Origin of the sequence: Corynebacterium lactis RW2-5, assembly GCF_001274895.1 — a bacterium.
Classification (GTDB): Bacteria; Actinomycetota; Actinomycetes; order Mycobacteriales; family Mycobacteriaceae; genus Corynebacterium; species Corynebacterium lactis.
In genome coordinates, this window is the sequence record NZ_CP006841.1 from 173,015 (window position 1) to 288,357 (window position 115,343).

99 protein-coding genes, 3 tRNA genes, 1 other RNA gene, 1 pseudogene and 1 riboswitch (2 of these 105 running past the window's edge) are annotated in these 115,343 nt (G+C 61.6%); of the genes and pseudogenes, 61 read left to right on the forward strand and 43 right to left on the reverse strand.

Annotated features, from left to right (window positions below):
* A protein-coding gene (gluQRS, locus tag CLAC_RS00695; RefSeq protein WP_053411276.1) for a tRNA glutamyl-Q(34) synthetase GluQRS crosses the window boundary here: on the forward strand, positions 1-744 show its 3' portion. The gene continues 216 nt to the left of window position 1, outside the view; only the last 744 of its 960 coding nucleotides appear in the window; its start codon lies beyond the left edge, outside the window; it ends in the stop codon at positions 742-744.
* Here gluQRS and CLAC_RS00700 read toward each other — a convergent pair.
* Entirely contained in the window at positions 741-998 is a 258-nt protein-coding gene (locus CLAC_RS00700; RefSeq protein ID WP_053411277.1) for a hypothetical protein, read from the reverse strand. The genes gluQRS and CLAC_RS00700 overlap by 4 nt on opposite strands.
* A gap of 291 nt (positions 999-1,289) precedes the next feature.
* Between CLAC_RS00700 and CLAC_RS00705 the strand changes: the two genes are divergently transcribed.
* From CLAC_RS00705 to recR, 22 genes are all read left to right on the forward strand, one after another.
* Positions 1,290-1,742: a flavodoxin family protein gene (locus tag CLAC_RS00705; RefSeq protein ID WP_053411278.1), complete on the forward strand. Its 453-nt coding sequence runs from the start codon at positions 1,290-1,292 to the stop codon at positions 1,740-1,742.
* Positions 1,743-2,075: 333 nt separating this feature from the next.
* A complete protein-coding gene (locus tag CLAC_RS00710; protein WP_169750351.1) occupies positions 2,076-3,314 on the forward strand; it encodes an Nramp family divalent metal transporter in 1,239 nt (412 codons plus the stop codon).
* Between the two features lie 123 nt (positions 3,315-3,437).
* Positions 3,438-3,544, forward strand: a riboswitch (SAM riboswitch).
* A 10-nt stretch (positions 3,545-3,554) separates the two neighbouring features.
* Positions 3,555-4,025 (forward strand): hypothetical protein, encoded by a 471-nt coding sequence (locus CLAC_RS00715; protein WP_245621913.1) that lies wholly within the window; start codon positions 3,555-3,557, stop codon positions 4,023-4,025.
* A gap of 78 nt (positions 4,026-4,103) precedes the next feature.
* The gene (locus tag CLAC_RS00720) at positions 4,104-5,651 is read left to right on the forward strand and encodes an AMP nucleosidase (RefSeq protein WP_053411280.1); all 1,548 of its coding nucleotides are present in this window, start codon (positions 4,104-4,106) and stop codon (positions 5,649-5,651) included.
* Positions 5,652-5,685: 34 nt separating this feature from the next.
* Positions 5,686-6,945 carry an HNH endonuclease signature motif containing protein gene (locus CLAC_RS00725; RefSeq protein WP_245621914.1) on the forward strand — a complete coding sequence of 420 codons (1,260 nt, stop codon included), beginning with the start codon at positions 5,686-5,688 and terminating at the stop codon, positions 6,943-6,945.
* Positions 6,946-7,020: 75 nt separating this feature from the next.
* The gene (locus CLAC_RS00730) at positions 7,021-7,230 is read left to right on the forward strand and encodes a heavy-metal-associated domain-containing protein (RefSeq protein WP_053411282.1); all 210 of its coding nucleotides are present in this window, start codon (positions 7,021-7,023) and stop codon (positions 7,228-7,230) included.
* 30 nt (positions 7,231-7,260) lie between these two features.
* Positions 7,261-9,456: a heavy metal translocating P-type ATPase gene (locus CLAC_RS00735; protein ID WP_053413153.1), complete on the forward strand. Its 2,196-nt coding sequence runs from the start codon at positions 7,261-7,263 to the stop codon at positions 9,454-9,456.
* Between the two features lie 25 nt (positions 9,457-9,481).
* On the forward strand, positions 9,482-9,856 hold the full coding sequence (locus CLAC_RS00740) for a metal-sensitive transcriptional regulator (RefSeq protein WP_053411283.1): 375 nt from the start codon (positions 9,482-9,484) through the stop codon (positions 9,854-9,856).
* 185 nt (positions 9,857-10,041) lie between these two features.
* Positions 10,042-10,127, forward strand: a tRNA-Ser gene (locus tag CLAC_RS00745).
* Positions 10,128-10,292: 165 nt separating this feature from the next.
* Complete coding sequence (locus tag CLAC_RS00750) at positions 10,293-11,729, forward strand: extracellular solute-binding protein (protein ID WP_082312941.1); 1,437 nt, start codon at positions 10,293-10,295, stop codon at positions 11,727-11,729.
* Entirely contained in the window at positions 11,730-12,650 is a 921-nt protein-coding gene (locus CLAC_RS00755; protein WP_053411285.1) for a carbohydrate ABC transporter permease, read from the forward strand. It abuts the gene before it with no gap.
* An 11-nt stretch (positions 12,651-12,661) separates the two neighbouring features.
* Entirely contained in the window at positions 12,662-13,492 is an 831-nt protein-coding gene (locus CLAC_RS00760) for a carbohydrate ABC transporter permease (protein ID WP_053411286.1), read from the forward strand.
* A 12-nt stretch (positions 13,493-13,504) separates the two neighbouring features.
* Positions 13,505-14,656, forward strand: a complete 1,152-nt coding sequence (locus CLAC_RS00765) for an ABC transporter ATP-binding protein (protein WP_053411287.1) — start codon at positions 13,505-13,507, stop codon at positions 14,654-14,656.
* A gap of 99 nt (positions 14,657-14,755) precedes the next feature.
* A complete protein-coding gene (locus CLAC_RS00770) occupies positions 14,756-15,949 on the forward strand; it encodes a histidine kinase (RefSeq protein WP_053411288.1) in 1,194 nt (397 codons plus the stop codon).
* 33 nt (positions 15,950-15,982) lie between these two features.
* Positions 15,983-16,633: a response regulator gene (locus tag CLAC_RS00775; protein WP_053411289.1), complete on the forward strand. Its 651-nt coding sequence runs from the start codon at positions 15,983-15,985 to the stop codon at positions 16,631-16,633.
* A gap of 44 nt (positions 16,634-16,677) precedes the next feature.
* Positions 16,678-16,772: signal recognition particle sRNA small type (ffs, locus tag CLAC_RS12175), an RNA gene on the forward strand.
* Positions 16,773-16,893: 121 nt separating this feature from the next.
* Complete coding sequence (locus CLAC_RS00780) at positions 16,894-18,438, forward strand: SulP family inorganic anion transporter (RefSeq protein ID WP_053411290.1); 1,545 nt, start codon at positions 16,894-16,896, stop codon at positions 18,436-18,438.
* Between the two features lie 278 nt (positions 18,439-18,716).
* Positions 18,717-19,988, forward strand: coding sequence for an aspartate aminotransferase type Ic (locus tag CLAC_RS00785; protein WP_053411291.1), 1,272 nt, complete (start codon positions 18,717-18,719; stop codon positions 19,986-19,988).
* Between the two features lie 7 nt (positions 19,989-19,995).
* Complete coding sequence (locus tag CLAC_RS00790; protein ID WP_053411292.1) at positions 19,996-20,700, forward strand: suppressor of fused domain protein; 705 nt, start codon at positions 19,996-19,998, stop codon at positions 20,698-20,700.
* A 39-nt stretch (positions 20,701-20,739) separates the two neighbouring features.
* Positions 20,740-23,490, forward strand: coding sequence for a DNA polymerase III subunit gamma and tau (locus CLAC_RS00795; RefSeq protein ID WP_053411293.1), 2,751 nt, complete (start codon positions 20,740-20,742; stop codon positions 23,488-23,490).
* 132 nt (positions 23,491-23,622) lie between these two features.
* Positions 23,623-23,946, forward strand: a complete 324-nt coding sequence (locus CLAC_RS00800; RefSeq protein WP_053411294.1) for a YbaB/EbfC family nucleoid-associated protein — start codon at positions 23,623-23,625, stop codon at positions 23,944-23,946.
* 21 nt (positions 23,947-23,967) lie between these two features.
* A complete protein-coding gene (gene recR / locus CLAC_RS00805) occupies positions 23,968-24,666 on the forward strand; it encodes a recombination mediator RecR (RefSeq protein WP_053411295.1) in 699 nt (232 codons plus the stop codon).
* 74 nt (positions 24,667-24,740) lie between these two features.
* Here the strand turns inward: recR and CLAC_RS00810 are convergent, their stop codons facing one another.
* The 5 genes from CLAC_RS00810 to CLAC_RS00830 all read right to left on the reverse strand — a co-directional run bounded on the left by CLAC_RS00810 (position 24,741) and on the right by CLAC_RS00830 (position 30,542).
* Positions 24,741-25,382: a response regulator gene (locus CLAC_RS00810; protein ID WP_053411296.1), complete on the reverse strand. Its 642-nt coding sequence runs from the start codon at positions 25,380-25,382 to the stop codon at positions 24,741-24,743.
* 85 nt (positions 25,383-25,467) lie between these two features.
* Positions 25,468-27,084, reverse strand: coding sequence for a sensor histidine kinase (locus tag CLAC_RS00815; RefSeq protein WP_053411297.1), 1,617 nt, complete (start codon positions 27,082-27,084; stop codon positions 25,468-25,470).
* Between the two features lie 11 nt (positions 27,085-27,095).
* Positions 27,096-27,890, reverse strand: coding sequence for a type 1 glutamine amidotransferase (locus CLAC_RS00820; protein WP_053411298.1), 795 nt, complete (start codon positions 27,888-27,890; stop codon positions 27,096-27,098).
* A complete protein-coding gene (locus CLAC_RS00825) occupies positions 27,891-29,225 on the reverse strand; it encodes a MurT ligase domain-containing protein (protein WP_053411299.1) in 1,335 nt (444 codons plus the stop codon). It abuts the gene before it with no gap.
* A gap of 48 nt (positions 29,226-29,273) precedes the next feature.
* On the reverse strand, positions 29,274-30,542 hold the full coding sequence (locus CLAC_RS00830) for an exonuclease domain-containing protein (RefSeq protein ID WP_053411300.1): 1,269 nt from the start codon (positions 30,540-30,542) through the stop codon (positions 29,274-29,276).
* 409 nt (positions 30,543-30,951) lie between these two features.
* Here CLAC_RS00830 and CLAC_RS00835 point away from each other — a divergent pair, with 409 nt between their 5' ends.
* Entirely contained in the window at positions 30,952-31,941 is a 990-nt protein-coding gene (locus CLAC_RS00835) for an endonuclease domain-containing protein (protein ID WP_245621915.1), read from the forward strand.
* Between the two features lie 173 nt (positions 31,942-32,114).
* Here the strand turns inward: CLAC_RS00835 and leuA are convergent, their stop codons facing one another.
* Positions 32,115-33,932 carry a 2-isopropylmalate synthase gene (gene leuA, locus CLAC_RS00840; RefSeq protein WP_053411302.1) on the reverse strand — a complete coding sequence of 606 codons (1,818 nt, stop codon included), beginning with the start codon at positions 33,930-33,932 and terminating at the stop codon, positions 32,115-32,117.
* A gap of 346 nt (positions 33,933-34,278) precedes the next feature.
* Here leuA and CLAC_RS00845 point away from each other — a divergent pair, with 346 nt between their 5' ends.
* Complete coding sequence (locus tag CLAC_RS00845; protein WP_053411303.1) at positions 34,279-34,536, forward strand: PLD nuclease N-terminal domain-containing protein; 258 nt, start codon at positions 34,279-34,281, stop codon at positions 34,534-34,536.
* A gap of 61 nt (positions 34,537-34,597) precedes the next feature.
* Here the strand turns inward: CLAC_RS00845 and CLAC_RS00850 are convergent, their stop codons facing one another.
* Both CLAC_RS00850 and CLAC_RS00855 read right to left on the reverse strand, forming a co-directional pair.
* Positions 34,598-35,560, reverse strand: coding sequence for a class C sortase (locus tag CLAC_RS00850; protein ID WP_053411304.1), 963 nt, complete (start codon positions 35,558-35,560; stop codon positions 34,598-34,600).
* 151 nt (positions 35,561-35,711) lie between these two features.
* Complete coding sequence (locus CLAC_RS00855; protein ID WP_169750316.1) at positions 35,712-36,629, reverse strand: DMT family transporter; 918 nt, start codon at positions 36,627-36,629, stop codon at positions 35,712-35,714.
* A gap of 122 nt (positions 36,630-36,751) precedes the next feature.
* Here CLAC_RS00855 and CLAC_RS00860 point away from each other — a divergent pair, with 122 nt between their 5' ends.
* The 7 genes and pseudogenes from CLAC_RS00860 to CLAC_RS00890 all read left to right on the forward strand — a co-directional run bounded on the left by CLAC_RS00860 (position 36,752) and on the right by CLAC_RS00890 (position 48,542).
* The gene (locus tag CLAC_RS00860; protein WP_053411305.1) at positions 36,752-38,017 is read left to right on the forward strand and encodes an aspartate kinase; all 1,266 of its coding nucleotides are present in this window, start codon (positions 36,752-36,754) and stop codon (positions 38,015-38,017) included.
* Positions 38,018-38,026: 9 nt separating this feature from the next.
* Complete coding sequence (locus tag CLAC_RS00865) at positions 38,027-39,067, forward strand: aspartate-semialdehyde dehydrogenase (protein WP_053411306.1); 1,041 nt, start codon at positions 38,027-38,029, stop codon at positions 39,065-39,067.
* Between the two features lie 781 nt (positions 39,068-39,848).
* Positions 39,849-41,678, forward strand: a complete 1,830-nt coding sequence (locus CLAC_RS00870) for a SpaH/EbpB family LPXTG-anchored major pilin (protein ID WP_053411307.1) — start codon at positions 39,849-39,851, stop codon at positions 41,676-41,678.
* 405 nt (positions 41,679-42,083) lie between these two features.
* Positions 42,084-42,840 (forward strand): annotated as a pseudogene (locus CLAC_RS00875) (class C sortase); the annotation flags it as partial.
* A 267-nt stretch (positions 42,841-43,107) separates the two neighbouring features.
* Entirely contained in the window at positions 43,108-43,983 is an 876-nt protein-coding gene (locus CLAC_RS00880) for an isopeptide-forming domain-containing protein (protein WP_053411309.1), read from the forward strand.
* Positions 43,984-44,135: 152 nt separating this feature from the next.
* Positions 44,136-47,432, forward strand: coding sequence for a SpaA isopeptide-forming pilin-related protein (locus tag CLAC_RS12180; RefSeq protein WP_082312945.1), 3,297 nt, complete (start codon positions 44,136-44,138; stop codon positions 47,430-47,432).
* A gap of 264 nt (positions 47,433-47,696) precedes the next feature.
* Positions 47,697-48,542: an esterase/lipase family protein gene (locus tag CLAC_RS00890; protein WP_053411311.1), complete on the forward strand. Its 846-nt coding sequence runs from the start codon at positions 47,697-47,699 to the stop codon at positions 48,540-48,542.
* Here CLAC_RS00890 and CLAC_RS00895 read toward each other — a convergent pair.
* From CLAC_RS00895 to CLAC_RS00915, 5 genes are all read right to left on the reverse strand, one after another.
* Entirely contained in the window at positions 48,539-49,384 is an 846-nt protein-coding gene (locus tag CLAC_RS00895) for a CPBP family intramembrane glutamic endopeptidase (protein ID WP_082312947.1), read from the reverse strand. The genes CLAC_RS00890 and CLAC_RS00895 overlap by 4 nt on opposite strands.
* Positions 49,385-49,426: 42 nt before the next feature.
* Positions 49,427-50,008: an RNA polymerase sigma factor gene (locus CLAC_RS00900; protein WP_053411313.1), complete on the reverse strand. Its 582-nt coding sequence runs from the start codon at positions 50,006-50,008 to the stop codon at positions 49,427-49,429.
* Positions 50,009-50,198: 190 nt separating this feature from the next.
* Positions 50,199-51,617: an ABC transporter permease gene (locus CLAC_RS00905; RefSeq protein ID WP_053411314.1), complete on the reverse strand. Its 1,419-nt coding sequence runs from the start codon at positions 51,615-51,617 to the stop codon at positions 50,199-50,201.
* Complete coding sequence (locus tag CLAC_RS00910) at positions 51,607-52,392, reverse strand: ABC transporter ATP-binding protein (RefSeq protein ID WP_053411315.1); 786 nt, start codon at positions 52,390-52,392, stop codon at positions 51,607-51,609. The genes CLAC_RS00905 and CLAC_RS00910 overlap by 11 nt, the downstream gene beginning before the upstream one ends.
* A gap of 9 nt (positions 52,393-52,401) precedes the next feature.
* Positions 52,402-53,454, reverse strand: a complete 1,053-nt coding sequence (locus tag CLAC_RS00915; protein WP_053411316.1) for an efflux RND transporter periplasmic adaptor subunit — start codon at positions 53,452-53,454, stop codon at positions 52,402-52,404.
* A gap of 288 nt (positions 53,455-53,742) precedes the next feature.
* Here CLAC_RS00915 and CLAC_RS00920 point away from each other — a divergent pair, with 288 nt between their 5' ends.
* Positions 53,743-55,272: a catalase gene (locus CLAC_RS00920; RefSeq protein WP_053411317.1), complete on the forward strand. Its 1,530-nt coding sequence runs from the start codon at positions 53,743-53,745 to the stop codon at positions 55,270-55,272.
* Positions 55,273-55,430: 158 nt separating this feature from the next.
* On the opposite strand, the gene CLAC_RS00925 is transcribed toward CLAC_RS00920, so the two are convergent.
* The 10 genes from CLAC_RS00925 to CLAC_RS00970 all read right to left on the reverse strand — a co-directional run bounded on the left by CLAC_RS00925 (position 55,431) and on the right by CLAC_RS00970 (position 64,714).
* On the reverse strand, positions 55,431-55,757 hold the full coding sequence (locus tag CLAC_RS00925; protein ID WP_053411318.1) for a hypothetical protein: 327 nt from the start codon (positions 55,755-55,757) through the stop codon (positions 55,431-55,433).
* A gap of 181 nt (positions 55,758-55,938) precedes the next feature.
* Positions 55,939-56,223 carry a hypothetical protein gene (locus tag CLAC_RS00930; protein WP_053411319.1) on the reverse strand — a complete coding sequence of 95 codons (285 nt, stop codon included), beginning with the start codon at positions 56,221-56,223 and terminating at the stop codon, positions 55,939-55,941.
* Between the two features lie 690 nt (positions 56,224-56,913).
* A complete protein-coding gene (locus CLAC_RS00935) occupies positions 56,914-57,252 on the reverse strand; it encodes a monovalent cation/H(+) antiporter subunit G (RefSeq protein WP_053411320.1) in 339 nt (112 codons plus the stop codon).
* 17 nt (positions 57,253-57,269) lie between these two features.
* The gene (locus tag CLAC_RS00940) at positions 57,270-57,611 is read right to left on the reverse strand and encodes an MnhF protein (protein ID WP_245621916.1); all 342 of its coding nucleotides are present in this window, start codon (positions 57,609-57,611) and stop codon (positions 57,270-57,272) included.
* A complete protein-coding gene (locus CLAC_RS00945; protein WP_082312949.1) occupies positions 57,604-58,116 on the reverse strand; it encodes a Na+/H+ antiporter subunit E in 513 nt (170 codons plus the stop codon). The genes CLAC_RS00940 and CLAC_RS00945 overlap by 8 nt, the downstream gene beginning before the upstream one ends.
* Positions 58,116-59,669, reverse strand: a complete 1,554-nt coding sequence (locus CLAC_RS00950; RefSeq protein ID WP_053413155.1) for a monovalent cation/H+ antiporter subunit D family protein — start codon at positions 59,667-59,669, stop codon at positions 58,116-58,118. The genes CLAC_RS00945 and CLAC_RS00950 overlap by 1 nt, the downstream gene beginning before the upstream one ends.
* A gap of 20 nt (positions 59,670-59,689) precedes the next feature.
* Positions 59,690-60,172 (reverse strand): sodium:proton antiporter, encoded by a 483-nt coding sequence (locus CLAC_RS00955; RefSeq protein ID WP_053411321.1) that lies wholly within the window; start codon positions 60,170-60,172, stop codon positions 59,690-59,692.
* Positions 60,172-63,120 carry a DUF4040 family protein gene (locus tag CLAC_RS00960; protein WP_425388809.1) on the reverse strand — a complete coding sequence of 983 codons (2,949 nt, stop codon included), beginning with the start codon at positions 63,118-63,120 and terminating at the stop codon, positions 60,172-60,174. Before CLAC_RS00960 ends, CLAC_RS00955 begins: the two co-directional genes overlap by 1 nt.
* Before the next feature lie 352 nt (positions 63,121-63,472).
* Positions 63,473-63,549: transfer RNA gene (locus tag CLAC_RS00965), tRNA-Pro, on the reverse strand.
* 214 nt (positions 63,550-63,763) lie between these two features.
* Complete coding sequence (locus CLAC_RS00970) at positions 63,764-64,714, reverse strand: metallophosphoesterase (protein ID WP_053411322.1); 951 nt, start codon at positions 64,712-64,714, stop codon at positions 63,764-63,766.
* 59 nt (positions 64,715-64,773) lie between these two features.
* On the opposite strand from CLAC_RS00970, the gene CLAC_RS00975 reads away from it, so the two are divergent.
* Entirely contained in the window at positions 64,774-65,235 is a 462-nt protein-coding gene (locus CLAC_RS00975) for a GatB/YqeY domain-containing protein (protein ID WP_053411323.1), read from the forward strand.
* A gap of 10 nt (positions 65,236-65,245) precedes the next feature.
* Here CLAC_RS00975 and CLAC_RS00980 read toward each other — a convergent pair whose 3' ends face one another.
* Positions 65,246-67,654, reverse strand: a complete 2,409-nt coding sequence (locus CLAC_RS00980; RefSeq protein WP_245621918.1) for a transglycosylase domain-containing protein — start codon at positions 67,652-67,654, stop codon at positions 65,246-65,248.
* 364 nt (positions 67,655-68,018) lie between these two features.
* Here CLAC_RS00980 and CLAC_RS00985 point away from each other — a divergent pair, with 364 nt between their 5' ends.
* From CLAC_RS00985 to CLAC_RS00995, 4 genes are all read left to right on the forward strand, one after another.
* Complete coding sequence (locus CLAC_RS00985; protein ID WP_053411325.1) at positions 68,019-68,396, forward strand: WhiB family transcriptional regulator; 378 nt, start codon at positions 68,019-68,021, stop codon at positions 68,394-68,396.
* 20 nt (positions 68,397-68,416) lie between these two features.
* Entirely contained in the window at positions 68,417-68,578 is a 162-nt protein-coding gene (gene sp36, locus CLAC_RS12555) for a Sp36 family protein (protein ID WP_156324724.1), read from the forward strand.
* Positions 68,579-68,608: 30 nt separating this feature from the next.
* Positions 68,609-69,070, forward strand: coding sequence for a RidA family protein (locus tag CLAC_RS00990; protein WP_053411326.1), 462 nt, complete (start codon positions 68,609-68,611; stop codon positions 69,068-69,070).
* 144 nt (positions 69,071-69,214) lie between these two features.
* On the forward strand, positions 69,215-70,033 hold the full coding sequence (locus CLAC_RS00995; protein ID WP_053411327.1) for an MBL fold metallo-hydrolase: 819 nt from the start codon (positions 69,215-69,217) through the stop codon (positions 70,031-70,033).
* A 170-nt stretch (positions 70,034-70,203) separates the two neighbouring features.
* On the opposite strand, the gene glxR is transcribed toward CLAC_RS00995, so the two are convergent.
* Positions 70,204-70,887 carry a CRP-like cAMP-activated global transcriptional regulator GlxR gene (gene glxR, locus CLAC_RS01000; RefSeq protein WP_053411328.1) on the reverse strand — a complete coding sequence of 228 codons (684 nt, stop codon included), beginning with the start codon at positions 70,885-70,887 and terminating at the stop codon, positions 70,204-70,206.
* Positions 70,888-71,438: 551 nt separating this feature from the next.
* On the opposite strand from glxR, the gene nth reads away from it, so the two are divergent.
* The 4 genes from nth to CLAC_RS01020 are packed head-to-tail and all read left to right on the forward strand — an operon-like array spanning position 71,439 to position 74,857.
* On the forward strand, positions 71,439-72,194 hold the full coding sequence (gene nth / locus CLAC_RS01005) for an endonuclease III (protein WP_156324865.1): 756 nt from the start codon (positions 71,439-71,441) through the stop codon (positions 72,192-72,194).
* Positions 72,187-72,879: a TlpA disulfide reductase family protein gene (locus CLAC_RS01010; protein ID WP_053411329.1), complete on the forward strand. Its 693-nt coding sequence runs from the start codon at positions 72,187-72,189 to the stop codon at positions 72,877-72,879. The genes nth and CLAC_RS01010 overlap by 8 nt, the downstream gene beginning before the upstream one ends.
* Positions 72,880-72,890: 11 nt before the next feature.
* Positions 72,891-73,658 carry an NUDIX hydrolase gene (locus CLAC_RS01015; protein ID WP_082312953.1) on the forward strand — a complete coding sequence of 256 codons (768 nt, stop codon included), beginning with the start codon at positions 72,891-72,893 and terminating at the stop codon, positions 73,656-73,658.
* Positions 73,655-74,857, forward strand: a complete 1,203-nt coding sequence (locus tag CLAC_RS01020; protein WP_053411330.1) for a MarP family serine protease — start codon at positions 73,655-73,657, stop codon at positions 74,855-74,857. The genes CLAC_RS01015 and CLAC_RS01020 overlap by 4 nt, the downstream gene beginning before the upstream one ends.
* 57 nt (positions 74,858-74,914) lie before the next feature.
* Here the strand turns inward: CLAC_RS01020 and CLAC_RS01025 are convergent, their stop codons facing one another.
* Together CLAC_RS01025 and CLAC_RS01030 are read right to left on the reverse strand one after the other, a co-directional pair.
* Positions 74,915-75,904 (reverse strand): alpha/beta fold hydrolase, encoded by a 990-nt coding sequence (locus tag CLAC_RS01025; protein ID WP_053411331.1) that lies wholly within the window; start codon positions 75,902-75,904, stop codon positions 74,915-74,917.
* Positions 75,905-76,047: 143 nt separating this feature from the next.
* Positions 76,048-76,554: a phage holin family protein gene (locus CLAC_RS01030; RefSeq protein WP_053411332.1), complete on the reverse strand. Its 507-nt coding sequence runs from the start codon at positions 76,552-76,554 to the stop codon at positions 76,048-76,050.
* A 229-nt stretch (positions 76,555-76,783) separates the two neighbouring features.
* On the opposite strand from CLAC_RS01030, the gene CLAC_RS01035 reads away from it, so the two are divergent.
* A complete protein-coding gene (locus tag CLAC_RS01035) occupies positions 76,784-77,788 on the forward strand; it encodes a Fic family protein (RefSeq protein WP_245621919.1) in 1,005 nt (334 codons plus the stop codon).
* A gap of 79 nt (positions 77,789-77,867) precedes the next feature.
* Here the strand turns inward: CLAC_RS01035 and CLAC_RS01040 are convergent, their stop codons facing one another.
* Positions 77,868-78,704, reverse strand: coding sequence for an HAD family hydrolase (locus CLAC_RS01040; protein WP_053411333.1), 837 nt, complete (start codon positions 78,702-78,704; stop codon positions 77,868-77,870).
* A gap of 458 nt (positions 78,705-79,162) precedes the next feature.
* Between CLAC_RS01040 and CLAC_RS12185 the strand changes: the two genes are divergently transcribed.
* From CLAC_RS12185 to CLAC_RS01080, 9 genes are all read left to right on the forward strand, one after another.
* The gene (locus tag CLAC_RS12185; protein ID WP_082312955.1) at positions 79,163-80,062 is read left to right on the forward strand and encodes a helix-turn-helix domain-containing protein; all 900 of its coding nucleotides are present in this window, start codon (positions 79,163-79,165) and stop codon (positions 80,060-80,062) included.
* Positions 80,052-80,609 (forward strand): IS30 family transposase, encoded by a 558-nt coding sequence (locus tag CLAC_RS01045; RefSeq protein WP_169750317.1) that lies wholly within the window; start codon positions 80,052-80,054, stop codon positions 80,607-80,609. Before CLAC_RS12185 ends, CLAC_RS01045 begins: the two co-directional genes overlap by 11 nt.
* Before the next feature lie 265 nt (positions 80,610-80,874).
* A complete protein-coding gene (locus tag CLAC_RS01050) occupies positions 80,875-82,110 on the forward strand; it encodes a CpaE-like family protein (protein ID WP_053411335.1) in 1,236 nt (411 codons plus the stop codon).
* Complete coding sequence (locus tag CLAC_RS01055; protein ID WP_082313466.1) at positions 82,103-83,245, forward strand: TadA family conjugal transfer-associated ATPase; 1,143 nt, start codon at positions 82,103-82,105, stop codon at positions 83,243-83,245. The genes CLAC_RS01050 and CLAC_RS01055 overlap by 8 nt, the downstream gene beginning before the upstream one ends.
* 22 nt (positions 83,246-83,267) lie before the next feature.
* Complete coding sequence (locus CLAC_RS01060; RefSeq protein WP_053411336.1) at positions 83,268-84,230, forward strand: type II secretion system F family protein; 963 nt, start codon at positions 83,268-83,270, stop codon at positions 84,228-84,230.
* A gap of 221 nt (positions 84,231-84,451) precedes the next feature.
* On the forward strand, positions 84,452-84,940 hold the full coding sequence (locus CLAC_RS01065) for a type II secretion system F family protein (protein WP_245621920.1): 489 nt from the start codon (positions 84,452-84,454) through the stop codon (positions 84,938-84,940).
* Positions 84,941-85,139: 199 nt separating this feature from the next.
* Positions 85,140-85,373: a DUF4244 domain-containing protein gene (locus CLAC_RS01070; protein ID WP_053411338.1), complete on the forward strand. Its 234-nt coding sequence runs from the start codon at positions 85,140-85,142 to the stop codon at positions 85,371-85,373.
* Complete coding sequence (locus CLAC_RS01075; protein WP_053411339.1) at positions 85,366-85,767, forward strand: TadE family type IV pilus minor pilin; 402 nt, start codon at positions 85,366-85,368, stop codon at positions 85,765-85,767. Before CLAC_RS01070 ends, CLAC_RS01075 begins: the two co-directional genes overlap by 8 nt.
* Positions 85,764-86,141, forward strand: coding sequence for an Rv3654c family TadE-like protein (locus CLAC_RS01080; RefSeq protein WP_245621921.1), 378 nt, complete (start codon positions 85,764-85,766; stop codon positions 86,139-86,141). The genes CLAC_RS01075 and CLAC_RS01080 overlap by 4 nt, the downstream gene beginning before the upstream one ends.
* Here CLAC_RS01080 and CLAC_RS01085 read toward each other — a convergent pair.
* The gene (locus CLAC_RS01085) at positions 86,094-88,445 is read right to left on the reverse strand and encodes a DEAD/DEAH box helicase (protein WP_245621922.1); all 2,352 of its coding nucleotides are present in this window, start codon (positions 88,443-88,445) and stop codon (positions 86,094-86,096) included. The genes CLAC_RS01080 and CLAC_RS01085 overlap by 48 nt on opposite strands.
* A 192-nt stretch (positions 88,446-88,637) precedes the next feature.
* On the opposite strand from CLAC_RS01085, the gene CLAC_RS01090 reads away from it, so the two are divergent.
* A complete protein-coding gene (locus CLAC_RS01090) occupies positions 88,638-88,841 on the forward strand; it encodes a cold-shock protein (protein WP_053411340.1) in 204 nt (67 codons plus the stop codon).
* A 330-nt stretch (positions 88,842-89,171) separates the two neighbouring features.
* Positions 89,172-92,144 carry a type I DNA topoisomerase gene (topA, locus tag CLAC_RS01095; RefSeq protein WP_053411341.1) on the forward strand — a complete coding sequence of 991 codons (2,973 nt, stop codon included), beginning with the start codon at positions 89,172-89,174 and terminating at the stop codon, positions 92,142-92,144.
* Between the two features lie 155 nt (positions 92,145-92,299).
* Here the strand turns inward: topA and CLAC_RS01100 are convergent, their stop codons facing one another.
* Both CLAC_RS01100 and CLAC_RS01105 read right to left on the reverse strand, forming a co-directional pair.
* Positions 92,300-93,538: a DUF418 domain-containing protein gene (locus tag CLAC_RS01100; protein WP_245621923.1), complete on the reverse strand. Its 1,239-nt coding sequence runs from the start codon at positions 93,536-93,538 to the stop codon at positions 92,300-92,302.
* Positions 93,539-93,616: 78 nt separating this feature from the next.
* Positions 93,617-94,807 (reverse strand): DUF418 domain-containing protein, encoded by a 1,191-nt coding sequence (locus CLAC_RS01105; RefSeq protein ID WP_053411342.1) that lies wholly within the window; start codon positions 94,805-94,807, stop codon positions 93,617-93,619.
* 245 nt (positions 94,808-95,052) lie between these two features.
* Between CLAC_RS01105 and CLAC_RS01110 the strand changes: the two genes are divergently transcribed.
* Together CLAC_RS01110 and CLAC_RS01115 are read left to right on the forward strand one after the other, a co-directional pair.
* Positions 95,053-95,742, forward strand: coding sequence for a DUF2975 domain-containing protein (locus CLAC_RS01110; RefSeq protein WP_156324726.1), 690 nt, complete (start codon positions 95,053-95,055; stop codon positions 95,740-95,742).
* Entirely contained in the window at positions 95,743-95,946 is a 204-nt protein-coding gene (locus tag CLAC_RS01115) for a helix-turn-helix domain-containing protein (protein WP_053411343.1), read from the forward strand.
* Between the two features lie 208 nt (positions 95,947-96,154).
* Here the strand turns inward: CLAC_RS01115 and CLAC_RS01120 are convergent, their stop codons facing one another.
* Positions 96,155-97,681: an adenylate/guanylate cyclase domain-containing protein gene (locus CLAC_RS01120; RefSeq protein ID WP_053411344.1), complete on the reverse strand. Its 1,527-nt coding sequence runs from the start codon at positions 97,679-97,681 to the stop codon at positions 96,155-96,157.
* 112 nt (positions 97,682-97,793) lie between these two features.
* Here CLAC_RS01120 and CLAC_RS01125 point away from each other — a divergent pair, with 112 nt between their 5' ends.
* The 3 genes from CLAC_RS01125 (at position 97,794) to CLAC_RS01135 (ending at position 100,425) form a co-directional block, all read left to right on the forward strand.
* Positions 97,794-99,134, forward strand: coding sequence for a DNA polymerase III subunit delta' (locus CLAC_RS01125; protein WP_053411345.1), 1,341 nt, complete (start codon positions 97,794-97,796; stop codon positions 99,132-99,134).
* Between the two features lie 191 nt (positions 99,135-99,325).
* Positions 99,326-99,401 (forward strand) — tRNA-Thr (locus CLAC_RS01130).
* A gap of 127 nt (positions 99,402-99,528) precedes the next feature.
* Complete coding sequence (locus CLAC_RS01135; protein WP_053411346.1) at positions 99,529-100,425, forward strand: N-acetylmuramoyl-L-alanine amidase; 897 nt, start codon at positions 99,529-99,531, stop codon at positions 100,423-100,425.
* Positions 100,426-100,437: 12 nt separating this feature from the next.
* On the opposite strand, the gene CLAC_RS01140 is transcribed toward CLAC_RS01135, so the two are convergent.
* The 3 genes from CLAC_RS01140 to CLAC_RS01150 form a co-directional block, all read right to left on the reverse strand.
* Positions 100,438-102,471: an acyl-CoA dehydrogenase family protein gene (locus CLAC_RS01140; RefSeq protein ID WP_053411347.1), complete on the reverse strand. Its 2,034-nt coding sequence runs from the start codon at positions 102,469-102,471 to the stop codon at positions 100,438-100,440.
* 58 nt (positions 102,472-102,529) lie between these two features.
* Positions 102,530-103,891 carry an amino acid permease gene (locus CLAC_RS01145; RefSeq protein WP_245621998.1) on the reverse strand — a complete coding sequence of 454 codons (1,362 nt, stop codon included), beginning with the start codon at positions 103,889-103,891 and terminating at the stop codon, positions 102,530-102,532.
* A gap of 418 nt (positions 103,892-104,309) precedes the next feature.
* On the reverse strand, positions 104,310-105,656 hold the full coding sequence (locus tag CLAC_RS01150) for an MFS transporter (protein ID WP_053411349.1): 1,347 nt from the start codon (positions 105,654-105,656) through the stop codon (positions 104,310-104,312).
* Positions 105,657-106,360: 704 nt separating this feature from the next.
* On the opposite strand from CLAC_RS01150, the gene CLAC_RS01155 reads away from it, so the two are divergent.
* The gene (locus CLAC_RS01155) at positions 106,361-107,656 is read left to right on the forward strand and encodes an MFS transporter (protein WP_053411350.1); all 1,296 of its coding nucleotides are present in this window, start codon (positions 106,361-106,363) and stop codon (positions 107,654-107,656) included.
* Between the two features lie 79 nt (positions 107,657-107,735).
* Positions 107,736-108,746, forward strand: a complete 1,011-nt coding sequence (locus CLAC_RS01160; RefSeq protein WP_082312961.1) for a GDP-mannose 4,6-dehydratase — start codon at positions 107,736-107,738, stop codon at positions 108,744-108,746.
* A gap of 31 nt (positions 108,747-108,777) precedes the next feature.
* Here CLAC_RS01160 and CLAC_RS01165 read toward each other — a convergent pair whose 3' ends face one another.
* The 7 genes from CLAC_RS01165 to CLAC_RS01195 all read right to left on the reverse strand — a co-directional run.
* On the reverse strand, positions 108,778-109,770 hold the full coding sequence (locus CLAC_RS01165) for a DsbA family protein (protein WP_082312963.1): 993 nt from the start codon (positions 109,768-109,770) through the stop codon (positions 108,778-108,780).
* Between the two features lie 5 nt (positions 109,771-109,775).
* The gene (locus tag CLAC_RS01170) at positions 109,776-110,687 is read right to left on the reverse strand and encodes a chymotrypsin family serine protease (RefSeq protein WP_156324727.1); all 912 of its coding nucleotides are present in this window, start codon (positions 110,685-110,687) and stop codon (positions 109,776-109,778) included.
* Between the two features lie 122 nt (positions 110,688-110,809).
* Positions 110,810-111,187: a DUF2304 domain-containing protein gene (locus CLAC_RS01175; RefSeq protein ID WP_053411352.1), complete on the reverse strand. Its 378-nt coding sequence runs from the start codon at positions 111,185-111,187 to the stop codon at positions 110,810-110,812.
* Positions 111,184-111,891: a glycosyltransferase family 2 protein gene (locus tag CLAC_RS01180; RefSeq protein WP_053411353.1), complete on the reverse strand. Its 708-nt coding sequence runs from the start codon at positions 111,889-111,891 to the stop codon at positions 111,184-111,186. The genes CLAC_RS01175 and CLAC_RS01180 overlap by 4 nt, the downstream gene beginning before the upstream one ends.
* 11 nt (positions 111,892-111,902) lie before the next feature.
* Complete coding sequence (locus tag CLAC_RS01185; RefSeq protein ID WP_053411354.1) at positions 111,903-112,736, reverse strand: glycosyltransferase; 834 nt, start codon at positions 112,734-112,736, stop codon at positions 111,903-111,905.
* 15 nt (positions 112,737-112,751) lie between these two features.
* Entirely contained in the window at positions 112,752-114,137 is a 1,386-nt protein-coding gene (locus CLAC_RS01190; RefSeq protein WP_053411355.1) for a polysaccharide biosynthesis protein, read from the reverse strand.
* Between the two features lie 38 nt (positions 114,138-114,175).
* Positions 114,176-115,343: the 3' portion of a M1 family metallopeptidase gene (locus CLAC_RS01195; protein ID WP_053411356.1), read on the reverse strand. It continues 293 nt past the right edge of the window; only the last 1,168 of its 1,461 coding nucleotides appear in the window; its start codon lies off the right edge, out of view — the gene reads right to left on this strand; it ends in the stop codon at positions 114,176-114,178.

Consider the following 115,343-nt stretch of genomic DNA (forward strand, 5'->3'; position numbering starts at 1 on the left):
GCCATCGGCATCGACTGGGATGGCGCGCCCGTCCGCCAATCTGAGCGCTCCGGCCTCTACGAATCCGCCCTCGCCCACCTCACCGCCGCCGGCCTGACCTACCCCTGCTTCTGTACTCGCCGCGAAATCCTCGCCGCGTCCTCCGCCCCGCACGGTGTGCCTGGGCAGTATCCGGGGACTTGCCGCTTGCTTTCCGACGACGCCGTGGCCGCCCGTCGGGCCGAGTTCGCGGCGGCGGGCAGGCGGCCGTCGATACGCCTAAAGGCGCAGGTGAGTGAGGGGACGGCAATGGATGAGATCCACGGCGAGGTGCGCGCGCCCATCGACGATTTTATTCTGCGGCGTGCCGATGGCATGTGGGCGTACAACCTCGCGGTGGTCGTCGACGATGCGGACCAGGGGGTGACCGAGGTAGTGCGCGGCGATGATCTGCTGACCTCGGCGCCTCGGCAGGCGTACCTGGCCGGGCTGCTCGGCTACTCGGCGCCGACGTTTGTTCACGTGCCGCTGGTGGTTAACGCCGAGGGGCGGCGCTTGTCGAAGCGGGATGGCGACGTGACTCTCGGCGAGGTGCCCGTGGATGCAGCGCAGCGGTGGATCCTGGATTCGCTGGTGGGGGAGGGCATGTCGGAGGCTCGCGGCAGTGACGCGCGGGATGGGATTGACTATATCGATTCGATTGCCGACCTTCCGGAAGCCCTACGCGCGGGTCTCAAAATTCCTCGCGAACAGGTGGTTTTCTAGGGGGCGCCGAGAACTACGGCTAGTGCATACGTTAGGGGCAAGAGCGCGAATGTAATAAGTGCCGTCGTGATTACCAAACTGTTTGACCGGGCTTTTAGCGCTGTGAGGAAGCCGATTAGGCCGAATCCGAAGACGCCGATGGCCAGCGGGATCGTCCAAGCATCGGATAGTGCAGTGCTGACGAAAAACAGCCCGACATAGCAGGCCAGAGCAAAGGACAGTGCGGCGACGGAGGCATTGCGGAAGTGTTTCATGGTTTCCTGGGAGGGGCGAGTGGGGGGGCGGTGCGGTTTTTCGCCGGAAAACCCAGCATGTACGGGGCAATTCTAAATTTGTGTGGTGATTTTCCAATTTCAGCAACCCGTGACCTGGGAGTTTCTAATCTGAAGCCCACACAAATTGAGAGCTGGCCTCGTTAGGGCCTAATTTACGCTCCGTTCGTGGGGCGAATGTTGCTCTTGGTGCAGAAAATATGATCGGGGCTAGAGGGACGCAATCGATCCGAAAACCATTCGCGTGACCTCCACTGCCGTTACCCTCGGGGCATGTCGACACTTCTCATCGTCCATCATTCGCCCACGCCCCTGCTGCAGGAGATCCTGGCGCGAGTCCTCGACGGCGCCCGCGACCCCGCAATCGAGGGCGTCGACGTCCGTGTCATCGACGCCCTCGAAGCAAACACCAGCGACCTGACCAGCGCCGACGCTATCCTGCTCGGCACCTCCGCCAACTTCGGCTACATCTCCGGCGCGCTCAAGCACTTCTTCGACACCACCTTCCGCGAGGCATCTGAAACCACCAAGGGCCTGCCGTTTTCCTACTGGATCCGCGGCGGCTTCGACACTACCGGCGCCGAAAACGCCATGAAGTCCATCACCACCGGGTATGGCTGGGAGCTCGCCGCCGAGCCTGTGGTTTTTGTGGGCTCGCTTGACGACGCCCTTTCCCATGACCTGGTCAACCTCGGCGGGACGATGGCCGCCGGGCTTATGGAGTAGTTCCTCAGCGCTCGGGTTTCGGTCCACGGCCAGCGGCCCCGCATTCCCGAGCCCGGGAACGCGGGCACTCGGGCACTCGGGCACTTTAGCGCTCGTTTGCGACTTCAGCACAGCCGATACGCTGCGCTACAGTCACCAACCTGCGCTGAAGTCGGGGTGCGTGGCGCTGAAGTCCGGTCGAAGAGGGGGAGTAGCGCCACATAATACGATTGCAAAGTTGCGCAAAAAGCGCCGCCTTGTGCGATAATCCAAAACGTGAATAATAAAGTTCAGACGCCAGAACAGGGGGCGTCGTCGGCAAGCGAAACAAGCGGGGTGGGCGCGCGCGGTTCCCTGGCGGGGCTGCTCGGCCCGGCGTTTGTGGCGGCGATTGCCTACGTCGACCCGGGCAATGTGGCGGCGAACCTGTCGGCGGGCGCGACGTACGGGTATCTGCTGCTGTGGGTGCTGGTGGCGTCGAACGTGATGGCGATGGTCGTGCAGTATCTGTCGGCCAAGTACGGCCTGGTCGCGGGACAATCGCTGACGGCGGGAGTCGCAGCGTCGTTCGAGCGTCGGGGCGCACGCAGCGAGCGGGCGCGGCGGAGAAATCGCGCCGGGCGGCTGCTGTACTGGGGACAGGCGGAGATCGTCGCGGCGGCAACCGACATTGCCGAGATCATCGGCGGCGCTACGGCCCTGCACCTGCTTTTCGGCACGCCAATGCTGCTCGGCGGCATGATTGTGGGCGTGGTGTCGCTGGGGCTGCTGCTGTTCCAGGGAGGGCGCTCGCAACGCACGTTCGAGGGCATCATTGTCGCGTTTCTGGTGGTCATCACGGTCGGGTTCCTTGCCGGTCTGTTTGTGACGGGCCTGAGCGTCGGCGAGATGGCCGCCGGCATTATTCCGCGTTTCGACGGCACCCACACCGTCGTCCTCGCCGCCTCCATGCTGGGAGCGACCGTGATGCCGCACGCGGTGTACCTGCACTCCGGGCTGGTCCGCGACCGCAACTTCGACGTGCGCGGCGACGAGTCCATCCGGCGTCATTTGCGAGCAACTCGCCTCGATGTTTTCGGTGCGCTGGTCCTGGCGGGCACGGTGAATATCGGCATGCTGTGCCTGGCCGCGGAGGCACTCCCGGGAATCCCGGGGACCGACTCCATCGAGGGCGCGCACGCGGCAGTCGACAGCGCACTCGGCCCCGTGGTGGGTGTGCTGTTCGCGGTGGGGCTGCTGGCGTCGGGGCTCGCGTCATCGTCGGTGGGGTGTTATGCCGGCGACATGATTATGCGTGACCTGCTGCGCATCCGCGTGCCGCTGCTCGTCCGCCGCGCCATCACCATCATCCCGGCACTGGTTGTCATCGCCACTGGTGTCGAACCGACCTGGGCTCTGGTGCTCAGCCAGGTGGTGCTGTCGATTGGTATTCCGTTCGCGCTAGTGCCGCTGGTGCGCATGACCTCTTCTGGCGCGGAGATGGGTAAATGGACCAACACGCCAATCGTCCGGCGCGTGGCCTGGGGGATCTGCGCGCTGATCATTGCGCTGAACGTTGCGCTCATTGTTCTAATCGCCACCGGGCAGGCGTAGGGCGCGCAGCCTCGTCGCCCGGGGTGCTTTCGGGAGTGGGGGTAGGTGGCGTCGTAAAGCACAAAAGCGGAAAGCAGCGAAAGGTAGACAAAGCGGTCTATTGGGTGTTAGGGTTGGCGCCACGATCAAGATATCGACGAGACATGGCCTTTGACAGCGTCGATAGGCAACCGCCCCACTCCCGGACGGTGCCCCAAAGGAAGATCAGCCCCTGTAGGGAAGAGATTCAAGGAGACACCAATGCCCGTACGCAACCCCCGCCAGTACGACCAGCCTGAACCCGAAGACGTTCGCCGCGCGAGCCAGGCCTGGGCGAGTCACAACGGCGACCCGCGCGACCTACCCCTTACTCCCGGCGTTGTAGTGCGAGAAACCATTGTCATTGGCTGCGGCCGCAGGTGCGCCGACCTCATCGTGAGCGGGCGGCCGGTGGGCGTGGAAATCGACAGTCGCCAGCTCGACCTCCACTCCCGGAACCTCGCGCCGCTGCCCTTCGACGCCGGCTTTTACGCCACACTCCGAGACCAAGGCCGCCGCGACTACCTCAGCGGCCACGTAAGCGGCGGGGCGCGTCGTGGTCGCATCCTCTGGCATGAGCTTGCCGACGGCCGCCGCTTCCTCACCCTCCCCACTCCCGGAAGTTACGCAGTCCTGCCCGCCCGCGAGGTCGAACGCAGCATCGACGGGGTGTGGCGCGGGGTGGTGAGGTAGGCGCGGGGCTGATGCAGGCATCGTGGCGGTGCGGGAAGTTCGGTGGCGAGCCCCGAATCGACCACCTAGCCTGGGAACATGCAGCATCGAGACTCCACCCCGCCTCCTTTTTGGCCTACCGAAGGTGAGGGCGACTACTTCACCGACCCCGCCGCAGCCGTCGACCGGCTCACGGAAATTCACCAGGCAGGAATGGACTACCTCATCGAGGCCTACTCCCGGACTATCGCCGAAGCGCTGGAGTCGGAGGCTCCCGGCGCTCTCGCGTTTTCGGGAAGTGTGCGCGCCTACTATCCCGAACTGCGCTTCACCGTCCACACCGGCAGCGCCGTCGAGCATGTCGACCCCTCCCTGTCGCACGGCTTCGTAGACCGCCCGGGAGTGTACGCCACCACCATCACCCGGCCCGTGATGTACCGCTCCTACCTCATCGAACAAATCAGTGACCTGCTCGCCAACCACGGCGGGGAAGTGGAAGTTCGCGTCTCCGAGCAACCCATCCCCCTGCGGATGTGCCGCGGATTCAACGCCGCGGCAGAAAAAGCGGCGACGCGGGAGGGGGCGTCGGCAAGCGTGCTGGCGGCAGTGGAGAAAACCTTCACCCCAATAGACTCCGCCTGCATCGACGACACCATCGCCGACGGCGAGGCAAACTTCCTGGACCTGCCCATCAAACCGCTGAGCCTTTTTAGCGCCCCGCGCATCGATCTGGCGCTGCAACGCCTCGAGCACTACACCGGCTCCCACCCAGCGAACATCCAGCGCTTCGTGCTCTTTACCAACTACCAACTGCACACGGACGTGTTCCTGGAGTACGCCCGGAGTCTCACTCCCGGAAATTCCCACGGCTACACCGCGCTGGTATGCCCGGGAGATGGGCGCTACGACATCGGCGCGATCCCCACTCCCGGAAAATGCCGCGAGCACGCACACTCCTCGCAGATGCCCGCCTACCACCTGCTTCGCAACGACACATGCGGCATCACCATCATTGACATCGGCGTCGGCCCGTCGAATGCGAAGACCATCACCGACTGCCTCGCCGTAACCCGGCCGCACTGCTGGATGATGGTCGGCCACTGCGCCGGCCTGGACGGGCGCATGCGTATCGGCGACATGATCCTCGCCAACGGCTACGACCGCGCCGACGGGGTCCTCGACAATTACGTGCCACTGGAGAAACCAATCCCGCCGATTGCGGAGGTGCAGCTTGCGGTCACCAACGCGCTGCGACGAGTTTCGGGAGTGAGCGGCGACGAGTTGAAGAAACGCCTGCGCACTGGCACAGTCCTGTCGACATCCGACCGCAACTGGGAGTGGCGCTCCCAGGCCGACCTGTACCGGGAGTTGCAGAAGTCCACCGCCATCGGTGTCGAGATGGAATCCGCCACCATCGCCGCTAACGGTTACCGCTTCCGCGTGCCCTACGGCGCGCTGCTCAGCGTCTCCGATATGCCGCTGCACGACAAACCCAAACTCCCGAAGTCCGCCCGGGAGTTCTACCAGTCCTCCAAAGAGGAGCACCTCATGGCCGCCGTGCGGGCGTGCGAGGATATGGCCGCGGACCCGACTAACCTCCACTCCCGGAAACTCCGCCGCCCGGTGGGGGAGGTCGCCTTCCGATAGCGGGGCCTGTCAACCCCTAAAACCCGTCTTGTGCATGCCTGTCGGGGACCTGTGGATGTCGTCGGAAAGCGGGCGGCGCGACGGCGGCCCATCATCTAACCTGAGCGGCATGACAACAATGGGGCTGCTCAGCGCGCTGGCTACGAGGGGGATTGACCTCCTCGCAGACCTGCGCGCCGCACTCCCGGAAAAATCCACCGGGCACCGGGAGTTGGCCGCGCGCATCGGCTTCGACCCCTTCCGGCTCAAGCGCCTGCTGCGCTGCGCCGATCGCCTTTTCGCCCCGCTTGACGACGACGCGGACGTCATCAATCGCGATGCCTCCGTCGCGCTGGCCCGGGAGCTGGGTTTGTCATTGGACACGGTAATGCAGGTGGATAAGCGCTGCGGGCAGATTAATAACGTCGAGATTCGGGAGGAGCATCGCCTGGATTTCACCCGCGCCGCCGGCCGCTACGACTTCGACGGCCTCGACGCCTACATGCGCGGCCGCGTCAAGGAACTAAACGACGAGGCCGCCCCGCCGCAGCACTTGCGGGCGCACGTCTCCCGGAAACCGGATATTCGCGGGATGAAGCACCTGCAGGTCACCGGGCCCGCCAACATGATCGACGACCTGGTCGCACCGTTGACTGTTCGCGCCGCCGAAATCGCGAAGGCACACGAGGACTATACCCGCGACCGCTGCGTTGGTCAGGCGCTTGCGGAGCGTCTGGCCCACGGGAGTACGGGGCCGGTAGACGCCGTCGATAAGCTGCGCTACCAGCCGGCACTCATCATCACCGCGCAAGACATCGTGGAGTACACCCCGCGGTATGCGGCGACGTCGAATGGCTCGACTCTCACTCCCGGACAATTCGTCGAGGCGTTGCTTGCCGACACCGGGTGGGTGCTGGTCTACGACGAGCACAACCAGCCAGCCGATCTACTCCCGATGCACAACCCGCGCCTGGCGACCGAAGACCAGCGTGTGGCCATGATCCTCGACAACCCAATCTGCGCCTGGCCCGGCTGCACCCGCCCCGCCCACGCCGGGCAGGCGCACCATCTGGTCGCTCGGAAAAACGGCGGGACGACGACCATGGAAAACATGGTCATGACCTGCAAAGAACACAACGCCGCCAACGATGACGACCGACAATGCTGCAACGGTCACCTCGAGCGTGACGACGGCTCCGGCGCCGTCTACCGGCAACCTCCCGACCCGCACTCGCCGCCCGAATACAACCTCGCCTTTGCGACGGCGCTGGCTGGGCGCGCGTACGCCACCTACCGCCACTCCCGGAATTCCTAAAATCTGCGGAGGAGGCGGGGCTTCGGCGTGTTTCAAGGCTGGACACACATACCCTACAGGGGTATATCTCAGGGTATGGCTACACAAACTTTTACTGTTACTGGAATGACCTGCGGCCACTGCGAAGCATCGGTACGCGAAGAGGTCTCCGAGCTCCCGGGGCTCAAGGACATCGAAGTAGACCGCTCCCGGAACTTCCTCTCTGTCTCCTCCGATGGTGCGATTGACGCGGACGCGGTCGTTGCGGCTGTGGAGGAAGCCGGCTACCAGGCCATCGCAAACTAACTGCCAACTTCCTGAAGAAGGTAGATGGAAATGCCGGAGCTACAACTCCTGGAAGTTGATATCCCAGTCGGGGGAATGACGTGTGCCTCCTGTGCCAACCGGGTCCAGCGCAAACTCAACAAGCTGGTAGGAGTGACGGCATCGGTCAACTACGCGACCGAAAAGGCCCACGTGAAAGCTCCGGCGGATATCAACCCTCAACAACTAATTGACACTATCGTTGCCGCTGGCTACACCGCTGAACTGCCGCAACAAGATACTCTGGACGAGTCAGATCCGGGAGCTACTCCCGGAGAAAAAGATCGGGAGTTGGAAGCTCTCCGCAACCGCGTCATCGGCTCCGTAACCCTCACGACTCCGGTGATTGCGATGTCGATGGTGCCGGCGCTGCAGTTCACGAATTGGCAGTGGTTGTGCTTGACGCTGGCGGCCCCGGTGTATGTGTGGGCGGGGTGGCCGTTCCACCGGGCGACGCTTAATACGGCTCGTCATGGCGATGTCACCATGGACACCCTCATCACGCTTGGCACGACTGCTTCGTTCCTGTGGAGTCTGTGGGCTCTGTTTTTCGGGAGTGCAGGCATTCCGGGGCTTAAGCACGAGTTCCAGCTCACCGTCACTCCCGGGCATGCGGGTATGAATATTTATCTGGAGGCGATGGCCGGCATCATCATGTTTGTGCTGATAGGCCGTTACTTTGAGAATCGCGCGAAGCGCACAGCCGGTCAGGCTCTCCGGGAGTTGTTGGAGCTTGGTGCCAAGGACGTCGCTGTCCTCGGTGATGATGGCGTCGAGAGGCGTGTTCCGGTGGGGCAACTCCGGGAGTCGATGGTTTTCGTCGTCCGACCTGGGGAAAAGGTTGCGACGGATGGCGTAGTGGTTGAGGGGGCGTCGGCGGTGGATGCGTCGATGTTGACAGGCGAGCCGGTGCCGGTTGAGGTGTCGGTGGGGGATGAGGTCACGGGTGCCACCATCAACACTTCCGGCCGGCTGCTGGTGCGGGCGACCCGCGTTGGTTCGGAGACGCAGTTGGCGCGGATGGCGGCGCTTGTGGAGGCCGCACAGAACGGCAAGGCTCCTGTGCAGCGCCTGGCTGATCGGATTTCGGGAGTGTTCGTCCCGGTCGTCATCGTGTTGTCGCTGATTACTCTCGCTGCGTGGCTGCTGACGGGGCATGACGCATCACAGGCGGTCACCGCTGCTGTCGCGGTGCTGATTGTTGCTTGCCCGTGTGCTCTTGGCTTGGCGACGCCCACAGCGCTGCTGGTCGGAACGGGCCGTGGAGCAAAGCTCGGTGTGCTGCTTCGTGGGCCGGAGGTCCTGGAGCAGACGCAGAAGATTGACACTGTCGTACTGGATAAGACTGGCACGGTGACGACGGGTGTGATGAGCGTTGTCGGGATCTCTCCTACTCCCGGAAATTGGCTGACGCTTGCGGGCTCGGTAGAGGCGGCGTCGCAGCATCCGATTGCGCAGGCGGTCGTGCGTGCGGCGAAGGAATCCGGGAGTCTACTCCCGGTGTCTGATTTCTCAGATATTCCGGGAGTGGGGGTGCGCGGCACCGTGGATGGCCACCAGGTCGAGGTGGGCCGCGCGTCTGCTCCGGAGAATTCCGGGAGTGGGGTGACGGTGATTGAGGTTCGCGTCGACGGCGCGGTCGCCGGCACGGTGTCGGTGTCGGATACGGTGAAGCCGTCGTCGGCGGAGGCGATTGCGAAGTTCCGGGAGTTGGGGCTCCGCCCGGTGTTGTTGACGGGCGACGCGGAGTCGCCGGCGCGTCGTGTGGCGGAGCAGGTCGGGATTGAGCCGGGAGACGTGATTCCGGGAGTACTCCCGGAGGATAAGGTCGCGACGGTCCGCACGCTCCAGGAGAAGGGGGCGCGGGTGGCGATGGTCGGCGATGGTGTCAATGACGCAGCCGCCCTGGTTCAGGCGGATCTTGGTCTCGCGATGGGCACTGGCACGGACGTTGCTATTGAGGCGGCAGACGTGACGCTGGTGCGCGGCGACCTGTTGGCCGCGGTGGATGCGGTGCGCCTTTCGCGTCGGACGCTCCGGACGATTAAGGCCAATCTGTTTTGGGCGTTTTTTTACAATGTCGCGGCGATTCCGGTGGCGGCTCTTGGGTTGCTTAACCCGATGCTTGCGGGGGCGGCGATGGCGTTTTCGTCGGTGTTTGTGGTTGGCAATAGTCTGCGTCTGCGCGGTTTCCGGTCGGTTTCTTGAGATTGATTAGGGTTAAGGATTTTTGATGAGTGAGCATTGTTGTTCGTCTTCGCTTCCCGACGCCCCCTGTTGCGCGCCGGGCTCAAATGACCCCAACGACCCCGCCCACCCGGATCACCCGGATCACGCTTACTTGGCGGAGAAGAAGCGCTATGCGGCGCGCATTCGTCGGATTGAGGGGCAGGTCCGCGGCATTGGTCGGATGATTGATGAGGAGCAGTACTGCATCGATGTGTTGACGCAGATTTCGGCGGTGAATTCTGCGCTGAAGTCGCTGGCGATGACGCTTCTGGACGCGCATTTGCATCATTGCGTGGTCAACGCTGCGAAGGCCGGCGAGGAGGAGCTGGATGTGAAGCTCGCTGAGGCTTCGGCGGCGATTGCCCGGCTCACGAAGTAGCTACTCCCGGAAAAATTTTCTGCTTGCCGACGCGCCGAACGCCCCACTCCCGGAAAACGTTCATTGGCGCCCCACTCCCGGAGTTTTATTTTGGGCGTGGGGCGACGTCGTAAAGCGTGGTGTTTTGCCTGGTGAGGGTGCTGTTTTGGGTTTTTGTGTGCGGTTGGGTAGTCTTTAACGACGTTGGAGGATTCGACTAGCGGCCTATGTCACACGCCTGGAACGCGTGCGGGAGTCACATCCCTCGTGGGTTCAAATCCCACATCCTCCGCAATTGGAAGCCCTCGGTAGTTTTTCTACCGGGGGTTTTCCGCTTGTTTGTGATGGTCAAGTGCCAATTATTCTACGCCCACTCCCGGGATTTTCACGGTTTTCGAACACCAATCCGCATCACAGGCTACCGTTGTTTTCGTACGCGAAACTTGGGAGTAGTCACATGTCTGACCGTCGACCGTCACGGTTTAAGTCGTATTTGTCGCCGTTTGGGGCGCGTTTTCGGCGCAAGGTGGGGCCGGGAAGGGCTGCCGCTGCCGGGCTGAGTGCTGCGGTGCTGCTCGCCGGGGCTGTGGGCTGCGGAGCCCCGGCCGACGAAGCGCGGGCGCAGGCGCCGGTGTTGCGGATGATGGGGCCGGCGGATGCGGCGGATCAGTACGCGGAGTCGGCGAAGGTGTGCTCGGAGCAGTCGGGCGGCAAGTACAAGATTGAGTACGATGTGTCGGCAAAGCAGTCGGATGACCAGCGTCTTCAGCTGGCGCGGCGCATCGTGGGCGGGGACGATTCCTTCGATATCATGACCTTGGATGTGACGTGGACGCCGGAGTTCGCCGAGGCTGGTTGGGCGGTTCCTCTGCCTGACGACGTCGCGGGGAGGGTTGCCGAGGGCACACTTTCCGGCCCGCTAGATACTGCGATGTGGAAGGACCGTCTCTACGGCGCTCCGCTCAACACGAATACGCAGATGCTGTGGTACCGAAAGTCGCTGCTCCCGGAGCCGCCGAAGACGTGGGGCGAACTAGTCGCGGCTGGAGAAAAACTTGCTGAGCAGGAAAAACCGGCCGCGATTGGTGTCCAGGCCGCGCAGTATGAGGGGGCGGCGGTGTGGCTGAATTCGCTGACGCAGTCCGCAGGTGGCGAGATTGTGGGCGGGGACGGCCAGACCGTGACCATCGGCGAGAGCGATGGGGCCCAGCGCGCGCTGGAGATGATGCATCGTGTCGCCACCGCGAAGGGGCATGATCCGTCGATTTCGCAGTCGGATGAGAATCAGGCGCGGCTTGCTTTCGATCGCGGTGACGCGTTCGCCCAGGTCAATTACCCTTTCGTCTATGCCGGCCTGAAGGAGAAAGCTGATGGCGGGGACGCGAAGGCGAAGGAGATTTTCGAGGATATGGCCTGGGCCCCGTACCCGGCGATGAATCCGGGCCAGCCCGCGAAGGTGACTATCGGCGGCCTGAACCTGGCGGTGCCGTCGACGTCGAAGTACAAGGATCTTGCGTTCGATGCGATCGAGTGCCTGCGCAATGAGGAAAATCAGCTCAATAACGCCCTGAAGGGTGGCGTCCCTCCGACGCTGTCGCGCCTTTATACGGAGGCGACGGATGAGTTCAAGGAGGAATACCCCTTCTACCGGGAGATTTACGAGTCCCTAAGCAAGCTCGATGAGCAGCCGCAGTCCGCTGCGGAGCGTGCGCTGTTGCCGTCGCCGCGCCGGGCGGGGGTGGCGGTTCGCCCGAAGTCGCCGGCGTATCAGTCGGTGTCGATTCTGCTTGCGTCGAGAATCAGTCCGCCGGAGGGAATCGCTGCCAACAGCCTGGTCGAGGAGTTGGACAAGCAGCTCCAGTCGGCAGTGAAGTCGGAAGGATTGGTGCCGTAGATGTCTAGCCCATCAACCACATCGAAGAAGGAAGCCGCGGAGCTTTCCGACGGCCGCCGCGCGGAGCGCCGCCTGGGTCTGCTGCTGGTATCACCCGCGCTTATCCTGATGCTGGCCGTGACGGCGTACCCGATTGGCTACGCGATCTGGCTGTCGCTCCAGCGCTATGATTTGCGTTTCCCGGATGATCGCGAGTTCGTCGGCCTGCAGAACTACATTTCGGTGCTGACCAGCAACTACTGGTGGGAGGCGCTGGGGGTGACCGCTTTTATCACCCTGCTTTCGGTGGCGGTGGAGTTCGTGCTGGGTATGGCTATCGCGATGGTCATGCACCGCGCGATTTTCGGCCGTGGCATTATCCGCACGGTGGTGCTGATTCCGTACGGCATCGTTACGGTTGCCGCCGCCTATTCCTGGAACTATGCCTGGACACCGGAGACTGGGTACCTGGCCAATTTGCTTCCCGACGGTTCGGCGCCGCTCACCGAGCAGTGGCCTGCGATTTTCATCGTTATTGGTGCCGAGATTTGGAAGACGACGCCGTTCATGGCTTTGCTTTTGCTCGCGGGCCTGGCCCTGGTCCCGGATGATGCGCTGAAAGCTGCGGAGCTGGACGGCGCTGGTTTTTGGCAGCGTTTCTTCCGCATTACGCTGCCACTGATGAAGCCGTCGATTCTGGTGGCACTGCTGTTCCGTATGCTGGATGCCTTCCGTGTTTTCGACAACATCTACATCCTGACCAAGGGAAATAATGGCACGGGATCGGTGTCGATTCTGGGTTACAACAACCTGTTTAAGGCCTTCAACCTTGGCGTGGGATCGGCGATTTCGGTCCTGATCTTCCTGTGCGTGGCGTTGATTGCATTCATCTTTGTCAAGGGCTTCGGCGCTTCCTCGCCGGGCGCGGGGCAGAAGGGCTGAGAGGACTGACCATGGAAACTACACCGAAACAAAAGGTCGCCTGGGTCGTTGCTTTGGCGTTGGTTGTGCTCTACGCGCTGGTGCCGGTGCTGTGGATTGCCAGCCTGTCGTTTAAGCCGACGGCTGATCTTCACGACGGGCACTTTATCCCCCGGAATTGGACGCTCGAGAACTATAAGGGAATCTTCTCTACCAGCGAGTTCACGCGGGCGTTGATTAACTCAATCGGCATTGGTCTGATTACCACAGTGCTGGCGGTGCTGGTCGGTACGATGGCCGCCTACGCGATTGCCCGCCTGGAGTTTCCGGGCAAGTCGGTAATCCTGGGAGTGTCCCTACTGATTGCGATGTTCCCGCAGGTATCTCTAGTCAGTCCGCTGTTCGACATCGAGAGGCGTCTCGGTCTGTTCGATTCGTGGCCGGGCCTGATTCTGCCGTACATCACGTTCGCGCTGCCTATGGCAATTTTCATTCTCTCTTCGTTCTTCCGGGAGATTCCGTGGGAGTTGGAGAAGGCTGCCCAAATGGATGGCGCAACGCCGTTCCAAGCTTTCCGCCTGGTGGTCGCACCACTGGCGATTCCGGGGATTGTGACCGCCTCGATTCTGGTCTTCATTTTCGCCTGGAACGACTTCTTGCTGGCGGTGTCGCTGACCTCTACGGAGGTGGCGCGGACGGCACCGGCGGCGATGGCGAACTTCACCGGCTCGTCGCAGTTCGACGAGCCCACCGGCTCCATCGCGGCCGCCGCAATCGTGATTACCATTCCGATCATCATTTTCGTGATTATTTTCCAACGTCGAATCGTCGCCGGCCTGACTTCCGGCGCTGTGAAGGGATAGGGCAGAAGACAAATGGCTGAGATTGAACTGAAGCACGTATACAAGCGCTTTCCCGACGGTCATGTCGGCGTGGATGACGCGAACCTGAAGATCGAGGACGGCGAGTTCATCATTCTCGTCGGCCCGTCGGGATGCGGTAAGTCGACGACGCTGAACATGATCGCCGGGTTGGAGGACATCTCCGATGGTGACCTTCTCATTGGAGGTAAGCGTGTCAATGATGTGGCGCCGAAGGATCGCGATATCGCGATGGTGTTCCAGTCCTACGCGCTGTACCCGCACATGAGCGTGCGCGACAATATTGCCTTCCCGCTGAAGCTGGCGAAGATGCCTAAGAAGGAGATTGACGCGAAGGTTTCGGAGGCCGCCGAGATTCTGGATCTCACGGAGTTTCTGGATCGTAAGCCGTCGAATCTTTCGGGTGGTCAGCGCCAGCGTGTGGCTATGGGGCGTGCGATTGTGCGCCGCCCGAAGGTCTTCCTGATGGACGAGCCGCTGTCGAACCTCGACGCGAAGCTGCGCGTGCAGATGCGCACCGAGATCTCGCAGCTGCAGGAGCGCCTGGGAGTGACCACCGTCTATGTCACGCACGACCAGACTGAGGCGATGACATTGGGCGACCGAGTTGTGGTGATGAAAAAGGGCGTTATCCAGCAGGTCGGCGCGCCGCATGAACTCTACGGCGCCCCGCGCAATATCTTCGTCGCGGGCTTTATCGGCTCGCCCGCCATGAACTTTGTCCCCGCCACTGTTGCTAACGACGGCGCCAGCGTCGACACCGCTTTGGGGCGCCTGGCGCTGAGGACGAAATTGCAGCCGGGGCGCGCGGTGATTATTGGCTTGCGCCCGGAGGCCTTCGAGGATGCTGCTCTTACCGACACCACCGACACCACCGTCGAAACCCCGACGACCGAGGTGAAGGTCAACGTTTTGGAGTCGATGGGCTCCGAGCAATTTGTCCATTTCCCACTCCTGGAGGCTGATGTCAGTGGCCACGCGGCTGCGGCTGAGGCGGGCATTGCTGAGAATTTCAATGGCATGCTTGTGGCTCGTGTCAGCGCCGAGTCGAAGGCGCGACGTGGGGAGTCGCTAACGTTGACCATCAACACCGCGAAGGTACACGTCTTTGATGCGGAGTCCGGTGAAAACCTGGGCTTGAAGTGATTGCTGCGATGTCCTCACCCGCTCTGACCTTCGCAGAATAGAAAAATCATTCTTTTGGCCGACACCGGTTGCCCCGGGCGAGTTTCTAGAATGGGGCGCATGCTCAAACGGACGCCCCTGCTGCTTTTGGTGACAACCATCGTGACGATAGTCGTTGGGGTGCTGTCGGTGGGCGTCGCAATGCCGAACCCGGACACTTTGACGAAGGCGGAGAACCTCCGACTGGGGCTCTACCTCATCATTTCGGTGGTGCTGGGAGTTGTCGCATTAGCCTTGATGCCTCTAGCTTTGCGGGATGACCATGTCGGCCACGGCACTCGGTGGTGGTCGGTGGTCGCCGCGATGGTGGTTATTTTTATTGGCCCCACCGAATTCGCCATAGTGCCAGCAGTAATCGTGATGGTGTCGCTGGCATCGCGGCGCACGTGGTGGCTTACGCTGTTGACACTTGCCATGGGGGCGGTAAGCCTGACGTTTGAGTTGACCGTGCGTACGCGCTTTTTCCCGCTCGAGGGAGATCCGGTGATGGCGTCGGATGTGCGGGACATCGCGGTAGTTTACTTGCTGTTTGCGGTGATAGTTCTGTTGATTGGTCAGTATCGTGGTGAGCGTCGGCGTCGTCAGGAGCTGTTGCGGCAGCGCCTGCGCCGCGCAGAGCGCTCTGCGGCGGTGGCTGCGGCGGAGGAGCGTACCCGTATCGCACGCGATATGCATGACTCTCTGTCGCATCGGCTTAGCCTTATTGGGGTGCATGCGGCAGTGTTGGCCAACCGAACGGATCTAAAGGCGGAGAAAATTCGTGAGGAGGCAGAGCTGATCCGGGTGCAGTCTGCTGAGGCTGTGGAGGATTTGCGCCAAACTCTGCGGGCGCTGCGGATGGATGATCGCGTTGATCCGCGCTCTTCTATCCCGGATATTGTCGCCGACGCGCGTCGCGCGGGCATGGATGTTGAGGTAGTGGATGACACTTTCGCCGGGATTAGCACCGTTGTTTCTGAGCTTCCGACTGTTGTTGCGCACTGCGTTTTCCGCGTGGTGCAGGAGGGGCTGACGAACGCGCGTAAGCACGCTCCCGGCCAGCCGGTCCGCCTGCTGGTCGCCGATTCGGAGGTGGGGCCGTTTCGCCTGTCTATGTCTAATCCGCTTGCCGACGCCCCTGACGCAGGCCCCGGTGGTGGCTTCGGGCTGGCAGGATTGAAGGAGCGAGCTCAGTTGGTCGGCGCGGTTCTCCACTCCCGGAAGTTGAGGGACAGTTTTGAGGTGGAGTTAGTGTTCCCTGCCGCATCCCTGTAGGCCACTGCTGAATAATCACTTGGAGTTGCCCAGATGAATGTTGAATCTGTCGGAACTGTTCGGGTCGTGCTTGCCGACGATGAGGAGTTGATGCGTAACGGCATCCGGATGCTCATTGAGGCTGACCCTGGGATCGACGTAGTAGGGGAGGCGTCGAATGGCAAGGAAGCCCTCGCTGTGGTGGAGGAGTTGCGCCCGGACGTTGTGTTGATGGATATCCGTATGCCGGTTCTTGGTGGCATTGATGCGACGAGGAGACTGTGTGCGAAGGAAGACGGCCCTGCGGTGGTGATGCTGACTGCTTTCGATACGGACGAATTCATAGTCGATGCGCTTGAGGCGGGTGCCGCGGGGTTCTTACTGAAGAATTCCTCGTTGGAAGAACTTGTGGAAACCATCAAGGGCGCGGCAACGGGCCGTCCTTTGGTGAGTTTTGCCGTGCTTCAGCGTTTGACCACAATTGCAAAGCGGGGCCAGCACGCGGCGGGCACGGCAGCGCAGGAGTTGCTCAGCGTGCGGGAGAGGGAAGTTGCCGAGTTGATTGCTCGAGGGATGACGAATGTAGAGATTGCGGAACACCTGTTGATTTCGTTGCCGACGGTGAAATCCCATGTTGCGCGCATTATGACGAAGCTGGAGGCAACGAACCGTGTGCAGATTGCACTGCGCTTTGTGGAAGACTAGCTGCCTCGTGTGACTTTTGGTGGGAGCCTGTAGTAGGCTGACATCTCGGATCCCATGTGGCGTCCATCTCGTGAACTCCCCCAGGGCAGGAATGCAGCAAGGGTCAGCGAGCTCTGGCGGGTGCGTGGGGTCCCCTTTTTTATGAAATGAACATATTCTTCACCGCGGTGCCATCGGGCCTGCGGTTTTGTTCGTTGTATGGGCTGCCGCACCGAGCCGCATCACACCACGGCAAGCCACGGGGGAGAGGAGCGCAATATATGCCGGAGGAAAAGTCGCAGCGACCAGTGCAAACATCACAACCAGACACCGCGCCCATCGGCGTCATCGATTCCTACAGGTACGCCTTCTCCTCTTTCTCCCGATTTAAAACGGAGATCCTTGCCGGCGCGGCGGTGTCCTTCGCGCTGATCCCCGAGGTCATTTCCTTCGCTGTTGTCGCAGGTGTGGATCCGGCAGTCGGCCTTTTCTCCTCAGTGGTCCTGGCTGTGGTCATCAGTTTCACCGGCGGCCGGCCAGCGCTCATCACCGCCGCCGCGGGATCCGTCGCCCTCGTCGTCGCTCCGCTTTCCCGGGAGTACGGCCTCGACTACCTCATCCCGGCGGTCGTCCTCGGCGCGCTGATGCAAATGGTCTTCGCCTGGCTGGGCATCGCCAAACTACAGAGATTCATCCCCCGCGGCGTAATGATTGGCTTCGTCAACGCCCTGGGCATCCTCATCTTCACCGCCCAGCTCGAGCACCTCATTGATGTCCCGTGGCTGGTCTATGTGCTCGTCGCCATTGGCCTGGCTATTATGGTCGTCCTCCCTCGCTTTACGACGGCCATTCCCGCGCCCCTGGTCACAGCCATCATCGTGACCGCGGTCGCGCTTATCTCTGGCTGGGAGGTCCCGAACGTCGCTGATCAGGGCGAGCTCCCGCGCAGCCTGCCGGAGCTGCTCATCCCGGATGTCCCCCTGAACCTGGATACCCTGAAGCTCATCGCACCGTACTCGCTGGCCATCGCCATTGTCGGCATCATGGAGTCGCTGATGACCGCGAAGCTCGTCGACGACATCACCGACACCCACTCCGACAAGACCCGCGAGACCTTTGGCCTCGGCCTCGCCAATATCGCCGCCGGTTTCTTTGGTGGCATAGCCGGCTGCGCCATGATTGGGCAGACCATCGTCAATGTGAAGGAGTCACGCGGACGAACCCGCCTGTCCACCGCATTCGCCGGTATTTTCCTGCTGATTTTGATGCTGCTGTTGAACGACATCGTCGGCCGCATTCCGATGGCGGCCCTGGTTGCCGTGATGATTGTGGTCTCGTTTGTGACCGTCGATTGGCACTCTATTGCACCGCGCACGCTGAAACTCATGCCGTGGTCGGAGACGCTGGTCATGCTGGTCACGGTTGTCGCCACGCTGATCACGCACAACCTGGCCATCGGAGTTGTGGTGGGCGTGGTGGTCGCGTCGTTGATGTTCGCGCGCCGCGTTGCGCACCTTGTGAATATCGAGAAGTCGCCGGAGCTTCGCGTAGCCGACGACGGCTCCTCCGTGCGCACCTACCGTGTCACCGGTCAGCTGTTCTTCGCGTCCAGCAATGACCTCTACTACCAGTTCGACTACCAGGACACCGCCGACCGCATCGAGATCGACCTGTCTGGGGCCGAGGTGTGGGATGCCTCGACGGTGGCCGCGCTGGACTCTGTGACGCAGAAGTTCCACGCTAAGGGCGTGGACGTTGTCGTCGAGGGGCTCGACGGCGCAAGCTTGGCGCGGCTGGAGAAGCTGAGCGGCAAACTCGCTGCTTAGCCTGCCCGCTATCACCGCCGTCCCCGCTATGTCCGCCATGCTTGCCGACGCGCCCGCCCCCGCCGCCGAAACCGCGGCACCGACCGCGCGCGCCGTTACCTTTCCCCCTCTCCCGGAATTTTTTTCGGGGCGTTGCGGGCGTCGTGAAGCAGGTACGGTGTTCTGCCAATCCGGGGTATGCCCTACACTTGTTTGCGAAGAGTAGACCTGCGCGGTAAGACCATTTGCCGCGCTAGAAGGTTCTACCGACGTCCGACACCTGGGAGGGTACGTACACCATGGCCGTGGATTCCTTTGACGTACACGAGCTGGCGGCTCACAAGGATGAGTTCGCCAAGGCATACGAGGAGCTGAAGTCCCGTAACCTGTCGCTGAATCTGACCCGCGGCAAGCCGTCGTCGGAGCAGCTTGATTTCGCAAATGCTCTGCTGGGCCTGCCCGCCCCGGATTACGTGTCGGCCTCGGGCGAGGACGTGCGCAACTACGGCAACGACAAGGGCATCACCGATATTCGCGCTATCTGGGCGGACCTGATGGACCTGCCGGTGGAAAATGTCCTGGCTCAGGATGCGTCGAGCCTGAACATCCAGTTCGACCTGATCTCGTGGGCGATGCAGTTCGGCAACGTCGATTCGGAGCGCCCGTGGAATCAGGAGCCTGTGCTGAAGTGGCTGTGCCCGGTCCCGGGCTATGACCGCCACTTCGCCATCACTCAGCACTTCGGCATCGAGATGATCCAGGTGCCGATGAATGAGGACGGCCCGGATATGGATGTCGTTGAGAAGCTAGTCGCAGCCGATCCGCAGATCAAGGGCATGTGGAATGTGCCGATGTTCTCCAACCCGACCGGCGTGACCTACAGCGCCGAGGTGTGCCGCCGCCTGGTGCAGATGGAGACCGCCGCGCCGGACTTCCGCCTGATGTGGGATAACGCCTACATGGTGCACACTCTGACGGACGAATTCCCGGAGATTCACAATGTTATTGCCTGGGCGGAGGAGGCCGGCAACCCGAACCGCGTGTGGGCGTTCGGCTCCACCTCGAAGATCACCTTCGCGGGCGCGGGCGTTGCTTTCTACGCTTCCTCCAAGGAGAACCTGGACAACTACCTGGCGCACGCTGGTATCCGCGGCATTGGCCCGAACAAGGTCAACCAGCTGGCTCACGCGAAGTTCTTCGGGGATGCCGAGGGTGTGCGTGAGCAGATGCGTCGTCACGCCGGCTCGCTGGCCCCGAAGTTTGACAAGGTCCTGCAGATCCTCGATTCCCGCCTGAGCGCTTACGGCGTGGCGGAGTGGTCGAAGCCGACCGGCGGTTACTTCATCAACTTGGATGTTGTCGATGGCACCGCCCGCCGCGTGGTGGAGCTGGCGAAGGAGGCAGGCATCGCCCTGACCGGTTCCGGTTCCTCTTTCCCGCTGAAGCAGGATCCGAATGATCGCAACATTCGCCTGGCGCCGTCGCTACCTCCGATGGAGGAGCTCGAGGTCGCTATGGACGGCGTCGCCACTTGCGTGCTGCTCGCCGCCGCCGAGAAGGCAAGCGCTTAAGGGCCGTATGAATTTCGAGGAGACGAAGTTTTGGGTCTCCGGGCTTTTCCCCGGAGATCAGCAGGTCACCGAGCGTGTTTCGCTGCTTCCCGCGAGCGGTCGCCATGGCCAGGACCACGAGTCCGCGCCGCTTCGAGTCGCCGAGTTTTCGCTTTTCGACGGCTCCGTCGACCCTGATTCCGCTCGCCGCCCGGAGCTCGCTGCGGCGACGCTGGAGCTGGGGCGCAACTACTGCGGCCTGGTCGGTGCCGCGAAGACGGACATCCGCGTGGAGCTTTTTCACGTCGGCTACTCGGATTTCCCGGTGGCGGACCTGGTGGCTGCGGCCGGTGCGCTGGTGGAGAACGAGCCGGAGTTGCTCTCTCCGATTCCGGGGCGGGTGCTGCCGGATGCGGTGCGCATCGCCACGGGCCAGGCCGTGTCCCAGCCGGTCGACGGCGCCGAGCGTTACACCGTCGCGCACGTGCTGTGCGCGGTTCCGTACGTGTGGAGAGACGGGGTGCCCAACGTCACGGAGATGCCGGGCAAGATCAATTATCACGAGGGCGATCCGGAGTCACCGCAGGGCCGGATGACCACGATGACGCAGTTGATCCCTATTACCGACACTGAGCTGTCTTTCTACGAGGAGCATGGGCCGCAGGCGCTGATGCAGCGCTTGGCCGATGCGGATGCGGACTTGCGCGATTGGGAGCGGAAGACCGTCGTATAGCGTGCGGGTCCAATCCGGGCGGGAAGGTAGGCTAGGCACGTGGCTCTGTATAGGAAGTATCGTCCAGCGACGTTCGCTGAAGTGGTGGGGCAGCGGCACGTAACTGACCCGCTTTCGGCTGCTTTGGAATCTCGGGATGCCCAGGGGGGCCCGGACCGGATTAACCATGCGTATTTGTTCTCTGGCCCGCGTGGTTGTGGCAAGACGTCGTCGGCGCGCATTATGGCGCGCAGCCTGAACTGTGTGGAGGGGCCGACTGCGACGCCGTGCGGTAAGTGCGCGTCGTGTCGTGCGCTCGCGCCGGGCGGACCGGGCAATTTGGACGTCATTGAGCTGGACGCGGCCTCGCACAACGGTGTGGAGGATATGCGTGAGCTGCGGGAGAAGGCGATTTTCCAGCCGGCGGAGTCGCGCTACCGCATCTTCATTATCGACGAGGCGCATATGATTACCGCCTCGGGTTTCAATGCGCTGCTGAAGATTGTGGAGGAGCCGCCGGAGCACCTGATCTTCATTTTTGCGACGACGGAGCCGGAGAAGGTTCTGCCGACTATTCGCTCACGCACGCACCACTACCCGTTCCGTCTGCTCACTCCGCCGGATATGCGCGGGTTGTTGGAGTCGATTGTGGCCTCCGAGGGCGTTCACGTTGATCCGGACGTGTACCCGCTGGTCATCCAGGCTGGTGGCGGGTCGCCGCGTGACTCGCTGTCGATTCTGGACCAGCTAATTGCCGGTTCGGGTGCGGGTGGTGTCGACTATGAGACTTCGGCGGCGATTCTCGGTGTGACTGACAGCGTGATTATCTCCGATGCGATCTCTGCGCTGGCCGCGGGCGATCGCGCTGGGATTTTCAGCGTGGTCAACCGCGTGATTATGTCGGGTCAGGATCCGGCTCGTTTCGCGCTGGATCTCCTCGGTCGCGTCCGTGACCTGCTAGTTCTCTCCGCGGTGCCGGATGCCCTTGAGCAGGGTTTGGTGGAGATTCCGGAGAGCCAGATTGAGGAGGTCCTCCGGCACGCAGGTGGTATCCCGCCCGCGACGCTGACCCGCTTCTCGCAGGTGCTATCCGATGGCGTCCGCGATTTCCGCGGCGTGACATCGCCACGCCTGCTTCTGGAGGTCCTCTGCGCCCGCATGCTCCTGCCCGCCACCGAGGATTCAGTGGAGGCGCTCCTGCAGCGTGTGGAGTCGCTCGAGCGCGGTCTGCCCGCTGCCGCCCCCACTACCGATGCGGCCGCTGGCGCGGGTGACTCTGGCAGTGGTGGAGGTGTTGGCGGTGCCGGGCCGATGGACTCGGGCAGTACCGCGGGCTCTGGCATGTCCGCGCGCGAGGCGTGGCGCAAGCGCAATGCTGAGCGGAAGAAGGCCAGCGGGATCGGCGCGGGTTCGGCGCCTCCGGTAATTCCGGCGGCACCAGAGGCGCGGCCGGAGCCGCTGGGCCAGCAGCAAACGCAACCGCAGCAGCCCGAGCGGGATGCCACGCTCGAACAGGGTGCACAGGGTGCGCCGACCACGCCGACGCCACAGCCCGAGGAGGTCGTGTCCGAACAGACATCGGCGCCGGCGCCTGCACAGCCGGAGCAACCGGCACAGCCGGATGACCAGCTCTCCCAGGCCGAGCGCATGCGCGAGGCGCGTAAACGTATGGCCGAGGTCGCGCGCATGCAGGAAATGCAGGAGCGCGCACGCATGGCCGAGGAGCGCGAGCAGCAGACCCGCGAGCGCGAGGGGGCGGCCGGAACCATGGCCGTCGCCGAGGAACCGACGCCGCCCGCACCTCCCGCATCTCCCGCTGCGGAGGCCGAGCCCGTCGCGGAGACTCCCGCGGCGCCTGAGGGTGAGCAGGAGGTAGAGGGGGCGTCGGCAAGCGAAAGCTCGGTTACGGTCGAGGAAATCACGCAGCAGTGGTCCCAGATTCTTGAGAGCGTCGAGGGGGCGCACGCGTTCCCGATTCGGGTGCTCGCGGAGCAGGCGACACCTCTGGAGATCGATGGTTCCGACCTGGTGATTGGGCACAGCACGGGGGCGCTGGTCACGCGGCTGAACGACGCCGAGTATGCGAAGGCGCTGTCGGCTGCGGTGAAGCAGGTGACGGGGCTGGATGGTCAGGTGCGTTGCGTGGTGGGCAGCCGACCGCGTGCGCCGCGTGCGCCGCGGACGGGTAGCCAGAATCCTGCGCAGGAGCGCGAGGAGGACTCTTCGGCCCAGCAACCCGCTCCCGCTCCTGCACCTGAAACTCCCGCGTCGCCAGCGCCATCTGCGCCAGCTGCGCGCCCAGCTGCTTCGGAGTCCCCGATGTCGGCGGCGATGCAGTCGATTGCGGAGCGCCGTCGCAAGATTGAGGAGGCCAAGAGGGCTCAGCAGGCGGCAAACCGCACGCAGTTACAGCCCGGCCGTGCGGAGCACGCGCCTTCCGCGCCGCACGTACAGCAACCGAACCAACACGAACCCGCCGCGCAAGCAGCATCGCAGCCTCCGCAGCTGTCGCCGTACCAACAGGCTCAGCAGGCACAGCAGGCTCGCCACGGGCAGGACGGGGCGCGTTCATTCCGTCGGCAAGCAGAAGCCCCGGCCCAGTTCGACGACGGCATCCCCCTGCCCCCAGAACCGGAGGAGGAGTTCGCGCCCCCGGAGGACAGCTACGCGCCTCCGGCTGAACCCTACGAAGAAGAGGACACCTCGGAGTACTACGAGGCCGTCAACCAGGAGGGCAACTTCGACCACCGCACCCTAAAGGACGTAGTGATCGAGCTGTTGGAGAAGGAACTTGGCGCGAAACCGATGTAGCGGCGCGCCCTTCGGGTGGCGGCAGTCGCTAGAATAAAGCGGCGCGACCCCACTCCCGGAAAAACTCCGGGAGGCAGCAAGGCCGCCACGAAAAACGAAAAATTCAAGCAATTTAGTTAGGAACTTTTTAAGATGACTCAGCCAGATATGAACGCAATCCTGCAGCAGGCCCAGCAGATGCAGGCGCAGCTCCAGGCTGCGCAGCAGGAGATTGTCGCCTCCACTCTCGTGGGCGAGGCCGGCAATGGCCTGGTCAAGGTGACCATGCAGGGCTCCGGCGAGGTTACCGATATCGCCATCGACCCGAAGGTTGTCGACCCGGAGGACGTGGACGGCCTGCAGGACCTGGTCCTCGCCGCTTTCCAGGACGCCACCTCCAAGGTTCAGGCTCTCGCCGAGCAGAAGATGGGGCCGCTGTCACAGGGCTTCGACGGCCTCGGCGGCATGGGCTTCTAAAGGGCGTAGGTAACCACAACATTGTTCGAAGGACCACTTCAGGACCTCATCGACGAGTTCTCCCGGCTTCCGGGCATCGGCCCGAAGAGCGCCCAGCGCATCGCCTTCTACCTGATGAAAGCGGAGCCGGAGGACATCGGTCGGCTGCAGTCGGCGCTCGGTCGTGTCCGCGAGGGCGTGCGCTTCTGCCGGATCTGCGGCAATATCTCCGAGGCCGACGTCTGCCAGTACTGCGCGGATACCCGCCGCGACAAGGGGCTGATCTGCATCGTCGAGGAGGCCCGCGATATCCAGGCCATCGAGCGCACCGGCGAATACAATGGCCGCTACCACGTGCTTGGCGGAGCCCTCGACCCGCTGGGCGGCATCGGCCCGAATGAGCTGAATATCCGTACGCTACTGCAGCGCATCGCAGGTGTGCTTGCCGACGTCGACAACGCCCCCGACTCCGACTCGGCCCTGTCGGCAGATGCCAGCGGGGAGGATCTCGACGAGGCGCTCGCCGCGAAGGCGACTGGCCCGGAGATTCATGAGGTCATTATCGCCACCGACCCTAACACGGAAGGTGAGGCGACGGCCACGTATCTCGCGCGGCTACTCCGGGATTTCCCGGATCTCACGGTGACCCGGCTGGCGTCGGGGATGCCTCTCGGCGGCGACCTGGAATTCGTTGACGAGCTGACGCTCTCGCGCGCCCTGACTGGGCGGCTTAAGGTCTAGCGATTAGCGGCCGGGGCCGGCCCCCGACCGGCGCTCAGGCCACTCCGTCCCCCCCCGGCGCGTTGCCGACGGCCTTACTCGACCACGCCCGCAGCCCAGAGCTTCGCGGCGATCTCGACGCGATTGCGCAGCTCGAGGCGGTTCTGGATGCGGGAGACGTGCGACTTCACAGTTGTCAGGGAGATATCGAGCGTATCGGCGATCTCGGCGTTGGTGCGGCCGTGGGCAATCAGCTGCGCGACCTGCATCTCGCGGGCAGAGAGCATGTCCAGGTCCGGGTCCGGGGTCGGAGTGCGGTCCTCGGCGGACTTCGCCATGTTCAGCAGGATGTCGGTAATCTTCGGGGAAATCAGCGCCTGGTTGTTCGCGGCGGCGCGCACGGCCTCGATCAGCAGGGCGGTGCCGGAGTCCTTGAGCAGGAATCCGCGCGCGCCGTACTCGAGGGCCTTCTCCACGTAGGTGTCGTCCTCGAACGTGGTGACAATGACGACGTTGGTGGAGCCTGCGACGCGGCGGCACACCTCAAGCCCGTCGATGGTGGGCATACGGATGTCTAACAGTGCCACGTCGGGCTTTTCCTCGTTGATGAGGTGAAGGGCCTCCATGCCGTCTCGTGCAGTGCCGACGACCTCCATGTCCGGCTGCGAGTTGAGAATCATCTCAAAGCCGGTACGGACCAGTTCCTGGTCATCGGCGATGATGATGCGGATTGGCATGCGTGCATTTCCCTTCTTAGGCACCGCGAATCTCGCAGTGCAGTAATGAAATCAATATAGACGCTAGCGGACTCGGTCGAAAACTTTACTTCTTCAACGGAATTGTTGAAAAAACGAGCCACCCGGGGCGGGCATCGGTATCTCGGACCGCGAGGGGCCGGTACGCGCCGGTGTAGACCACTCCTCCCAGTTCGCGCACGTTGCGGCGGATATTTTCAATTCCAATACCGTTTCCGCCGCCGATGGATTTCGGTTCGTCGACGGAATCGTTCGACCCGGTATCGAATACGAACAATTCCACGCGGGGGTAGGAAACATTCTGGCTGATTTCGGGGTGAGCCGCCAGGAACGTGTCCCTGCTGAAGCCCATGACGCTGGATGTGTCGATGGGCTTTTCCTCAAACACCTCGGTCATCTTTTTCGGGAGTAGGCCGACGCGCACGCTGATGAACACGTTCGAGTTCGGCGAGTGCCGGTAGATATTCGTTAGTGACTCCGACATGACGCGGTAGAGCGTGTTGCCCATATCCTCGGAGAATAGGCCTCGGCTGGGGCTTAGGTACTCGCGCGTCTTCTCATCGATGTCGACAATCACGGGGCCCGCGCCCCCCGAGCCGTCCGAGCACGCCGCACCAACACCCGCGTCCGTCGCAACATCGCCGACACCGACAACGTCGTCGACGGAGTTAACCCGCCCCACCTGCCGGTTTTCCTTGAACTTGTCGATAATCTCGACGATCTCCGGGAAAGAAGTCGTGAGCTTGACCTCGCGGCGGGTATCCGACTTGCGCAGGTCCTCCACGGTCGCGCGTATCGACGCCAACGCGCGCGTGGACGCCATCTCAATCTTGGCAAGGGCATCGTCAATATATTCCGGCGAGGCCGTACCGCTTGCATGCACCATCTTCGTAGCCTGGCTGAGCACCACAATTCCAGCAACTTCGTGGGCGACGACGTCGTGAAGCTCATGCGAAATTTCCTGGCGGACGCGGTTTTCAACGAAACGCGCCTCGGTCTGACTGCGACGGATTTGGTCCTTCATACGGGAGCGTTGGGATTGGACCATGACACCGATACCGGTGGAGACGAAGATATATACGGCAATGGGTGCCGGGTGGTACAGAACTGAACTTGCTTTAGCGACGAAGAAAAACGAAGGTACGAGCGTCGCCACAATAGTGAGTGTTAACAGCATAGAGCTGGCGAACGCCCCGGGCTCGCCGGCCCCTCGGTCAAAGAGCGCGGCGAAAATGGCGCAGTAGGTCAGGATTGTCCAGTTGGTCCCCAACGGCCAGGGATAGTCCAGGTAGTAGCAAGCGGCGAGGATGGAAATGAACGTTGCGAGGAGAAGGAACTCTTCGGCGCTGATCTTCTTCGCCGCATAGATAGAGGTGATGGGGTATTTCCTGCGGAAGCGTTCGTCATCGACGATGGGGACGCGACGGTGCAGTGGCGCTAAGCTGAGCATGTAGGCAACACCGACCAGCATGCCGAGTGCGTCCAGAATGACGGCCTCCAAAGGCGCCGTGCGGACGAACATTTGCAGCGGCCACTGCAAAAGGCCGGGCACGGCGATAATGAGCGGGGTCCAGATGGCTTCAATGACTCGCTCGACCGGTGGCTGGGAGTCCGAGTTTTTGCGTTCCCTCTTCTTCGAGTGAATAATCGCGTCCGTGATGCGGAGGACAATACTGCTCAGCACGGCCCCGGCGCCTAGCGTTCGCTCTTCGGCCGCGGTTTCGAATGAATTCGCTCCTGGCGCAGCGTATCAATCACCCCGATCTCCAGTGGCTCTAAGGTTCCGGGAGTAGCTCCCGTAGCGCGCGCCAGCAGCAGGTCCGCCAGTTCAGGGTTGCGTGCCAGGACGGGGCCGTGCAGGTAGGTGCACACAATCGAGCCCTGGACGGCACCTTCCGCGCCGCCGGTCGCCTCTAGCTGCTCAAGGTCCACTCCCGGAGTGATGCCGGAGTGCTCCTGGGTGACCTCGGGGCCTTCGTTGCCGATGCCGCGGATGACGTGGCCGAGTGGGCGCGCGTCTGCGCCCAGCACCGTGCGGCCCATGTGGTTTTCGAAGCCGGTCAGCGGTTGGCTCAAAAGGTCCGAGGTCGGTCGCGTGCAAATCTCACCAATCGCACGCACCGGCAGGGAATCGGTCGCGCAGTCCACCAGGCCCAGGCCCGCGACTTCCTTGCCGCCGGCGCGGAAGGTGGTGCCGAAGATCTGGAATCCGGCGCAGATGGCAAGAATTTGCTTTCCGGCCGCCGCGGCGCGGGCGATGCCGCCGTCCGCGATCAGGTGCTCCACCGCGATTGTCTGCGCTACGTCTTCGCCACCGCCGACGGTGTAAATATCAAGGCCTTCGGGCACGGCGTCGCCAAGCTTGATGAGGACAATCTCCGCATCGATGCCGCGGCGGCGGGCGCGCTCGCGCAGCACCAGCGCATTGCCGTCGTCACCGTAGGTGCCCAGCACGTCCGGGAGGATTAGGCCGATCGAAAGGTCACTCATTTACTTGTCCTCCTGTACTCGCTCGATGTCCCGCTTGAGGTCGCGGAAGGCGGTGTAGTTCGCCAGCACCTCCACACGTGTGCTTGCCGACGGGTCTTCCGCGCCCCGCGACGCCGTCGCCTTGATGGCATCGAGGGGGTTGGCGATCAGCTCGGCGTCGATGCTGGCGTAGAGCAGGCGTACGGCGAGGTCCGTGCCGCGCTCGCCTGCGGCAATGACGTCCATGCCGTCGAAGTCCTCGAAGCGGACGTCCCAGAGCCAGGACAGGTCCTCGCCGTCGGCGACGTGCCCATTGACGGCGATGACTACCGCGTCCGCGGTGCGGTCCACCATGGACAGGGCCTCCTGCCATCCGGCGGGGTTCTTCGCCAGCAGCATGCGCACGTGCTTCTCGGCACCCCTGCTGTCTCGGACGACTACGGTGGAGTAGCGTCCGGCGACGTTATCGACCTTCTCGGTCGCCGCCAGGGCATCGGTGGCGTCTGCGCCCATTTCCACGGCGCCGGCGATGGCGAGGGTGGCGTTGCCGCGGTTGGCATTGCCCGGCAGCGTCAGGTTCAGCGGGTGCGTGACGCCGAACGGGGTCGCCACGCCCTCATCGGAGATACGCCAGGAGGGGGTGGGGCGTTCGAAGCGGGAGCCGTCGGCAAGCGGTTTGACGGCGTACCAGTGCTCGCCATCGTGGATGATGGGGCCGCCGGTGCGTGGGGAGCTGGTGGCATCGTTGGTCCAGCCGCCGCCCGCGGAGACCCACACGACGTTCTTTGCGTCCCACGCCGCGGAGGTGATCAGCGGGTCGTCGCAGTTGGCGATGATCGTAGCCTGCGGGTTCGCGTCTACTGCCGCGCGCAGCGAGCCCTCAATCTTGTTGATCTCTCCGACTCGGTCCAGCTGGTCGCGCGACAGGTTCAGCAGCACGATGACCTTCGGCTTCAGGTCCGCCGCGATGTGCGCGACGTGCAGCTCATCGACTTCCAGCACCAGGCTGTCCGCGTTTGGGGTAGCCAGCAGCGCCGAGATGACGCCCGCGTCCATGTTGTCGCCGCCCTCATTCGTCGCGACCGTGTGCCCCGCAGCACGCATCGCTGCGGCGAACATGCGGGTCGTGGTGGACTTTCCGTTGGTGCCGGTAATGATTGCGGCGGGGCGCCCCTTGCCCAGCGACGCCATGATGCGCGGGTCAATCTTCTGCGCGATGAGCCCACCAATCATGCCGCCGGCTCCGCGTCCCGACGCCCGGGATGCCCAGGTCGCTCCCTTTGCGGCGGTTGTTGCCAGGGTTGCTCGCAGGCGGGCGATCAGCCCGCCGGGTGTGCGTGAAGTGCCTTGGTCCATGGCTAAATAGCTTACTGCCAATGGGGCGCGGAGAAATAAGCGGCGCGGCTACTTGGACTCTTCCAGCTCGGTGACCAAGCGCAGGAAGGCCTCGTCGGACACCAGCGGAATCTCCTTGCGATGCGCGTGCATCGCCTTGCCCGTCAGCTCCGCAGGAGTGACATTCGCAGGCCGGTTGCACACTAATAGCGAAGACTCGCGAGTGACCTTCTCCGAATACGCCAGACCAGCGCGGACACCGGCGGCGATCAGGCGGTCCGGGTCCATTGTGACCTCCGGGGCGACAACGAATTCCATCCCCGGCGACAACTTCCCACCCGGAGCGTAGCGCCCCGGATTCTCCACCGGACGCGGCGCCTCCATGGCATCGACACGCACGGAGGAACGCTGCAGGCCGACCCGGTCCTCCCGGAGATCGTCCGTCGCCATGGACGCAATCGGCCGTGCTGGGGGAGCGTCGGCGCTGGTGGGGGCGTCGGAAAGCCCGCCCTGCGCGAGGAAAAGCTGCAGCGTGGTGGTGACATCCTCGAGCGTGCGGACGCGCTCCGGGACCTCGATGCCCGCAGCCGACGCGACCGGCGAAGGCACCTCCAGCCCGTACGCGCGCGCCACCCCGCGCAGGCGAGTGTCCTCGAGTGCGACGCCCTGGCGCCGCGCCGTCGCGAGCGTATCCACGATAGTCGTCGGCGCCGGGATGCGGCCCGCGCGCGACCTGGTCCGCCGTCCGCGCCCGCGCTTGCTGCGGGAACCCCGCTCTCGGTTGGCTTGCCGACGTGCCCTCTTGGCCTCAGCCACGATAAAACCCCAGACCATCGGCGCATTATGAGCGATCAGGGTTCTGCCGTCGAGGGCGTGCGCCAACTTCGACTGGATGACGCCGAATCGCGGTGCGCCGTCGAAGTCGCTCGGCTGGAGACCATGGAGGTGCGTCGGGCCCGGGTCCTCGGTGGGGTCGATGACGACGTGCCACGTGTCGACGATGTTGCCCGCGCGGTCGGCGGTCGAAACGCCGAGGCTGACCATGCGCGCGGACTTCGGGTGGATGCCCGTCGCCTGAATCGCGACGATGGCGTAGGGGGCTTCTTCCGCAGATGAGAACTGCTTGTGCTGGGCAGCAGCCTTTGTTGCGTCGGTAGTTGCGGGCGTTGCGGTGGTGTCGGTGGTTGCGGCGCCCGCGGCCCCGCCAACTGCGGTTTCGGGGGCGTGGGGAGGTGTTGACGTCGGCAAGCGGTGTGCACGGCGGCGACCCCTGCGCCTGCGGTTGCGGCCCTTGGCGGGGCGGGGGGAATTGCGCTCTTCGTGCGCCGAGTCAGTCATGCCTTAAAGGTTAGCGGGTGGGGAAAGGTGCGGCCGAATTGGTGCCACTTGGGCGTACACCTAGCTCCACGGACCTCCGCCCATTTCCCCATTCATTTTTTGCCAGCTTTTTGTAGGAAGTAAGGTGAAAAATCCGGTTACTTCCTACAAAAAGCTGGCAAAAACGCGGGGAGGGTGCGGGGAGGGGGAGCATGCGAGAAGAAGCGGGAACCAAACAGCGACTTTCCGCGCCTGTAACAGTGACGCCACAATTACCCGAACCACACAGCGAGGTATCCCAGTGGACATTCCCGCACCAAAAAGAAAATCACGGCGCGGCAGGCCGAATCGAAACCAGCGGCCGCTCGCGGAAGACGAATACGGATTGATCTCCGGCGCGCGCCAGCCAGACGCCGGCGGGCGCCACCGAATGCGCAAGGCGTACAGGGCGGGAAAATTACTCAAAGTCGGGCATGGGCGTTATGTCAGCGAGCAGCGGTGGGAAGGTCTGCGGTGGGGAAATCGCCTGGTCACGAAGGTGCTCGGGATGGTCGACGAGGCGTCGGCAGGCGTGATTACGGGTGCGGGGGCGCTGGCGCTGCACGGGGCCTGGGTGCTGCTTCGGGGTGCGTGCGTGGGTGTCGCCGGTGGTGGTCAGAACTTCGCGGGGCAGCGGATGTTTCGGCGCCTGCGCTGTGAGATCGACCCCGAGGACGTCACTATTATCGCAGGTAGGCGCGTTGCTCGCCTGGCTAAAGCGGTGCTCGACGAATGCAAGATGCGTTCGCGCAAGCCCGCGCATACCAGGCGCGACCGCGAAAGACTGCAATCGTGGAGGTTAGACGCCCTGCGCGCCGCCTACATAGCAGTCGAGGGAGCCTTGAGGCACGGCGCCACCCGGGAGGAGCTCGCTCGCACCGCCGCGAGGTACCCGCGTCAGCACGGCCTTCGCCTATTCCGCCGCGCGCTCGAGGTTTGCCACGGCCGCTGCGAAACTCCCGGCGAGGTACTGACAAAGGTCGCGCTCCTCGACGCCGGCTTGCAATTCCACGAGCAGGCCGAAATCTTCGCCCCCGGGACTGACACCGAGCCGCCCACATTCATCGCGCGCGTCGACTTCCTCATCCCGTCCGCGCAGCTCATCGTCGAATTCGACGGCCGCCTGAAGTACAGCCGCAGCCGCGTCGCACCCACCAACGCCGAGCAATCGCAGATCATCACCGACGAAATCTATCGCGAGCGCGCGCTCCGCGAGGTCGGCTATGACGTCATTCGCGTCAGCTGGGACGATGTGGATGGTTTCCCCATCTCCTGCTTGCCGACGCTCACTTCCACCGTTACCGCCCGCCTCCGCATCCTGGGTAATTCGGCGGTCCGAGTGCGGGGAATTGTTAAGAATGCGGGGCCGCAGATCGGGTGAGGGCGGGGAGGCGGCGTGGGAGGGGAAGGTGGCGTGGGCGGCGGGGCGGGACCGGGGCGGTGCAGTGGCGCCGCCCCAAAAACAGAATTTGCCAGCTTTTTGTAGGAAGTAAGGCGAAAAATCCGGTTACTTCCTACAAAAAGCTGGCAAAAACGAAAGGGGCGAGCCGCGACCTAGACCAGCGCGCGGTTGACTGCGCTGGTCACGGCCTTCAGCGAAGCGTAGGTAATCGAACCGGCAATGCCGCAGCCCCATACCTTCGCACCGTTGACCTCGGCGAGGACGTACGCGGCGGCCTCGGCATCGTCGCCGGCAGTGCGGGCGTGCTGGACGTACTCCTGTACATTCACGACAACGCCCAGCTTCTCCAGGGCGTCGGCGTAGGCGGCCAGCGGGCCGTTACCGATGCCTTCGACGGTCTGCTCCTTGCCCTGGTAGATGATGTGCGCCTTAATCTTGGTCGCATCAGACTCGTTCTGCGCAGCGTCGACGGTCAGGGCGATCTGCTCCAGCGGCGCCTCGCGATCCAGGTATTCGCCTGCGAAGATGTCCCAGATCGCCTTGGAGTTGACCTCGCCGCCCTCGGCGTCGGTAACGGCCTGGACGACCGAGGAGAAGTCGACCTGCATGGACCGCGGCAGGTTCATGCCGTGGTCGGTCTTCATGATGTACGCCACGCCGCCCTTACCGGACTGCGAGTTAACGCGGATGACCGCCTCGTAGGATCGACCGACGTCCTTCGGGTCGATGGGCAGGTACGGAACTTCCCAGGTAACGCCGCGCAACTGGTCGTCGGAAAGCTCCTTGACGGAGGCGCCCGGGCGCACCTTCGAGGCCATGGCGTCCAGGCCCTTGTTCACGGCGTCCTGGTGGGAACCGGAGAAGGCGGTGAAGACCAGGTCGCCGCCGTAGGGGTGGCGCTCCGGGACGCGCAGCTGGTTGCAGTACTCGACGGTGCGGCGAATCAGGTCGATGTCGGAGAAGTCGATCTGTGGGTCGACGCCCTGGGTCAGCATGTTCAGGCCGAGGGTGACCAGGCAGACATTGCCGGTGCGCTCGCCGTTGCCGAACAGGCAGCCCTCGATGCGGTCGGCGCCGGCCATGTAGCCTAGCTCGGCGGTGGCGATGCCGGTGCCGCGGTCATTGTGCGGGTGCAGGGACAGGATGATGGAATCGCGACGGTTCAAGTTCCGGTCCATCCACTCAATCGAGTCGGCGTAGACGTTCGGGGTGATCATCTCGACCGTGGAGGGCAGGTTGATGATGATCGGGTTCTCCGGGGTCGGGTCCATGACATCAACGACGGCGTCGACAACTTCCTTGGCGTACTCGACCTCGGTGCCGGTGTAGGACTCTGGGGAGTACTCCCAGCGCCAGTTGGTGTCGGGGTAGTCCACGGCAATGGACTTGATCAGTTCCGCCGCGTCCGTGGCAATCTTCTTGATTGCGTCCTTGTCCTTCCGGAATACCACGTCACGCTGCAGAATCGAGGTGGAGTTGTAGAAGTGAACGATGACGTTTTTCGCGCCGGCGCAGGCCTCGAAGGTGCGGCGGATCAGGTGCTCGCGCGCCTGGACCAGGACCTGGATGGTGACGTCGTCCGGAATCATGTTTTTCTCGATAATCTCGCGGACGAAGTTGTAATCCGTCTGGGACGCGGAGGGGAATCCGACCTCAATCTCCTTGTAGCCCATCTGCACCAGCAGTTCGAACATGCGGCGCTTGCGCTCGGGGCTCATCGGGTCGATCAGGGCCTGGTTGCCGTCGCGCAGGTCGACGGCGCACCACTGCGGGGCTTTGGTGATGCGCTTGTTCGGCCAGGTGCGGTCGGGCAGTTGGAAGTCTTGGACCTCGACGTCGTAAGGCTCGTAGCGGCCGAATGCCATCTGGGAGTTGCGCTGCTTGTTCCAGTGTGGCTGGTCTGCGGGGATTTCGCCGTTGGGAGTGGAGATGACGGAGGGTGCGGAGATGAATGCGTCCGAGGGTGCCATGTGGGGCCTTTCTTTCTTTAGGTGAGTGTCAAGGCCGGCACGCCAAATCCCCGCGACGGGGAGCCGGCCTTAAATCCAAGCCCCGCCGCGGCAAAGAAGGAGTAGTCCGCGTTGCATGTGATGTACCTTACCCTCACGATGGCGCTTTTTTCATAATTTGGGGGTGTTTAGTCGCCCTTCGCTTGCCCTTTCGCTTGCCGACGACAATTCGTTGCCGCGGTCAGGGGTTGCAGGTTTCGCGAGTAGTCGTAGCCTGAATCGCATGGAAGTTCGGTTGCTTTAACGCACCGTGCGACGTGACTGTCAACCGTTCATGATTGTTAGGAGTTTCAAGGAGTGATGGAAAATGATTGGCGCAGACGCCTTAGTCGCCGCTTCGGCGGATACCAGCGGCTTTACTACTCTTATTGGCGGCTTCGGGCTCGTGGCAATTGCCCTACTTGTCATCGCCCAGATTGTCCTTTTTGTTGCGGCCTTGTTCAGCGTTGTGCGCAGCGAGAATTACGGCAGCGGCGGCAAGGCGCTGTGGGCGTTGGCGTGTTTCGCTTTCCCGCTGCTCGGGCCGATTCTGTGGTTCGCCGTGGGCAAGAACTCATCGATGTAACCCCGGGCACTTTTGCCGCCTGGAACACTATCCAGCCCGGGACCCCCGTCTACCGGCCCCGCTACGCCTCCGCCTCGTCGGAGTCCGATTCCGAGTCCGCCTTCCCGGCACGGAAGACTTTGCGCAGCCACAGTATGAGCAGCAGCACGATCACAGCTGCGGCGGCAACGATGGCCCACATCCACCACTGCCACTGCAGGCCGCCGGATTCGAAGACGCTCTCGTCGGATGGGTCCATCGGCACTTGATGGCCTGTGACCAGCAGTCGGTGCGTATTAATGCCGTATGGGGTGCAGGTAATTAGGGTAATCAGGTCTTGTCCGGGTTCGCGGCGCAGCCGCGAGGTGCCGGAGGGGTCGACGACGCTGACGTCGTGTACCTCGTACTTCAATTTCTGTCCGGCAGCGGCAATATAGAAGGCATCGCCTTTTTTGACCTTGACCAGGTTGTCCCACAGGGTGGCGTTTTGTAGTCCGGTGTGCGCGGACAGCGCGGAGTGTCGTCCCTCGCCGTCTCCGATGCCGCCAACTGGTAGGTCGGTCCCGTAGAGGTGGCCTGCACCACGAGTGAGCGACTTTTCGGAGGTGCCGTGGTAAATCGGCAGGTCGGAGTTAATTGAGGGGATGATGATGCGCCCCATGGCGTCGGTTTCGCTCAGTACCGACAGGTATTTCCGGTAGCGCTGGTAACCAGGGGAGTTTTCATCGTCGTCGGTGGTCCATGCGTCGCCGGCGGTGATGTCACCCAGTTCGGCGTTATATTGGTGTGCCTGGTCCCACGCGGTGTGCAGCACTTCGGGTGGGACGGACTGTTCCAATTTGGAGTACTCGTCGGCCGCGCGCGCTTGCATGACGTTGTTCCATTGTGTCGCCACGACGGGGTAGAGCAGCACGCCTAGCCCTACGAGGATAAGCACCAGCGCAATGATGGCGTTGGTGTTGAGTTTCTTTCCGCTTGCCGACGTTCCTTGCTCTTTAACGTCCTTCTTTTTTACGGCGGCGGTGCGGTTGCTGTGGCGACCCATGTGTTCCTGCCTTTTTTACGGGGATTTCCGAGGTGACTGGGAATCCAATCCTTTCCAACTTAGGTGTGAAAATGGCGTTTAAAAAATTGAGAACATGCCTATGGGTGTGTTTGTGGGCAGAGTCACGCTGCGTCCCAGGCGGTGGACGTAGTCAGGCCTGGTCTGCGGCGGTGGCGGGCGGGATCGGGTGCGCCGCCCTATTGGCACCAGCGTCGGCGCCCTCGGATCCGGAGCGCACCGCAAGCGCGATGGTCGCCGCAATCATGGTGATCAGAGCCGCGCCGAGTGCGATCCATTCGGATCCTTGCGCTTGGAAATATTCGCCGAGGACGAGGTAGCCGAGGGAGAAGGCGACGATTGGTTCCACAATCGTCATGGCTGGCAGGGATTGCTGCAGCGGCCCGGCGTTGAACGCGGCCTGCTGAATGCCGACGCCAATGATCGACAGCGCCACCAGCAACCAGAGTTCCCAGGCCAAGGAGAGTGACACTAGCCCTTTGGTCATGTACATATCGACAACCGCCTTCGACAGCAGCGCCACGAATCCGTATAACCAGCCTGTGGCTGTGCCGAGCAGGAGTGCCTTCGGTGCGCGCTGCCAGCTGACGGCGACGGCGTAGATTATTGTCATCGTAACGCCGCCGAAGGCGAGTACGTATCCCCATGTTGCGGTCGGGATGTCGGTGATTCCGGCGGCCGGTTCGCCGAACACAACCAGTACTGCCACGGCAATAGTCAACGCCACCGACCAGGCCATCTCGGCGCGCGAAATTCGGTACCTATTCACCTTCGCTGCCAGAGGGAGAGTGAGCATCAATTTCGTCACTAGTAGTGGCTGAACCAGCAGCAATGTGCCAAAAGCGAGAGCCGCGATTTGGAAGGCGTAGCCGGCCATCGCCAGGAAGGAGCCGAACCACCAGCGGGGCTGACGTACCGTATGGGCAACGCCGCTTAGTGTGCTGGTGTCGTCGGAAAGCGCGTCGGCAAGTTTGTGGCGGATGACGGTTCCCCACGCGATGCTTAGCGCTGATAGGAGCGCGAGGGCGGCGGCGAGGAGATTGTTGTGCACGTGGGGAATGCTAGCGTACGCCGACTTGGGTAGCCCCTATGTATTTATGAATGCGCCTCAAGTAAATTAGGGCGATAATAGTTGCTTGCATATATTTGCCTAGTTTTTGGAGGTTGCCGACCATGGCCTTGGTTGTGCAGAAGTACGGTGGTTCGTCGCTAGAGAGCGCGGAGCGTATTCGCCGCGTTGCTGAGCGGATCGTCGAAACCAAGAAGCAGGGCAACGATGTGGTGGTTGTGTGCTCGGCAATGGGGGACACCACCGATGAGCTGCTGGACTTGGCCAATCAGGTCAACCCGGTGCCGCCGGGACGTGAGATGGACATGTTGCTGACTGCCGGTGAGCGCATCTCTAACGCACTGGTAGCCATGGCGATTGCCTCCTTTGGTGCTTCGGCGCGGTCCTTTACGGGCTCACAGGCGGGCGTGATTACCACCGAGCGGCACGGAAACGCTCGCATTGTGGAGGTCACGCCGGGGCGTGTTCGCGAGGCACTGGATGAAGGCCACATCTGCTTGGTTGCGGGCTTCCAGGGTGTCAACCGCGAGACCAAGGATGTGACCACCCTGGGTCGTGGTGGTTCGGACACCACTGCAGTCGCGCTGGCCGCGGCGCTGGAGGCCGATGTGTGCGAGATTTACTCGGATGTGGATGGTGTCTACACCGCCGATCCGCGCATCGTGCCGGATGCTCAGCGCCTGGATAACATCTCTTTCGAGGAGATGCTGGAGATGGCCGCGGTGGGCGCGAAGATTTTGCAATTGCGCAGCGTGGAATACGCCCGCGCGTTTAATGTCCCGTTGCGTGTGCGTTCGTCGTATAGCAATGACCTGGGCACTCTTGTTGATGGATCGATGGAGGATATTCCTGTGGAAGAAGCAGTTCTGACTGGCGTGGCGCATGACCGCTCTGAGGCGAAGGTGACCGTGCTCGGCATTCCGGATGACCCGGGCCAGGCGGCGAAGATGTTCCGCGCGGTCGCGGATGCCGAGATCAACATCGATATGGTGCTGCAGAATGTGTCCACCATTGCCGATAACCGCACGGATATTACTTTCACCTGTCCGCGCGAGGACGGCCCGAAGGCCATGACTCTGCTGAAGAAGCTGCAGGTGGAAAACGACTGGAAGGATGTGCTTTACGACGACCACGTGGGCAAGGTTTCCCTCGTTGGCGCGGGCATGAAGTCACATCCGGGTGTCACGGCGACCTTCTGCGAGGCGCTGGCCGACATTGACGTCAATATCGACCTGATTTCTACATCCGAGATCCGCATCTCCGTGTTGGTCAATGACACTGAGGTGGACAAGTCTGTCAAGGCGCTGCACGACGCCTTCGGGCTCGGCGGCGAGGAAGAGGCCGTTGTTTACGCTGGTACGGGACGTTAAGGAGTTTTCATGACCACCATTGCTGTTGTTGGTGCCACCGGCCAGGTTGGCCGCGTGATGCGTTCGATTCTTGAGCAGCGCAACTTCCCGGCCGATAAGGTGCGCTTCTTCGCCTCTGCGCGCAGCGCGGGCAAGGAGCTGGAGTTCCGCGGTGAGAAGATCGTCGTTGAGGATGTCGCTGCCACTTCCGACGAGGATTTAAAGGGCATCGACGTTGCCGTGTTCTCTGCGGGAGGAACGCTGTCGAAGGAGCAGGCTCCGCGTTTTGCCGCGGCCGGCGCGACCGTGGTGGATAATTCCTCTGCATGGCGTAAGGATCCGGAAGTGCCGCTGGTGGTCTCCGAGGTCAACCCGGATGCGTTGCAGGACATCCCGAAGGGCATTGTCGCGAACCCGAACTGCACCACTATGGCGGCGATGCCGGTGCTCAAGCCGCTTCACGACGCCGCGGGCCTGCAGCGCCTGCGTGTCTCCTCCTACCAGGCCGTTTCCGGTTCTGGGCTGGCCGGTGTGAATGCCTTGGCGTCGCAGGTGCGCGCTAACGATGCCGTATTCGAGCAGCTGACTACTGACGGTTCTGCGCTTGAGGCCTCGGATCTTGGGCCTTACGTTGCGCCAATCGCGTTCAATGCGCTGCCGATGGCGGGGTCGCTGGTAGATGACGGCTCTCTGGAGACCGACGAGGAGCAGAAGCTCCGCAATGAGTCCCGCAAGATCCTGGGGATTCCGGAGCTGGCCGTCGCAGGTACCTGCGTGCGTATCCCGGTGTTTACTGGACACACGCTGGTTATCCATGCGGAGTTTGATTCGGCTATCTCCGTGGAGAAAGCCACGGAGCTGCTTCAGGGCGCGCCTGGCGTGAAGGTTGTGGATGTGCCTACCCCGCTTGCTGCCGCCGGTATCGATGAGTCCTTGGTCGGGCGTATCCGTGTCGACCAGTCCGTGCCGGAGGGCCGTGGTCTGGTGTTCGTGGTCTCTGGCGATAACCTGCGCAAGGGCGCTGCCCTGAACACAATTCAGATTGCGGAGCTTCTGGTCGCCGGGCAGTAGTGGCCTAGCGGCGCTAGAGGCGCTGTATCGGGACTGTGGTTGTAGGTAGCCCGGAGGTGTCTGCGGGGCTGTGGTCTATGGGCCGGTGGTGCCTGCTGCCGGGGTTGAAGGTGAGGCCGTAACCTGCCATTTTTGAGAGCTGTGTTTTTTAAAGACGCAGCTCTTTTTCTATCTGAGGAAAGCAAGGCGTTGGAAGGGGCGGGGGTAGGTTAAGGGCCTTTTCTTTCAAGGCAAGCGGTCAGGAGAATCAAGGAAATGTCCGTTTGTAGGGGTAGTTTTGTGATAGCACTTTTGACCGACTTCGAGAGTGCTGCACTATGGGTTTCGTTAACGCATACAGTCCTGCGGAAAGGGTGTTAACCAGGGGTGGATGTCACGGCATTGGCCGGCTACCCCCGTAGAGGGGTGTGAGGGTTAATTAGTAGGTAGGTTTACACTATTTTCCTACAAAGGTAGGAAAATAGCACTTTAGCTGCGCTAATAGTGTTCGTCGTTTATGTGACACATCGCTGGTAAGTTAAATTTTTCAACTTTACATATGTGTTGCGCCCGTACAATGAATGTCGTTTTCACTGGTCTAGAACTAAGGTTCACTTAAGCGATTCATGAGAAGACTCACAAGAGCCTGAGCGTGCTCCAGGGTCGGGGGAGTAAAACCTCTCGGTGTTTTTCAGTGCATCCCGGCGGGGTAGCCCGGCGTGAATCGTCAAAAAGTGTTAGGGAACCAGCCCCCGATGTGTGGGTAGGCCCTACATCGGACTGAAGAAAAGGACACTTCATAGTGAACAAGTTCTCTCGTACCGCTCGCTCGGTAACATTCGCCGCCATTGTCGGACTTTCGCTGGGTATTTCTGCTCCTGGCGCTTTCGCGCAGGATGCTGTCGAAGCACAGACTGGTAACGTGGCTCTAGCTAATGCTGCTTCCCTGATTAACAAGGACCAGAAGGCGACGCTGACCATCCATAAGTTCGGTGATCCGACTGAATTGGGTGAGCGTACCGGTGAAGCTAAGGATCGCGAAAAAGCTGGAAATGGCACTGCCCTGAATGAAGTTGGTTTCACAATCTACAAGGTGCTGAAGACCGCAGACGGTAAAACCGCGATCAACCTGAACACCAACGAGGGGCTCGCAGCTGCCGCCGGTATCAAGGCTGGCGACTACGCCAAATTTGTCGATGCTAAGGGCAACGTCACTGAAGCTGGTAAGGAAATCATTGAGAAGAAGGGGGAAGAGCAGAAGACTGCGAACGCTGAGGGCAAAGACGGTGTAACAACCTTCGAAATCGGTACTGACCATGCGCCGTACCTCGTCGTTGAGACTAGCCCTAAGGAAGGGTACACCCCGGCCAATCCGTTCATCGCCTTCGTCCCAATGACCAAGGCTAACGCTGGTGAGAACCAGGGCACCGAGTGGAACTACGATGTCCACGCAGTTCCGAAGAACTACAAGAAGACTCCGCCGCAGAAGACCGTCACCGACCAGGATGAAAACGGCAAGCTCGCGCAGGCTGGCGATGTAGTTAAGTACGACATCAGCACTACCGTTCGTAACATCGAAGCAGGCAAGCGGCTGAAGTACTACTACATTTCGGATACCTTGGATGCCAAGAACTTCGATGTTATGGCTGAAACCACGAAGTTCGCTGTGTCCATTGACGGGGAGTCTGCCGCGGAAGGCGACTACACCGTCTCTAAGGACAGGGGGTCCAATGCTTTCCGCATTAACTTCACCGTTGACGGTCTGAAGAAGTTGAAGAGCGGTTCCAAGGTCAACGTTCACGTCGAGGCTGTCAAGAACTCTTCTGAAAAGGTCGCACCAAACCAGGCAATCGAGTGGGAGCCTTCCAGCCCGTCTTCGGACCAGGATGTCGATAGTGATACTCCTCCGGAGGAGCCGCAGCCAGGAGATGGTCGCCGCACCGAGGTGGTCCAGTCTCGCTTTGGTGAACTAAAGTTCACCAAGGTTGATGCCAAGGGTGAAGCTCTTGAGGGGGCAGAATTTAAGATCTACCAGACCAAGCGCGGCGGCCGTTGTGAAGACTACTCGAAGCTGGATCTCGATAAGCACGCTTTTGAAGTCAAGGCGCAGGACGCCAATATCGACGGTGGCAAGGGGGAGCAAGAAAGCGTATTCAAGTCGACCAAGGAGGGCGGAGTGCATGTAACTGGCCTTCACGTCAACGACTTCGTAAACAACGCACCGGCCACGGACTCTTCAATCGATGGCACCATGACTGAATACTGCCTCATTGAGACCAAGGCTCCGAAGGGTAAGGAACTGCTGTCGAAGGCGGTTGCCTTCAGGCTCGTCGCGTCTGCTGAGACGACAAAGGTTGAGGTTCCAAAGGAGGTTACGACTTGGGAGGTTCAGCCGGATGGCACTGTAACCAATGTTAAGACGGCAGAGGAAACCACGACCATTGATGTCCCTGTCTACAAGCCAGTTACCGTCACCGTCGGTGACAAGGGCGAAGGCAAGGTCGTCAACATCGACGACACCACCCCACAGCTGCCACTGACCGGTGGTGCTGGTGTTGGCATCCTGGCCGCGATCGGTGCTGCAATTGTCGCAGCCGGTGCTTGGTTCGCACGCCGCGGAGCTAAGAACTAAATCCGGGCATGTACCCCAGGCAAGTACTTCGGCGGGCTTCCAGGTGAATGCCCCGGAAAAGTACTCCGAGTAGGTGCTTGGTAATCCTGGCGAAACCCCGGTGGCCTGCAAACGGTGGCCACCGGGAAATCCTCAGGAAAACAAGCAGGGCGCGCGTTGCGTGCCCTGCTTGCACGCTCTTGCACGAAGTAAACGCCGTGCAAGAGTCATAAATATTAAAACTCTCTAGGCCTAGATGGCGCGAGTCGCCGTTAAAGAGCGTCGTAAAGCGTGCGGCGTCCGTGTCATCAAGGGTCCAATTTTTCTTCACGTGACATCTTTGGGAGCGCCGAAGTGGATAACTCTTTCTCTCCGGTTAAAGAGAACACTCCAGAACAACCCGCCGAACCGGCAAAGAAGAACAGCCTGGTTCTGCCGGCGATTCTGGTGATTCTCGGCATGCTTGTCATGCTGTACCCGGTTGTATCCACCGCGTGGAATAACTACGCCACCTCCAAGGCTGCGAGCGAGTACGCCAAGTTGGAAACGTCGGTGCCCCAAGAGGTCAAGAACACGCAGTGGGATCAGGCGCACGCCTACAACGAAGGTCGCCGCACTGGTCCGATTCTGGATCCATGGCTGAACAAGATCAGCCCGGAGAATCCCGAATACGCCTACTACCTCGACCAGCTCAACGCCACCGATGCGATGGCGCGCTTTATCTTCCCAAAGATCAAGGCTGACCTGCCCATTTACCACGGCACATCCGACGACACCCTGCAGAAGGGCCTCGGACACCTCTACGGTTCCGATCTTCCGGTTGGCGGTCTGGGAACGCATTCCATCATCACTGGCCACACTGGCCTGTCGAATGTGACCATGTTCGACAACCTCAAGGATGCAAAGGAAGGCGATGCCTTCTACGTTCAGGTCTCCGGCCACAAACTGAAGTATGTTGTCGACCAGATTAAGGTTGTGCTTCCGCACGAGACGGAAGACTTGAAGCCGGTCGAAGGCCAGGACTATATCACCCTGATCACCTGCACTCCGTATGGAATCAACACCCATCGCCTGCTGGTGCGAGGTCACCAGGTGCCGCTGGATCCGTCGGAAAGCGATGTGTTTGATCAGAGTCATGCAGCCGGTTGGCAGTGGTGGATGTACGCGCTGCTCGCGGCGGTGATCGCCATTGGTGCGGGACTTGGCTACTGGATGTGGCGCCAAAAGCAACTGCGGGATGCCCAGCTGGAAGACGCAGAGGGCGCTGACGAGGGCGTTTCGGAATACGTGGGTCGGCATTCGATGGAGGCTCGTGGGGCACGCGGTGTGCGCGGGGCTCATGAGGCGCGCGGCGAAGAAAAGTTGGACTCTGATGACGCCGAACGCGCGGAGGGCCGCTTAAGCGAAAACCGAAATGACAACAATGACAATCGATGGTGGGAGCGTGACAATGACTAGCTCACAGACCGCCCGTTCGCGCCTCATCGGTAGGACCGCCGCGATCGCCGTCGCATGTGGCGCGAGCCTCAGCGTCGGCCTGGCAACGGGGCCCGGCGCAGATATGGCAGCGGCCGCACCGGTCGCAGGCCAGACTGGCGTGCCGAACATGGAACGCTCCGTCGGCACCGATGTGCTGACCATCCAGCTCACTCAGGGAAATCCCGACGATGACGGCATGGCGCCTTCCGGCGCGATCGCAGGGGTGAAAATTCATCTGAAGCGACTGTCCGGCATTGACCCGAAGAACTCCGCCGATATGGCGCGGGTGGAAAAAGCCACCTTGGAGCAAAATCAGGGCTGGCCCACCGACGCTCACCTCTGGCAGGTCACCGACGCTGAGGGCAAGACTCGCTTCGAAGGGCTTGCCGACGGCATCTACCTGGTAACGTCCACCGCCCCTGGCGAGGGCTACCGGGAGATCAACTCCTTCCTGGTCGCGGTGCCATTCCACACGGTGGCGACGAACTCCAATCCGGTGGCGGGTGTGATTGTGGCGAAGACGCACACTCCGGGAAAGCCCCCTGTGACACCGCCGACGCCGCCGGACGTACCCGAGGTTCCGGGCGTTCCGCCGACGAAGCCGGGGACCCCGCCAAGCGCACCACCGAGCGTTCCGACAACGCCAAACAATTCCGATAGCCCGCCGGTGCCGGAGCAGCCCGATCCACATGAGAAGGCTCCTTCCGAGAAAACCCCGAAAGGGCCGCTAGCCGTGACCGGTGCGCAAGTGATCGGCCTGGTCGTGGTAGCAGCGGTGTTGATTGGTGCCGGATTTGTACTAATCGCAGGCAATCGGAGAAAGCAAGAGAAAAAGGCTGGTAGCTAGCTTTTCAAGAGTCTTTAAATTTTAAGGTTTCATTTTCTTAGCAATTCGCAATATGCGGCATCGCCGCAATTCGAAAATTAAAAATAGATGGGCACAATGCCGCTACAGGCTCACAGGCTTTAAGTGGCGCGAGTTAAGGGAAACGTTAAACAATGAAAAGTAATGATAGGAAATACGCCGTCCGTGCTGTGATGGCATGGATACTTTCTCTGCTGGTCGTATTGTCGAGCATGATAGCCGTGCAGAACCCGGCGTCGGCGCAGGAGCTGATAGATGTTTCCCTCGGAAACGCTACTGTAAGAAGTTTGGGAAGTAATAAGTGGTCCTTCGAAGTTGCGGCTCATGAAGATATTGAGACTTCATTTATTGAAATCCAGGTCCCGCAATCAGCAAAAGTTCCTGTCAAAAAAATCAATGCGCAGAATGTAATCAAAGTTAATGATGTAGTGAAAGCGCGCGGATCTAGTAGTGGGCCAGGTGAGTCCACGATTGATCCTATTGTGCGTGACAGGTCGGGTACGATTCCACTCAATGTCGGTGCGCCGATCAAGCTCCTCAGTGGCGATCTACTGCAAATCGTTATTGCGTTCGAAAAACGCGTTAATATCACGGAAGCAGAAATACATGCTTTCGTTTCCCAGGTAAACCCACCTTCGGAGGATGATACGCAGGTATTATCACCACAAAGCTGGGAAGGGGCCGACATAAATGGATCGTTTCTTGTTACAGCCGACCAAGGTAACTCTCCAACCTTAACCTTCACCCGTACTGTCGATACAGATGGCACGCTGAAAGGTTACATTGACGCAACCAGCCAATTCCAAAATGGCTACGATGTTGAAGGCGGAAAGCAATCAACACTTAAGATATACGGTCCGCAGGGCAACGTCTTGTTAACTGTTCAAAACCTTCCTGGAAGCCGAGAAGTACAGCCAATATCGAGCGTAGACCAGCCATCAAATAACTGGGGTGGTGTACGCTTCAATCTGTCAAACGAAGTTGAGATTCCAGCCGGTTCACGTATTGAGGCTACCGTCCCCTACGGCTTCCGCAACAGTACTGTGACAAGTTCGGATATTAAGTCCCCTACTGGGCCGGGAAAGCTAGCCATCAACTTTCAAAAGGCCAGCAACTTTCGGACTCCAAATCAACGCGGTCAGGTCTGTTGGCGCCTCGTTGGAGATGGCCCAGTATCTGGTTTTAAACTCGCACCTAATAGTCATGAGCAACGGAAAATTACTGGTATTAACAATGTGGTTTTGGTAGCCGACAACGGACGCGGTGTCCAAACAAGCGTTCCTGGACCATATGAGATTGAGTACTCCCCCGCGGAACAGTCCGATTCGGCCTATGTACGTTTCCCACGAGCGATGGCAGGCGACCAAGACACTGTCATGTGTGTACTATTTACCTACGATGCAGATAGGGACATGACCCAAAACTTGGGTGATTATTTCACCTTTGCCGCAGAACGGAACCTGTTTCCTCGAGAAACCCCACGTGTAATAAATCCTGAGCAGGGTTGGGATACTCCGACCGTTGCTAACCCGAAGCCTATTCCACGTTGCGGACAAAACATCGCTATTGTCATGGACGCGTCAAACTCTGTAATCGTGAAAAAGGGTGTTGATGCGATGTCTGAGGCTGCCGCGAACATAGTTAAGAGCCTGACTGGCACGGCAACGTCTATTGGTGTCTACAATTTCGGTTCCTACGGTACTCGATTTAAGGAAGCCATGGTTTCTAGTACCTCGATTCAGGATCAACGCGGTGCCAGTAAAGTGCTTGCTGCCATTAGAAAATACAACTCAAACATGAAGCTTCCGGGTTCCTACACCAGTGTGGGCCAAGGAGCAACAAACTGGGAAGGCGCGTTGAAGAACATTGAAGACTTCAACAAGCAGAATCCTACTTCGAAATATGATGTGGTCTACTTCCTCACCGATGGTTACCCAACCTTCAGCGACACCACACCTCGTGGTGGAGCCGACGACGCCTCTGCAGGTATGGTGCATGTCTCTGATGTTAGATACGCAAAGGAGGCAGCAGATCGTGTTAAGCAGCAAGGTACGCGTATTCAACCAGTGCTAATCAATGTTCATGAGGATTTCACGGAACCAATCGCGAAGGACTCGACGGCTGTCTTTAAAGCGAAAAGCACGTACAAGGCGGCTATCGAGGCTTACCGCCAGGCTTACGGTAGCGTGCCCGCCCATCTCTTTCTCCCCTGGGAACAATCCCAGGAGAACTCTTTTGTACGTGATGTGCTTAATAAGAAAGATGCGGATATCTACACTGTCGGGGAAAGGACACTTCTAGGTCGGGGTTTCGGCGACCCGCTCGCCTCAAAGCATGATCCGCAACCCCAACCGGATAACACCCGAGTGGAGCTGAATGAACGAGACTGGTCCACGTGGGCTGTTGCCGAACGTGGTCCACTTCAGATGGGTGATGTCATTGCATCTGAGGGGGATTCAATATTGGCAACTACATTTGGGGATCTCAAGCGTGTGCTGGCCGAAGTCGCGCTAGCATCCTGCGCTGGCACGGTTACCTTGATGAAGAGTGTAATCGATGCTGAGGAAAAGCCAGTCCCAACCGAAAGACTGGCAGGTTGGGAATTTAAAGCCCACACCCCGGAAGGTGACTTCCTGGTTGCCCAAGATGATTCCCGAACTACGGAAATCACGGATACTACGGACGATTCTGGTTCGTTGACCTTCCACATTAAGACTGATGACCCGAATGCGGTTCCAGCGGTTCAGATTACTGAGATAAAGCGCAACGGCTATAGTATGTTCCGGCAAAACTCTGCTAATAAAGCAGCTAATGCCCGATGCTCAATTAACTATCTTGACGGTCAACCAGCACAGGAGATTGAGGTCGCCGACGTAGGTGATGAGGAGAACCAGGACTTTCAGATTTCGGCAAAACCGGGGGCAGTCGTAATTTGCAAGGTTGTCAACCAAAAGGAACCGGAGAACGGTTTCTTCCGAGTAGACAAGGTTGATATGGAAGGCAAACCGCTACGCGGTGCACGCTTCGAACTCTGGCAGGCGAGTGACTCGGGTATTGAACCCCAAGGAGAAGCTCCGGTGTGGAAGACTGGAGATGAATCTAAGGTCAAGCTCGCTCCTGGAAAATACCTGCTGATAGAAACCCAGTCCCCGCAGGGATACTCGCTTCTCCCAGAAGCAATCCAGTTTGAAATTGTGGTAGAAAACGGTAAACACACAATTAAACTTTCTACTGGAGGTAGTGCGGTCTTCGTACTGAACTCTGGTCCTGATGAGACCGTGGATCGCGGATTTGGCACCTACATGCAGGTTGCAGATGTTCAAGTAGGTACGCTGCCCAAGACTGGCGGATTCGGCGTGTGGCTATGGGCACTATTCGGGCTACTTGTTGTGGGTGCAGGTGGTGTCGTCGCTCGTCGCCGCACAGCATAGTTTCCCGGTCTAACTGGCTGCAGGATTGAGCTTGGAATCGCCCGAGGGCACCTGCTCAATCTGGCATCAAAAGGGGCCGCGTTCGGGGTGTACAGTTATGTGCATCTCAAACGTGGCTCCTTCTGTTTTGCTCAGTAGGCCTCGCGGTGTCGAACCGGACTCGCCCGTGCCTACCTGTGCTGCTTCAGTGTGCCCGTGAGATCCGCTATACCTAACGTGCCTGACGTGCCGAAGTTGTTCTTAAGAAAGGAAGCCTTGAAAGAAGTGAATAAGAAAGCGGTTCGCAGTCTTGCCACAGTCGCAATCCTGGGCGCAGGAATCCTAGCGACACCAGGGGTCGCATCTGCTGCCTCGGATTCGCCTGCAGTACCAGAGGTGTTGCTGGCCCCGTCGGCCCCGGTGACCGAACAGGTGACTAAAGATTCTTCAGCTCTGCCCGTCATCTGGGTCGGCGGATCCACCGATTTCCCTCAACTGAACTCTCGCGTACGGGCCTACATCGAACGCTCGGGAATGAAATTCTTTGAGTGGGATCCAATCAAGGTCACCCTGGACGATCCAAATGTGAAGTTGTTCGACCACCTTGAAAAATACATGCCCAGCCTGGATAGCTTCGTCAAGCAAGTACTCCAGGAAACCGGCGCTCCCAAGGTCAATCTTGTGACCTACTCTCAGGGCGGAGCAATCACTGCAGGCTGGACCCGTAAGTACGACGGTGCCAAAGTCGTTGAAAAAATCGTCAACATCTCGGGCCTGGTCAACGGCAGTCCAGTCGCCGGCGTCGGCACGAAGGCTATCAGTGAAGACTGCCTCGGCTTTGGCACCTGTGTCGACTTCATTCCGGAAGGCGAATATGTTCGCAGTATTACCGAGCAGGGCAACGCTCTACCCGGCATCGAGTACCTAAATGTGGAGTCCCGTATGGACTTGTTTGCCGCCCCATATACCAACGGCTTAATGACGGGCCCGGGAAACTACCGCAACGTCTTGACCGAAGACCTATGCCCGGGGGACGTCGGCACGCACCTCCTCCTGCCCCAGAAGCAGATTGTCCACCAGTCGATTGTCCAGTTCTTCAGAGGACAAGAGGTCCGACCAGCCTGCCGCTAAGGCAGCAAGGTAAAGCCCTCTGGCAAAAACTGCAAGACGCCCACGCCAAAGATATCGCTCGCAGCGTGGGCGGCAATGAGCGGATAGAGATTCTTCCCGGTGCATTTCCGCCACACAAGGTAATAGATGCCGCCGACAATCAGTGCAAGGCAGGTGGCGTTAAACAATCCCATGTAGGTATGGAAAGAAAAGCGAATTACCAGGGAATACACAAAGGCTAAAGCCCGGTAGCGCGCAGAGACCGCCAGGCAAATACCGAGGAAGAAAATCTCCTCGTAGAACCCATTGAATAGGGAATAGACAACCAGGGAAGGATCCGTAATGCCCTGCAGGGGAGTGTCCCCTGCAGAGAGGGCTCCCTCTGCCTCAGCTGCGGCGGCCGCGCCATCGAAAGAAACGAGTTGCTGCAGCGCGTAGGCAACCTCATACACAATGCCGCTCGCGAGGAAAACGCCCACCGCCACAAAGGTTCCCCGCAATGACGGCGCAATAATCCACTGGCGGAAATTGAACCTCCGCAAAACCAGATAACCAATAGCAAGCAGCAGCAGGCCAGACTGGTTCAGCAGCGCCCATAGATTATCGGCGGCGGAAAAATCCTGAGCCGCCACATCAGCGGCGGCGGCACGATCCTCCGACGCAGACTGCGAGAAGAACTCTACAGTCGAAGAATAGATGGACGAGCCCCACATAATTGCGGTCAGTGCCGCAATGTCCCACCAGCGCAAATGATTGCGATAGCCAGCGGCAGTACTGGGTACATCCTCGCTAGCTTGGCGGTAGGCCCCAGGGCGAAGAGATACAGTGGGAAAATTCTTGAGTTTGGAAAATCTAATTTTCATATTCCTTATAAAGCCATTCAGTGACTAAGTGCGCACCACGCCCTACGCAGAGGATTCCTGCCCCCGGGGCCCGTCATGACCATCTTCCGTCGCCGCTACCAAATCCCGGCGAGCACGCGCCACCCTGGAGCGGATCGTCCCCATCCGGCAACCTGCAATCTCGGCTGCCTCAGCATAGGAATAGCCCAGTATCTGCGTGAGAATCAGCGCCTCGCGTCGCTCCTCAGGAAGTTGCTGAAGCAGCATGCGAGCGTCGGCAAGCTCCGACCAGCTCTCACCCGTGGTGATCTGCTCAGCAGCGTTTTCCACCTCCACCGCGGCCTTCTTCGGGCGCGCTGAATCATGTCGCACCGAGTCCACCCACGCGCGCCGAGCCAAAGACAACAACCACGTGCGGGCCGAAGAGCGCGCTGCGAAGCGAGGTAGCGACTTCATCACACGCAGGTAGGTCTCCTGCGTTAGATCATCGGCGTTTTCCGGCCCGCCAAGGTGCGCAACCAAGCGCCACACGTCCTTTTGCGTCAACCGCACGAATTCCGTCAGCGCAGCGCGGTCACCACGCCCGGCCTTGAGAGCCAGGGTGGTGACATACTCGTCATTCGAGGCGAGCGGCGCGGATTTCATAGATGACAGCATATCAAGGGCTGCGCTGCGGCAGTGGAGGGCGGCGGTGGATGGATGGGTGCGGGGTGCGTGCGCGGGATGCTGGTGGTAGCCGGGTGCGTGCGCGAATTTGCCAGCTTTTTGTAGCAAGTACGGGCGAATATCGCCTTACTTGCTACAAAAAGCTGGCAAAAAGTTGCGGGGTGCCTGCTTAGAACCGAATCGCATCGATCGGCTTGACACGCACCGCAATCGTGGCCGGAATAATACCGGCGAGCGCACCGACAATCGTCGCAGCCAGCACGCCCACCACCGCAGCGGTAAACGGATAGGGCACGTTACCCAGTTCCATAGGCAGGGACAGCATCTGCTCAATCGGCAGCTGCTTGATGGTGATAATCGACAGAATCACACCCACCACACCGGCGACCGTCGTAGCAACGATGGACTCTAAGAACACCGAGATAAAGATTCTGCTTGCCGACGCCCCCATCGCACGGCGAATACCAATCTCGCGGACGCGGTGGCCGACCGTCACAATGGAAACCGTCAGCAGTCCCAGCGCGCCAAGGGCTATGACGATACCGCCGATGATGCCCAGCGCAGTGGTGATTGTGTTGTTCAAGTTCGAGGACATGGAAGAGTCCTTCTCCGCCGTGGTTGCAGAGACCTTCCAGCTGGAACCCAATTCCGCCTGAAGAATATTGTGCAGCGCTTCCTTGTTCTTCTTGGCATCCTCCGGAGGGGATACGACCAGCAGCTTCGGCTGGCCGACAGAGCCCTCGTAGTTCACATGCAGGAAAGAGTCATAGTGCATGACAGCTCGCGGAGAATCCCAGGGGCCCATCGATTTGTACACGCCCACCACGGTGTATGTGGTGTTATCGGTCTCCTTCAGCGTGAACGTCGGGTGCTCGGACAGCGGGGGATTGCCCAGCCGGTCGTAGAAGGTGTCATTGACTACAACTGGGTTCATCAGTCGTTGGCCGTCGGCTTCCTCAATGGGGCGTCCCTGCACCATGGTGCGGGCATAGATGTCGAACCAGCCCGGGTCAGCCCCCACCAGTTCCGCTGAACCGTCCGGGGTGCAGAACGAATCCTCTGGAGCGCATTCACTAACCTGCTCCACCAGGGTGGCCGGTTGTGCGCGGACGCGCGACCACAGGTTTACGCCCGTGGTCTCCACCAGGTTGTGGGACGCGGTGCTAAAGGCGTCGTTGACGGACCCATCCGGGTTGATCACGTCCAAGCTATCGGCACCCTTACCGCCGGGGCCGGACAGCGACGCGACTTCGTCGGGAGGCAGCGCGCCTGCTGCCGCTGCGCGCTCCTGCGAGGGCGAGGCCTCCTGCCCTCCATCGGCGCCGTTCGGGCCGGCGGAAAGGGTAATCGTGCCATTGACTCCTGAGCTCTGCGCCGCGACAGCATCCTGTGAGCTGGTCAAAATATTGCCCAAGGCGATCACGGTTGTCATGGCCCATACCGCCGCAGCGACACTGACCAGCGACAGCATGATTCGGCCACGGTTAATGCGCAGCTCGTGCCATGCCTCCAGTAGCGCTCCCAGGTACGGGGTAGCGGCGTAGACCCAGGACGTGTCCTTCGACTTCTTCGGCTCTTTATCCGTCATAGTTATCGTCCTCTTCCATGCCGGCGCCACTGTTGTGATCGGCGCCGGCGCCAGTCAGGGTGGCCTGCGCCGCCGACGCGTTTGCTGCGCGCAGCAGCGATGAATCCGTATGCAGATGCCCTTCGCGCAACTCCACAACTCGGGAGCCTCGTTCGGCGACTTCAAGGTCGTGGGTGATCAGGACGAGGGCAGCATTGTTTTCAGAGGCGACTTCTTCAAGCAGCTCCATCACAATCTTGCCGGTGTCGATATCGAGGGCGCCCGTGGGCTCGTCGGCAAGAATTACCCGGGGTTGGCGGACCAGCGCGCGGGCGATGGCCACGCGCTGCTGCTCGCCGCCGGAGAGCTGGCTGGGCATCGCATCAAGACGGTCCCCCAGGCCGACACGCTCCAGCATTGCCTCCGACAGTTCGCGACGGTTCCAAAACTTCTCGCCCTTGTCGTACATCAGCGGCACCTCGACATTTTCCACCACACTTCGCGCGGGGAAAAGATTGAACTGCTGAAACACAAAACCGAGGTTGTCGCCACGCAGCACAGCGCGCTGCTTGTCGTTCAACTGGGAAACGTCGGTGCCATCGAAGATGTACGAGCCCGTATCCGGCAGGTCCAGCATGCCGATGATATTCAGCAGCGTCGACTTGCCAGAACCGGACTGCCCGACGATGCTGACCCGCTCGCCCCGCTCCACCTGCAGGTCAATGCCCTTAAGAATCGGTAGCTTCTCGCCATTGGGAAGCGTCACCGTGCGGGTGACCGCATTCAAATTCAGCATTGGCGAGACCTACTTTTCAGAAGTGTTGGCGTCGGAGTCGCCGCCTGCACCGTCGGTCTTGCCAGCCTTATCGTCCTTGAAAGAGGGCACGAACTTTAGGACCTGCTGTCCCGGCTTCAAGCCCTTCTTGATCTCGATGAACTTGCCGTCGTTGGCGCCGAGCTCGACCTTGACCTTCTTTGGCTTATCTCCGTTGTCCCCTGGCAGGTAGACGGTGCCCTCGCGGAAACGTCCCTCGACCGCGGTGACCGGGAGCGCCTGCACTTCATCGGTGGAGTCGCCGCCGAGAATCAGCGTGGCGGGCACTCCCTCGTAGACTGTCTGATCGCCCGGGATGGAGCAGCGCAGCTGGGGACCGCTTGCCGACGATCCCCCGCTCGGCGCCGCACCTGCTGCACCTGCGGCGGAGCCGGAGGAAGCGCCGGGGTTGCCCGCTGTGACAGTTTTAATGTCGTCGCACAGGAACGGGGCTGGGCCGTCGGTGATAGCGAGTCGACCATTGTTGATGGTGTCGCCGAGGGAGTAGAGCTGGTTCGGCTTAATCGCTGCGACCGCATGGTAGCTGCTGGGGGAGATGGTGCCCAGTTCCTGGCCAATCTCGACTGTCTGGCCGACGACAATGTTCCACTGCACCGTGCCGGAGGCTCGCGATGTGATGTTGCCCCACTTCACAGTGGTCGTCGGTGCCGGGGCCGCACCCTCTTCATCGGATCCCCGTTGCGCTGGGTTCTCGCTGACCTCGGTCTTCTTCACCTGGAGGAGGGCCTGGCCCGCGGTGGCGAAGCCGCCACTGTTGACGTAGGCGTCGGTGATTTCGCCGGAGGCGTTAGCGCGAATGGTCGTTGGCTCGTCAGGCAGGATGCTTGCCGAAAGCTTGATCGTGTTGTTGATTTTCTGCGGCGTAAGTTCCGTGGTGGGCTGGGAGAAATCGCCGGTGGCTTCAAGAGGTTCTTCCTCGTTGGCCGGGAAGAAAGCGAGTTTGAGCAGCGCAATCGTGGCGAGTAGCGCCAGCGTGTATTTGAAGATTGTGAGCGCCTTCGCGCCCCGCCCCTGTTTTTTCATGATCTTGAAGTTATCCGTTCACGAGTCTCGTTACTAAACACGTACAGATGTAAGAGTACCCGGCGTTTACGGTGGTGAGGGTAGACCTGGCTATACCTTTTGGGTGCTGTTGAATTGGGGAGTTTAGGGCGTCGGCAAGCGGAAATAAGGTAAAGCAACCCAAATAATAATCACTTGTAAGTATCAATTTGGAAAAACTGATAGGCAAACTCTAGGAAATCGTGTATGGTGAGCCATGTCGACACAATCAAAGACAATTTCCCTCTCCCTCACCTCTAGGAGGAAACCATGTCCGACAAGTACGCAGGCTCAACCGGCCCCACCACCCGCCTCAACGGTGCGCCGGTGCCCACCGAGCAGCACTCCGTCACCAATGGACATCAGGGCGGCATCACCCTCAACGATGTCCACCTGATTGAAAAGCTCGCCCACTTCAACCGCGAGCGCATTCCGGAGCGCGTCGTCCACGCAAAGGGCGCAGGCGCTTTCGGTGAATTCGTTGTCACTGAGGATGTCTCCAAGTACACCAAGGCGGCAGTCTTCCAGCCTGGTGAAAAGTCGGAGATGCTGGCGCGTTTCTCCACCGTCGCGGGCGAGCAGGGCTCCCCGGACGGCTGGCGCGACGTCCGCGGCTTCGCGCTGCGCTTCTACACCCGCGAGGGAAACCTGGATATCGTCGGCAACAACACCCCGGTGTTCTTCATCCGCGACGGCATTAAGTTCCCCGACTTCATCCACTCGCAAAAGCGCCTTCCGGACACCGGCCTGCGCGACGCAAACATGCAATGGGACTTCTGGACTGCATCGCCGGAGTCGGCTCACCAGGTCACTTACCTGATGGGTGACCGTGGTATTCCGAAGGACTTCCGCCACATGGATGGCTTCGGCTCGCACACCTACCAGTGGATCAACGCCGAAGGTGAGCGCTTCTGGGTCAAGTACCACTTCAAGACTCGTCAGGGCTGGGACTTCCTCACCGACGCCGAGGCGGCTGAGCTGGTCGGTGAGAACACAGATCACTCGCGACAGGACCTCTTCGAAGCCATCGAGCGCGGCGACTACCCGACCTGGGACGTCAAGGTGCAGATCATGCCGTACGAGGAAGCTGCGGAATACAAGATCAACCCCTTCGATCTGACCAAGACCTGGTCGCAGAAGGACTACCCGCTGATTTCGGTCGGCCACTTCACCCTGAACCGCAACCCGCGTAACTTCTTCGCCGAGATCGAGCAGGCCGCTTTCGCGCCGTCGAACACGGTCCCGGGTGTGGGCTTTTCACCGGATAAGATGCTGCTGGCCCGCGTATTCTCCTACGCGGACGCACACCGCTACCGCCTGGGCGTCAACCACGACCAGCTGCCGGTCAACCAGCCGAAGTGCCCGGTCAACTCCTTCTCGCAGGATGGCTACGGCACCTACCACTTCGCCGACCCGTCCCTGCCGGTCCACGGTTCTAACGGTGCAGGTCGCGGCCCGGTAGCCGACCAGGCTTCCTCCGCAGCTGCCGCCGGCTGCCCGGTTCATTCGAACCACGCCGGACGCGTCGATGCGACCACCTATGGGCAGTGGGACAACGTCGGCGAGGAGTTCTACGCCGGCGCCTACATTCAGCACCCAGAGGACGATGACTTCTCCCAGCCGGGTGATCTAGTCCGCAATGTGCTTGACGATGCCGCCCGCGACCGCCTTGCTGGCAACATTGCCCGGGCGATGGCCGGCGTGACCCCAGAGGTGGAGCAGCGCGTCTACCAGTACTGGACCAATGTCGATGAGTGGCTTGGTGCCGAGGTGGAAAAGCGCTTTAAGGCTTCCAAGTAGGTAGAACCAACTAAATAGAAAAAGCCCCTTGGGTCAGCGCAAAATTGCGCTGACCCAAGGGACTTTAAAGCTACAAGCTTTTAGCTAGCTACGAAGCTAGTTCGCGTGGAACCTCATGGACACCAGTGCTAGCTAGAGGCTCAAAGCAAAAACTTCAATTAGAACAGCTTCGGCAGGGACGGAGACTCCGGAAGGACGCTGTCGGCCTCGACTTTGGTCTGGTCGCCGGCAACGATGGTCTTGTCAGTACTTCCGCCAATTGCGGTGTTGGTGGACTCATCGTTGATGGTAGTGGTGTCCAGGAAGTCCTGGCCGAACGGTGCGTTCAGGTTGCCGAACTTAGCGAAGTCGCGGCCGAACGGTGCGTTGAGGTCACCGAAGTTCAAAAGGCTGACATCGCCCTCGAAGGTCGGCCCCAGGTTAATGGTGATGTTCGGTCCGGAAGGCATAGCCTGCAGTACTTCAACGATGGGGGTTACGTCCATGATTCGCGTTCCTTTGAAAAAAAATAGAGAAATAAAAACTAAGCCTGGCTGTGGGAAACCGCCCGCCTTAGTGGAAGCGGGCGGTTACACAGTTTTAAGTTGTGACGACACCGGAAAACGGATTGTCACTAGAGCTTGATCGCTGCTGCCCGGCTCTACGGTCGAGCGCTAGGGCGATTATTTAGCCGGCGAGCTTGCCGGTGATCTCCGGGTTCAGGAAGTGGGAAACCTCGGTGGCCTTGTCGTGGCTGTCGGTGGTCTCGACGTCGACGGCGTCCTCACCGAACGGCAGGTTGATGTTGCCGGTGGTGATGGCGTGGTCACCGAACGGCAGGTTCAGGTTGCCGCCAACGTTGAATGCGGACAGGTCCTCGCCAGCGAACTGCTCCAGGGCCGGGAACGGGGACTGAACGGTGACGTTCGGGAGAGCCTCGAGGATGGTTGCGATGTCTTCAGCGAAAGCCATGTGAAAATCCTTAACTTGTCAGGAAGTGGATAGAGTTCACGAGTCCGCTCTATGCGAACTCACAGGAAGTAAATCTAGACCAGCTATCGCGGCCTTGCAATTGGGAATTTTGGCCCTGTGTGCCGTGAAAAGTACTTCACTGGCTGTGCAAATAATTAAATGACAATGATTTGCAATAGAACGCAGTAAGCGTGTGTCCGTTCGTAAGCCCCTTTGTTGACCCTTATTCACCGTTGGGTATCCGATTGTCTACCCCTTATTTTTCACTGAGAATTTGTTGTCTTCGTATGAAATGTTTGCGTTAGCGCAGGAAGGTGGCATTTCCGAGCGGTCCTTCGGAGGATTCAGGGTCAGGGGTATGAATGTTTGATGAAAAAAATAACCTAACGCCATCGAAATTGGGGGCGCAAAAATGACGGTTAAGATTCCTTGATTCTGGTATGCCGTAGGTCACTCCTTGGTGTGAGGTGAATCACGGAGTGATTGGAGGAGCCATTAACGGCCGTGGGTAGTAAACGGGGGTAAAAACGGTGTTAACGGTTATGGTTTTTCTGCACCCTTGGTGCTTAAGAATGCACCAACTACAAAGAATCGGCGTGTTGCAGAACTGCAACACGCCGAAAGAATTAAGATGTACGGCCAGTTCAAACTCCGGGTGCCGTGGTCACAAGGACGAGCGGTAGGGGAGGGCTAGTCTTGCTTGTAATCCTCCGCAGAACCATCTCGGGCACCCAGGACGGCGCGCCCCAGCACCTCAGAAGCGACAGTAGCCACTACCAGCACCGCAATAATCGCGACAATCGCTGTAACAACTTTGCCCCAGGACAGCGACCCCTGGTCGGCTTCGAGCACCAGGTTCGCCACGACCAGAGCCGGGATTCCCACCATGATGCCCGCGGAGAGCTGATTCAGCCGACTCAGCGCGTCCGGGCTGCGCCACATCGCCACTACGGCCACGAGCAGATAAAGAGAGCCACCCAGCACGAGGACTGCGAAGAGCGCAGTCAGCAGAAAAGAAGCAATACTCATTAGAATCCAACTCCTCTCTAGCGTCGCCCGCGCGATACGACGCGTGCTAAGCCGACTGTTGAAAGAATGCCCAGTAGGCCCGCCAGCATCGCAATGTCAAAGGTGATAGCCGTCGAACGCAAAAGAGCCGTGGTAAGGAATACTCCCACCATGGGGTAGAAAGCGGCATCGGCAAGCACAGCGCGGGAGACATTCCCACGGACCCGGAAAATCAACACCACGCCAAGCAGCAGCGCCAACGAACAGACGGCGACCCCAATGCCGCCGATGACATTTACGGCGGTGGGAGTAATCAACCACTGCGACGGATCGGCCGGTTCATACGTCGATGTTTCTCCGGCGGAGAACAGACTAATCATTCGAGGTCTCCTTTCCCGCGCGTGACGCGTTTGATACGCGTGCCGCGTTTGACGGGCGCAGCGCCTCCGGCAGCGGCAACCCGTCGGCGTTTTCAGCGGCCACGCCTACGACAGCGTTCTCATCGACAAACTGCGCCGGGTCGTACTCGTCGAACACGAAGGCCGCCGGGCGGGCTGTGCCACGCAGACGAGGAGCCATGTGTTCCTCCATGTCATAGAGCGAATCATAAAGACTAGCCAGGTCAGCACCGAAAATCGCGTGGACAATAAACAGCCGCCCCTGAGCGGTCTCGCGGATGCCGCAGACCAGGGTGCCCGGCGTCATCGTGATGGACTCCGCGAACATAGTCACTTCGAAGTCGTTGCTCACGCGCAGCGGCAGGCCAATTAGCACGGGCTTCTGCTTCTGCCGTGGCCGAAGCGTATCCACGACGACCTCCGTCGACGCGACCAGCACTTGCCACACCAGCCATGCGGTATAGCGAATCACATGCAGCGCCTTCATCAGTAAACACCTCCGACAGCAGAGTCAATGCCAACGAGCGCGGCATCCCGATAAGCGTCAATATCCAGCAGAGCGCCCGCGGCGCCATTCGTGGACCAGGTCACCGCACCGACAGCAATGAACATCGCCACGCTCACCAGCGCCAGCGCCGCAGACGGGGCGACGAGGGAGCCGGGGACGCGGACGTCGTCAGGCACACCCTGCATAGGGCGACCCCAAAACACGGCGCGCCACAAGCGAACCATCGCCAGCAGCGAGCCCAGCGACGCGATAACAATGACAGCGATCGCCACGATAGAACGCGCGTCACCCGTGGCGGCAGAGGCGAAAACGACGCCAATCTTGCCCCACACGCCTGAAAACGGTGGGAAGCCCACGATAGAAAAGGACATTGCGGCCATCACCCACGCGACCAGCTGATCACGCCGAGCCAGCCCCGACAGGCGCGACAGCGTGCCCGTGCCGTAGGTCTCCTCAACCGCGCCGGAGCCGAGAATCAGCGCGCCGACCGTCACCATGTGGTGGATCGCGTAGAAGATACCGGCCGCCAGGGCCGCCTTTGCGCCGGTTCCGTCATGCGCGTCGGTAAACGCGAGCACAATCAGAATGAACGGCATGCCGGTGACCATCTGGTAGGCGAGCACCTCGCGCATGGTGTTCTCCGCCAGGCCCGCAAACGCGCCGACCAGCATAGACACCGCCATCAGGGCGATAATCGGCCAGTGCCATGCCGGGTTCATCCCCACAATCACCACGTAGAGGCGGTAGAGCATGTACACCGCCACCTTCGTGTGTACCGCAGAAAACAGCGCCATCACCGCAGGGCTTGACGACGGATACGTGCGCGGCAACCATGTGTGCGCCGGGGCGATACCGGCCTTGACACACAGCGCAATAATCACAATTCCGAGAGCCACCACACCGGTACCGCCCGGGCCACCCTCGGCGCCGAGGCGTGCCAGCATGGCGATGTTCACGTTTCCGGCGGCGCCGTAGATGAGCGCCACGCCAATCAGCAGGACCGTGGAGGTCAGCAGGTTCACCAATACGAACGTGCGGCCGGCCGCCAGGCGATGCCAGGTGCCCGTCACCGCAATTAGGCCGTAGGAGGGCAGAAGCATGACCTCCATGAACACGAAGAAGTTAAAAAGGTCGGCGGTTAAAAACGCGCCCGACATGCCGGCGACCATCATCAGCGTCAGGGCCGGGAAGAACCTCGAAGTGTTCTCGCCCGCGACCTGCGCGAACCAGGAGCCAATCGCCACGACCGCGGCGGCAACACCCAGCATCAGCATAGAGAAGGTATCCGCCAGGAAGGGGATGGCCACGCCACCCGGGTACGCGCCGACACCGTGGCCAATCGGTCCTTCCGCTGCAACGCGGAACATCACAGCGAAGGCGGCCAGCGACACCAGGAAGGGCACTGCGATGCCCAACGTCGCGCGCATCCAGGGCTTCGGCAGGATTGCTGCGATAGCCGCAAGAATTAGCGGTCCCGCCGCAAACAGCGGCAGCAAGGCGGAGATAGTCTCCGAAGAAATCGTTTGGGACATCTGTTCAGCGCTTAACATGCCTACCATTTCTCATCACCGCCATATGGCGTGTGGCTGGGGAAGGTCTCCGTGCCTGAACCCGAAGACTGCGTGCCCGCAGCACCGGGCGTTCCCGATACTGTCGAATCCGAGTCCACCGGGATGTGCTTGCCCGCACGTCGCCCTGCGGTGGACAGCTGCTTCATTGCGTCGCGGTCCTCCTTAATGCGGGTGTCGTCATCGTGGCCGAGGCCCGCCAGCGCCAGCATGAACGCGGTGACGGCCATCGTAATCACGATTGCGGTCAGCACAAACGCCTGCGGCAGGGGATCGGCGGCATCGTTCAAATCGACCTCGCCGAGCAGCGGCTCGCCACGCCACGCGCCGACACCCGTGGACAGGATAATCAGGTTCGCGGCATGAGAAATAAGCGTCATACCGACAATCGTGCGCAGCATGCCGCGCTGCAACACCAAATACGTTCCGCCCGCGGCAAGGACGGCAGCCATCAGGGCAATAATCATTACTTTGCCTCCTTGTCGGTAGCGAACACGCCCAGCTTCTCCGGAACGTGCAGGCTCGGGCGATCTGGATAGCACTTCTCCATCAGATCATCCTCACCGGCAACACCAGGACGAGTCGGCCCGCCCAGCTTATTGAGCGCCGTAGCCACAATGCCGAGCACCGCGAGGTACACGCCCACGTCGAAAAGCAAAGCGGTGGTTAAGTGCTGGCCCAGGAAATGTCCGTATATCGGAGCCAGGAACGAGCCCTTGAAGTAGCCAAGGAAACCGGTCGCAATCGCCATGATCACACCGAAGGCGCTGAGCAGCGCCGGGGCCTTGCGCCCCAGGATGACCTCGTCGGAGTCTTTCGACAGGTACAGCAGCATCACCGCGGCCGCACCAATTAGTGCAGCGTTAAAGCCGCCGCCCGGCTGCGTGCCACCGCGGAAGAGCACCAGCAGCGACACGAAGAATAGCAGCGGCGCCAACCAGCGCACCAGCCAGCGCATCGGAATCGAGTTGAGCTTCGCCTCCGCCAGAGCCCCTGGCTGATCCAGCAGATGGGGGAAGCGCGGAATGGAAGACACCACCGCGGCCATCGCAATGCCAGCCATACCCAGCACCGCGAGCTCGCCCATCGTATCGAAAGCACGGAATTCAACCAGAATCACGTTGACGATGTTCGTCTCGCCCGTGACCTTCTCAGTGTTATCCAGGTACCACTGCGCAACTTCAGGTCGTTCGCGGCGCCCGGTGAGAACCCAGACCGCTGCGAACGTCGCCAAGCCAACTGCCGTAGCCATCACTGCTGCCGCTGCTTTACGACGAGACGTCGTCGGCGCAAACGCCCTCGGCTGGAATCGCAGCACCAGCATCATCAATACGACAGTCAGAATCTCCACCATAAACTGCGTCAGCGCCACATCAGGGGCGCCCAACAGCAGAATCTGCAGAGTCACGCCGACGCCCGTGACGCCCAGGAGGACCGCGGCCTGCAGGCGGTTATTCGCCCGCAGGGTCGCCCACACGCCAATGAGCACAACAACCAGCGGAATCAGATCCGTCAGGTGGTCGATATTGTCAATCTTGGGCTCCAGGTCAGCGCCGCCGATGCCCGGGCCGATGAGGACTGCCAAGGCGTAGACCGCCAACAATCCCAACAGCGGTGCAAGGTGACGAGATGGCTGATGCGACTGCGCCACCTTGGCCAGCGCGCGGCCCGTCTTCTGGGAAGCGGCCAGCCCGGCGTTGATCGCGTCCACGCCAGTGAACGGGAAGAGCTTGCGGTCGGCCAGGGACTCGTTGATGCGCATGCGAGCGAAAATGTAGCCCACGCCCACAGCCAGCACAATCACCGAGATAATCAGCGGAGCATTCACGCCGTGCCACAGGGACAGGTGCGTCTCGTGGTAGGTGCCCGGCGCCGCCAGCTTCACCGTATCCGCCACTCGGTTCAGCGGCGTATCCAGAAGGGCTCCCGCGAAGAAAGCGACCGGAAGGCTCAGCACGCCGGGAAGTGCGGCCGGAACCCACAGGGAGGCCGGGGCCTCGTGGACATCGTCGACATTGCGGGGCCCATCCACGAACGCGCCGAACACAAGGCGTGCCGAGTACGCGAACGTGCCAATCGCACCAACCGCCGCGACAGCCAGCAGAACGATGACGCCGGTGTTCGACAGCGGCGCGCCCTCGAACGCAGTGAGCATGCCCTCCTTGGACATGAAGCCGAAGAACGGCGGAATCGCCGCCATGGAGGCCGCACCGAAAATCATCGATCCGAACGACAGCGGCATCTTCCGCCACAGCGGGCCCAGACGGCGAATATCGCGGGTGCCCGCCTCGTGATCCACCACACCAGCCAGCATGAACAGCGAAGACTTAAACATCGCGTGCGCGATAGTGTGCACCACGGCCGCAGTAATCGCAAACTGCGTGCCGACGCCAATGGTCGCCACAATCCAGCCCAGCTGCGACACGGTTGAGTAGGCGATCAACTTCTTCAGGTCGGTCTGCTGAAGAGCGAAGTAGGCAGTCGCAACGGCGGTCGCCATGCCCAGCGTGATTAGCAGCAACTGCCATACGCGGACCTCGGCGAAGACTGTGGAAAAACGCATCAGCACGTAAATACCGGCCTTGACCACCGCGGCGGCGTGCAGAAACGCAGACACCGGCGTTGCCGCCGCCATCGCCTCCGGCAGCCACGCGTGGAACGGGAATTGCGCGGCCTTGGTAAATGCGCCAAGTGCAACCAACGCTGCGATGATATTGCGCGCCGTCGGGTTCTCCGCCCAGGCGGAAGAGGCCAGCATCTCGCTGAGATTAAAAGTGCCGGTCAGCCACACCGAGCCGCCCAGGGCCGCCAACAGCAGCAGGCCGCCCGTGAAAGTCAGCAGGAGAGTACGCAGCGAACCCAACTCGCCCGACGAACCCGAACGCGCAATCAGCAAGAACGATGCCATCGACACCAGTTCCCAACCGATGAACAGGAGCGTGACGTCGTCGGCAAGCACAAGCAGGAGCACGGCGAGCATGAAGCCCGTCATGAGCACATAGAAACTCATCGTGCCCTGGCGGCGCGGGAGGTAAGCGGTCGAGTAGATGAAGACCACCGAGCCGACCAGCAGCGCCAGGAACGAGAAGACCAGCGACAGCGGATCGAGCTTCAGTGCAAACTCGGCGCCGAGCTCCGCCGACCACGTGCCGGACCATGACAGGGCGTGGCCGGGGAGTGCTGTGTCGGCGGCGGTTGCTGCGGTGCCGGCTCGTTCGCTGGTGTTCGCGAGGACTTCGGGGGTCAGGCGGCCCAGCTGCACGACTGTCGCGACAAAGAACGCAACAATCGGCCAACCTGCGTGCTTATCGAGGACTTTGACGAACAGTGGTGTCAAGACCAGTGCGCAGGCGACGAGTAACGGGACGCTCAAAAGGGTGAGAGCGCTGCCGCTATTGGCGGCCGCGGCTATCAATTGCGTCAATTGGGGGCTACTTTCGCATTGTATTGAGACAAAAACGTACGTTTCTAGCCTAACAGCACTGGATTAGCCCAGTTAGCGGAGGTTTTGCCGGACTAAGGTCGGCGTTTACGGGTGCTGAACTTTAGGTGGGTGGTGTTGGTGCAGGGCGCGACGCCCCCTCCGATGCATTTTTGCCAGCTTTTTGTAGGAAGTAGCGCCGAATTCGCGGTTACTTCCTACAAAAAGCTGGCAAAAATATTCAGGGCGAGCTGGAACTCGGCGGACACGCGCGGACGCACAGGCGCGCACAGAAATGAAAAACCCTCCCTTACTTGGAAAGTACCAGGTGAGAGAGGGTTTTAATTGGTCGGGGTAACAGGATTTGAACCTGCGACCTCTTCGTCCCGAACGAAGCGCGCTACCAAGCTGCGCCATACCCCGAGGCCACATTCATATGACCGTGGAATTGTCTGTAGTAATAATTCCCAAGCCGTATGCTTGCGAAGAGTTACATTAGCCCGAGACTCGCGCGTAATGCAAAACGCCTGGTAGCCACACATGCGACAAAGCATTATTGGCGGAGCCGCGAGAAGGAAAAGCGCGAAACGGCGACACCCGAGAAGGCTTAACCCGGAAACGGCGACGCCGGAGAAGGCTAGACTCGCTCGGTGACCTCGATAAGCGTTGCGGAAGGGCGGCAGAACAGTCGCACGGGAGCATAAGGCGAGGTGCCAAGTCCGTTCGATACGTGCAGCCAGGTCTTCTCGGTCCAGCGAGAAAGTCCCGACGCACGGGATCGGTCGATACCGCAGTTGGTGACAATTGCCCGGTCAAAAGGCAGGCACACCTGCCCGCCGTGCGTATGCCCGGACATAACCAGGTTGTAGCCGTCCTCGGCGAAGGCATCGAGGACGTGCGGCTCCGGCGAGTGCGACAGTCCAATCGCAAGGTCCGCATCCGGGTTCGGCGCGCCCGCGATGAGGGAGTAGTCGTCGAGCTCGTGGTGTGGGTCGTCGACGCCGGCCATCGCAATCTTCACGCCACCGGCCACGAATTCGAGGCGCGCGTGGGTCGCGTCCTGCCACCCGCGCTCGATGAACGCGGCGCGCATTCCCCGCCACGGCAACTCTACGCGGGAGGGCTTGCGCTTCTTCCCGGACAGGTACTTCAGTGGATTGACGGGGCGCGGCGCGAAGTAGTCGTTCGTTCCAAACACGAACGCGCCGGGCCGATTCAGCAGCGGGCCGAGCGCGGCGAGTACGTTCGGCACGGCCTTGTCGCTGCTTAGGTTGTCGCCCGTATTAATCACCAAGTCCGGATTCAGTGCGTCCAGCGCCGCCACCCAGCGCTGCTTGCGCTTGTGCTTCGGCAGCATGTGGAAGTCGGATACGTGCAGAATGCGCAAAGGATTGCCGCTGTCACCGCGCCCGGCCCGTGCGAGTGTGCCCGGCTCGAGGACCGGCAGGGTGACACGCTTGAGTCGGAAGGCGCGGAGTTCGACCTGGTTCGCGTAGAGGAACGTCGTCAAGCCGAGTGCGGCAGCGGATCCGACGGCGACGGCGGCGCCGCGGGCGATGCGTGCGGGGGAGGGGAATCGCGAACTCATGAGTGAAACACTAGCAAGCGGCGCGCCGTCTACCGTGGTCGTTGCGTACGCTTGGGGCCATGAGTGAACTGAAGCAGAAGATTATCGCCGATATGACCACCGCCATGAAGGCCCGCGACAAGGACACCGTGGGAGCATTGCGCATGCTCAAGGCCGCGATTCAGACTGAGGAGGTCTCCGGAGCCAAGCACGAGCTCACCGACGCCGAGGTCCTGCGCGTGATTGAGCGCGAGGTGAAGAAGCGCCGCGAGTCCGCCGAGATGTATTCGGAAAACGGCCGCCAGGAGCTCGCGGACGCCGAGCTTGCCGAGGCTGAGGTTTTCGCCCGCTACCAGCCCGCCCAGCTTGACGACGACGCCCTCACGGCCCTGGTCAATAGTGCTGTGGCTGAGGTTGCCGGTGATGGCGCGCCCAATATGAAGATGATGGGCCAGGTCATGAAGCTGGCAAAGGAAAAAGCCGCCGGCCAGGCTGATGGCAAGCGGCTTTCGGAGGCCGTGAAGTCTGCGCTTCAGGGCTAGCCGTACGTATCTAGAACGGCAGCCTCGGCAGGAGCGGAATCCGCGGCAGGGGAGGCAGAGGCGGGTTCTGCGGCGGAGGATTGAAATCCGGAATCAGGTCTTCCAAATCGGGCAGAGTCGGTGCGGGCCTGCGTGGTTGCACGGTCGGCTTGCGCGATCCGTCCGAGACCTGAATGGTCACGGTTCCCCCACGAAGTAGGAGGTCCGGGCGGGTAACGCCGACGACGATTCCGCGTGGTTGACCGGTGCGAGAGGCCACGGTCTTTTCGACCTTATATCCGGCCTCTTCGAGCGTCTTGCGGGCCTCCGGCTCCTGCATGCCGGTTACATTTGGCAGGCGGGTAATTGAGGTTCCGGGCCCGTAATCCGGGTCCAGCGGGGGAAGATTCTTGCCGCCGTGACTATCGATGACCGGGTTAATAGCACCGAACCACGTGCGCGCGGGCTCGCGTCCGCCGAAAAGATCGCCGGAGGGGCACTGGCGCAGTGGCGAGGTGCACAGCTCCGTGACGGTGGGAGTGTCGTTGTAGGCGTAGACGGAGCCCGCCAGGCCGCCGGTGAAACCGAGAAACGCCGAGGACTGGTTCGACTCCGTAGTACCTGTCTTCGCGGCGACCGGTCCTTCCCAGTTCATCGTCTTTGCGGCCTCTTCGGCGGTGCCGTGGACCGAGTCCTCACTCAGCGCGTTCGCAATGGCATGCGCGACACCTGGCTCTACTGCCTGCTCGCAAGGAGGAACATCCAACGCGAGGGCTTTGCCTTTCGCATCTGTAATTGACTCAATCGGGGAGGGCTCGCACCAGCGACCGTTGCTCGCCAGCGTTGCGCCGACGTTGGACAGCTCCAGGTTGTTCACCGCGGTCGGGCCAAGGACGAAGGAGCCGAGCTTGTGCTTCGTGACGTAGTCCTTCACCGAGGATTCTCCGTCGAAGCTGCCGGGCTCTGTGTACCAACGCATGCCCAGACGGACGGCCATATCCATCACGCTTTCGATGCTGACCAGCTCCGATAGGCGAATGAACGGGGTGTTCGGCGACTTCGCCAGCGCCTCGCGCAATGTCATCGAAGGAGGGTAGGAGCCGGTGTTTTCCACACAGTACAGGCCAGGAGGGCAGCCTTCCGCGCCACCGCTGCCCAATCCCGATGCCTCGTACCTGCGGGGCACATCGAACCGAGTATCGATGCCCAGCCCCTTTTCCACCGCCGCAGTTGCCGCGAAAATCTTGAAAATGGAGCCCGCGCCGTTGCCGACCGGAGTGAAAGGCTGCGGCTGAACGGTCTGGCCCTGGTCCGCATCCAGGCCGTAGACGCGAGAGGATGCCATGGCCAGGACCTTTCGCGACTCATCCCCGGGCTCGACCACGTTCATGACCTCCGCCGCGCCCGGCGCAGTCGGCGATGCCTGCTCCCGCAACGAAGCCTGCACGCTGTCCTGAACAGCCGGATCCAGTGTCGTCTTCACATGGAACCCGCCACGCTTTAGCTTCTCTGGGGAAATGCCGTGAGCATTGAGGTAGGAAATCACATAATCGCAGAAGAATCCGCGGTCGCCTGCCGCGATGCAGCCCTGTGGCAGGTGCTGCGGCTCCGGCAGGACCCCCAACTCCTCCGCTTGAGCGGCCTGCGCCTCTTCCTGCGAGATGGCACCGGTGGAGGCCATGGCCGCCAGGACGTTGTCACGGCGGGCCTTAGCTCCCTCAGGATTGCTGTAAGGGTTCAGCCCGCTGGTCTGTTGTACAAGACCCGCCAGCATTGCCGACTGGGGAACAGTAAGGTCTGCCGCGGAAACGCCGAAGTAAGTGTTGGCAGCTGCCTCCACGCCAAAGGCGCCGTTGCCGAAGGGGACCAGGTTTAGGTATTTGGTGAGGATTTCGTCCTTCGACAGCTCATCTTCCAAGTCACGCGCAATGCGAATCTCGCGGAACTTACGGCCATAGTCTGTTGCGGTAGCGGCGCGGCGCTCCGACTCATTCTCGGCTTCCACTAGCAGTGTGTGGTTCTTGATCAGCTGCTGCTCGATAGTCGATGCGCCCTCCTGCACAGACCCAGACACGAAGTTTTTGACCGCCGCGCGCAGCGTACCCTTCCAGTCCACGCCGCCGTGCTCGTAGAAACGGCGATCCTCCACTGAAACCAACGCCTGCTTCATCGCCGACGAGATCCGGTCCGACGGGACGTTGACCCGCCGCTGGTCGTACAACCAGGCGATCGGCTGATCGTTGATATCCGTGATCGTGGTGACCGCGGGGGCATCTTTAGTAATGACGGACTGCGATGCCGCACCGAACTCGTCGGCCGTGCGCGCGAACAAATACGCCGAGCCGCCCGCAATTGGGAAAAGGGCACTCGCCGTAATCAGCGCCGCTAGTACGACTGCGACACAAAGCTTGAGCAGGGTGGAACCTTTATTCACAGCCATCACACTACAAGGTCATCCGGATTGGGCAGAGTTTCTTTGTCGTGAATCGCCTCGGAGTCCCTGTAGAACTCTCGCTTCGATTTCGTTGCGCTTTGTCCAAAATTATCAACAACGTGACGTAAATCACCCCCGTTTTATAACGGCTTATAACAAACTGTGACCTGTGTTACCTGCGGACATGTGGGGTGTTGCTATAAATCTATACCCCACACAATGTGACGCAATCGACAGTTTGAGGGGACTGTGAATAGACTTACAACAACATTTCAGCACTATATTGACGGCACTAACTGCAACGAACTGCGTTAATCGACGTTATTCGCCGCGATAGCCGTGCTGCACGTAATTACAAGGAGGCTCAGAAATGACTGCCACGATCCCGGACCGTAACCGCGCCGCCACCGCTCAGCGCGCCGCCACTGCACCGTCGGGCGACTTTGAGCTAGGCGTAGAGAGCTTCCGAGATCGCCAGGAGTGGGTCCCCCGCGCCAAGTGCCGCGACATCGACCCGGACAAGCTTTTCGTCCGCGGCGCCGCCCAGCGTGAAGCAGCCGTCATCTGCCGCCACTGCCCGGTGGTCCTGCAGTGCCGCGCGGATGCCCTCGACAACCGCGTCGAGTTCGGCGTCTGGGGCGGCCTCACTGAGCGTCAGCGCCGCGCCATGCTGCGCGAGCATCCGGAAATTACCTCCTGGGCTGACTTCTACGCAGAGCAGTACGCCGCCCAGCGCGCCGGAAAGTAAAGAAAAGTAGAGTAAGCCCCATGACTACTAAATGGGAATACTTCACCGCACCTCTCCTCATTCACAACACCAAGGCCATCCTTGATAACTTCGGCGAGGACGGCTGGGAGCTGGTCACCGTGCTCCCCGGGCCCACCGGCGAAAACCACGTCGCCTACTTCAAGCGTCCCAAGGCCGACTAGCGGCAAAGACCAGCACGGAAAGGCCCTCATATGAGCAGCACCCCCTCCGAGGCGCTCGCAAACCTCGGTCTGAGGCTTCCCGACGTCGCCAAGCCCGTCGCCGCCTACGTCCCGGCGACCCGCACTGGGAACCTGGTTTTCACTTCCGGCCAGCTGCCGTTCGTCGACGGCGAGCTGACCCACGTAGGCCACGTCGGCGCAGAGGTTAGCGCAGATGAGGCCAGGGAGGCCGCACGCACCTGCGCGCTCAACGCCCTCGCCGCAGTCGACGCGGAAGTCGGCCTCGATAACATCGCGCGCATTGTTAAGGTCGTCGGCTTCGTGAACTCCGCCCCCGGATTCACCGGCCAGCCCGGAGTTATCAACGGCGCATCCGAACTCTTCGGTGACGTATTCGGCGAGGCAGGCCAGCACGCGCGCTCCGCCGTTGGCGTGAACCAGCTGCCGCTCGACGCCCCGGTTGAGGTCGAAATTATCGTCGAAGTGAAATAGCCCCGAAGCACGCTTGGAGGGCCCGCGCAGGTGTGGGCGTCGGCAAGCGAGAAATAGGCGCCCCGCCCCAGGTCACACCCAAAAGTGATGGCTTGGACGGCGGGGTGCATTCGTGTAATTGCACGAACACGTAGGATAGGGGATATGGAGCATCCTGCGTATAGCCAACTGCGTCCCATCTCTGAGTCCGTAGGCGTGGTCTTGTGCCCGAACCCCAGCTACTCGTCGCTGGAGGGTACGAACTCCTACGTTATTAAGGCGGAGGGGGATAGCCGAAGCATCGTTGTCGACCCAGGTCCTGAGGACGAAGGGCACCTTAACGTTCTGCAGCGCTACGCTGGCGATGTCGCGTTGATTCTGCTGACGCACCGCCACGGCGATCACGCTGACGGCGCCGCCCGCTTCCGCCAGCTCACCGGCGCTCCGGTGCGCGCTTTTGAGAAGCAGTACTGCTCTAGCGGTCAGGAACCGCTTGTCGACGGCGAGAGGATCGTCGTTGAAGGCATTACCCCGCAGGTAGAGGTCGTGGCCACCCCTGGCCACACGGCTGATTCGGTGTGTCTGTTCGTGCACACGGGCGCCGGTGGCGATGAGGATGTTGAGGGCATTATGACTGGCGATACTATCGCTGGTCGCCACACCACCATGATTTCTGAGACCGACGGTGACCTTGGGCTTTACATGAAGACCCTGGAGCTGTTGGATTCCCGAGGCAAGGGCGTTCGACTCCTGCCAGGGCACGGCGCGGATCTGCCGGACATTACTGTCATGACGCAGAAGTACATCGATCGTCGCAAGCAGCGCCTGGTTCAGGTTAAGGATGCGCTGGAGAAACTGGGTGAGGATGCCACGGTAGACCAGATTGTGGACGAGATTTACACCGATGTCGATCCGGTTCTGCGCCACGCTGCGATGCAGTCGACCCGTGTGACGCTGCGCTACCTGCAGACGAACGCGGAGTAGCCGAGGCAACGTAGATAGCGCGGCGCTACGCGTAAGAAAGGGGCGAGTCAGAAAAGACTCGCCCCTTTAAACTTGTCCGCCCCCGACCCCGTAACTCGGAAGTGAACCGGAGAATACGGGACGGGGCGGGAGCGTATTATTGGGCTTTGTGCACCTGCGTACGAACTGAACTAGCGTGCGCGCTTGGCCAGGCGCTCGGTGTCCGAGATCAGCACCGACTTGCCCTCCAGCCGGATCCAGCCGCGGTGCGCGAACTCGGCCAGGGCCTTATTGACGGTCTCGCGGGAAGCACCGACCAGCTGCGCAATCTCTTCCTGAGTTAGGTCGTGATTGACGCGTAGCGCGGTGCCCTCCTGGACGCCGAAGCGGTTCGCCAGCTGCAGTAGAGACTTGGCGACGCGGCCCGGAACGTCCGTGAAGATAAGGTCCGCCAGCGAATTGTTGGTACGGCGCAGGCGACGCGCGAGCATGCGTAGCAGCTGCGCGGGAACGTCCGGGTGCGATGCGACCCACGTCTGCAGCTGATCCGCGCTCATGGAGGCCGCCGAAACCTCGGTAACGCAGATTGCAGAAGAAGTGCGCGGGCCCGGATCGAAGATGGACAGCTCGCCGAACATGTCTGACGGGCCCATGATGGTCAGCAGGTTTTCACGCCCGTCGACGGAGTGGCGAGCCAGCTTCACCTTGCCCTCGATGATGATGTAGAGGCGGTCGCCCGGCTCGCCTTCGTTGAAGATGGTGGTTCCGCGTGGGAAGCGCACCGTTTCCAGGTCCCCTAGCAGCTCCTGAACGGCGGCCTGGTCGACTCCCTGAAATACGCCTGCGCGGGAGAGAATCTCCTTCACGTCATCCACAGTTCTTTCTCCTGTCTCGGGCTCATGCAAACTCTTTTTGCATTGGGCCGGCAATCGTGGCACTCAACATGAAACCGCGGTACTCAGGCTGAATACCTCGGTGTACCTCCATTGGCGACGATCAATGCTCATTTGCGACACTGGGCATTTCCTCCGCGGGAATCGAAAGGGAAACGAGTACCCGCCTAGTAAGAGGTCCCGCCGCCGAAGCGAGCGGTATCCAACTAGTGATGAAGTCGCCACCATTGTGTGATGAATCCCACTGTATCAAAAAAGCGGCCGCCTTCGAACGGCGAATGTGATTAAAAATTTCGCCACTTCTCGGACGTGCGATTTTGCTAGCTCGCGGTCGGTAACGCTGTTCGGTCCGCCCGTGCGGTTAAGCTACCCATATGACTTCGCCCGTGAGCTCCAGCACCGGCAATCCGGCCGGTAATCCTGACGTTGGGAACAAGCCGCAGCCAACTAAGCCGCAGGGGTCGGTGACCTCGAGGAAGCGTCGGCGTGTCGGCACTCACCCGGCGTTGAAGGGAAAAGAGACGCGCACGGGGATGGTGCGCAGGGCGCGGAGGATTAATCGCACGCTGGCGATGGCGTACCCAAACGCGCACTGTGAGCTGGACTTTCGTAATCCGTATGAGCTCGCGGTGGCCACAATTTTGTCGGCGCAGTGCACGGATGCGCGGGTAAATATGACGACGCCGGCGTTGTTCGCGAAGTACCCGACACCGGCGGACCTTGCGGGGGCGAACCAGATTGAGGTCGAAGAGCTCGTGCGCCCAACCGGTTTTTACCGCAACAAGGCGGCGAACATTATCGGCTTCGCCCGCGGTGTGGTGGAGGAACACGGCGGGGAGGTTCCGGGCTCGCTGGAGGATCTGGTGAAACTCCCCGGGGTCGGCCGGAAAACGGCGAATGTGGTGCTCGGAAACGCTTTTGGGGTGCCGGGACTGACGGTCGATACGCATTTTGGGCGCCTGGTGCGCCGCATGGGGCTAACGGAGCAGGAGGACCCGGTCCGTGTCGAGAAGGAGATGATGGAGGTGCTCCCGCGCGCGGAGTGGACGTGGTTTTCGCATCGCCTGATCTTCCACGGGCGGCGAGTGTGTCATTCGCGACGTGCTGCGTGCGGGGCCTGTTTCCTCGCCGCGGATTGCCCGTCCTACGGTTTGGCGGGCCCGGCGGAGCCCGAGACCGCGGAGAAGCTGGTCAAGTCCGACGATCGCGAGTGGCTCCTGCACCTCGCGGGCCTCAATGAGGATTACAGTGGCAATAATTCGGATGAAGCGGAGGGCAGTCGTGGTTGATCAGCACAGCACGCAAAGCGAAGATTCCGGGCGCGAGGGCCCGGACCTGAACCGTTCTGCCTCCCTGATTGCGCTGGGCATCGCGGTTGTTTGTGTTGTGGGGCTCGTGGCCTTCGCCCTGTCGCGCACCTCCGGCCCGCTTGACAACGCCTCGGACGCCGCCGCCTCCCAGTCGGTGCAGGAGGAACAGCCGTCGTCGGCGATGACGGCGGACGAGATTGCGGCGGTCGCCGGCAGCGGTTCTCTGGATGGCGTCAAGCTTCCGCACCTCTTCGCCTCAGAATCATCCGGGGACGGCGCTAGTGCCCCGGTGGAGGGGGTTGATGTGGGGCGTGTGGTCGTCGGCAAGCCGACTGTCGTGAATGTGTGGGCGTGGAACTGTGCCCCGTGCCGTCAGGAGCTGCCGCTGATTGAGAAGTGGTCGAAGGACAATCCGGACGTGCAGGTGGTGACGGTGCACGCGGCGCGGGAGGAGCAGCGGGGGCGCAACTTCCTGTCCGAAATTGGCGTCGACCTGGAGACTTACTCCGACACTGTCGATGTCGTGGGGTCTGCGTTGAACCTGCCTCGGGTTGTGCCAATCTCAGTGATTTTTAACCCGGATGGCTCGGTCGCGAGGATGCATCCGGGCGAATTCACGTCGGCAAAGGAGATTACGGATACGGTGAGGGGCGCATTGTCGTGAATGGAGGCCAGATGAGTGGTGCATCGGAGTCGGGGCTGATAGTCCCCGAATGGCTGCAGACGAGCCTGCCGCAGTTTGTCGGCGGGCGGGTACCAGTGTCGGAGGACAACCGGCTGCGCGGGCTGCGCAAGGAGATGCACCAGGCCGCCTCGACGCAGAGGGAACCGCTGTCTGACCCGGCGATGTCGGCCGTGTTGGTGCTGCTCAGCGGCAATGCGCAGGCGGAGCAGCGCCCGGATGACGCCTCAGTGGTGCTCACTCACAGGGCGACGACACTGCGCTCGCACGCGGGCCAGATGTCCTTCCCCGGCGGCCGCGTCGATCCGGGCGATCGCGATGCGATCGATACCGCTCTGCGGGAGGCAGAGGAGGAGACTGGCCTAAACCGCGACTCCGTGACGCCGCTGCAGGTGATGAACCCGATCGATATTTCGCGTACCGGTTTCGCGGTGCACCCGGTGCTGGCGTATTGGAACGACCCTCATGAGCTGCAGGCCGTCGACCCCGCGGAGACCGAGTCCGTGCTCAATGTCCCCATCAGCCACCTGGTGGACCCGGAAAACCGCATGATGCTGGGCTATTCTGGGTGGATGGGTCCGGGGTTCCGCATCGGCGATTTTGTGGTGTGGGGGTTCACAGGCGGCGTGCTGTCCTATCTTCTCGATGCCGCGGGCTGGGCCGAGGGCTGGGATAATAACCATGTTCAGGACCTCATTACAGTTTTGGCGAAGTCCGCAAACGGGGAGAACCTCTCGGTGTTGAAGGGAGCGGCGCGATGATGCCAGAGATTAGTTTCGGTCTTTTCGATGCCATCCTGATTGGCATTTTCATACTTTCCCTATTCGTGGGCTGGAGGCAAGGGCTTGTTGCCTCTGTATTGGCGATTCTCGGTATCGTCGCGGGGCTGTTCGTGGGTGTCTCGCTGGCGCCGTTCGCGATGGATCAGGTCGAGTCGCAGGGGCTGAAAGTTATTGCTGGTCTCGGCATAGTGGTGATTCTCGCCGGGATTGGCCACGCAGTCGGCGCGATCGCGGGGCAGTCGCTGCGCAACGTGATTCGCTCGCCGCTGGCAGTCGGCCTGGATTCGGGTCTCGGCGCGGTTTTCCAGACCGTGGCAGCGTTGCTGATCGTGTGGTTGATTGCAATCCCACTGGCCACCGCGGTGCCGGGGCATTTTGGCAACCTGGTTCGTGAGTCGAAGGGGCTCAGCCTGATTGACCAGGTCGCGCCGCAGCAGTGGTCGGGCGCTCTGGGCAATATCATGCGCCAGCTCCGCAACGACGGCATGCCCGCCATCGCGTTGCCGTTCGGCCATCAGCAGAACCTGCCCGACACACCTGCAGACCCGAACGTTGTATCGCAGGAGGTTGTCGACGGTATTCGTCCGTCGATTGTTCGCGTTATGGGGGAGGCCCCGCAGTGCGAACGGTTGCTCCAGGGCACCGGTTTCGTGGTCGCCCCGGATCTGATCGTCACCAACGCGCACGTGGTGGCGGGCGCGAGCACCGTCCGCCTGGAAACGGTCGTGGGCATGGCCGACGCCAACGTCGTCCATTACGATCCGCTTGACGACGTCGCCCTGCTGCGCACCACCGACCTACCCCTGGCGCCGGTCCAGTGGGCGGGAAGGGACGCCCTGCCCGGTGATGGCGCTGTTGTCCTGGGATTCCCGGAGTCCGGCCCGTTCACGGCGACCCCGGCCCGCGTCGATGAGAACATCATCATCCGCGGTCCCGACATCTACTCGAAGCTGCGCCACGAGCGCCGCTCCTACGTACTGAAGTCCGACGTGCGCCACGGCAACTCGGGCGGCCCCCTGATCACGCCGGAGGGACAGGTGCTGGGCCTGGTGTTCGGCGCCGGCGTCAACAACGACCAGACCGGCTACGCCCTGACCCACGAAGAGGTCCAGGCGCATATCGACGCCGCGGCTAACGAGTTCCAGCAGGTCAGCACACAGGAGTGCGTCGCAGGGTAGGCCGAGGGATGTGGAGTGGCTCGGGGACTATGGCGCAGGGATGGTCGGGTGCCGCGGTTAGTAGCGCGGCAGCCAGTGCAGGCGCTCGCACACGGCTTCGGCCACAGCTTTTGGCGCCTCCAGCGGCAGGTAGTGCCCGGCACCTTCGACGACGATGACCTCGGAATTTCCGCCCCCGGTGACGCCCCTCGTCATGCTCTCTCTCACCAGTTCGACCGGGGTTTTCCTGTCGGAATCACCCACCAGCAAAACGGTGCGAGTCCTGTCGTGTAGGGGCTTTTCCACGGCCTTAATCCAGCGCCTAAAGCTGCCGGGCTTCGGCTTCGTCCACCAGTCGATGTGCGCAGTCGCCGGCCGCAGGGCGCCTGCCCGCAGGCTATCCCGCATGAGGTCAGCCATGCGGGCGCCTGCTTCACTGTTGGCGAAGCCGGGTGCCGTAGAGGCCAACGACTCCTTCACAATTTTCTCGATGGTCAGGTCCTGCTGCGACGGGGTCTGTCCGCGCTTGGGCCCAAACCGCTTCAAGCCCGCAGGAACTCGCGGCCGCGAGCGCCACCAGGAACGCCCCACTGTGGGCGCAAGCGCGGTGCGAAAAGCCTCCGACCATGGGCTCATCAACTTAGACAGCCACACCTGCGGGTGTGTCGACCCGCAGCCGACAATACCGCTGCACAGGTCGGGGGTTCGGGCCGCCAGCGTCCACGCGATCCAGGTGCCGAAACCCTGCCCGACCAGCAGCGCCGTCGAGTGGCCCAGCGCCCGAATAAGTCCGGCAATATCCTCTGCCGCTACTTCGGGATCGTAGCCGCGCGGGGTTCTGTCGGATTGCCCGTACCCTCGCAATGACACCGCAACGGCGTGAATGGGGGCGTCGGAAAGCAGGGGGAGTACCTCGGACCACTCGAACCACCCGCCAGTGGAGCCGTGCAGGAGCAGGACCAGGGGGTCGGCGGCGGTGCCACACTCCGCGACATGGAGCCGCTGTCCGTGGACATGGACCATGCGGTGGCGCCAGGGGCCGTCGAGTTGGTCGCTGTGGGAGGTCATGATTACTACTTTGCCTGGAAAACGTCCCGCAGTGCGGTAGGCCGGTCGGGGGACTCGTTAGGGAAAACAAAAGGCGGGCCCTCATTGAGAGGAACCCGCCCGAGGTGTGCGCCGCGTGCCGCGATGGCTGCGGCGCGAAGGCACTAGGTGTAGAGGCCGTTGTTGTGGGTGCCAGCGGAAGCGCGGACGCCCGGCTTCTTGACCACAGTCTTGAGGTCCTGGACCGACTCGATGGTCTTCTCAGGCTTGCGGATCGACTTGACCTTCTTCAGACCAACCAGTGCTGCGATGCCGGCGATGACCAGCATCAGGACGAAGACGATCAGGAAAGCGGCCCAACGCGGCAGCCAGACCGAGAGCAGCTCGCCCAGGAAGAAGAAAAAGAAGAACGAAGAGTACAGCGCAACCACGCCGGCCACTGCGAAGAAGCCGCCGCCGATGGCGCCCTTCTTAGCCTCACCAGCAATCTCTGCCTTAGCCAGCTCAATCTCAGAGCGGACCAGCGAGGAAATCTGAGAGGAAGCGTTGGAAACGAGCTGGCCGATGCTGGCATCACCCGAAGCGTTCGAGTCAACATCGCTCAGCGGGATGGCGGTAACACGCGGCTCGGTGCCGTCGGTGAAAAGACCCTTCGTATCGTCGTTGCTCACGTGTACTTCCTCCTACGGAGATGATTTGAAAATAATTTTATTGGCTTAGTTTCCAACTGCTTCAACCTAGTTTAGCGTTGACGCAGCATCAAATTTGCCGCGGGGTCGGAACCTAAGAATCTTCTTACAACCTGCAATACTACCTATCTACTTCGCGCGCGCGAGTTACAAAAGAAAAAATTGTGGGATAAGTACCAACTCGCCTGGCCGGGGAATTAGGGTGAAGGGCATGGAAAATCAGCCAGGAACCCCAGATGCTCCCTCCTCCGCAGGCTTGCCGACGCCCGCTTCACGCAGCGGACTGCCCGGCGGTGCCGGCGGTTCGGGTCGCGGGCTCGCGGGTATGAGCCTCGGCGTCAGTTCCGTGTCCGCCAAGAAGCGCGCCGAGCGCGAGGCTGCGGCGAAGCGGGCCCAGGGGCAGGGGCAGACCGAGCAGACTGAGTCCATTCCGGCGCTAGACCCGGCCGATCCGCTGGCGCCGCTGTGGAACCTCGACGGCGTCGCGCACGCCGCGGTTGTCGCTGCTAAGTCGATTCAGGCTGTGCACCGTCACAAGGCGAACCTGCGCAAGCACAACGTCACCGGTTCCGAGTCCGTGCTGCGCGGCGCCCGCGCCTCTGCCTGGCTCGAGGGCGGCGAGCGCGCCCTGCCTGCCGACGGCAACGTCACCGACCCCATCCTCGCTGCCGCGCTGCGGGTGGCCGACACAATTTCTCCGGAGGCCATCGGCGAGACCGCGCGCGTTTGGCAGCGGGCCCCGCAGCAGGTGCTGGCAAAGTTCGCCCTGAATGCCTCCCCGGCGGGCGAGACCGAGGACGGCTCGGAGGCCCGTATGAAGGCCGGTCGCCCGGTTGGCGACGATAAGCTCTCCTCCGCGATGAAGGAGCAGCGCCTGCACATCCTGGGCGATTTCATCACCGGTCGCACGGATGTCCACGCGGGCGTTCTCTCTGCGGTCGTGCACGGCGAGCTGTTGACCATGCGCCCGTTCGAGTACAACAATGGCATCATCGCGCGCGCCGCGTCGCGCCTGGTCGCGGTGTCGACGGGACTGGATCCACGTGGCCTGTCGGTTCCGGAGGTGTACTGGACCCGTCACCGCGACGAGTACTTCGAGGCCGCCGCAGGATTCGCCTCTGCCACGCCGGAGGGCCTGCGAAAGTGGATTCTCCTACATCTGGAGGGGCTCAAGGCCGGCGCCGTCGAGGCGCGCGGCATTGCCGACGCGGTCTAGGAAAAATGAGGGCCGACGGCGTGGAGGGGCGTCGGCAAGCGAACTAAGCGAACTGGCTGTGCGCGGAGCGGGGGGGGGGCTACTTCTGAGGGCGGTCTTGCGGGCGGCGTAGGGCGAAGATGCTCGCGCCCACACCCACTGCCAGCGCTGATGCGGCCGCCGTGACTGCGGCGGTGCGCTTCGAGGGGGCACGCAGGAGAGGCACAGGGTTGCGGAATTGGCGCACGGGCCAGCCGCGCTCGACGGCCAGCTTGCGGAGGGCTTTATCCGGGTTGACGACCAGCGGGTGGCCGACCTCGGCGAGCATCGGCTCGTCGGTAATAGAGTCCGAGTAAGCGAAGCAGAGGTCCAGGTCGTGGCCGTATTCCTCGGCGATCTCGCGAACCTTGATGGCCTTGTTCTCGCCGCGGCAGAAGAACGTGACGCCGCCGGTAAAGACGCCGTCTTTCTTCTCCAGATCTGTGGCGACCACGTGGTCTACCCCAAGCAGCTCCGCAATCGGCTCGACCACTTCGCGTGCCGACGCAGACACTATGTAGACCCTTTGACCCTGCCGCTGGTGCTTGCGAATGAGCTCGAGTGCCTCGGCGTAAATGTACGGGGTGATGGAAGTCTCGAGGGACTCGGTCGCGACTTTGCGCAGTTCATCGGCTTTGTGACCTGCGACCATGGCGGAAAGCTGCTCGCGGGCGGACTCCATCTGGTCATCATCGTGGCCCTGAGACATGTACATTGCGTGGCTGAATGCCAGTTGCATCATGGTGGTGGGCGAGATTAGGCCCATCTCGAGGAAACGCCTGTTGAAGGCGTACGCCGAGCTACGGGCGATGATGGTTTTGTCCAGGTCAAAGAAGGCGGCAGCGCGGGTTGGCGCGGTCGGGTGTGAGAAGGTACGCGCTTCCGGGCTGTTGCTCATGGTGGATAATCATACCCGTGTGTCAATAGGTGTAGGTGGGGTTTGGTGATGTTGGGCGAGTGGCGGGGTCCGTAGCGGGGCGTGTGGCGGGGTTCGAAAGTTTTCGTCCGATTGTTGTTTGCAGTTTTCGAAGGATATGTAATACTTGGAACTGGCAGGCCCCTTCTGTTTACAGACTGCGAGGCCGCCCCGGCTCAATCCCCCCCCCGAGCCGGTAAGATGCCCTGCGCCAATCCCCCCCGGCGCAGGGCATCGTCTATTTGTGCTGTTGCCTGCGCTTTTGTAATCATTTGCGCCGATTAATGCCCACTTACGTAGCGCTATCGGGCTTTTGGGTAATTGCTGTGCCGTCCTCGCCACTTGTTGGCGCGGGATCATGATGTTGGCGCGCTATAGCGCGGGTAGCGTCTAACGGTCAATGCACCACCTGAACAATCAACTCCAAAGGAGCAGTTCAGGTGACTAAAACCTCTTCCCAACGCTTGCGCAACGCTGTACTCGCCGATATCCGTGCACGCCGTATGACAGTGGCCGCTATTGCACGACACCACGGCCTGAGCGCACAGACCGTTGCCCGATGGGCGACTACTGCTGGCATCACACCTGGAGTGATGCTGCCTGCCGGCGCACGTGGCGACGCGCTGGAGATCTGTTTCCGCCTGGCCGAAGGTCATCACTGGCCACTGTTTTACATCAGCAGCGGACTCGGCCATGCAGGCCAGCACTTTGCTCGACGCTGGTGGGCTAAAAATTTTCCTATGACCCCACCTCCTACAGCACGTAGAACCAGGAAACCGGATATTTCCCGCTGCGATATGCGCCTTCTTGCCCACCCGTCTGACCAGGTCGTCGGCCGTGGCATGCGGCTAAGCCTGGAAGAACGCATCGCTATCGGCATGATGCATACCGTTTTTGACTTCTCAGCAGCCCAGATCGGGCGGGTACTCGGGCGGGCACGGCAGACGATTTCCCGGGAACTACACCGTGGTCGTCGACCTGACGGGGTCTACGATCCGGCTGCAGCCCATGAGCTAGCCCACCGGCGTCGTGCGCGACCGAAAACACCAAAGCTCGTCGCCAACCACGCGTTGCGCACCGAGGTTGTTCGATTGTTGTCGACACCACGGACAGGGCGGATACCATGGCACTCACCAGCGTTGGTGTCCAAGCGCCTGCGCGCTGCTTACCCGGAAGATGCCACCATGACAATTAGTGCTGAGAGTATTTACCAGGCCTTGTATGTGCAGGGTCAAGGCAGCCTTCGTCAGGAATTAAAGGTAGAAAAAGCTCTACGCTCAGGGCGTAACCGCCGTATCCCACAGTCCCGGTTACGTGGGGTGTGGCCGAGTGGGGCGTAGTCGCTCCTTTATCGGTGATGCGTTTCTAGTCAATCGCCCGGCTGAAGCAGCTGACCGTGCGGTACCTGGGCATTGGGAGGGGGATTTAATTATCGGCTCAGGTGGCAAAAGCGCGTTGATTACCTTGGTTGAGCGCACTAGTAGGTATGTGATGGTGCGTCGTTTGGCTGATAATCACACCAGTCGTAGTTGCACTGATGCCCTCGTCGAGATGATTGGGCAGTTGCCGGAGGATATCCGTAAAACTCTCACATGGGATCGCGGTGTGGAGATGGCGTTGCATGCGGAGTTTACGGTGGCGACGGGGTGCCAGGTGTTTTTCTGTGATCCGCATGCGCCGTGGCAGCGCGGCAGTAATGAAAACATCAATCGGAGTATTCGGGAGTATTTCCCGAAGGGGACTGATTTTTCGGTAGTGACTGATCGGGAAATTCGGGATATGGAGTATGAGCTCAATACCAGGGCGCGGATGGTTTTGGATGGGTATACGCCGGTGGAGGTGTTGACTAGGATGCTTGGAGACGAAGGTGGTGCATTGACCACCTGACGCCGCCGCGCCAACAAGTGAATATCACGCCAACAAGTGCTCAATGCGTCATTAGTGGAGGCACACCGCGCCAACAAGTGAGTGAGAATCGGCAATAAGCGGGCGGTATGTGCCGATGGGCGGCTGAGAAGCGCCAATAAGTTGGATTTGCGGACATAAACGCAGCGTGTGGCGTTATCCACACTTGAAAAAGTATCCACAGGCACGGTTCGGGAGAGGCCTTTTTCGGGCGATTCAATCCGGTCGATGAGGCACAGTGTGGGCCATGGCAATCGAGCACTTCCAGAACAGTCCCGCACGCACCGCGCACCACATCGCACCCCACAACACAACGTCATCGCAGGCGCCCGTCGTCATTGCGTGTGAGGATGCGTCGCTGGCGGATGAGGTCTCTCTGATCGTCGCGGCGGCGGGGCGGCCGAGTATTCACGCCAGTGCGACCAATGCATCGTCGAGGGCCCGCCCGGGGTCGGCCCTGTGGCGTAGGGCACCAGCAGTTTTCGTCGATCTCGCCGCGGCGCGTCTTTTAGAGGGCGACCTCGCCTCCTCCGGCGCGATGTTCCTGGTGCGTGCGGATTTGCAAGAGGAAGACCCGCAGCTGCAGCAACGGCTGCGCCCAGACTTCAGTGTGCGGTTGCCGGCCGACAATCTGGAGGTCATCCAAGCCCTCGGGCGCTGGGAGGAGGGTCTCGAGTCGCCGGATTACTCAGGCCGGGAAGAGTCTCCCGCAGCGGTGGTTGGTGGCGTCGGCAAGCGAAACGGATACTGCGCTGCCCTCACGCCCGCGGTGGGCGGGGCTGGGGCGTCGGTGCTGGCCGCGGCGGTGGCGCAGGTACTGTCGCGGGATGGTCGGACGTGCCTTGTGGATGCGGACGAGTTTTCGGGAGGTGCGGATTTGCTTCTCGGGATGGAGTCGGCGGAGGGGCTGCGGTGGCAGGACTTTGCGGTCGGGGAGGGGCGGCTGGATGGCGCGGCACTGTTCGAGGCGTTGCCCGCGGCCCCAAGTTCCCCCTTGCTGAAGGTGCTGACTTCGTCGCGGGCGCGAGGTCTATCTGGGGCTTCTCGGCCGGGGCCTGCGCAGGTCTTAGAGACGGTGAAGAGTCTCATTGCGGCCGAGATTGCGGTCGTGGTTGATGTTCCCCGCGGTGCGGAGTGGATGTGCTCGGTGGGGCCGATTGCGGATGACTTTGTGATTGTGGTGCCGACCTCGGTGCGGGGAATCGCTGCGGCCGGGCGCCTTGCAGAGCAGTGCGAGGAGACGGGGCTGGCGCCAGTCGCCGCGGTCAGGCAGACACGGCATCGCGATATTTCCGCCGAGGAAGTCGAGTTCGCGCTGAATGTCCCGATCGTCGGCGAGGTTGAGTATCTCAAGAGCCTCGGCCGCGACATCGATGTGGGAGGCCTAGGCGGTGGCAGCGTCAGCAGGATTGCGCGCTGCATGGAAGACCTTCTGAGCAGGGCAAACATCGCGGACAATGGGGGACTGCGGGCATATGGATGACAACGCGCTACTCGAGCGGGTCCGCGCCAAGCTCGCCGACCTACCCGAGGGACAAACGCACAGCGACATCGCAAGTATCGTTCGCCAGGAAACGGCGGGAGTGGTGTCCGACGTTCGCATGCTCGATCTTCTGCGCCGCGTGCGCGAGGAATCGGTAGGCGCCGGCATCCTCGATCGGCTCCTGCGCGGCGCCGGCGTCAGCGATGTGCTGGTCGCCGCTCCCGACAGGGTCTGGGTCGACCGAGGAGAGGGACTTGCGCTTACGGACGTCGTATTCTCCGGTGAGGAGGAGGTCCGCTCGCTTGCGGTTCGTCTCGCGGGACGCTGTGGCCGCAGGCTTGACGACGCCCAGCCCTGGGCGGATGGTCATATCCCCGGCGGTATTGCCGGTCGTGGCGTGCGCGTACATGCGGTGTTATCGCCGCCTTCTGGGACGGGGACGCAGATTAGTCTCCGGGTGCTCAGGCCAGCACGGCGAGGGTTGGAAGATCTCGAGCGCGCCGGGCTTTTTCCAGCTGAGGTTCATGCGGTGCTTGCGGATATCGTGCGCGCTCAGTTGTCCTTCATCGTCGCGGGAGGGACGGGAGCTGGGAAGACGACTCTGCTGGCGGCGATGCTGTCGCAGGTGCCCGAGGAGCAGAGAATTCTCTGCATTGAGGACACTCCGGAGTTGGAGCCGGAGCATCCGCATGTTGTGAAGCTGGTGACGCGTGCCGCGAATTTGGAGGGAGCGGGCGCAATCGGCCAGCAGGAGCTGGTGCGCCAAGCGCTGCGCATGCGGCCTGATCGCATCGTGGTCGGAGAGATTCGTGGAGGCGAGGTGGTCGATTTGCTGGCTGCCTTAAACACGGGGCACAGGGGTGGGGCGGGCACGATTCACGCCAACAGGGCGGGTGACGTGGTCGCGCGTTTCGAGGCTCTGGGGCTGATTGGCGGGTTGGACCGTGAGGCTCTGCATTCGCAGTTGGCATCGGCGGTCCAGGTCGTGCTGGTGGTGCAGCGCAGCTCAGGCGTGCGTCGGCTCGCTGAGATCGGCGTGATCGTGGGAGTTCCCCCACGGATCGTGACTGCCTGGTCGGTCGAGGGCGGCGCCGGAGAAGGCTGGCCGTTGTTGCAGGACTTACTTCGCGGATAAGGATCTGTGAAGGGGAGGGGAAATGGGGACAACGTTCTCGCTGAGCGCCAATACTTTGGCGGTAATAATTGGCCTGATTGGCGTATTTATCCTGGTCTGGCCGGCAGACAGCGCCCGGGCGCGAATACGAGCCATCGCGGTTCGTCCTCGACGAGGTTCGACTGAAGGCAGGGGCGTATTTGGGAGCACTCGTTTGGGCCGGATTCTCCGGGAGCGTCAAGCGCATGACGTAGCGCGGAAATGGTTGCCGGTAGCAGCGCCTGGAGTTGCGTTGTTCTGGTTCGCCGGGGTTCCCGGGGCGATCGCGGGCGCACTGCTTGGTCGGAGTGCACAGAAGGTGCTCGAGTCGGGCGCGGTCAGGCGGGCCGCGTCGCGGGATGAAGAAGACCTGTCCCGCAGCTTGGAAACCCTCATCGCCCAGCTGCGCGCGGGTGCCGACGCCGCCGCAGCGTTGACCGGAGCCGCTCGGGAACTGGGCGGTAGAGGTGGGGAAAACGCAAAGTCCGGCGTTAGCCGGGTTGCCGAGGCGCTGAGGTCCGCGGCGCGACGAGCCCACTTCGCAGACCCCTGGGAGGCTGCGGAAGGTGCGGGTGAAGGGGGCGTCGGCAAGCGGGGCAAGGTGTTGCCGGGTTCGGAGGCGTCATCGGCTGCGGTAGCTCCGGTGGCGCGGGTGTGGGGCGTTGCGCAGCGGCACGGGCTGAGCCTCGCCGGGCTGCTGGAATGCGTACGGGGTGATGTAGAGGCGCGAAGGGCGCATCGGAGCCAGACAGCTGCGGCGCTCGCCGGGCCGCGGATGACCATTGCAATCCTGGCGGGGCTGCCGGTATTCGGTCTGGTGATGGGGCAGGCGTTTGGGGCGCAGCCATTCGAGTTCTTTACAGGCTCGGTGCTGGGCGGGGGTGTGCTGGTGGCTGGCGTGGGGCTGGTGTGCGCCGGAATCGAGTGGTCGGTGGCGATTATCGATAGGGCGGAGTCGGGCTCATGACGTACGGATTGTTGCTGATAGCTGCGTACCTGTTCTTGCCTGTCTCCTCGCCGGCAGTGCGGCGGATGCCAGAGGTGTTCCGGGCAGGGGGAGCGCCAGCACGAGAGCCGGAGAAAGTGCTGGGTAGAGAACCGGGACGGGCGTCGGGGAAGACGCGCGTGGCACGGTGGAAATTTGGAATATGGATAGCTCAAAAAGAGTGGTCAGATCGATTAAAAAAGATGCTGCAACCAATGATGGGCGTGCGCCCACTAAAGGCGTCGGAGCTTCTCGATGCCGCGGCGGTCCTGGACATCCTAGGAGCCTGCTTGCGCACCGGGCTGCCCACTGCGATGGCGCTGCGGGCGGCGGCGCTGAGTGTCCCGCCGTACTTGGGAAGCAATCTGGAGCATTGCTCCGCGCGGATCGCTGTGGGCGCGCGGTCACCATGGGGAGCGTTGGCGGAAGTGCCGGTCTTTCAGGACCTGGCCCGCGCCGGGCAACGTGCAGAGGAATCCGGAACCGCCCTTGCCCTCGGGCTCGACGAGGTGGCGCAGACCTATCGAGCCCGGGCCGGCGATGCCGCGGACGCCACTGCGGAGCGGGCAGGAGTTCTGATTGCCGGGCCTCTGGCGTTGTGCTTCCTGCCGGCATTCGTCGTGCTGGGGCTGGTCCCGACAATTGTGGGGTTGGCCGGGAGCATGTTCGCAGAAATGGTGCCGTGGCCATGACTTACTCACCGCCGGGGATAGCCGGAACACATGGACGCGATGCGCAGGCCCGAGCGCCGCCTTGCCACAGACACCTCAGCGCAGCAGATACAGCGCTGCGGGGGCGGCGCGAAAGATACGGCATGAAAGACACGGCGCAGAAACAGCCGATGCCAAACCACAAGAAATCTCGTCGAACTTCGAAAAGGAGTAAGCAAAAATGAATCCCTTCAACTTCAACGCCACCGACCCAGTTGCCCTAACGAAGAAGTACTTGCGTGAGCGCTTGAACGCGCTGGTCAAGGACGAATCCGGTATGAGTACCGTCGAATATGCCTTGGGGACTATCGCTGCCGCGGCCTTTGGTGCACTGCTCTACACGGTCGTCACCGGTGGAGACATCACTGAGGCGCTCACTGGAATTATCGAAAGGGCGCTCAACACCGATGTCTAGCCGCATTCGCCCTGCGCGCGCCGACGCTTCCGCCGATGCTCCCGCTGACGCGCTTACCGACGCCCTGGTTGACATCCTCACCGGCGAAGACGGACAAGCCACCGTGGAAACGGCCTTTGGAATCGCGGCGATTGTCACCGTGATGATGAGCGCCCTTACCGGCCTCGTCGCCGTTGCCATGTACCTCGGGCTTACCGACGCCGCAGGCGTCATCGCGAGGGCGCATGCGCGGGGCGATGCAGAAACTGTCGCGAAACTCCAAGACGGGCTCCAGGGTGCGGTCACCATCAACGACGGCTCCTCCACGGTTGAAGTGACGGTAACCGGCACGGTGGGCCCGTTCCCCTTGGAGGCTCGCGCCGTGGCGCTCAACGAGAAGGCGGTGGCCGAATGATGACGTCGCCTCGCAGGGGCACAGCCCGCGCATCGGCGCTGTGGCGCGACGAAACCGGCGCCACGACGGTGCTCGCCGCGCTGCTCATTGCTGCGATCGTCGGCCTGATGCTGGTCGGGGTGCTCGCCGGGAAGAACCTCATCGTTGTGCGTCAAGCCGCGGTGGCGGCGGACTTGTCCGCTGTCGCCGGGGCCATCGCAGCCCAGGAGGGTGACCGGGCATGCGATTCGGCAGGCCGGATCGCCAGGGCCAATCACGCGGCAATCGTCAGCTGCGACCGCCTCGGCGAGGACGTGCAGGTAACAGTAGAGCGGTCGGGAAGGAGGTCAACGGCCAGGGCCGGCCCCGCGGAAGGCTTGGACGATACCAGTTAGCACCTTGATCGCGCCGTTCTTATCCAGCGGTTCGTTGCCGTTTCCGCACTTCGGGGACTGGATGCAGGACGGGCAGCCGGACTCGCACTCGCACGCCATGACGGCGTCAAGGGTGGCGCGAATCCACTGTTCGAAGGCCTCGAAGCCGCGGTCGGCGAAGCCCGCCCCACCCGGGTGGCCGTCGTAGACGAACACGGTCGGCTGCTGCGTGTCCTCATGTAACACGGTGGATACGCCGCCGATGTCCCAGCGGTCGCAGGTGGCGATGAGCGGCAGCATGCCAATTGCCGCGTGCTCGGCTGCGTGGAGGGCGCCGGGGGCGACGTCGGCAGGAACGTCCCAGGAGCGCAGCGTGGATTCAGTCATGGTGTAGGCCACAGCGCGGGTGACCAGGCGCTGCGGAGGATAGTCCAGGTCGACGCTGTCAAGAATCTCGCCGTTATCGCGGCGGCGCAGATAGGAGGTCACCTGATGGAACACCTCCACCTGGCAGGACGCGACCTGCAACGGCCCGATGTGGCGCATGTCGTCGATATCCAGAATCCGAATTGTCGTATCCATCCGAGAACTAGTGGAGTAGGGAGGCTCCTCCGGATGCACAAGAGCAACCAGGTCATTGAAGTCCAGGGCATCGACAAGATAGGAGTCGCCACGATGCAGGTAAACGGCACCATCGTGGACCTGCTGCATCGCACGTCCCAGGTCGATCGTGCCGAGCATCCTGCCGTCGGTGTGGTCGACAATCGCAACCTCCTGGCCGTCGCCGCCGCGAACGTTGACACGCTCGTGCGCCGAGGAGATCCTGGGGCCCTCGTCTCGGTCGGTGGGGTAAAAGACCCCGCGTCGCAGTCGCAGCCAGCCCTGATCGACCATCTGCTCCGCTACGGCCAGCGTCCCCCACCGCTCCAGCTGCGCCACAGACAGCGGTTTTTCCACCGCGGCGCAGTACAGGTGCGACCACACGACGTGGGGATTCGTCGGGTCGAACACGGTCTTCTCTACCGGGCGACCCAAAAGCGCCGACGGGTTGTGCACCAGATACGTGTCCATCGGGTCGTCGCGCGCCACCAACACCACCAGCGCACCTTGCCCGCGGCGCCCCGCGCGTCCGGCCTGCTGCCAAAACGACGCCACAGTGCCCGGGAAGCCGGCCTGCACCACGGCGTCCAAACCGCCGACGTCAATGCCCAGCTCCAGCGCATTGGTGGTGGTAACGCCGAGGAGGGAACCGTCGTCGAGCATGCGCTCAATCTCGCGCCGCTCCTCCGCGAGATAGCCCGCGCGGTAGGACTCCACGCGGTTGCCGACATCCATGCGCCCCCGCTTTTCCAACCGCTCCCGAACGCCCAGCGCAATCGTCTCTGCACTGCGCCGAGAGCGGGTGAAAGTCAGGGTGCGGGCGCCGTCGAGAAGCAGCTCGGACATGATGTCGGCGGCCTCCGTCGGAGCCGGGCGGCGCACCGGTGCGCCGTTTTCACCCTCGAGATCCGGCACCATCCCCGGCTCCCATAGCGCAATCGTGCGTTCGCCCACGGGAGCGCCATCCTCGGTGGCGGCCTCCACCGGTTCGCCGATGAGACGTCGCGCCTGGTCCGCGGGATCATTCGTCGTCGCCGAGGCGAAAATCACCGTCGGGGATCCGCCGTACTCACGCGAAAGCCGCAGCAGTCGCCGCAAAATCTGGGACACGTTCGCGCCGAAAACACCTCGGTAGGCGTGGCACTCATCTACCACCATGAAGCGCAACTGGCGCAGCAGGCGCGTCCAACGCGTGTGGTTACCCAGAATCGAAGCATGCAGCATATCCGGGTTCGTGAACACCCAGCGTGCGTGGTCGCGGATGGCCCGCCGGGCGTCCAGGGGAGTGTCGCCGTCGTAAAGCGAAATTCCGGAGGCGAGGCTACCCGGGGCGAGCCCGCGCGCCGAAGTCAACTGATCCGCGCCGAGCGCCTTCGTCGGCGACAGGTACAGCGCCGAGGCGTCGGGGGTAGCGTCCAACGCGGTCAGTACCGGCAGCAAATACCCCAACGACTTGCCCGACGCGGTGCCCGTCGCGACCACGCAGTGCTTCCCCGCGTGTGCGATATTGGCAATCTCAGCCTGATGAGTCCACAGGTTCTCCACCCCGCGATTTAGCAGCTCCTCGCGCAGCCACCCCGGTACCCACTCCGGCCACGGTGCCGTAACGCCCGGTCGCGCGGGCATATCGGCGATATGCGTCACCGTCGCGCGCGGATGCGCCTTGATGATTGGCCCCAGCAGCTCCCGCCCGAACGACTCCACGCGCACCAACCTCGCTTCCACACTCTTTCCGCCCCGCCCCGCGCCCGATTCCCGACGACCGCCCAACCCCACCCGGCCCGCGCCTCCTGCTGCGGGGGTGAAGGTGAACAGGACAAAGGAGACGGCACGAAGTTAAACGTGGCAGACTTCCTGAGTGTATCGCCCCGCGGGGTGGTGCATGTTTTATCAATCCTGAAGTTGGGAAGTTTTGTAATGGCACAGGGTACTGTGAAGTGGTTCAACTCGGAGAAGGGCTTCGGGTTCATCGCCCCAGCTGACGGTGGCAACGACGTATTCGTTCACTACTCCGAAATCCAGGGCACCGGTTTTAAGACCCTCGAGGAAAACCAGGCTGTCGAGTTCGAGATTGGCGAAGGCCAGAAGGGCCCGCAGGCTCTGAACGTTCAGCCGCTGTAAGACGCAGCGAGTGCGCTGAAAGTGCGCACTGAGCGTGCAGCGACGCATCGATGCTGCCGCCGCGACCGAACTCGAACATTTGCGCTTCCAAACCCACGTGTTTTGCCCGTGGTCGGGGAGCGCTTTCGCGTTTTCTGGGGCTGGGCGTGGACCTATGCGCGACGCCCGTGCACGCCCCCGATGGACTCGTTTGGCGCACGCACAACTAGATTGTGTGTACGGTATTCCTTATATTCTTTTGAGAAAAGCGTTGGGTGACACCGTTTTCGGCAGCCGAAAGCGGTGATCGCGAAAATGATCACAAATCAAAGTGGCAGGTAGATAGCACGTATGGGCAACTCAGATGGCCTCAAGCGCCTCGTAATTGTGGAGTCGGCGACGAAGGCTCGCAAGATCCAGAAGTATCTCGGCGATGACTACATCGTCGAGGCGTCCGTCGGCCACATCCGCGATTTGCCCCGTGGCGCCGCAGACGTGCCCGCGAAGTACAAAAAGGAACCGTGGGCGCGACTCGGCGTCAACGTCGACTCCGGCTTCACCCCGCTCTACGTCGTCTCCGCGGACAAGAAGAAGAAAGTCTCGGACCTCAAGACGAAGCTGAAGCAGGTCGACGAGCTCTACCTCGCAACCGACCCCGACCGCGAGGGCGAGGCCATCGCGTGGCACCTGCTGGAAGTCCTGAAGCCGAAGGTGCCGGTGCGCCGCATGGTGTTCCACGAGATCACCAAGCAGTCCATCCTGGAGGCCGCTGAAAACACCCGTGAGCTGGACCAGAACCTGGTCGACGCTCAGGAGGGGCGCCGCATCCTCGACCGCCTCTACGGCTACGAGGTCTCCCCAGTTCTGTGGAAGAAGGTCATGCCGCGGCTGTCCGCAGGCCGCGTGCAGTCCGTCGCCACCCGCGTCATCGTTGAGCGAGAGCGCGAGCGCATGGCGTTCATCTCCGCAGAGTACTGGGACGTCGCCGCGACGTTGGCGACCCTTAACGGCGGCAGCGCCGCAGCCGGCGACACCAACAACCCGAACCAGTTTGTCGCCACGCTGACCAGCGTCGACGGCGACCGCGTCGCCCAGGGCCGCGACTTCAACGACCGTGGCCTGCTGAAGAAGAACGATGGGGTTCGGGTCGTCGATAAGCAGCTCGCGGAGACCCTCGCGGCGGATCTAGTCGGCAGTGAGCTGACGGTCGCGTCGGTGGAGGAGAAGCCCTACACGCGCCGCCCCTACCCGCCGTTTATGACGTCGACCCTGCAGCAGGAAGCCGGCCGCAAGCTGCACTTCACCTCCGAGCGTACGATGCGCGTGGCGCAGCGCCTGTACGAAAACGGCCACATTACCTACATGCGTACGGACTCCACGACGCTGTCTGCCTCCGGTATCGACGCCGCCCGCAAGCAGGCGCTGGAGCTCTACGGCTCCGAGTACGTCGCCGACGCGCCGCGCCAGTACTCCCGCAAGGTGAAGAACTCGCAGGAGGCTCACGAGGCAATCCGCCCGGCCGGCGAGACCTTCGCCACCCCGGGCCAGCTCGCCGGTTCCCTGGACGCGGAGGAGTTCAAGCTCTATGAGCTGATCTGGCAGCGCACTGTCGCCTCCCAGATGGCCGACGCGCGCGGCACCTCCATGAAGGTCACCGTCGCGGGCGCCACCGCCGACCACGCGGTCGAATTCTCTGCCACCGGCCGCACCATCCGCTTCCCGGGCTTCCTCAAGGCCTACGTTGAGGTCTCTGCGCTTGCCGACGGTCGCAAGGTCGCCGACAATGCCGAGAAGCGCCTGCCGCACCTGGTTGAAGGCCAGGGCCTGACTGCTACCGAGTTCAGCGCTGATGATCACTCCACGAACCCTCCGGCGCGCTACACGGAAGCGTCGCTGGTGAAGAAGATGGAAGACCTGGGCATTGGTCGCCCGTCGACGTACGCGTCGATCATCAAGACGATCCAGGACCGTGGCTACGTGTACTCCCGTGGAAATGCGCTGGTGCCCTCTTGGGTGGCGTTCGCAGTGGTCGGCCTGATGGAGCAGGCGTTTTCGGACCTGGTCAACTACGACTTCACCTCCGAGCTCGAAGACGAGCTCGACGATATCGCCGCCGGCAACAAGGATCGCACACTGTGGCTGTCCGGTTTCTACTTCGGAGATGACAAGGATCACCGCCACAAGGGCGCCGATGCCATTGCGACGCACGGCGGCCTGAAGAACATCATCGACGTGAACCTGGAATCGATCGATGCGCGCAAGGTCAACTCGCTGCACCTCTTCGACGATGCCGACGGTTACCCGATCGTGGTTCGCGTTGGACGCTATGGGCCGTACCTGGAGCGCGCTCGCGCAGGGGCCGGTGAGAACGGTTCGGATGATGTTCAGCGTGCCAACATCCCGGAGGCCATGACCCCCGACGAGCTGGATTTGGCCGCGGCTGAGAAGCTTTTGGCCATGCCTCAGGGAGGCCGTGAGCTGGGACTCAACCCGGACAATGGGCGCATGGTGGTGGCCCGCGATGGCCGCTACGGCCCGTACGTCACCGAGCTGGTCACCGAGTCCGAGCGCGAGGGCGTGGTGGCGAAGGCCGAGGAGATTATCGCCGCCGAGCGCGCCGAGGAGGACGCTCAGCGCGCCGCCGAGGGCAAGCGTGCCAAGAATTGGGAGACCAAGACCGCCGCGAAGCAGAAGGAAAAGCGCACCGCGGAGATCATCGAGGAGACTCTCAAACCGAAGACCGCGTCGCTGTTTTCCTCCATGGAGCCGTCGACGGTCACCCTCGAGGAAGCTCTGAAGCTGATGAGCCTGCCCCGCGAAGTCGGTGTCGATCCGACCGATAACGAGGTCATCACTGCCCAGAACGGCCGCTACGGCCCGTACCTGAAGAAGGGCTCCGATTCCCGCTCCCTAGCGAACGAGGAGCAGATTTTCACGGTCACCCTCGATGAGGCTCGCCGCATCTACGCCGAGCCGAAGCGCCGTGGGCGCGCCGCCGCGAAGCCGCCGTTGAAGCAGCTGGGTGACAACGATGTCTCGGGTCGCCCGATGTCGGTCAAGGACGGTCGCTTCGGCCCGTACGTCACCGACGGCGTCACCAATGCCTCTCTGCGCAAGGGAGATACACCGGAGACGCTTACCGACGCCCGCGCCTGCGAGCTCCTTTCCGAGCGACGGGCCAAGGAGGCCGCCGAGGGCGGTACGAAGAAGGCCGCTAAGAAGTCGTCGAAGAAGACGGCGAAAAAGTCGACTAAGAAGGCAGCGAAGAAGACGGTGAAGCGGACTACGAAGCGCGTGGTCAAGGCCACCCGGAAGGGGAAGTAAGAAAAACCGCGGTATTTTTACCAGCATTTCGGTTGAAGTAGTCGATTTTTTGACGTTACTTCGACCGAAATGCTGGCAAATTCTTCTCTATGGAGGCAGGGCACCCGGCTTCGGTGCGCAGTCTCGAGACTTAGTCCCCACCCCTTTTCGTTTTGCTATTTCGAGTGCTTGAGTTCGGCGCGCATGGTCGGCCCGTAGGAGATGCGGCGATGCATCTTTTCGAACGGCCCCTGCATTCCACGGGCTTCCATCACCCACGCGATAAAGAGCGTAACTAGCCAGACCGCGAATGCGACACCGGTTTGGATCGCAGTACCGAGGCCTCGTGGGAAGTCCAACATGAATGGGTAGACCAATATGGCAAACAGTACTGATTGCAGTAGATAACCTGTCATGGAACGTTTTCCCAGAGCCACAATCGCGGTCATCCATGGTGGGATTGGTGCCCCAGCGTGGATACGCCGCTGCAAGGGTTCTAGAGCTAATGCGAGGCCCGCCAGAATACCCGGCCCCGTAAAAACGCCGATTGAACTGTTAACAAGCATGAAGCTCTCTTCAAACTGCTGAGGCAACACACCGATGGCGGCGAGGCCCCACGGTAAGCCAACCCCGAAGGAAATCACCAAAGCAACTACTAGCCACCGAATTAAGAGTGGTCGATGGGAAGAGACGTCGGCAAGCACTCCCTTACGGGCCCATACAAAACCGAGCAACATCACTGGAAAGTAGAAGAAAGTCGACACGGGAAGCGTGACAACAGCTAGAAACAAGACTTTCAAATTGGTCCAAAGCAGCGATAAGTATGTAGCGGCCTCGGAGGTCCCTCCCAGGGAAGCTGGATCCTTAGTTGTGCTACTGGCGGTCTGGCCTAGCAATAGTAAGGACACCAAACCTATCAGGGCAATAATGACGAGTGGAATCCAGTATATGACCCTGAGCTGACGATCTTGGAGGTCTATGAGAGCCGCAATGGCCACTCCGCATACTCCATAGAGAAACATGACGTCGCCGGAGAACAAAAAGAGCAAGTGCGTAGCGCCAAACAGTGCAAGGAATGCATATCGCTTCGCAATTACCGTTCGCGCCCTCATTATTGGAAACTCACGTCTGGCGAGGCTTAGTGAGATAAGACCGATGCCGAAACCGAGGAGAGTCGCAAACATTGGCAATCCTCGGTTGTGCGCTGTGATGGCGGCGAAGACAATAGCAATCTTGTCGGCAAGGCTGTCGCCATTAATGCCTCCGAAGAAGGACGCGGGGGTGGGCTTGTCGAATAACAGCCATGCAGTTGCGACGTTGGCAATGGCGATGCCGAGCAGCGCTAAGCCGCGTGCGACGTCGGGAACCAGCATTCGCGGGCGCTTGGCGGTAGCGCTTGCATCGATTTCGGTCATTCCTACACCTTAAGGGCATAGCAAAGGCGCCGCATTTGAGGGGTGCGGCGCCAACTTTTGGCTATGTTATTTAACGTGTTACTTCTCGGGTCGCATTGTCGGACCGTAGGACAGGCGTCGGTGAACCTTCTCAAACGGCCCCGCTAGACCGCGCACCTCGAGTGCCCATGCTATGGCTAGCGTGAGCAGCCAGACCAGAATCGCAATGCCGGTTTGGGCGGCTGCACCCAGTCCACGTGGGATGCCAAGCATGAACGGGTAGACCAAAATGAAGAAGAGTACGGACTGGAGTAGGTAGCCAGTCATTGAACGCTTGCCCAGCGCCACCACTGCTGTCATCCATGCTGGTACTGCAGCACCTTCGTTTATCCGCCGCTGTACTGGCTCTAGAAGTAGTGCCAGTCCTGCGAGGATGCCGGGGCCGGTAAACGCGCCGAGGCAGGTGTTCAAAAACAGCAATACTTCTTCGTACTGCGACGGAAGCACGTCAATTGCCGACAGGCCCCAGGGTAGCCCCACTCCGAGGGAGATGACAATTGCCACCGCTAACCAGAGCTTTAGCTGGGTGCGGTGCGCATTGACGTCGGCAAGCACTCCCTTACGGGCCCAGACGAATCCGAGCAGCATCACGGGAAAATAGAAGAACATGGACACCGGCAGTGTTGTTATGCCGACTCCCAAAACCTTGAGGTTTGCTGCGAGCATCTCGGCATAGCTAGGAATTTGAGTGCTGCCGCCGGCTGCGGTGATACTATCCGGCGCGGCGGTGGTGTTGTTGGTCAGTAGCAGGACTCCGATGAGGCCGAACAGGGTGGAGAGAATCAGCGGTACCCACGCAAGGACTGTGAGCGCGCGATCACTGAATCCGATGAGCAGGGCGATAACGATGCCGCAGATGCCGTAGAGGAACATCACGTCGCCGAAGAAGAGGAAGACGGTGTGAATCACTCCGAAAAGCGCTAGATAGGCGTAGCGCTTAATCAGGACGCGACGAGATTGGCGGACCGTGAAACCCCGCCTGTTCAGGCTGAGAGTGATGAGTCCAACGCCGAAGCCGAGAAGAGTCGCGAACATCGGGAGGCCTCGGTTATGCGAGGTCACCGCAGCAAAGACTACTGCGATCTGATCCGCTAGGGCGGTGGCGCCGTCGCTGATTCCTCCGAAGAAGAACGCGGACATGGATGTGGGAGCCACAAGCCATGCAGTTGCGATATTCGCGATTGCTATGCCGAGCAGTGCAAAGCCGCGGGCGGCATCGGGGACGAGCATGCGCGGTCGGCGCTGAGAGATTGGAGCCGACTGATGTGCGTCGGTCGTGTTTGGGCTCCCTATTCCTGTTCCGGATGAGCCCTGTATGGTCTGGCCATCTTGTTGCATTCCTTTAATTTACGGTGGCGCGTTCGTTTTTTACAGTCTTGGCGAGTGTGATACGCACCAAGGCCTTGCATCATATCGAAAAGCGATATAGTATCGAAAATCGATACATCGAAAGTCGATATGTGAGGAGCCTTGTCATGTCTGGCAATCCGCTTGATTCTGATTCTGCCGATACCGCTAAAGCGGTTCATCCGGCGAGCCCTGAGGAAGGGGGTACCAATGCAGAACGTGTGAGCACGAGCGAGCGGGGCAATCGGGAACCCCGCGACCCCTATCGCAATGCGAAGAAGGAGCGACGCGATATGAACGCCTCGCTTCTAGGGGGTGTGCTTGCGCTGGTGTTCATTTTCTTGGAGCTGCGAAATCCACTCTTCAATCAGAAGTTCAGCAGCAATCTCGCCCTTCTGTTGCCCGAAAATATCGCCGATGGAAACGGAATTCCGGTTGAGATCATGAGTGGTGGGGCGCTTGGGCTATTCATTGTGGCGGAGGCGATTAAAGCACTAAGCGTTGCGGCCATTGCAGTTTTGATAATCCTGGTGGTGCGCTCCTACATCAGGGGTGAGTTCTTTACCTTACGCAGTGCGCGCAGGGTAACCGCGATTAGCTGGCTGACTTTGATTTACTCGGTAGGGCTATTTATCCAGCATATGGGCAATAACATGGTTGCCTCCGAGCTAGGCCTCGATGTTTGGTTCGACCGATCGGAGAGCGTTCTTGGGGGGTTCCTTCCCTTCTGGTACGTGTTAATGATGGCAATTTCCATGCTCGGCGTTATGCTCTACCGCGCCGCCCGGATGCAGCAGGATCAGGAAGGGCTCATCTAAATGGCGGAGGTTATGTGCCACCTCGATGACCTGCTTGCCCGCCGCAATATGACCCTGGCTGCGCTCGCCGAAGAAGTGGGGGTGACCCCGGTGAATCTATCGGTACTGAAAAACAACCGCGCCAAAGCTGTTCGGTTCACGACGCTCATTGCGCTTTGTGAAGCTCTGGACTGCCAACCGGGGGATTTGTTTACGGTCGAATGACAAAATCTTCCCGCCCTGACGAATCGTCCGTATCCCGTCGGCGGCGCTGGTCGCATGGAATTTCTCGCGCGGTTCTTGCCCGCACCGAATTTTTGCCAGCTTTTTGTAGGAAGTAACCGAGTTTTTGGTGCTATTTCCTACAAAAAGCTGGCAAATTTTGTCTGGGAGCCACAGCCACAGCCGCAGCCGGAGCCCGAGCCCCGTCGCTCTAGGCCTCGTCGGCAAGTGTGGGGCGCACCGGGCGGGCCAGCTGGGTCATGTGAGTACGTCCGCGCAGTTCAACGGACTTTAGGGTAGTCCAGCGGGCCTGCTCGTCCTCATTCGCCAGGCGAATCGTTGACGCGGTGGCGAGGACGCGACCGGGGGTATCCTTCGCCAGTTCGGTCAGGCGCGCGGCCTGGTTCACGGCATCTCCAATGACCGTGTATTCGAAGCGGTCGTGCGCACCGATATGACCCGCCACGACGTGGCCCGCGGAGACGCCGATGCCGGCGGACAGCCGGAGGTGCATCAGCTCTTCACGCAGTTCGCGCGCCGCGGCCAGAGCGTGGCCCGCAGTATCGTCCAGGGGTAGGGGAGCGCCGAAGACGGCCAGAGCCGCGTCACCCTGGAACTTGTTGATGATGCCCTTATTGCGGTGCACACAGTCCACCACGTGCTCAAAGAAGGCGTTGAGCTCCTTGACCACGACCTCCGGAGGGTTTTCCACCGCGAAGTTTGTCGAACCAATCACATCCACAAAGAGCACTGCCACCAGGCGGTCTTCGCCACCGAGTGTTGGCTTTTCCTCCAGTGCCTTGCGGGCGACCTCTGATCCGACGTAGCGACCGAAGAGGTCGCGGACGCGCTGGCGCTCCTGCAGTCCGCGCATCATCTCGTTGAACCCGGCCTGCAGGACGCCCATCTCCGAGCCATCGTAAATAGGGACGCGCGTGGAGGTTTCACCCATGCGGACCTTGTTAATCGCGCCGGTGAGGTCCCGAATTGGATCCACAATGGACATACTCGCCAGCATGGTGCCGAAGTAGCCAGTGACCAGTGCCAGCACGGCCAGCGCATTGATGGCCGGGAGGAGATCTGCGGCATCGTCTGTGAACAGGCCCTCACGCTGGCCGAGAAGTACCAGAAGAATCGCAAGAACCGGAACACCACTGGTCAATACCCAGGTCTGGCGCAACCGGTGGCCAATCGGGGGCTCCAGCGAGGAATCCGGCGCCCTGCGCGCCAGCGCCTCAACCGCGACCGGGCGGACCATACGCTCGGAAATCAGGTACGTCAGCAGTGCCACCATTGCCCCGCCGAGCACCGAGGAAATCAGAACCATCAGCCCCAGCTTGCGGTCATACGCAAAAGCCGCGATGGAGAATACCGCCACGCCGATAGCCCAGATGACCGCACCCAGAAATGCCTGGTAGACCGGCACGCGCATCACTAGGTAGCGGACCCTGCGCGGGTCGTGCAGCTCCGGGTGGCGCTGCCATTGCAGCAGGGGCTTGAACAGCAGCCACGTAGTGCCAATTCCGGCGACAATCGCCGCAACCAGGTACGCCCCGAGGCCGTAGACCGCGACCGCCGGCAAATGAGGCCACCTGGTCTCCTGGTCCAGCGGGAGCAGAACACCAACGAACAGCCCCACAATCGAGGCGCCGAAAAGGTTACACAGGAACACGAAAGCGGCATACGCGGGCCACATTGTGCCACTTAGCCACTTCACATTCCTCCAGAGCCTTTGCATGGTTACTACATTAGTGTCTCCGCCGGATTGCCGGGGAGCCGTTTGTGCGATTGGCATTCGCCGGCCGTACACTCCACCAGTCCAGCCCGCCGGGCACGCTAGAGTTAGGCGCATGAGCGACAGCAGCGTCTTTTCCCGCATGCCCGAAACCGGCGGCGTCCGCGAGCGCCTGCTCGCTGCCACCCGCGCTGCCCACTACCGCTTCGCCCGCGGGCTCGCCCTGGCTGGGTATGAGCGCGTCTCCTCGCTTGCCGACGTTCAGGGCAGCGGCAATGCGGAGCAAGAGGCGTCGGAAAGCGAGGGAGGGGAGGTCCCGCGGGATTCCGACATGACGCACGCCTGGTTGTTTACGGGGCCAGCAGGGTCGGGAAGGTCAGTGACCGCGAAGGCGTTTGCGGCGGCGCTGCTGTGCACGAACCATGACAACCCAGGCTGCGGGGGGTGTGAAGGGTGCCGCACGGCGCTGGCGGGTACGCATGGTGACATCAAGATAATCCGGACCGAGGGCACCATCATCCCGGTGAAGACCGTCCGCGATGAGATTCGCCCGTGGGCCTATAAGCTGCCGACCACGGCGGACTGCCGTGTGCTGATTATTGAGGATGCGGATCGCCTGAACGACCAGGCCTCGAATGCAATGCTGAAGCTGGTGGAGGAACCGCCACTGCGCACCGTGATTATTATGTGCGCGCCCACGGCGAACCCGGAGGATTTTTCGGTGACGCTGCGCTCGCGCTGCCGACATGTGTATGTGCCGACGCCGCATACGGAAGATGTCGTGCAGCTGCTGTTGGCAGAGCGTCCGGATCTGACGCAGGAGCAGGCGCAGTGGGCGGCGACGGTGTCGAACGGGCATATTGGGCGTGCGCGCGGATTTGTCAGCGATGAGGGCTCGCGAGCCTGGCGTTCAAAGGCGCTGGATTTCGCGGAGGCCGTATTTGACCCGGCGAAGTCGTACCTGGTGGCGCGGGAGCTTGCCAACGAGGTCACGGGTGAGGTCAAGCGCCGGATGGAGTCGGTGGAGCAGGCGGAGTTGGAAAAGCTGGAGCAGTCGCTGGGAGTGGGCGCGTCGGGCAAGGGCGCCCAGGCGGCGCTGCGCGGTTCCAAGGGCGTAATTAAGGAGCTGGAGGAAAACCAGAAGAGACGGCGCAGGCGCGCGGAGTCGGACCTGATTGACTTGTCGCTGACGGACATCATGGGCCTCTACAGGGACGCGCTGCTGATCTCCTCGGGTGTTGCAGCTGACTCGGGCGAGGGAATTGGTCTGATTAACCCGGATCGGCGCCGCACCGCTCAGGAGCTGGCGCGCAGGCTCCCGGCGGAGTCACTGCTGGAATCTATCGACGCTATCTCCGGTGTGCGGGATATGCTGAAGTCGGCGGTGCGCAACGGGGTGCTCCTCGACGAGCTAATGGCAAAATTGCAGATTGCCGGCCAGGTGGGGCGGCGCTAAAAGTGCCGTTCATGAGCGGCTGGCGCACGGCTATTGCACGGCGAAGGCACTGCCAAGGCACGGCGAAGGGGGCCGCTAGGCCACGCCATTTCTCCCCATTTTGGTGACCGGGGGCCGGGTGCATTAATATAATCGCTTGTACATTTTGTGCTGGGTAAGCTTCGCTTTCTTGCTTCCTGTGCAATGTGCGTGCCGCCTTAGCTCAGTCGGTAGAGCATCTCACTCGTAATGAGAAGGTCGCGAGTTCGATTCTCGCAGGCGGCTCCATTTTTATTAACCCCGTTTCGCTCTGGCTCCCAGTCGCATAGGATTAGCAACAAAGTGAAGCGGGGTTTTCGTATTCTCCGCTGCTTGGAGCGCATGATCGTCGGATGGCAGTGAGGATGATTGAGAGATGAAACGTCGGGACAACACTCGGGTCCTGCCCGCGTCGATCGCACTGATGATGGTTTTGGCCCTGGGGGTGTCCGCATGCTCGTTTCAGACTTCCGACCGAACCGCATCATCTCCCTCGCACGAATCCGCAGCCGTCGCAACCTCCACGGCGACTGTTTCCACTAGGAAGGCGGCGTCGACCATGGCCAACCAGGTCGCAGCTCAGCCGCTGCACGAAGCTCCGCTTGCCGACGCCACCGATACCGGCGCCGGATCTTTGACCGGGCGCACGGTCTACTTGGACCCGGGCCATGCTGGCACTCCGCCGCCGCAGGACTTGCTGGTCACGGATGGCAGGGGAGGGCTGAAACCCTGCAATACCTCTGGTACGGCGTCTAACGATGGATTCCCAGAGCACGAATTCAACTGGTTGATGGCGCAGGAGATCAAGAGTCTTCTGGAGCAGCGGGGCGCGACCGTTTTGCTCAGCCGCAGCGACGACACTGGGCGTGCCGATTGCATCGATGCCCGTGCGGAGAAGGAAAATGCCTCCGGAGCGGATGCCGTAGTGAGCCTACATGCGGATGGCGCGGGTGAGGGAAACCGGGGCTTCCACGTCTCTTCAATCGATGCGCCAATGGCCGCGAACGACGCGGGCGGCTCCGCGAAGCTGGCGGAGGCGCTGCGGGATGCGCTGGTCAGCGGTGGTTTTTCGACATCCAACTACTTGGGGGTGGACGGTCTGAATCCCCGTGCTGACTTGACGGGGCTGAATCTGTCGACCCGCCCGAAGGCACTAATCGAGTACGGCAACATGCGGGATAGCGCCGACATTGCGCTGCTGGCCTCTGAGGATGGCCGTCGCCGCCTGGCGGAAGCGACGGTCGCGGGTATCGAGGTTTTTCTCGGCGCTTAGGCCGGGTCGCTCTTAAGCTTTCGGAGTCATGGAATCATAGCGCTCCATTAACTTCAGATCGAGCATGACCTCGGGGACGCCGAAGGCGTCGACAAGCACCTCTGACCAGGGCCCCAGCGAGTCGACCAGGTCATTGAGGCTGGCGCGCGCGGCTTTGGTGCGGGTGCCGGTGAGCAGCGACTGCTCCAGGAACCAGCCTGCGTTGTCGCAGATGACGGACAGGAAGTAGACGTCGCGGACCTGCTCGAGGACCTCCTGGGTACGCTCGTCCTCGACCGCGGACTCCGCCTCGAAGAAGGCCTCGAGGATAATGCGGTCGATGTGCGCCCACGCGGACGCAATCATGTGATCCTGGGCCCGGTCCACGACCTCGGCGGCCTCGGCCACCGGCATCTTCCGCGCCGGGCGGAGCCTGCGGGCCAGGGACTTGAGAAGTCGGTCTTCGCGCTCGATGAGCAGGCGCATCTGGCTGGCGGGGTCGAAGAGTGTGGATTCTTCCGCGTCGGTGAAGGTGTCTAGGAGATTGTGAATGACTGCGTCTGCACCCGTGCGTCGGCGCAGGACACCGCCGAAGCTATCGAGCCCGAAGCGCACCATCTCCAGGTTGGACAGGCTGCGCATCTCCCGGGCGAACCCGCCGAGCAGCTCTTTGGCGGCCAGCTGCAGCATGACCACATTGTCGCCCTCGAAGGTGGTGAACACGTCCGAGTCCGCCTTGAACACTGTCAAGAGGTTCTCGGCCATGTAGCCGGCGCCGCCGGTGGCCTCTCGCATTTCCTGGATGGTGTCGGTGGCGTGCGCGGTGTTGGCGGCCTTGAGCGCGGCGGCGTGGGCCTCTACTTCGCGCAGGTCCAGGCTCTGCTCCGGGGTGAGGTTTGCACGATCGAGGTTGCCAGCCTCCAGATCGTGGATGCGCTTGATCAGCAGGTTGGTCGCGAACTGCAGGCCGTAGGAGCGTGCAATCCGAGGGATTAGGCGCAGGCGGTGCTGGCGGTAGCCGATCAGCTGCTTTTCGGGCTGTCCCTCCTCCGCGGCGAATTGGCGTCGCAGGTGCGCGTACTTGGTGCCGATTGCCAGGCAGGTGCGCGTCGCAGCACCTGCCGCCGCGCCCACGGTGACGCGGCCTCGGACCAGTGCGCCCAGCATGGTGAAGAATCGCGCGTTCGGACTCTCTATGTCGCTGGTGTAGGCGCCCTCCGGGGAGACATCGGCAAACCGGTTCAGGAGGTTTTCGCGCGGGATTCGGTAGTGATCGAACATTAAGGTGCCATTGTCGACGCCTGCTAGACCGCCCTTGACCCCGTGGTCGCCGATGCGCACGCCGTCGACCGGGGAGCCGTCGTCGTTACGGATGCGCGCCACAATGCAGTGCACGCCGTGGGATTCCTCCTGGTCAGGAGTGTAGAGCTGGCAGAAAACGGCAGCCCAGCGCCCATCGCGCGCGGCATTTCCGAGGAACCACTTCTCCGAGGACGCGGTAGGGGAGTTCAAAACAAACTCCTGAGTGTCCGGGTCGTAGTGGGCGGTGGTCTCCAACGACTGCACGTCGGAGCCGTGACCGCGCTCGGTCATAGCGAAGCAGCCGAGTGCCCGCAGCTCAATCAGGTCGCGCACCAGCTGCTCGTGCCGCTTGGTGCCGAGGTTACTCACCGCACCGCCGAACAGTCCCCACTGCACGCCGGACTTCACCATCACGGAAAGGTCGTTGTGTCCGAGCATTTCGATGCCGGTCAGCGTCGCGCCGGTTGCGCCCGTGCCGCCTTGATCGACGCGGAATGCTCCGTGGGGCATACCAGTGGCCAGTACCTTCTCTAGCGAAGCGGTCGTCCGCGCGCGGGCGTCCTCCATGCTCAGCCCGTAGGCCGGGCGCAGCTCCGGGTCGTCGAGGACCTCACGCAGCTCGGCGCGGGCATCGGGGAAGTATCCGTCCAGCACCTCCTGCAGCCGCTTTCCGACGCCTACTTCCGGCGCTGTGGGAAGCTTCTGCGGCGCATCGGACGAGCGCCTGCGGGGAGTACGTGCCGACTGGTCTAGATTCTGTGCCATAACCCAACGCTAGTTGGCGGATCGTCGGCTGCGCTCGGGGTTTGCGGTAACAGGTCTGTTAAGACTTGGCTACGGACGGTGCCAGCGTCTCCGGTAGCGGTTGGCGCTCGAAGGGATCGAGCTGGCGCACCTTGGCGTTGATGAATGCCGCAACGACCAGAATCACAAACATTGCCGCTGCGGAGAGCAGCTGGACGCGGGCGGTGTCGTCGGAAAGCATTAGTGCGGCGAGCGCGGCGAGGGCTACGAGGGTGGCAATGCTCACCCAGGGGAAGGCCCACGTGCGCACCGGCAGGGCGTGGGCGGCCTCGAGCGGGCGGCGCAGGCGAAGCTGGGAGACGGCGATGAAGGTCCACACAATCAGCAGCGACGCGCCGGCGGAGTTCAACATGAAGGTCAAAAGCCAGCCGGTGTCGGCGTAGTTTAAAACGACCATGATGGCGGATAGCACCACGGACAGGACAATCGCCGAGATAGGTACGCCGCGCGAGTCGACCTTTGTGAAAATCCTCGGAGCCTCGTGGCGGCTGGCCAGCGAAAACATCATTCGGCTGGATGCGTAAATCTGCGCGTTGAACGCCGACAGCAGAGCCAGAACGATTACGGCCTCCATGAACCCCACGACACCGGGAATGCCGGCCAGGGCCAGGACCTTCGTGAAGGGGCTTTCCGACGCATCCTTCGCGGCACCCAGGGTGGAGTAGGGCAGCAGGAAAGTAATCACGAGAACCGAGCCAAGGTAGAACACGGAAATGCGGGTGATGGTGGAGCGGACCGCGTTGACCAGGGATTGCTGCGGGTTCTCGGACTCAGCGGCAGCAATGGCGACGACCTCGATGCCGCCGAAGGCGAAGGCCACCGCGAGGATCGCCTTGGCAACGCCGCCGGCGCCGTTGGGCATGAAGCCGTCCTGGGTGAACACGTGCGTGCCGATGAACGAATGCCCGGGCAGCAGGCCAAGAATGAGCAGCACGCCGATGACGAGGAACACGACTAGCACCGCGACCTTGATGAACGCGAACCAGAACTCGAACTCGCCGAAGGCGCGGATGTGCAGCAGGTTAATCAGCGCGAAGAAGGCGACGAACACCGCCGCGGGAATCCAGGGGGACACCCCGAACCACGAGCCCACGAACGCCGCGGCGCCGGTCATCTCCGCGCCGAGGACTGCGACCGTGGCGAGCCAGTAGATCCACCCCTGGGTGAAACCGGCCCAGCGGCCGATGCCGTGCTCCGCGTACTCGGAGAAGGATCCCGACGCCGGGATGACCGTGCCCATCTCGCCGAGCATCTGCATAATGACGATGGCCAGCAGGCCCGCGACAACATAGCCCAGCAGGACGGAGGGGCCCGCGGCCTGGATACCTACTCCGGTGCCGAGGAATAGCCCGGCACCAATCGAGGAGCCGAGCCCCATCATTGTCAGGTGGCGGACTTTGAGGCCCTGCCCCAACTTCTTGTCCTGTGAGGGGCCAGCGGCTGACGGCTTGCCCGCAGTGACTTCAGCTTCGAGGTTAGGAGTGTCAGTAGTGCTCATAAATAGAAGGAGGCATTCCTTGGTTCGGGCCTGTGGGCCTCATACTCCCAGGGCCTTAAACTGCAGTTTCATAGAGAGTTTAGCGCTAGAGGGCTGTGCCCCTGATATAGGGCGAAGTTGCACCAGTTTCGACCAATTTTCGAAAGATATTGGGGCGAGATAGTGGTGGCGACCGGGGGCTTGAGCAATCTGCTTTGGGGAGATGAAAGGTCGAAAAAATCGGAAAACCTCTCCTCCGACGACATTTGCGATGCGTCAGGGAGAGGCGTTTGCCTGGAATTCAGTTATGCAGTGCTTTGACCTAGACAGTAGCGTTGACCGGTTCGGAGTTCTTGGACTCCGGGTGCTCGATCAGGTCGCGCTGCTCGAGGTCCTTCGGCAGAAGGAACAGCGAGATCAGCGCCGGAATCGCCATGATGATGAGGTACACGGAGATGTACGCTGCATTGCCGGTTTTGTCGATGATCAGCTGGGCGATCATCGGGGCGAATGCGCCGCCGAGGACTGCGCCAATTGCGTAGGAGATGGAAGCGCCGGAGTAGCGGACCTCAGAGGGGAACATCTCGGAGTACATCGCCGGCTGCGGGCCGAAGGTAAGGGCCAGCGGCAGGGTCAGGACCGCAACGGTCAGGACGTAGAGGACCGGACCCTGCTCGATCAGGGACCACATGACAACTTCCCAGATCATGATGAGGACGTAGCCAATGATGAAGGTCTTCGCACGACCGATCTTGTCGGACCAAGCGCCGGCCATGAACATGAAGATGGTCCAGCAGACGCCTGCGACGAGGGTTCCGGTCCAGGCAATCATCGGGTCGTAGCCCAGCTTCTTCTGTGCGTAGGAACCGAAGAAGGCGATGACGAGGTAGCCGGTGGCCTGCTGTGCAGCGAAGATCAGGGCGCCCTGGATGACCTTGCCCCAGTGGTTCTTGAACAGCTCGGGCAGCGGGGTGGAGCGCTCGGCAGCCTCTTCCTGCATTGCACGGAACACGGGGGACTCATCGACAGCGCGGCGGATACCGTAGCCGATCAGAACGAGCACGAAGGAGAGCAGGAACGGAATGCGCCAACCCCACTCCATGTAGGCATCCTTACCGACAATTGCCATGACAATCAGCATGGTCGCGGTAGCGAGAGTTAGTCCGAGCGGAACGCCTGCCTGCGGGAATGCGCCGTAGATGCCGCGCTTATTCTTCGGTGCGTACTCGACGGACATCAGGGCCGCGCCGCCCCACTCGCCGCCGGCGGACAGGCCCTGGAAGATGCGGAGCAGGACAAGGAGGATCGGGGCCGCTACGCCGATGGTGGCGTAGGTCGGCAGAAGGCCGATGAGGAAGGTTGCCGCACCCATGCCGATAAGGGTGAAGACAAGAATCATCTTGCGGCCGTAGCGGTCGCCGATGTGGCCGGCGATGACGGCGCCCAGCGGGCGGAAGAGGAAGGAGATGCCCAGGGTCGCCCAGGCGAGGACCTGGGAGAGCTGCGGGTTGGACTGTGCAGCGGGCTCAATGAACGCGGGAGCCAGCACAATCGCGGCGGCCTGCGCGTAAATCAGGAAGTCGTAGAACTCAATGGTGGTGCCGACCAAGGTTCCCGACAGCACGCTTCGGCGCTGCTTGGGATCTGCAGCAATAATCGAAGTGGTCATGAATCTCTAAATCTTTCTTTCGGGCACGGTTTTTGCAACGGGACGTAGTTTTGCACAGGCATCATTCTTCTGCCCAGGAATCGACTGACTGGAAGTTGAGTCCTAAACCAACTAGCGGGGGTAGATGGGGTCTAAATGTGCCCGTTTTAGGGCTCAGGAATGCCCGTTTTTCAATTTCCCCCCTGATGTAAGTGCAATAGAGGGGGCCTAGAGAGGGTGTGGGGCAGAAAGTGTGCTCCGCGGCTGCAAAGGTGGGCCTAAATGTGATTTTTAACGCCTCTACTGTGGGTTTTTAAGGCTTCTTACCCCCAGTGCATGCCGTCCTCGAGGAAAATCTCTGTGAATTTTGAGGTTATTGTTACCTGTGTTTTAAACAAGGTCCCCAATATAACGGGCATATAACAGGGTGGTGTCGAAAACGCGACTTCCCCCATGCGGGGTGGAACTTTGGGGGTGCAAGAATGGCACCCCCCATAAAAGGGGAGGAGCCCTATGTTTAAGGGGCGTGGACTAGAAAACGCTGCTTCTTCGTCGAATCCACTTCGCCGGGAAAGTGAGCGTCGTAAAGTAATCGGAGCACGACGTACCCGACCTCGCAGTTGCCGAAAGTGCAGCGCCGGGGAGGGGAGCGTCGTAAAGCAGAAGAAATTGAGTCGCCGAGTAATAGGCGCAAGGCTAATCGAGTAGAGCAGGAGAGGCAGCGCATGGTTCAACAGGGAGCAGGTGCGCTCGGCGGTGGCGCCGAGCACAGTGACCACGGCGAACACGGTCAGCGGAAGGTGACCCGATTCTGGCTCTTTTCCACCATCGCCGTATTCGCGGTCGCATGGGGCGGCAACCAGTTCACCCCACTGATGGTGATGTATCGGCTAAATCGGGACCTGCCTCCGGTGTTCGTCGACTTGCTGCTGTTCGTCTACGCGCTGGGCATTGCCCCGGCGCTGCTTATCTCGGGGCCACTGTCGGACCGAATTGGGCGAAAGCCGGTTATGCTGGCGGCGCCATTCCTATCTATTATCGGCTCGACTCTGATCGCCATCGGCGAGAAGACCGGGCCACTGATTCTCTCGGGCCGTTTCATCTCCGGTATCGCGGTGGGCATCGTTATGGCGGTCGGAGGCTCCTGGGTGAAGGAGCTGTCGACGGAGCGGTTCGATCCCACTGCCAAGCCCACCTCGGGCGCAAAGCGACAGTCGATGGCCCTGACCCTGGGCTTCGGTATCGGTGCGGGCGTGGCCGGAACGCTAGCTCAGTTCGCCCCGATGCCGGGGCAGCTGGCCTACATCGTGCACATCTGCCTGACCATACCGACTGCGCTTGGCATGATGATGGTCCCGGAGACTCGCCAGTCCCCGCACCTGCAAGGCGGGCATCAGGAGAGTCTCCTGCAGTCCCTGCGCACCCCCTCTGTTACTAACCGCAGGTTCCTGCTGGTTGTGGCCATGGGCGCGCCCTGGGTGTTCGGTGCCGCGGGTGTTGCCTACGCGATTATTCCGTCCCTGATGCAGAACTTCGTCTCCCAGCCCGTTTTCTACTCGGCGATGGTGACCTTCTTCGCGCTCCTGCTCGGCTTCGGTATCCAGCAGATCGGTCCGCGCCTGGTCTCAAACCACTCGGCGAAGGGCTCCCTGATCGCGATGGGCATTGTGATTGTGGGCATGGGTGCGGCCGCGTGGATGTCCACCAATCCGACTGCGGTCACTGCATTCGTCGCTGCGCTGATTCTCGGCATGGGCTATGGCCTGTCAATGTTTACCGGCCTCAACGAGGTCCAGCGCATCGCGGGACCGCGCGACCTGGCCGGACTGACCGGCATCTTCTACTGCCTGACCTACATAGGCTTCGCATTCCCGGCCATCCTGACCGAGCTGTCGCACTCCATTTCCTGGATGACCTACCCGGTCATGCTGGGCGGAGGCATGGTCATCGCCCTGGCGATGTCTGCGGTCATCTACCTCAACTCGCGAGTCAACCTGCCGCAGAAAACTGAGTTGGCCTGAGCGCCTCGCGCCCATAAATACCGGCTCTTCCCGCGTGGAATGAGCCGGTACTTTCGTATGGACGCCTATAGTTTTCTTCATGAGCGCCAATAATCCGGATCGAAACGTCACCGCCAGCCCGAGCACGGAGGCGGGGGCGTCGGCAAGCGAAAAACCGCGAGCATTGGTCACGGGCGGCGCGGGCTTCATCGGGTCGACGCTGGTCGATCGCCTCATCAACGAGGGGTGGCAGGTCACCGTGCTGGACGACCTCTCCCACGGCAAGCTGGCCAACCTCGCCTCCGCCACGCTTGCCGACGACTTCCGCTTCATCCAGGCCGATGTGCTGGATGTGGAGTGGGACGAGATTCTGGCGGAGCTGAGGCCCGAGGTGATCTTCCACTTGGCCGCGCAGATTGACGTGCGTCTTTCCGTGGCGGACCCGGTCGCCGATGCGACGCTGAACATCATAGGCACCATTAAGTTGGCGGACGCGGCGCGGCGCAACGGTGTCCGCAAGGTCGTGTTTACGTCTTCGGGCGGATCAATCTACGGCACTCCGGAAGAACTACCTGTCTCCGAGGCTGTTCCGGTGGACCCGATGAGTCCGTACGCGGCGTCGAAGACCGCGGGCGAGATTTACCTGAACATGTTCCGCAACCTCTACGGGCTGGACTGCTCGCATATCGCGCCGGCGAACGTGTACGGGCCCCGGCAGGATCCGCACGGCGAGGCGGGCGTGGTCGCAATTTTCTCGCAGCGGCTGCTCGCGGGTGAGTCGACGAAGGTTTTCGGCGACGGCGGCAACACCCGTGATTACGTATTCGTCGACGATGTGGTTGACGCTTTCTACCGTGCGTCCGGCGAGGTAGGCGGCGGAATGCGCTTTAACATTGGCACGGGAGTCGAAACCTCCGACCGGCAGCTGCACAGCCTGGTCGCCGAGGCCGCCGGAGCTGCCGACGAGCCGGAGTACGCGCCCGCCCGCACCGGCGATGTGCCGCGTTCGGCGCTCGATCCGACCCGTGCCCGCGAGGTCCTCGGTTGGCAGCCACAGGTCAGCATCGACGAGGGCGTGCGCCGGACCGTTGACTACTTCCGCGGCCAGTAGGCCCGGGCATCGCAGGCCTAATTTTCCAGGGCTAGTTTTCAGTGCGCTTGGCTCGAAGGAGCGCTAGCTCAATGTAGTCCCGGAAGGTTTCCACAGGCTGGGCGCCCGAAACGTGGTTCGTGCCCACCAGGAACTCCGGTGTGCCGGAAATACCCAGGCCAGACGCGTAGTTCTTGGCATCCTCTACCGGCTTGGCCCACTTGCCGTCCTTGAGCTCTTTGGTGAAGCGGTCCATATCCTCGACGCCAGCCTCGCGGGCGGCATCGATGAGGTCCTTCTCCTCGAACTCCGGGTGGCCGGTACCACGCTCAGTAGCCTTGGCGAACAAGACCCGTGAGAACTCCCAAAACTTGCCCTGCGCGGCTGCGGCACGTCCGGCCTCGGCGTCCTTCTGAGCCTTGGGCCCGTTGACGGGCAGGTCATTCCACTCGATGCGCAGCAGACCAGTGTCCACGTAGTCCTTGATCAGGGCCGGCTCGGTCTGCGTCGCAAAGCGGGCGCAGAAGGGGCACTCAAAGTCGGAGAACATGCTGATGACGACGGGCGCGTCCACTGCCCCAATCGCGAAGGGGTCGTTTTCGTCGCGGCGGTGAATCAGGTCGAGATCATCCGGGGAGGTGAGCTTCGCGCCGGCCTTCGGGCCGAAGATGGAAGCGTCAAAGCTGCCGTCCTCGCGGGGCACCGGCTTCATCGCGCCCTGTCCTGCGTCCATGCCAGCGAGATTGTAAGTGGCCCCTGAATCAAGAGCCGTCGACCTCTGGCCGGCCCAGAATCCCACTCCGGCGACGAGAATCAGGGCCACGATTGCCGCGAGCCACGCGGTCGCCGGGATTGCGTACCAGGACTTATGTGTTACCGAGGTGCCCTCGGACCAGGTCTGCAGGCTTTCAGCGTCGGGCGCGGCATCGCTGTTTTGACTGGTGCCGTCGCTGTGGGCATCGCGTACGTCGTGGGCGTCGTGATCGCTTTGCGCGGCTTGTGCGTCATATACATCTTGATTGTCCGTGGGATTGCCTTCGCTCATATAACTCATTGAACCACGGCTAAATTGAATCGCTGCATTGTCCCGCCGATAGATGCGCCTCCCGCGGATGCAGCATCAGACGGCTGTATGAAACTGGTAACCCCGACCGCCCAAATCCGGTTCTCGTCCTCCGGATCCTGCGCCCAGATGACCCCACCGGAGTCGCCCTTGTCGGAGATATTGTCGTAGCGAAACAGGTGCTGGTTCACGATGCGGTCGAAGGAGCCGCAGGATAGTCCGGAGCGCCACCCCAGCCTGCACAGATACGGCCTGTTCTGCTGTAGCCAATCCATTGAGGCGTGACCTACGAGCGTCACTTTGTCCAGCTCAGGTGTGCCGACGGCAAATGCCGAATCCTCTAGCTCAATCAGCGCCTGATCGGGTCCCGTCCCTGCGGGTGCGAACTCGTCGTGCTCGGTCCATATGAAAGTGCCCACCTTAAGGAGTTTTTCCGGGCCAGCCTCAACGAATACCTCGTCGCCGGGTTTTCCGCAGTGCCCGGCCGTCAGGTTGTACAACCGGCCCGCATCTTCCCGCGAGCGCACTAACCACCCGAATGAACACGTGCTCACATGGCCGCGGGCGTGGTGGACAAAGTACTGGCCTCCGGGAATGACCCCGATGGGCGACTCCAGGTGCTTCCAATTCTCGCTATCGCGGAAGATACGCCGACGCTCCTGGTCGCCCACGCCATTGCCGAAGGGATCGGTGCCCGGGTCCGTGCCTGCGTCGGCTAGCGGAGGGGAGGCGCCTGGTCCCTCTTCGGCGCCCTCGGCAATCGGGACCTCGTTCAATCCCGCAATCACCGCCCCAAACATGACACTGCCGGTGATGCCGCAGGAAGACACCGAAAGCGCGGCGCCAACCGACACCACCGCTGCCGCAGTTCGAATCCCAAAACCCCGGTCCCAATGCATAAAGTCCCCCCGGAAAGTGCTCTGTAGCGCATAAAAATGAGCCCGCGCAGCATCCCCCAGCTGCGTGGAATCAAGAATAACCCGGCCCGGCGAAGTTCGCCCTCCGAGCGCGACAGGCGTTGTTAGCGGGCTTCCTCGCCGTGCCCCAGTCCCAGATCCTCGTCCGGGTGTACGGCTGTTTTCAGCGCTACGGCTCGGGCCAGCCTTGCGTACCGCAGCTCCTGCTCGCGGAAGCGGATGTAGGAAGACACGGTCGTGAACACGAACGCGAGCACCAGTACGTAGAGCAGAAGATCCGTACCTCGGGTCACGCCAACCATGTTGGCAATCACCGTTAGATCATCAGGTCGCACAATCGCCCAGAGACACAGGGCGAGGAAAACGACGAAGCCCAGCTTCACGCCGGCTTTCGCGCGAGCCTTGCGACGATTCGCGACGAAGTACCAAACCAGCGCCAATACGGCCAGGAGCAGGAGAATCTGAACGATAGATGCAGTCACGGCAGCCTCTTCGAAATCAGGGAATCAGCGAGGATATTGACACCGTTGAACAGCGACTGCCCCTTCGACATCGAGTACTCGGTGTAGAGAATATCGACCGGCTGCTCCGCCACACGCCACCCGCGACGGTCCATCAGCTCCACAATCTCGGAAGCATGGCTCATCCCGTTCATGCGCAGGTTCATCTGCTCGGCGACAGTGCGATTAAATACGCGCAGGCCGTTGTGCGCGTCGGTAAGCCCGAGGCGGCGCGTCCGAGGAGACAATGCCACCACGGTTTTTAAAACGATGCGCTTGATTAACGGAACCTGGTCTTCCTCCGCGCGGGGGCGACCGAAACGCGTCCCGACGATTATGTCGACGGGCTCGCTGCGGAGGCGTTCGACCATCGCGACGACGTCCTTGACCTGGTGCTGGCCGTCCGCATCGAAGGTGACGAAGTACTGCGCACCCGGCTGGGCGCGCGCGTACTCGACGCCAGTCTGGATAGCAGCACCCTGCCCGAGGTTCACCGGGTGATTGACCAGGTGAGCACCTGCAAGGTGAATCTGCAAGCCGGAGTCATCCGCGGAGCCGTCGTTGACTGCGACGATATTCGGGAACGTCTGCAGCGCGTTTTCGAGGACTTCGCGAATAACCTGGCCCTCGTTATAACAAGGCACGATAAGCCATGTATCGGAAAAGTCCGTGGTGTTCGCGTTCATCGCACCTGATGCTACCGCAAGAATAGGCGCTTATACGCCCGCGACATTGCGGCCGTGGGCAGGAGACGGAACGCGGTACGCGCCGCCAGGTTGAAAAGAGCCCGCGGCCTGCCGATAAGCCCCAGCTCCACCAGCGTGCGCTGCATTCGGAGCTCCGCGGCGAAGATACCCTGGGCCGAGCGCCTGCCGAGCATCCCATCAGCCCGGAATTTCACCAGCGGCTCCGGCATATTCTCAAAGCGCACCCCGGCCGCAAGCAGCCTGACCCACAGGTCGTAGTCCTCCATCAGCGGCACATCCCGATAGCCGCCAACAGCGCGAACCGCGTCTACCCGCAGAAGGGAAGAGGGGTTATTCACCGGCGAGTTCATCTTCGCATAGGAGACAATCTGCTCATGCGTCTGAGGCAACTTCCGCACCCGCACTACGTTGTCCGGCGCGCCCTCGAACTCCGCCAGCGCGCTGCCAATCACGCCGAGCTCCGGCTTTTCTATGTGCAGCTCCCACTGCCGCTGAAACCGCTCCGGCACCGCGATATCGTCCGCATCCAGTCGCGCCACCCAATCCGTGCACACCAGCTCAAGCCCCTCCTGCGACGCGGGCCCGGAACCCCTGTTGACCGCGCACCGCTTAACTCGCAGGTTCGGGTGCTGCGCCTCATGCTTTACGACGATGGCCTCGAGCGCATCCGGCAACGGTCCATCCTCAACAAGAACGACTTCCGCGGCGGGGCGCGTCTGCGACCACAGGGACTCTAGCGCCTGGTCCAACTCCGTTGGTGAGACGCGGTGATAGACCGTAATCAGGGCCGTCAACTCTTCGATGGGCATCTTCGGGGTGCTCATGGCTATTACCTTAAATCACACTCCGGATTGGGAGACAGCGTCGTCGGAAAGCGAGGCGGAGAGCGTCTCGCGGGGAGACAGCTGTTTTAGAGCCAGGATATGAATGACAATTCCCACGGCCGAACCCAGTGCAATGGCGGCGGCGGTGCGAATCGAGAGGTGGCCGGGGACGAAGAGGACTCCGCAGGCGATGACGGTGGCGGCGAGCCAGCCGAGCAGATACATGCGGTGCTGCTCGACGGCCAGGGTGACGGATCCGGTGACCATCAGCACTGCGGTGAGCGTAGCTCCGAGCGTCAGGGCGGCGAGGACGGGGCCGGTGACGTAGTAGCTTTCGTCGAGAATCACGGTCATAATCCACGGGCCGATAAGCCAGGCTAGCGCCGAACCGAACGCGCCGAAGGCCACGAGAGCTCCCAGAGGTTTGGCCAGAGCAGCCAGGACACCTTCGCTGCGGTGCTGCACGAAGTGGACGATGATGGCGTTCTGGAATTTTTCAAGCGGCATCAGTAGGGGAGCGCGCGTCAGCGTCACCGCGTAGGCGATACCCGTGATGGTGACCGCCGCCGTGAACGCTCCCGAGTGTTGGCTGGCGGAGAGGTCGGTGACGATGCCGGAGGACTCGCTGACCTTCTCGCCGGCGATCTTCACGATGGTCGGAAAACCCGTGACCAAAACTGCAGACGCGCCGGACGCGCCCATCGCGGTGAGCATCAGCGGGATGAAACGGCGCACCGGGACATCGGCGCGGGCAGTCAGAGCGTGCCTGGTCGCGGGGGAGAACGCGGCGAGGAGCAGCCAGCTGACGGTGCCCAAAATCGTGATAATCAGCCAGGCGACGATATCCCAACGCAAGTACCATGCGACCACGGCCAAAACCACGCGGACCAGGATGTCAATCATGATCAGAGCGGCGTAGGGACCCCAGAGCTCCCTGCCGCTGAGCAGGCCCGAGGTGGTCGCCTGCATGGAGTAAAGGGCGAGGCCGGCGGCCATGAGCAGGATCGCGAGGCCGGTGTGTTCCTTCACCACTAGCGGCGCCCACAGGGGGCCCGACGCTGCCATCACGAAGAAAGTGACCGCAGCGACACCGAAGGAGACGAAGATTGGCCGCGCGGGCACGGTTTTCGTAGAGGCTGCGGGGCTAGAGGCGCGCGAGGGGTCCGCAACTTGCGAGGCTCCAGCCGCCTCCGCCGCTGCCGCCCCTGCGGCTCCGACCGCGCGCGTGGTCTCCTGCATCAGACCGCCCAGCACGCCGGTCAGGGCGAAAAAGAGACCCCAGTACGCGACGAACTGCAGGTTCACCGCGTTCGGCAGCGCCTTCGCGGAGATCAACAGCACCGCGAAGCTGCCGACGGCAGCGACCACGGTGGCAAGCGTCAACCACTTGAAACCGGACATGTCTGTATTCTCCAGTCTTTCCCCGTTAGCCCCAGTCCCTAGTCCCTCGCCGCCGTGTATCCGAGCTCCGCGAACTGGGTGCGCAGGACTTCGTCGACAACCGGGGCGCCATCCGGGCCCACGCCCTGATCAGTGGGCGAGCGCGTCGGGTCCGTCGGGAAGGCAGGCAGGGCCGCGCGCGCCAACCAGGAGTCGAAGATCACGTCCAGGCGCGACGTCGTAATGCCGCGGTCCCTGCACACGCGGTTGGCCAGCGCGCGGAAGTCCACCGCGTCGACCACACTGTGGCGGTTGCTCGTGGTCCACTCGCGGACCAAATCGAAGAAGACCTCGTCGCCGAGCAGCAGGCGCAGGGCGTGCACAGTCAGGGCGCCGCGTTTGTAGAGGCGGTCGTCGAACATCAGGTCGGGGCCCGGGTTGGAAATAACAAGATCCTGCGGCTTCGACTTCAAATCCAGGTAGTGCTTGCGGGCGTGGACATCCGCGGGTGCGTTCCCGCGGGCCTCCGACCAGAGCCACTCCGAGTAACAGGCGAAGCCCTCGTTCAACCAGATATCGCGCCACTGCGAAATGCCGACGCTGTTGCCGAACCACTGGTGAGAAAGCTCGTGCGCGATGAGACGGTTCCAGGTGTCCTTACCGTCCGCGTGGTTTGCGCCGAAGATGGACAGGCCTTGGGCCTCCAGCGGAATCTCCAGCTCGTCCTCGCAAATCACCACCTGATACTGCTCAAAGGGGTAAGCGCCGAACCTGCGCGCATACTCATCCAGCATGCGGCCCTGCTCGCGAAAATCATGCCGGGCGCGCTCTACCAGGGCGGGCGGAACCCAGGCGATGACCGTGGAGGTCTCGCAGGGCAGCTCAATCTTCTTAAACTGGCCGACGTTCACAGTCGCCAGGTATGAGGCCATCGGCTCCTTGGTCACAAAATGCCACCTGCGCCGGGAGCCGCCGACCGTCACCGGCGCGTCCGCGCGGCCCGGTGCCACAACCTCGTAGGGAGCGTCGGTGACCATGGTCAGCTCGTAGAGCGCCTTGACCTCCGGGTCGTCATCGCACGGGTACCAGCTGGCCGCGCCCACAGGCTGTGAGGCCACCAGTGCGCCGTTTTCTAGCTCCTCCCAGCCGATCTCGCCCCATTTCGAACGCACCGGGCGAGGCGAACCCGAGTACGCCACAATCAGCCGCAGGGTCTCGTCCGGGGCG

Coding starts and splice junctions, on each gene's coding strand:
- CLAC_RS01155 (WP_053411350.1), top strand. CDS start 106,361: ATGGTTCAACAGGGAGCAGGTGCGCTCGGCGGTGGCGCCGAGCACAGT.
- CLAC_RS01120 (WP_053411344.1), bottom strand. CDS start 97,681: ATGCAAAGGCTCTGGAGGAATGTGAAGTGGCTAAGTGGCACAATGTGG.
- CLAC_RS01140 (WP_053411347.1), bottom strand. CDS start 102,471: ATGGCACAGAATCTAGACCAGTCGGCACGTACTCCCCGCAGGCGCTCG.
- CLAC_RS00830 (WP_053411300.1), bottom strand. CDS start 30,542: ATGACTGACTCGGCGCACGAAGAGCGCAATTCCCCCCGCCCCGCCAAG.
- CLAC_RS01165 (WP_082312963.1), bottom strand. CDS start 109,770: ATGAGCGAAGGCAATCCCACGGACAATCAAGATGTATATGACGCACAA.
- CLAC_RS00945 (WP_082312949.1), bottom strand. CDS start 58,116: ATGAAGGCGCTGCATGTGATTCGCTATACCGCATGGCTGGTGTGGCAA.
- CLAC_RS00970 (WP_053411322.1), bottom strand. CDS start 64,714: ATGAGTTCGCGATTCCCCTCCCCCGCACGCATCGCCCGCGGCGCCGCC.
- CLAC_RS00800 (WP_053411294.1), top strand. CDS start 23,623: ATGACTCAGCCAGATATGAACGCAATCCTGCAGCAGGCCCAGCAGATG.
- CLAC_RS01070 (WP_053411338.1), top strand. CDS start 85,140: ATGAATCCCTTCAACTTCAACGCCACCGACCCAGTTGCCCTAACGAAG.
- CLAC_RS00975 (WP_053411323.1), top strand. CDS start 64,774: ATGAGTGAACTGAAGCAGAAGATTATCGCCGATATGACCACCGCCATG.
- CLAC_RS00990 (WP_053411326.1), top strand. CDS start 68,609: ATGAGCAGCACCCCCTCCGAGGCGCTCGCAAACCTCGGTCTGAGGCTT.
- CLAC_RS00730 (WP_053411282.1), top strand. CDS start 7,021: ATGGCTACACAAACTTTTACTGTTACTGGAATGACCTGCGGCCACTGC.
- CLAC_RS00715 (WP_245621913.1), top strand. CDS start 3,555: ATGCCCGTACGCAACCCCCGCCAGTACGACCAGCCTGAACCCGAAGAC.
- CLAC_RS00910 (WP_053411315.1), bottom strand. CDS start 52,392: ATGCTGAATTTGAATGCGGTCACCCGCACGGTGACGCTTCCCAATGGC.
- CLAC_RS00705 (WP_053411278.1), top strand. CDS start 1,290: ATGTCGACACTTCTCATCGTCCATCATTCGCCCACGCCCCTGCTGCAG.
- CLAC_RS01020 (WP_053411330.1), top strand. CDS start 73,655: ATGATGCCAGAGATTAGTTTCGGTCTTTTCGATGCCATCCTGATTGGC.
- CLAC_RS00845 (WP_053411303.1), top strand. CDS start 34,279: ATGATTGGCGCAGACGCCTTAGTCGCCGCTTCGGCGGATACCAGCGGC.
- CLAC_RS01060 (WP_053411336.1), top strand. CDS start 83,268: ATGGGGACAACGTTCTCGCTGAGCGCCAATACTTTGGCGGTAATAATT.
- CLAC_RS01160 (WP_082312961.1), top strand. CDS start 107,736: ATGAGCGCCAATAATCCGGATCGAAACGTCACCGCCAGCCCGAGCACG.
- CLAC_RS00790 (WP_053411292.1), top strand. CDS start 19,996: ATGAATTTCGAGGAGACGAAGTTTTGGGTCTCCGGGCTTTTCCCCGGA.
- CLAC_RS00955 (WP_053411321.1), bottom strand. CDS start 60,172: ATGATTATTGCCCTGATGGCTGCCGTCCTTGCCGCGGGCGGAACGTAT.
- CLAC_RS00995 (WP_053411327.1), top strand. CDS start 69,215: ATGGAGCATCCTGCGTATAGCCAACTGCGTCCCATCTCTGAGTCCGTA.
- CLAC_RS00775 (WP_053411289.1), top strand. CDS start 15,983: ATGAATGTTGAATCTGTCGGAACTGTTCGGGTCGTGCTTGCCGACGAT.
- leuA (WP_053411302.1), bottom strand. CDS start 33,932: ATGGCACCCTCGGACGCATTCATCTCCGCACCCTCCGTCATCTCCACT.
- CLAC_RS00740 (WP_053411283.1), top strand. CDS start 9,482: ATGAGTGAGCATTGTTGTTCGTCTTCGCTTCCCGACGCCCCCTGTTGC.
- CLAC_RS00930 (WP_053411319.1), bottom strand. CDS start 56,223: ATGGCTTTCGCTGAAGACATCGCAACCATCCTCGAGGCTCTCCCGAAC.
- CLAC_RS00735 (WP_053413153.1), top strand. CDS start 7,261: ATGCCGGAGCTACAACTCCTGGAAGTTGATATCCCAGTCGGGGGAATG.
- CLAC_RS00920 (WP_053411317.1), top strand. CDS start 53,743: ATGTCCGACAAGTACGCAGGCTCAACCGGCCCCACCACCCGCCTCAAC.
- CLAC_RS01170 (WP_156324727.1), bottom strand. CDS start 110,687: ATGCATTGGGACCGGGGTTTTGGGATTCGAACTGCGGCAGCGGTGGTG.
- CLAC_RS01180 (WP_053411353.1), bottom strand. CDS start 111,891: ATGAACGCGAACACCACGGACTTTTCCGATACATGGCTTATCGTGCCT.
- CLAC_RS00950 (WP_053413155.1), bottom strand. CDS start 59,669: ATGTCCCAAACGATTTCTTCGGAGACTATCTCCGCCTTGCTGCCGCTG.
- CLAC_RS00835 (WP_245621915.1), top strand. CDS start 30,952: ATGCGCAAGGCGTACAGGGCGGGAAAATTACTCAAAGTCGGGCATGGG.
- CLAC_RS01015 (WP_082312953.1), top strand. CDS start 72,891: ATGAGTGGTGCATCGGAGTCGGGGCTGATAGTCCCCGAATGGCTGCAG.
- CLAC_RS01145 (WP_245621998.1), bottom strand. CDS start 103,891: ATGATGGGGCTCGGCTCCTCGATTGGTGCCGGGCTATTCCTCGGCACC.
- CLAC_RS00985 (WP_053411325.1), top strand. CDS start 68,019: ATGACTGCCACGATCCCGGACCGTAACCGCGCCGCCACCGCTCAGCGC.
- CLAC_RS00765 (WP_053411287.1), top strand. CDS start 13,505: ATGGCTGAGATTGAACTGAAGCACGTATACAAGCGCTTTCCCGACGGT.
- CLAC_RS00785 (WP_053411291.1), top strand. CDS start 18,717: ATGGCCGTGGATTCCTTTGACGTACACGAGCTGGCGGCTCACAAGGAT.
- CLAC_RS00720 (WP_053411280.1), top strand. CDS start 4,104: ATGCAGCATCGAGACTCCACCCCGCCTCCTTTTTGGCCTACCGAAGGT.
- CLAC_RS00915 (WP_053411316.1), bottom strand. CDS start 53,454: ATGAAAAAACAGGGGCGGGGCGCGAAGGCGCTCACAATCTTCAAATAC.
- CLAC_RS01135 (WP_053411346.1), top strand. CDS start 99,529: ATGAAACGTCGGGACAACACTCGGGTCCTGCCCGCGTCGATCGCACTG.
- CLAC_RS01185 (WP_053411354.1), bottom strand. CDS start 112,736: ATGAGCACCCCGAAGATGCCCATCGAAGAGTTGACGGCCCTGATTACG.
- CLAC_RS00865 (WP_053411306.1), top strand. CDS start 38,027: ATGACCACCATTGCTGTTGTTGGTGCCACCGGCCAGGTTGGCCGCGTG.
- CLAC_RS00755 (WP_053411285.1), top strand. CDS start 11,730: ATGTCTAGCCCATCAACCACATCGAAGAAGGAAGCCGCGGAGCTTTCC.
- CLAC_RS01105 (WP_053411342.1), bottom strand. CDS start 94,807: ATGCTCGTCCCCGATGCCGCCCGCGGCTTTGCACTGCTCGGCATAGCA.
- CLAC_RS00750 (WP_082312941.1), top strand. CDS start 10,293: ATGTCTGACCGTCGACCGTCACGGTTTAAGTCGTATTTGTCGCCGTTT.
- CLAC_RS00900 (WP_053411313.1), bottom strand. CDS start 50,008: ATGAAATCCGCGCCGCTCGCCTCGAATGACGAGTATGTCACCACCCTG.
- CLAC_RS01075 (WP_053411339.1), top strand. CDS start 85,366: ATGTCTAGCCGCATTCGCCCTGCGCGCGCCGACGCTTCCGCCGATGCT.
- CLAC_RS01090 (WP_053411340.1), top strand. CDS start 88,638: ATGGCACAGGGTACTGTGAAGTGGTTCAACTCGGAGAAGGGCTTCGGG.
- CLAC_RS01050 (WP_053411335.1), top strand. CDS start 80,875: ATGGCAATCGAGCACTTCCAGAACAGTCCCGCACGCACCGCGCACCAC.
- nth (WP_156324865.1), top strand. CDS start 71,439: ATGGTGCGCAGGGCGCGGAGGATTAATCGCACGCTGGCGATGGCGTAC.
- CLAC_RS01055 (WP_082313466.1), top strand. CDS start 82,103: ATGGATGACAACGCGCTACTCGAGCGGGTCCGCGCCAAGCTCGCCGAC.
- CLAC_RS00860 (WP_053411305.1), top strand. CDS start 36,752: ATGGCCTTGGTTGTGCAGAAGTACGGTGGTTCGTCGCTAGAGAGCGCG.
- CLAC_RS01115 (WP_053411343.1), top strand. CDS start 95,743: ATGGCGGAGGTTATGTGCCACCTCGATGACCTGCTTGCCCGCCGCAAT.
- CLAC_RS01035 (WP_245621919.1), top strand. CDS start 76,784: ATGGAAAATCAGCCAGGAACCCCAGATGCTCCCTCCTCCGCAGGCTTG.
- CLAC_RS00825 (WP_053411299.1), bottom strand. CDS start 29,225: ATGGACCAAGGCACTTCACGCACACCCGGCGGGCTGATCGCCCGCCTG.
- CLAC_RS00895 (WP_082312947.1), bottom strand. CDS start 49,384: ATGAAAATTAGATTTTCCAAACTCAAGAATTTTCCCACTGTATCTCTT.
- CLAC_RS00770 (WP_053411288.1), top strand. CDS start 14,756: ATGCTCAAACGGACGCCCCTGCTGCTTTTGGTGACAACCATCGTGACG.
- CLAC_RS01150 (WP_053411349.1), bottom strand. CDS start 105,656: ATGACCACTTCGATTATTGCTGCAGATCCCAAGCAGCGCCGAAGCGTG.
- CLAC_RS00880 (WP_053411309.1), top strand. CDS start 43,108: ATGACTAGCTCACAGACCGCCCGTTCGCGCCTCATCGGTAGGACCGCC.
- CLAC_RS00700 (WP_053411277.1), bottom strand. CDS start 998: ATGAAACACTTCCGCAATGCCTCCGTCGCCGCACTGTCCTTTGCTCTG.
- CLAC_RS01190 (WP_053411355.1), bottom strand. CDS start 114,137: ATGTCCGGTTTCAAGTGGTTGACGCTTGCCACCGTGGTCGCTGCCGTC.
- CLAC_RS01065 (WP_245621920.1), top strand. CDS start 84,452: ATGCTGCAACCAATGATGGGCGTGCGCCCACTAAAGGCGTCGGAGCTT.
- CLAC_RS00940 (WP_245621916.1), bottom strand. CDS start 57,611: ATGATTAGTCTGTTCTCCGCCGGAGAAACATCGACGTATGAACCGGCC.
- CLAC_RS01080 (WP_245621921.1), top strand. CDS start 85,764: ATGATGACGTCGCCTCGCAGGGGCACAGCCCGCGCATCGGCGCTGTGG.
- CLAC_RS00850 (WP_053411304.1), bottom strand. CDS start 35,560: ATGGGTCGCCACAGCAACCGCACCGCCGCCGTAAAAAAGAAGGACGTT.
- CLAC_RS01125 (WP_053411345.1), top strand. CDS start 97,794: ATGAGCGACAGCAGCGTCTTTTCCCGCATGCCCGAAACCGGCGGCGTC.
- CLAC_RS00925 (WP_053411318.1), bottom strand. CDS start 55,757: ATGGACGTAACCCCCATCGTTGAAGTACTGCAGGCTATGCCTTCCGGA.
- CLAC_RS01025 (WP_053411331.1), bottom strand. CDS start 75,904: ATGACCTCCCACAGCGACCAACTCGACGGCCCCTGGCGCCACCGCATG.
- CLAC_RS01110 (WP_156324726.1), top strand. CDS start 95,053: ATGTCTGGCAATCCGCTTGATTCTGATTCTGCCGATACCGCTAAAGCG.
- topA (WP_053411341.1), top strand. CDS start 89,172: ATGGGCAACTCAGATGGCCTCAAGCGCCTCGTAATTGTGGAGTCGGCG.
- CLAC_RS01040 (WP_053411333.1), bottom strand. CDS start 78,704: ATGAGCAACAGCCCGGAAGCGCGTACCTTCTCACACCCGACCGCGCCA.
- CLAC_RS01100 (WP_245621923.1), bottom strand. CDS start 93,538: ATGACCGAAATCGATGCAAGCGCTACCGCCAAGCGCCCGCGAATGCTG.
- CLAC_RS00935 (WP_053411320.1), bottom strand. CDS start 57,252: ATGAGTATTGCTTCTTTTCTGCTGACTGCGCTCTTCGCAGTCCTCGTG.
- CLAC_RS00810 (WP_053411296.1), bottom strand. CDS start 25,382: ATGCCAATCCGCATCATCATCGCCGATGACCAGGAACTGGTCCGTACC.
- CLAC_RS12180 (WP_082312945.1), top strand. CDS start 44,136: ATGAAAAGTAATGATAGGAAATACGCCGTCCGTGCTGTGATGGCATGG.
- CLAC_RS00725 (WP_245621914.1), top strand. CDS start 5,686: ATGCCTGTCGGGGACCTGTGGATGTCGTCGGAAAGCGGGCGGCGCGAC.
- CLAC_RS00820 (WP_053411298.1), bottom strand. CDS start 27,890: ATGAGTGACCTTTCGATCGGCCTAATCCTCCCGGACGTGCTGGGCACC.
- CLAC_RS00905 (WP_053411314.1), bottom strand. CDS start 51,617: ATGACGGATAAAGAGCCGAAGAAGTCGAAGGACACGTCCTGGGTCTAC.
- CLAC_RS00780 (WP_053411290.1), top strand. CDS start 16,894: ATGCCGGAGGAAAAGTCGCAGCGACCAGTGCAAACATCACAACCAGAC.
- CLAC_RS00760 (WP_053411286.1), top strand. CDS start 12,662: ATGGAAACTACACCGAAACAAAAGGTCGCCTGGGTCGTTGCTTTGGCG.
- CLAC_RS00980 (WP_245621918.1), bottom strand. CDS start 67,654: ATGGCTGTGAATAAAGGTTCCACCCTGCTCAAGCTTTGTGTCGCAGTC.
- sp36 (WP_156324724.1), top strand. CDS start 68,417: ATGACTACTAAATGGGAATACTTCACCGCACCTCTCCTCATTCACAAC.